At 72.0% G+C, this 95,542-nt stretch carries 78 protein-coding genes, 2 tRNA genes and 1 pseudogene; 45 read left to right on the forward strand and 36 right to left on the reverse strand.

The window, feature by feature from the left end:
• Positions 1–128 precede the first annotated feature (128 nt).
• The 14 genes and pseudogenes from ACWEEU_RS26455 to ACWEEU_RS26520 form a co-directional block, all read right to left on the reverse strand.
• Positions 129–348 (reverse strand): annotated as a pseudogene (locus ACWEEU_RS26455) (transposase); the annotation flags it as partial.
• A 120-nt stretch (positions 349–468) separates the two neighbouring features.
• Positions 469–912, reverse strand: coding sequence for a nuclear transport factor 2 family protein (locus ACWEEU_RS26460; protein ID WP_451735399.1), 444 nt, complete (start codon positions 910–912; stop codon positions 469–471).
• A gap of 305 nt (positions 913–1,217) precedes the next feature.
• Positions 1,218–1,973, reverse strand: coding sequence for an XRE family transcriptional regulator (locus ACWEEU_RS26465; protein WP_451735401.1), 756 nt, complete (start codon positions 1,971–1,973; stop codon positions 1,218–1,220).
• Between the two features lie 747 nt (positions 1,974–2,720).
• Positions 2,721–3,485, reverse strand: coding sequence for a hypothetical protein (locus ACWEEU_RS26470; protein WP_451735403.1), 765 nt, complete (start codon positions 3,483–3,485; stop codon positions 2,721–2,723).
• 187 nt (positions 3,486–3,672) lie between these two features.
• On the reverse strand, positions 3,673–5,190 hold the full coding sequence (locus ACWEEU_RS26475) for an FHA domain-containing protein (RefSeq protein ID WP_451735405.1): 1,518 nt from the start codon (positions 5,188–5,190) through the stop codon (positions 3,673–3,675).
• A gap of 42 nt (positions 5,191–5,232) precedes the next feature.
• Positions 5,233–6,561 carry a VWA domain-containing protein gene (locus ACWEEU_RS26480; RefSeq protein WP_451735407.1) on the reverse strand — a complete coding sequence of 443 codons (1,329 nt, stop codon included), beginning with the start codon at positions 6,559–6,561 and terminating at the stop codon, positions 5,233–5,235.
• A 139-nt stretch (positions 6,562–6,700) separates the two neighbouring features.
• Positions 6,701–7,975 carry a PP2C family serine/threonine-protein phosphatase gene (locus ACWEEU_RS26485; protein WP_451735409.1) on the reverse strand — a complete coding sequence of 425 codons (1,275 nt, stop codon included), beginning with the start codon at positions 7,973–7,975 and terminating at the stop codon, positions 6,701–6,703.
• 4 nt (positions 7,976–7,979) lie between these two features.
• Entirely contained in the window at positions 7,980–10,376 is a 2,397-nt protein-coding gene (locus tag ACWEEU_RS26490) for a tetratricopeptide repeat protein (RefSeq protein WP_451735521.1), read from the reverse strand.
• A 53-nt stretch (positions 10,377–10,429) separates the two neighbouring features.
• On the reverse strand, positions 10,430–11,734 hold the full coding sequence (locus ACWEEU_RS26495) for a coiled-coil domain-containing protein (protein ID WP_385743695.1): 1,305 nt from the start codon (positions 11,732–11,734) through the stop codon (positions 10,430–10,432).
• A gap of 55 nt (positions 11,735–11,789) precedes the next feature.
• Complete coding sequence (locus tag ACWEEU_RS26500) at positions 11,790–12,812, reverse strand: glutamate ABC transporter substrate-binding protein (RefSeq protein WP_451735411.1); 1,023 nt, start codon at positions 12,810–12,812, stop codon at positions 11,790–11,792.
• A gap of 14 nt (positions 12,813–12,826) precedes the next feature.
• Positions 12,827–14,323, reverse strand: a complete 1,497-nt coding sequence (locus ACWEEU_RS26505; protein WP_451735413.1) for a hypothetical protein — start codon at positions 14,321–14,323, stop codon at positions 12,827–12,829.
• A gap of 200 nt (positions 14,324–14,523) precedes the next feature.
• The gene (locus tag ACWEEU_RS26510) at positions 14,524–15,504 is read right to left on the reverse strand and encodes an N-acetylglucosamine kinase (RefSeq protein WP_451735415.1); all 981 of its coding nucleotides are present in this window, start codon (positions 15,502–15,504) and stop codon (positions 14,524–14,526) included.
• Positions 15,495–16,760, reverse strand: a complete 1,266-nt coding sequence (locus ACWEEU_RS26515) for a 6-phospho-beta-glucosidase (protein ID WP_451735417.1) — start codon at positions 16,758–16,760, stop codon at positions 15,495–15,497. The genes ACWEEU_RS26510 and ACWEEU_RS26515 overlap by 10 nt, the downstream gene beginning before the upstream one ends.
• A 119-nt stretch (positions 16,761–16,879) precedes the next feature.
• Positions 16,880–17,992 carry a mechanosensitive ion channel family protein gene (locus ACWEEU_RS26520; protein ID WP_451735419.1) on the reverse strand — a complete coding sequence of 371 codons (1,113 nt, stop codon included), beginning with the start codon at positions 17,990–17,992 and terminating at the stop codon, positions 16,880–16,882.
• A gap of 291 nt (positions 17,993–18,283) precedes the next feature.
• Between ACWEEU_RS26520 and ACWEEU_RS26525 the strand changes: the two genes are divergently transcribed.
• The gene (locus ACWEEU_RS26525; RefSeq protein ID WP_039649619.1) at positions 18,284–18,820 is read left to right on the forward strand and encodes an HNH endonuclease; all 537 of its coding nucleotides are present in this window, start codon (positions 18,284–18,286) and stop codon (positions 18,818–18,820) included.
• A gap of 210 nt (positions 18,821–19,030) precedes the next feature.
• Here ACWEEU_RS26525 and ACWEEU_RS26530 read toward each other — a convergent pair whose 3' ends face one another.
• The 5 genes from ACWEEU_RS26530 to ACWEEU_RS26550 are packed head-to-tail and all read right to left on the reverse strand — an operon-like array spanning position 19,031 to position 23,328.
• Entirely contained in the window at positions 19,031–19,642 is a 612-nt protein-coding gene (locus ACWEEU_RS26530) for a hypothetical protein (protein ID WP_385749731.1), read from the reverse strand.
• The gene (locus tag ACWEEU_RS26535) at positions 19,639–20,964 is read right to left on the reverse strand and encodes a hypothetical protein (protein WP_451735422.1); all 1,326 of its coding nucleotides are present in this window, start codon (positions 20,962–20,964) and stop codon (positions 19,639–19,641) included. The genes ACWEEU_RS26530 and ACWEEU_RS26535 overlap by 4 nt, the downstream gene beginning before the upstream one ends.
• Positions 20,961–21,764: an ABC transporter ATP-binding protein gene (locus ACWEEU_RS26540; protein WP_451735424.1), complete on the reverse strand. Its 804-nt coding sequence runs from the start codon at positions 21,762–21,764 to the stop codon at positions 20,961–20,963. Before ACWEEU_RS26540 ends, ACWEEU_RS26535 begins: the two co-directional genes overlap by 4 nt.
• 38 nt (positions 21,765–21,802) lie before the next feature.
• Entirely contained in the window at positions 21,803–22,729 is a 927-nt protein-coding gene (locus ACWEEU_RS26545) for a zf-HC2 domain-containing protein (RefSeq protein ID WP_385749739.1), read from the reverse strand.
• Entirely contained in the window at positions 22,726–23,328 is a 603-nt protein-coding gene (locus ACWEEU_RS26550; protein WP_385749742.1) for an RNA polymerase sigma factor, read from the reverse strand. The genes ACWEEU_RS26545 and ACWEEU_RS26550 overlap by 4 nt, the downstream gene beginning before the upstream one ends.
• Before the next feature lie 245 nt (positions 23,329–23,573).
• On the opposite strand from ACWEEU_RS26550, the gene ACWEEU_RS26555 reads away from it, so the two are divergent.
• From ACWEEU_RS26555 to ACWEEU_RS26570, 4 genes are all read left to right on the forward strand, one after another.
• Positions 23,574–23,810 (forward strand): hypothetical protein, encoded by a 237-nt coding sequence (locus ACWEEU_RS26555; RefSeq protein ID WP_451735426.1) that lies wholly within the window; start codon positions 23,574–23,576, stop codon positions 23,808–23,810.
• On the forward strand, positions 23,811–26,120 hold the full coding sequence (malQ, locus tag ACWEEU_RS26560) for a 4-alpha-glucanotransferase (protein ID WP_451735428.1): 2,310 nt from the start codon (positions 23,811–23,813) through the stop codon (positions 26,118–26,120). It begins immediately after the preceding gene.
• Between the two features lie 51 nt (positions 26,121–26,171).
• On the forward strand, positions 26,172–26,438 hold the full coding sequence (locus ACWEEU_RS26565) for a hypothetical protein (protein WP_385749749.1): 267 nt from the start codon (positions 26,172–26,174) through the stop codon (positions 26,436–26,438).
• 178 nt (positions 26,439–26,616) lie between these two features.
• Positions 26,617–28,062, forward strand: a complete 1,446-nt coding sequence (locus ACWEEU_RS26570; RefSeq protein ID WP_451735430.1) for an FAD-dependent monooxygenase — start codon at positions 26,617–26,619, stop codon at positions 28,060–28,062.
• A gap of 7 nt (positions 28,063–28,069) precedes the next feature.
• Here the strand turns inward: ACWEEU_RS26570 and ACWEEU_RS26575 are convergent, their stop codons facing one another.
• Positions 28,070–28,633 (reverse strand): PadR family transcriptional regulator, encoded by a 564-nt coding sequence (locus ACWEEU_RS26575; RefSeq protein WP_451735432.1) that lies wholly within the window; start codon positions 28,631–28,633, stop codon positions 28,070–28,072.
• Positions 28,634–28,736: 103 nt separating this feature from the next.
• Between ACWEEU_RS26575 and ACWEEU_RS26580 the strand changes: the two genes are divergently transcribed.
• Complete coding sequence (locus ACWEEU_RS26580) at positions 28,737–29,162, forward strand: nuclear transport factor 2 family protein (protein ID WP_451735435.1); 426 nt, start codon at positions 28,737–28,739, stop codon at positions 29,160–29,162.
• 30 nt (positions 29,163–29,192) lie between these two features.
• Here the strand turns inward: ACWEEU_RS26580 and ACWEEU_RS26585 are convergent, their stop codons facing one another.
• Both ACWEEU_RS26585 and ACWEEU_RS26590 read right to left on the reverse strand, forming a co-directional pair.
• The gene (locus tag ACWEEU_RS26585) at positions 29,193–29,966 is read right to left on the reverse strand and encodes a GntR family transcriptional regulator (protein WP_451735437.1); all 774 of its coding nucleotides are present in this window, start codon (positions 29,964–29,966) and stop codon (positions 29,193–29,195) included.
• Between the two features lie 2 nt (positions 29,967–29,968).
• Positions 29,969–30,511: a GntR family transcriptional regulator gene (locus tag ACWEEU_RS26590; protein WP_451735440.1), complete on the reverse strand. Its 543-nt coding sequence runs from the start codon at positions 30,509–30,511 to the stop codon at positions 29,969–29,971.
• A gap of 144 nt (positions 30,512–30,655) precedes the next feature.
• On the opposite strand from ACWEEU_RS26590, the gene ACWEEU_RS26595 reads away from it, so the two are divergent.
• On the forward strand, positions 30,656–31,081 hold the full coding sequence (locus tag ACWEEU_RS26595) for an ATP-binding protein (protein ID WP_451735442.1): 426 nt from the start codon (positions 30,656–30,658) through the stop codon (positions 31,079–31,081).
• A gap of 13 nt (positions 31,082–31,094) precedes the next feature.
• Here the strand turns inward: ACWEEU_RS26595 and pepN (ACWEEU_RS26600) are convergent, their stop codons facing one another.
• Positions 31,095–33,668 carry an aminopeptidase N gene (gene pepN, locus ACWEEU_RS26600; protein ID WP_451735445.1) on the reverse strand — a complete coding sequence of 858 codons (2,574 nt, stop codon included), beginning with the start codon at positions 33,666–33,668 and terminating at the stop codon, positions 31,095–31,097.
• Between the two features lie 113 nt (positions 33,669–33,781).
• On the opposite strand from pepN (ACWEEU_RS26600), the gene ACWEEU_RS26605 reads away from it, so the two are divergent.
• Positions 33,782–34,273 carry a DUF1203 domain-containing protein gene (locus ACWEEU_RS26605; RefSeq protein ID WP_385749768.1) on the forward strand — a complete coding sequence of 164 codons (492 nt, stop codon included), beginning with the start codon at positions 33,782–33,784 and terminating at the stop codon, positions 34,271–34,273.
• 55 nt (positions 34,274–34,328) lie between these two features.
• Here the strand turns inward: ACWEEU_RS26605 and ACWEEU_RS26610 are convergent, their stop codons facing one another.
• Positions 34,329–35,345 (reverse strand): aspartate-semialdehyde dehydrogenase, encoded by a 1,017-nt coding sequence (locus tag ACWEEU_RS26610; protein ID WP_385751494.1) that lies wholly within the window; start codon positions 35,343–35,345, stop codon positions 34,329–34,331.
• A gap of 316 nt (positions 35,346–35,661) precedes the next feature.
• Here ACWEEU_RS26610 and ACWEEU_RS26615 point away from each other — a divergent pair, with 316 nt between their 5' ends.
• Positions 35,662–36,210, forward strand: a complete 549-nt coding sequence (locus ACWEEU_RS26615) for a sigma-70 family RNA polymerase sigma factor (RefSeq protein WP_385751492.1) — start codon at positions 35,662–35,664, stop codon at positions 36,208–36,210.
• Between the two features lies 1 nt (position 36,211).
• Positions 36,212–37,003 carry a hypothetical protein gene (locus tag ACWEEU_RS26620; RefSeq protein ID WP_451735450.1) on the forward strand — a complete coding sequence of 264 codons (792 nt, stop codon included), beginning with the start codon at positions 36,212–36,214 and terminating at the stop codon, positions 37,001–37,003.
• A gap of 106 nt (positions 37,004–37,109) precedes the next feature.
• On the opposite strand, the gene ACWEEU_RS26625 is transcribed toward ACWEEU_RS26620, so the two are convergent.
• On the reverse strand, positions 37,110–40,418 hold the full coding sequence (locus tag ACWEEU_RS26625; protein WP_451735453.1) for a S8 family serine peptidase: 3,309 nt from the start codon (positions 40,416–40,418) through the stop codon (positions 37,110–37,112).
• Between the two features lie 208 nt (positions 40,419–40,626).
• Positions 40,627–41,169 (reverse strand): CGNR zinc finger domain-containing protein, encoded by a 543-nt coding sequence (locus ACWEEU_RS26630; protein WP_451735455.1) that lies wholly within the window; start codon positions 41,167–41,169, stop codon positions 40,627–40,629.
• A 134-nt stretch (positions 41,170–41,303) separates the two neighbouring features.
• On the opposite strand from ACWEEU_RS26630, the gene ACWEEU_RS26635 reads away from it, so the two are divergent.
• From ACWEEU_RS26635 to ACWEEU_RS26650, 4 genes are all read left to right on the forward strand, one after another.
• Entirely contained in the window at positions 41,304–41,753 is a 450-nt protein-coding gene (locus ACWEEU_RS26635) for a VOC family protein (RefSeq protein WP_451735458.1), read from the forward strand.
• Positions 41,754–41,755: 2 nt separating this feature from the next.
• A complete protein-coding gene (locus tag ACWEEU_RS26640) occupies positions 41,756–42,652 on the forward strand; it encodes a pyridoxamine 5'-phosphate oxidase family protein (protein WP_385747311.1) in 897 nt (298 codons plus the stop codon).
• 9 nt (positions 42,653–42,661) lie between these two features.
• Positions 42,662–43,147: an NUDIX hydrolase gene (locus ACWEEU_RS26645; protein WP_385747313.1), complete on the forward strand. Its 486-nt coding sequence runs from the start codon at positions 42,662–42,664 to the stop codon at positions 43,145–43,147.
• A 258-nt stretch (positions 43,148–43,405) separates the two neighbouring features.
• The gene (locus tag ACWEEU_RS26650) at positions 43,406–45,172 is read left to right on the forward strand and encodes a TIGR03767 family metallophosphoesterase (RefSeq protein WP_451735462.1); all 1,767 of its coding nucleotides are present in this window, start codon (positions 43,406–43,408) and stop codon (positions 45,170–45,172) included.
• 73 nt (positions 45,173–45,245) lie between these two features.
• On the opposite strand, the gene ACWEEU_RS26655 is transcribed toward ACWEEU_RS26650, so the two are convergent.
• Positions 45,246–46,286 carry a hypothetical protein gene (locus ACWEEU_RS26655; protein WP_451735465.1) on the reverse strand — a complete coding sequence of 347 codons (1,041 nt, stop codon included), beginning with the start codon at positions 46,284–46,286 and terminating at the stop codon, positions 45,246–45,248.
• A gap of 208 nt (positions 46,287–46,494) precedes the next feature.
• Positions 46,495–49,080, reverse strand: a complete 2,586-nt coding sequence (gene pepN / locus ACWEEU_RS26660; RefSeq protein ID WP_451735468.1) for an aminopeptidase N — start codon at positions 49,078–49,080, stop codon at positions 46,495–46,497.
• Between the two features lie 140 nt (positions 49,081–49,220).
• On the opposite strand from pepN (ACWEEU_RS26660), the gene ACWEEU_RS26665 reads away from it, so the two are divergent.
• Complete coding sequence (locus ACWEEU_RS26665; RefSeq protein ID WP_385747320.1) at positions 49,221–49,883, forward strand: mycothiol-dependent nitroreductase Rv2466c family protein; 663 nt, start codon at positions 49,221–49,223, stop codon at positions 49,881–49,883.
• Positions 49,884–50,044: 161 nt separating this feature from the next.
• On the opposite strand, the gene ACWEEU_RS26670 is transcribed toward ACWEEU_RS26665, so the two are convergent.
• Both ACWEEU_RS26670 and ACWEEU_RS26675 read right to left on the reverse strand, forming a co-directional pair.
• Positions 50,045–50,692 (reverse strand): superoxide dismutase, encoded by a 648-nt coding sequence (locus tag ACWEEU_RS26670; protein ID WP_451735472.1) that lies wholly within the window; start codon positions 50,690–50,692, stop codon positions 50,045–50,047.
• A 131-nt stretch (positions 50,693–50,823) separates the two neighbouring features.
• The gene (locus tag ACWEEU_RS26675) at positions 50,824–52,233 is read right to left on the reverse strand and encodes an amino acid permease (RefSeq protein WP_451735475.1); all 1,410 of its coding nucleotides are present in this window, start codon (positions 52,231–52,233) and stop codon (positions 50,824–50,826) included.
• Positions 52,234–52,554: 321 nt separating this feature from the next.
• Here ACWEEU_RS26675 and ACWEEU_RS26680 point away from each other — a divergent pair, with 321 nt between their 5' ends.
• Together ACWEEU_RS26680 and ACWEEU_RS26685 are read left to right on the forward strand one after the other, a co-directional pair.
• Entirely contained in the window at positions 52,555–53,136 is a 582-nt protein-coding gene (locus ACWEEU_RS26680; protein WP_385747326.1) for a biotin transporter BioY, read from the forward strand.
• Positions 53,137–53,270: 134 nt separating this feature from the next.
• Positions 53,271–53,915 (forward strand): hypothetical protein, encoded by a 645-nt coding sequence (locus ACWEEU_RS26685; RefSeq protein ID WP_451735478.1) that lies wholly within the window; start codon positions 53,271–53,273, stop codon positions 53,913–53,915.
• A 145-nt stretch (positions 53,916–54,060) separates the two neighbouring features.
• On the opposite strand, the gene ACWEEU_RS26690 is transcribed toward ACWEEU_RS26685, so the two are convergent.
• Complete coding sequence (locus tag ACWEEU_RS26690) at positions 54,061–55,503, reverse strand: amino acid permease (RefSeq protein WP_385747330.1); 1,443 nt, start codon at positions 55,501–55,503, stop codon at positions 54,061–54,063.
• Between the two features lie 247 nt (positions 55,504–55,750).
• On the opposite strand from ACWEEU_RS26690, the gene ACWEEU_RS26695 reads away from it, so the two are divergent.
• The 4 genes from ACWEEU_RS26695 to ACWEEU_RS26710 all read left to right on the forward strand — a co-directional run bounded on the left by ACWEEU_RS26695 (position 55,751) and on the right by ACWEEU_RS26710 (position 59,079).
• On the forward strand, positions 55,751–56,236 hold the full coding sequence (locus tag ACWEEU_RS26695; protein WP_356104467.1) for a ribose-5-phosphate isomerase: 486 nt from the start codon (positions 55,751–55,753) through the stop codon (positions 56,234–56,236).
• A gap of 167 nt (positions 56,237–56,403) precedes the next feature.
• Positions 56,404–57,213 (forward strand): Fpg/Nei family DNA glycosylase, encoded by an 810-nt coding sequence (locus tag ACWEEU_RS26700; RefSeq protein ID WP_451735482.1) that lies wholly within the window; start codon positions 56,404–56,406, stop codon positions 57,211–57,213.
• 198 nt (positions 57,214–57,411) lie between these two features.
• A complete protein-coding gene (locus ACWEEU_RS26705) occupies positions 57,412–58,581 on the forward strand; it encodes a PP2C family protein-serine/threonine phosphatase (protein ID WP_385747334.1) in 1,170 nt (389 codons plus the stop codon).
• 9 nt (positions 58,582–58,590) lie between these two features.
• Positions 58,591–59,079 (forward strand): HD domain-containing protein, encoded by a 489-nt coding sequence (locus ACWEEU_RS26710; RefSeq protein ID WP_451735485.1) that lies wholly within the window; start codon positions 58,591–58,593, stop codon positions 59,077–59,079.
• On the opposite strand, the gene ACWEEU_RS26715 is transcribed toward ACWEEU_RS26710, so the two are convergent.
• The gene (locus tag ACWEEU_RS26715) at positions 59,076–60,212 is read right to left on the reverse strand and encodes an acyltransferase family protein (protein ID WP_385747337.1); all 1,137 of its coding nucleotides are present in this window, start codon (positions 60,210–60,212) and stop codon (positions 59,076–59,078) included. The genes ACWEEU_RS26710 and ACWEEU_RS26715 overlap by 4 nt on opposite strands.
• Positions 60,213–60,779: 567 nt before the next feature.
• Here ACWEEU_RS26715 and ACWEEU_RS26720 point away from each other — a divergent pair.
• Positions 60,780–60,974, forward strand: coding sequence for a hypothetical protein (locus tag ACWEEU_RS26720; RefSeq protein ID WP_385747339.1), 195 nt, complete (start codon positions 60,780–60,782; stop codon positions 60,972–60,974).
• A 53-nt stretch (positions 60,975–61,027) separates the two neighbouring features.
• On the opposite strand, the gene ACWEEU_RS26725 is transcribed toward ACWEEU_RS26720, so the two are convergent.
• Positions 61,028–61,101, reverse strand: a tRNA-Gly gene (locus ACWEEU_RS26725).
• 159 nt (positions 61,102–61,260) lie between these two features.
• On the opposite strand from ACWEEU_RS26725, the gene ACWEEU_RS26730 reads away from it, so the two are divergent.
• From ACWEEU_RS26730 to clpX, 5 genes are all read left to right on the forward strand, one after another.
• Positions 61,261–61,337, forward strand: a tRNA-Pro gene (locus ACWEEU_RS26730).
• Between the two features lie 174 nt (positions 61,338–61,511).
• On the forward strand, positions 61,512–62,879 hold the full coding sequence (tig, locus tag ACWEEU_RS26735) for a trigger factor (protein ID WP_385747341.1): 1,368 nt from the start codon (positions 61,512–61,514) through the stop codon (positions 62,877–62,879).
• A 355-nt stretch (positions 62,880–63,234) separates the two neighbouring features.
• The gene (locus ACWEEU_RS26740; RefSeq protein WP_161183448.1) at positions 63,235–63,840 is read left to right on the forward strand and encodes an ATP-dependent Clp protease proteolytic subunit; all 606 of its coding nucleotides are present in this window, start codon (positions 63,235–63,237) and stop codon (positions 63,838–63,840) included.
• A 70-nt stretch (positions 63,841–63,910) separates the two neighbouring features.
• On the forward strand, positions 63,911–64,576 hold the full coding sequence (locus ACWEEU_RS26745; protein WP_385747343.1) for an ATP-dependent Clp protease proteolytic subunit: 666 nt from the start codon (positions 63,911–63,913) through the stop codon (positions 64,574–64,576).
• 169 nt (positions 64,577–64,745) lie between these two features.
• Entirely contained in the window at positions 64,746–66,032 is a 1,287-nt protein-coding gene (gene clpX, locus ACWEEU_RS26750) for an ATP-dependent Clp protease ATP-binding subunit ClpX (protein ID WP_199587160.1), read from the forward strand.
• A gap of 97 nt (positions 66,033–66,129) precedes the next feature.
• Here clpX and ACWEEU_RS26755 read toward each other — a convergent pair whose 3' ends face one another.
• A complete protein-coding gene (locus tag ACWEEU_RS26755; RefSeq protein ID WP_451735490.1) occupies positions 66,130–67,149 on the reverse strand; it encodes a hypothetical protein in 1,020 nt (339 codons plus the stop codon).
• Between the two features lie 137 nt (positions 67,150–67,286).
• Between ACWEEU_RS26755 and ACWEEU_RS26760 the strand changes: the two genes are divergently transcribed.
• The 13 genes from ACWEEU_RS26760 (at position 67,287) to ACWEEU_RS26820 (ending at position 86,028) form a co-directional block, all read left to right on the forward strand.
• Positions 67,287–69,911, forward strand: coding sequence for a valine--tRNA ligase (locus ACWEEU_RS26760; protein WP_385747347.1), 2,625 nt, complete (start codon positions 67,287–67,289; stop codon positions 69,909–69,911).
• 242 nt (positions 69,912–70,153) lie between these two features.
• Positions 70,154–71,659: a bifunctional tetrahydrofolate synthase/dihydrofolate synthase gene (gene folC, locus ACWEEU_RS26765; protein WP_451735494.1), complete on the forward strand. Its 1,506-nt coding sequence runs from the start codon at positions 70,154–70,156 to the stop codon at positions 71,657–71,659.
• A gap of 11 nt (positions 71,660–71,670) precedes the next feature.
• Positions 71,671–72,027, forward strand: a complete 357-nt coding sequence (locus tag ACWEEU_RS26770) for a DUF4233 domain-containing protein (protein ID WP_451735497.1) — start codon at positions 71,671–71,673, stop codon at positions 72,025–72,027.
• Between the two features lie 61 nt (positions 72,028–72,088).
• A complete protein-coding gene (ndk, locus tag ACWEEU_RS26775) occupies positions 72,089–72,502 on the forward strand; it encodes a nucleoside-diphosphate kinase (RefSeq protein WP_385750015.1) in 414 nt (137 codons plus the stop codon).
• 337 nt (positions 72,503–72,839) lie between these two features.
• Entirely contained in the window at positions 72,840–73,859 is a 1,020-nt protein-coding gene (locus ACWEEU_RS26780; protein ID WP_014672705.1) for a rod shape-determining protein, read from the forward strand.
• Positions 73,860–74,027: 168 nt separating this feature from the next.
• A complete protein-coding gene (mreC, locus tag ACWEEU_RS26785) occupies positions 74,028–74,972 on the forward strand; it encodes a rod shape-determining protein MreC (RefSeq protein WP_385750018.1) in 945 nt (314 codons plus the stop codon).
• A 13-nt stretch (positions 74,973–74,985) separates the two neighbouring features.
• Positions 74,986–75,663, forward strand: coding sequence for a rod shape-determining protein MreD (gene mreD / locus ACWEEU_RS26790; RefSeq protein ID WP_385750020.1), 678 nt, complete (start codon positions 74,986–74,988; stop codon positions 75,661–75,663).
• 193 nt (positions 75,664–75,856) lie between these two features.
• On the forward strand, positions 75,857–78,106 hold the full coding sequence (gene mrdA, locus ACWEEU_RS26795; RefSeq protein WP_385750021.1) for a penicillin-binding protein 2: 2,250 nt from the start codon (positions 75,857–75,859) through the stop codon (positions 78,104–78,106).
• A complete protein-coding gene (gene rodA, locus ACWEEU_RS26800; RefSeq protein ID WP_385750024.1) occupies positions 78,103–79,302 on the forward strand; it encodes a rod shape-determining protein RodA in 1,200 nt (399 codons plus the stop codon). Before mrdA ends, rodA begins: the two co-directional genes overlap by 4 nt.
• A 167-nt stretch (positions 79,303–79,469) precedes the next feature.
• Entirely contained in the window at positions 79,470–80,969 is a 1,500-nt protein-coding gene (locus ACWEEU_RS26805; RefSeq protein WP_451735503.1) for a CYTH and CHAD domain-containing protein, read from the forward strand.
• A gap of 104 nt (positions 80,970–81,073) precedes the next feature.
• On the forward strand, positions 81,074–83,035 hold the full coding sequence (locus tag ACWEEU_RS26810) for a TIGR03960 family B12-binding radical SAM protein (protein WP_385750029.1): 1,962 nt from the start codon (positions 81,074–81,076) through the stop codon (positions 83,033–83,035).
• A 415-nt stretch (positions 83,036–83,450) separates the two neighbouring features.
• A complete protein-coding gene (locus tag ACWEEU_RS26815; protein WP_385750031.1) occupies positions 83,451–83,789 on the forward strand; it encodes a YciI family protein in 339 nt (112 codons plus the stop codon).
• Between the two features lie 181 nt (positions 83,790–83,970).
• A complete protein-coding gene (locus tag ACWEEU_RS26820) occupies positions 83,971–86,028 on the forward strand; it encodes a restriction endonuclease (RefSeq protein WP_451735506.1) in 2,058 nt (685 codons plus the stop codon).
• A 74-nt stretch (positions 86,029–86,102) separates the two neighbouring features.
• On the opposite strand, the gene ACWEEU_RS26825 is transcribed toward ACWEEU_RS26820, so the two are convergent.
• Together ACWEEU_RS26825 and ACWEEU_RS26830 are read right to left on the reverse strand one after the other, a co-directional pair.
• Complete coding sequence (locus tag ACWEEU_RS26825; protein ID WP_385751349.1) at positions 86,103–86,456, reverse strand: DUF805 domain-containing protein; 354 nt, start codon at positions 86,454–86,456, stop codon at positions 86,103–86,105.
• Positions 86,457–86,609: 153 nt separating this feature from the next.
• Complete coding sequence (locus ACWEEU_RS26830) at positions 86,610–87,833, reverse strand: alpha/beta hydrolase family protein (RefSeq protein ID WP_451735509.1); 1,224 nt, start codon at positions 87,831–87,833, stop codon at positions 86,610–86,612.
• Between the two features lie 163 nt (positions 87,834–87,996).
• On the opposite strand from ACWEEU_RS26830, the gene ACWEEU_RS26835 reads away from it, so the two are divergent.
• The 5 genes from ACWEEU_RS26835 to ACWEEU_RS26855 form a co-directional block, all read left to right on the forward strand.
• Positions 87,997–88,608, forward strand: coding sequence for a hypothetical protein (locus ACWEEU_RS26835; protein ID WP_385751340.1), 612 nt, complete (start codon positions 87,997–87,999; stop codon positions 88,606–88,608).
• 70 nt (positions 88,609–88,678) lie between these two features.
• Entirely contained in the window at positions 88,679–89,785 is a 1,107-nt protein-coding gene (locus ACWEEU_RS26840) for a hypothetical protein (protein ID WP_451735512.1), read from the forward strand.
• A gap of 46 nt (positions 89,786–89,831) precedes the next feature.
• On the forward strand, positions 89,832–90,614 hold the full coding sequence (locus ACWEEU_RS26845; protein ID WP_385751345.1) for a TIGR03936 family radical SAM-associated protein: 783 nt from the start codon (positions 89,832–89,834) through the stop codon (positions 90,612–90,614).
• A 261-nt stretch (positions 90,615–90,875) separates the two neighbouring features.
• Complete coding sequence (locus ACWEEU_RS26850) at positions 90,876–95,153, forward strand: Rne/Rng family ribonuclease (protein WP_451735515.1); 4,278 nt, start codon at positions 90,876–90,878, stop codon at positions 95,151–95,153.
• Positions 95,154–95,320: 167 nt separating this feature from the next.
• The coding region (locus ACWEEU_RS26855) for a sugar phosphate nucleotidyltransferase (RefSeq protein WP_451735518.1) at positions 95,321–95,542 on the forward strand (222 nt) is incomplete at its 3' end.

Consider the following 95,542-nt stretch of genomic DNA (forward strand, 5'->3'; position numbering starts at 1 on the left):
TCTCCCTCAACGGCACGGGAGCCCTGCCAGTTGCGTACCCCACCCCCGCACCCGCCTCATCACCCGATCGGTGGCCACGCTGAAAAGGCTCACTGTTCCGGTGGCATCAGGGGCTCTCTCACCGGCCAACCGCCCAACGCGGCCACCAGCGCAAAGTCCAGGAGGATCTTCCCGGGATCGTGGACGGCCCGTGGCTTCCGCCAGGGCGTCAGTGCCGCGGATATCGCCCCGGTCAAGACCGGTCTTGCGGACCGTCTCCACCACCAAGACCGCACCGGCCTGGGTGACGACCGGCCGGCCGTCACCCTGAACACGGACACGTGGGTGGGACGCGACAGGCTCTCTCACCTGGAAAGTGCTCCTTTCCCCGCAGCCTACGGAACCTCAGCAAGTCCTATCGTTGCAGGTCAAGAGCATTTTCCGTGTTTCTGGTCAACTTTTGGACAGCCCACCCCGGAAAGCGCGGGGTCAGGAAACGCCCTTGCGCAACGACGCGATGAGGCGGTCAAGGTCCCCGCGTGCCGTGTGCGTACGGATCGGGTCAATGTAGTCGCGTGACTCGATGATCTGACCGTCCCGCACACGCATGACGAAGACGCAGGGCACCTTGGCCGCGGAGTCGTCCGGCAACGTGAACTCGTAGGCGAACTCGGCGACGATCACTTCAGGATCGGCCGTCTCGTGGACGACGACGTCGACGACACTCCTCTTCGGCAAGGACTCCCGAACTTCCGGCGGTACCGTGAAGTGCTCCCGGAGCGCACGCCGACTCGTCAACGGCTCGGACTCCGGCGTCGCCATCGGATGCCGGACATCGGTGACCTCGCCATACAGGTCAGGCAACTCGCTCAAGTTCCCGTCGGCGACCCCATGAACAAGCCGGAGAAATACCTCGCGCGGACTCAGACTCACAAGACCCCCCAAGTGATACGCACATGCAGCCAACGATCATTATCGCGTGATGCGGGCCCTTACTGCGGACTGTCTCGACCAGCAGCACCCCGCCCGTCCGACCCCACCCGTGGCGCTGGACGCGGACATGCGGTCTTCGCCTGAGAGGTGCTCCTTCGACAGCAACGGCCAAGGCCCTCCACAGGTCTCATCGTTGCAGTTCAGGAGCACTTCTCGCGTCTCTGAGCAAGCGGTGGACGGCACCGCTCGTGAAAGCCCGAGGTGAGTGAGTCCCCTGGTCAAGGGGGGGGGACCCTGAGGGCGGGTCATTCGGGTGTCCGGTTGTAGCGGGCGATGGTGGCCTTGCTGGTGTCGGCGTCCATGAAGCGCAGTTCCCACGGGCCTGTGTTCACGTCGAACTCCTTGCCGAAGCCGACCCACTTGCCGGCCATGCGGCGGCCGGTCGGCTCGACCAGCATCTGTACGGCGCCGAAGTAGCGCGCGCCGCGGTAGTAGCCCTCGCTCGCGGTCTTCTCGTTCCAGGTGCCGGTGACGATGTTGCCCTCGACCTGGAGGTCCAGGGTGAGAGGCGAGTCGGGGTTCAGCGAGCCCTGGGGCAGGCTGCGGCCGGTGAGGCGGTTGCCGTGTTGGAGCAGGACGACGTAGTGCTTGCCGGTGAACGAGTTGTCGCGCCCGGAGCTGAAGTATTCGTACGTGCTCAGCCAGATCCCCGAGTGGTTGCCTCTCGGGGCGGTCTGGGCCGCGGTCGTCGCCGGGACGCCGACGGGGCTGTCCTGCACGTCGTGGCCGCCGTGTCCGTCGCCGGTCACGCGCAACTGCGGCACCGGGGCCGCGAACCCCAGCGACTCGATCGGCAGGCCCGTCACGCTCTCCAATGCGCGTGCGTAGATCGGCCGGGGCACGGCGGTCTCGCCGCTCTCCCAGCGCTGTACGAGGCGCTTCGTGGCTTCGTTGGGCTGACCCGCCCGCTGTCCGGCATCCCGTACCGCGCGGGCGAGTTCGTCCTGGCTCATCAGCAACCCGAGCCGCACGGCCCGGAGCGTGGCGTTCGGTGTCGTCATGTGGTCAAGTTACCCGCGCACGCCCCCTAATGACACCGAATTGACGCCCTGCGTGTCACCGAAATGACGCCCCATTCGCCGCCGCGCACCGGAGGCCGTGAGCTTGATCCTGTGTCACATGTCGACCACACAAGGTGATGATGGTTCGCACCCGGGCCTGACGATCAAGGTCTACCGGGTGAACCCCGAGACCGGACAGCGCACGGTCGTCCGTCCCGTCCGTCACGTTCAGGCGGCCCGCGACATCCCGTTCAGCCAGTCGTTCCCGCCCTGCGGATGTCCGCGCCACCGGGAGGGCGTCCGATGAGCCCCGTCTGGGACATGACGTCGCCCCCGGTGTCGGGCACGTGCGCGCGGTGCGGTCGGTGGACCGACAGCGGAGTCCGTCGCTGGATACCGCGCATGACGGGGGCGGACATCGAAGTCATCCTGTGCGCCGACATGGGCCCCTGTACACCCCCACCGGAATCCACCCGCCCCCGTCGCTACCCGACCTGACGCACCCGGAGAACGAGCCCCGGTGCCTCTCGTCCGAGGCTCCAGCAGTGCGCCGCAGCACCTCTTGACGGCTCCACTCGGATTGGGTGCGACACGACTCGGCAATCCGCACTCGGTCGGTCACGGGGCCTCGCTGACGACGGTCAACAGCACGTGATCCTGGGCCGAAGCTCAGGAGGAGTCACGTGTGGAGCCGAGTGAGCGTCACGCTCAGCGTGTCCCCCCAGGTCGAGAGACAGTCCGGGGAAGTCACTTCACTACGAGGTTGTCGCCGGTCGAAGCCGACGGTCCGGTGGTGGTGTTGCCGTAGTACGCCCAGCGCCAGGTGCCGGTCCGCGATGCCTTCACGGTCGTCCTGAGATCACCCGAGCCGTTCGCGTACACCTTCTTCACCGTGGTGTAGGAGGTGGCTCCGGTGGGCTTGAACTGCAGGCTCACCAGGCGGCTTCCGTAGGAGGCGTACTTCCTGGTCTCCCAGTTGGCCCGCGTGACCTTTCCGGTCACGGTGATGGTCCTGCCCTTGGCCACCGGCTCGGGCGAGGCGTTCACGGTCAGGCGGGAGTTGCGCTTGACGTGGACAGTGAGGCCCTCGTCGTCGGTGTCACCGCCGCCGCCCTTGAAGGACACCTCGGCCGCGACCTTCCAGGCTCCGGCCTCGCTGTTGTGCATGTCCCACACGCTCGGGTCGAAGTACATCGTCTCGCTGAAGTCGCACACACCGGCGCTCACCTTGACGCAGTCGCTCGTCTCGATGGCGTGCCACAGCCGGTCACCCGCATTGCCGCGATACAGGAACACCGCCGGATACTTCCACTCGTGGGTGGTCGCCATCCGGAAGGAGGCGGGCGCCGCGACCTCGTCCGACACCCCGATCACGATGGGCTTGCCGCCGTTCACCTGGACACGGGTGAACGAGACCCCGCCCTCGGCCGCCCCGGCCGGCACCGCGGCCATGCCCGTGAACACCGCCGTCGCGCCACCGGCCACGGCAGCTCTCCAGATCTTCTTCCTCACCTGATCCCCGATCTCTGCGCCGAAAGACGCCGGAGACTCGTCTTCCGGCGCCTTTCAGACAGCCGGGATCCACACGGGGTTGTACACCCGTGGATCACGATCGGGCATCAGGCGATCGCCGCCTCGCACGAGGCGACCGACACCGATCGAAGATCATTTAGGGGACGGCCCTCAGTCGCGCCCCGTCTCAGTCCCGGCGGATCGTGATCGTCGTCCACGCCCCCACGTGCACCCGGTCGCCGTCCTGGAGCGGGACCGGGACGAAGGGCTGGATGGGCTCGTCGCCGCCGTTGACCGTCGTGCCGTTGGTGGAGTTCTGGTCGACCACCGCCCAGTTGCCGTCCGGCTGCTGGACCAGGACGGCGTGCTGGTGGGAGACGCCGGGGTCCTCCGGGGGGACCGAGAGGTCGATGTCGGGGGTGTCGCCGGTGGAGTGGCGGCGGCGGCCGATGGTGAGCTGGTTGCCGGTGAGGGGGCGCTGCTGCTCGGGGGAGTAGGCGGGCAGGTTGAGGCCGGCCGCCTCCGGGCCGGAGCGCTGCATCATCGCCATGAAGTACTCGCGGTCCGGGCCTATGGTCGCCGTCCACGTGGCCGGGCCCTGCTGGTAGCCCGACGGCTGCTGCGGGTAGCCGTAGCCGCCCGACGGGCCGTTCTGCGACGGGGACGACGGCGGGGAGATCACCCAGTCGTCGGCACCGCCGCCGAAGGAGGGACCGCCGTTGTTCGGGCGGCCGCTCTCCTGCGGGTAGCCGGAGGGGGCGCCGGGCGGGGCCTGCCGGGAGGGGGCGCCGCCGAACGCGGAGGGGGCCTGGCCGGAAGGACCGCCGGAGGGGCCGGGGAAGCCGGACGGGTCGCGGCCGTAGGGGGACTGGGCTCCGCCGCCCTGCGTGCCGGAACCTGAGGGGTTGCGGTCGAAGGCACCCGGACCACCCTGGCCGCCGGGACCCGAGGGGCCGCGGTCGAAGGCACCCGGACCGCCCGGAGCCGAGGGCTCACGACCGAACGGCGACTGGCCGCCGCCCTGACCGCCGGGGCCGGACTGGTCACGGCCGCCGCCGAACGGCGGAGGGCCGCCCTGGCCGCCCTGGCCCGGTCGCTCCCGTTCGAACATCGACGGGCGCCCCTGGCCACCCGCGGAACCGCCCGCAGGGCCGCCGCCGGGACCGCCCTGGCCTGCGCCGAACCCCTGCTGCTGGCCGCCGGGCCGGGCGCCGAACGCCGACGGGCCCCCCGCCGTCTGCGGAGGCGTCGCCGGGCCGCCGCGAGCCGCGCCGAACGGGGTCGGGCCCGAGGGCTCGTTGTCGAAGGGGGGTATCGGCTCGGCGGGGCGGTTGACCTGGGAGGGGCGGGAGCCCTGGTACTCGTAGCCGTCACCGCCGCCGTAGGAGGCGCTCGGCGGCTGGAAGCGGGGCTGCTGGCGGCCGCCGCCGGGCGGGGACGCGGGCGTGTACGAGGTCGCCGTGTTGGTGAGGAAGTTCCACCGGCACTCCTCGCAGAAGGGCGCGCCGCCCTCGCGGGGCGTACGGCACTGCGGGCACAGCTCCGGGTTCGAGGACGACGCGGGGCGGCCCTCGGCGCGCGGCGGCGGGAAGCCGTAGCCGCCGGAGGACGGCGGGGGCGGGGGTACGGCACCGGCCATGCGGTGACCGCACACCTCGCACCAGTCGTCGGCACCCGACTGGTGTCCGTTCGGGCAGGTCGGCATGTCGGTGCTACCCCTTCTCCTGAGGCACTTGTTTACGCAGGGTCACTTCTTCACGCGGACGGTCTTGGTGGACCGGGTTTCGAGCGTCATCTCGTCGGCCTCGGTGACCTTCGCTTTCAACCGCACAGTACCTGTCGAGGCGTCCACCACGTCCACCACCTTCGCAAGCAGTTTCGCAGTATCCGCGTTCCCCGACACCCTCGCGAGCTGAACAGCACGCCCCAGTTTGGCCGTTGCTCCGTCCATATCGCCCGCTTTGCGGAGGTCTATGCCCTGCTGGATGGCCTGCGCCAGTTCGGCCTGACCCGTGTAGTGGGCGACTTGGGGGTTGATGGCGGTCGAGGCGGTCAAGTCGTCGGTCCACACGGCCCGTACGAGCCCCTGCGCGCCGATGTTCTGTGCCGTTCCTCCCGGTTGCGGCACCACCAGGGAGACCCGTGCGGCCAGCATCTCCTGGCCGAGTCCGGCCGGCGGGACCGTCACGCAGAGGTGGTAGTCGCGGGACTCGTCGCCCCAGGAGCCGGTCGGGTAGTCCCCGGCGCGCGGGCCCGCCTCGGTGCGCCGGTCGGTCAATTCCTCGACCGAGGGCGCCACTTGCTTGAGGTACGAGACGACGGCGCCCGCCGGGGTCCACACCCGCAGGGCGACGTCGGCGACCTCCTTGCCCATCGCCGTCTCCATCATCGTGGTGAAGTCGTCGGTCAGACGGGCCGGATCGGCCACGATGTCGGCGGTGCCGAGGAGGGCCGAGGCGATGGCTGTGACTTCTTTCACTTCCCAGTCGGTGCCCACCCCGCGGGCGTCACAGGTGAACCGTCCGGCGCACGCGTCCAGGGTGGCGCGCAGCGCCTCGGGCGACTCGTGCTCGTTGCGTCCGTCGGTGAGCAGGATGCCGTGCCGGATCTCCACGTCCGCGGAGGCGAGCAGCCGGTCGGCCAGGCGCAGCCAGGTGCCGATGGCCGTGCCGCCGCCCGCCGAGAGGCGGCGCAGCGCGCGCTTGGCCTGCTCGCGGGTGGTGGCGTCGGCCACCGCGAGCCGCCCGCCGCCGGGGTAGACCTCGCGGGCGACGTGCGTGCCGTCGATCACCGCGAAGTGGGTACCGTCGCGCAGGGCGTCCAGGGCGGCGGCCGTGGCGTCGCGGGCGTTGCGCATCTTGGCCGACGGGTAGTCCATCGAGCCGGAGCAGTCCACCATGAGCGCGACGGCGGCCGACGGACCCCCGCTCGCACCCGTCGTCCGGAGCGCGGCGGAGCCGCCCGTCGCCGTCACCGTGACGACGGCGTGGACCTCGCGGCCGTCCTCCGGCAGGTACTCGTTCTGGTAGACCTCCACCGAGAACCGCGGACCCGCCGGTTTCGCGAAATTGGCCATGCTGCTTCACATCCCCCAAGAAGCACCCCGCCGAGGCGGGGCGGTGCGTGGGCCGCGATCCCGGTCCCCTCCGGTCTCGCGGCTGCTTCCCCGTGCGCGGCCGCCCCACGGCGCGCGATGGTCCCGCGCGCGAACGGCCTCAGGCCGATCCTGCCCCCCGAGCGGGTGCGGGGAACGGCACGACGGCCACTGTTACGTTGTCGTGGCCCCCGCCGTCCAGTGCGTGGCCGACGAGCACCTGCGCGGCGTGCAGCGGACGCTCCGCCGCGTCCTCGGGCACGATGCGGGCCAGTTCCTCCGCCGCCTCGGCGTAGTTCCACAGGCCGTCGGTGCAGACGATCACCACTCCGGCCCGGTCGGGCTTGAACGACGCGGTGTGCGGCTCCAGTTCGTAGGCATCCGCGCCGAGCCAGCCGGTGATCGCGTGGGCGCGCTCGTCGGCGTACGCCTCGGTCTCGTTCATCAGCCCGGCGGCGACCATCTGCGCGGCCCAGGAGTCGTCCTCCGTGAGACGGGCCGGGGCGGCGGTGCGGTCGTCGGGCACCCAGTAGGCGCGGCTGTCGCCGACCCAGCCGACGACCAGGAGTCCGGAGGTGACGACGGAGGCGACGATGGTGCAGGCCGGGGCGTTCTGGTGCGGGGCGTGCTCGCGGGCCTCGTCCGGCTCCCCGGCGAGCGCGTCGACCGCCTGCGCGGCGGTGACGATCGCCTCGTGCATGGCCGCTTGCGGATGCGTGCCGCGGGGCAGGGTCGCCAGCAGGCTGTCGCCGGCCGCGCGCGCGGCGGCCATGGACGCCTCGTCCGGGCGGGTCGCGGAGGAGACGCCGTCGCAGACGACGGCGACGGAGGCGGGCGCGCCGTCGGGCAGCGCGGTGTGCGCGACGGCGAAGGCGTCCTCGTTGCGGTGGTGGCGCAGGCCCCGGTCGCTGACGGCGGCCAGCGGGCCCGACTCGCGCTCCAGGTGGTCCCGTTCGCGGGGCTGGGCGTGGCCGCAGTTCTCGCAGTAGCCGTCGCCGTCCACCCGGCCCGCGCGGCAGGCCACGCAGACCGTCGCGGGCTCCGCGCGCGGATCCGGCGCCTGGAGCGCGTACTCCTCCGGCTCGCTGGGCCGGTCGAGGCGTACGCCCGCGGAGGCCGCCGCCGGGCCCGGCAGCGGCGCGCCCCCGGAGTCGGTGCCGGGCACGTCCGTGGCGCGGTGCGTCCTCGGCTCGGCGCTGTCGGGGCCCGGCGGCTCGGGGTCGGGCCAGTCCACGTCGGCGGCGCCCGTCATGGCGAGCGTCGGCTGGTCCCGGGGCGGCGGGGGCACCTGGGAGAGGTCGTATCCGCAGGCACCGCAGAAGAGGTCGCCGGGCTCGAGCGGCTCCGCGCAGCTCGGGCACTTCGGCAGTGCGGCCTGCTGGGGCATCTGTGACATTCGCCTACACCCACGTCCGGGGGCGGTAACGGTTGGCCCGTTCCACCAGTTCGATCCTCTCCTCGCCGCCGGGCGCCAGCCGGGCCAGCGTGCGGTACGCGCGTTCCAGACCGAAGCGGAGACCCCGCTCGTCCAGACCGCTGCCGAGCAGCACCCGTCCGCCCGGGGCGGGCGAGCCGGTGCCCCTGCCCTGGGAGAGTATCCAGTCCAGGGCGCAGCCGAGGACTTCCGCCGACAACCGCTCGCGCCGCGCCGGGTCCAGGCCGTACGCGTCCAGCGCCTCGATCTGGGCCGCCGCGGCGGTCAGATCGTCCAGGAACGGTACGTCACCCGGGCTCGCCGTGCGCTGTCTGAGGCGGGCACGCACGGCCGCGACCCGGGCGGCGGTGTAGTGGATGGACGACTCCGGCACCGACTCCAGCGTGTCCACCGCCCCGGTCCGGTCCCCGGCCGCGAGCCGCACCCGGGCGAGTCCGAACGCGGCGCTGACGAAGCCCGGGTCGGTCGCCCACACCAGCCGGTAGTACTCGGCGGCGTTGTCCAGCTGACCCAGCACCTCAGCGCACAGTCCGAGCGCCAGCTTGGGGGCGGGCTCGCCGGGAAAGGCGTCGTAGACCGCGTCGAAGGCGAGCGCGGCGTGGGCGAGGTCGCCGGTGGCCAGGGCGGTCACGCCCCGGTACCAGACCACCCGCCAGTCGTCGGGGCGTTCCGCCTCCAGACGGGCCAGCGAGGTCAACGCGGCCTGGGAGTCGTCCAGTTCGAGACGGGCGCGGACTCCGCGCAGCCGGGTCTCCACGGTCTGCGCGGGGGCCGCGTCCAGGGCGGCGAGGAGCTCACCCGGGGCGGTGGCGGTCAGACCCGCCAGGAAACCGGCGTCCGGGTCGTTCGGGTCGACCAGCGGGACCGGCAGCGCGAGCGCGGCGGCCGCCGTGTCCACCGCCCGGACCAGGGCCGGCGGCGGAGCCGACGACGTACGGCCCATGCCGCGCGTGCCCAGGCGGGACACGTCGCCCTCCAGCACCGGGAACAACTCGCTGTCCGTGACCCGCACTTCGGGTCCGAACAGGGTCGACAGCGCCGGCCGGGGCTGCCCGGTCTGCAGCGAGACCACCTCGCGCAGCACCCCGGTCAGCTGCTCGGCCATCTCCTGCGCGGAGGCGAACCGGCGGGCCGGGTCGGGGTCGGTCGCGCGGACCAGGAAGCGGTAGAAGGACTCGTAGCGCCGGAAGACCTCGATGGTGTCCGGGTCGGGCAGCGAGTCGGCGTAGACGGTCGTGTAGCCCTGGAAGTCGAAGGTGAGGACGGCGAGGGTGCGGCCCACCGTGTAGAGGTCGCTGGCCGCAGAAGGGCCCACGTCCGCGACCTCGGGAGCCTGGTAGCCCACCGTGCCGTAGATCGCGGACTCCTCGTCGTCGATCCGGCGCACCGCGCCCATGTCGATCAGCTTGAGCTGGTCCTCGGTCTGGATGGCGTTGTCGACCTTGAAGTCGCAGTAGAGCAGGTTGCGGCTGTGCAGATGACCGAGCGCCTCCAGGGCCTCGATGCCGTACGCGCACGCCTGCTCCACCGGGAGCGGGTCGCGGCGGCCGTCGGGAGTGCGGCGGGCGTTGGCGATCTCCTTCAGGGACTTGCCGCCGACGTACTCCATGACGATGTAGCCGTCCAGGGAGCCGGTGCGCTGGTCCAGGTGCTCGACGAAGTTGTAGATCCGCACGATGCCCGCGTGCTCGATCTCCGCGAGGAACCGGCGCTCGGAGATCGCCGCCTCCATCGCGTCCTGGTCGCCGGTGTCGAGGAGGCCCTTGAGCACCACCCAGCGGTCGGACACGGCACGGTCGACGGCGAGGTAGATCCAGCCGAGCCCGCCGTGCGCGAGACAGCCCGCCACCTCGTACTGCCCGTGCACGATGTCCCCGGCGCGCAGCTTCGGCACGAAGGAGTACGGGTGCCCGCACTTGGTGCAGAAACCTTCCGTGCGGCCCGGACGCTCACCCCGCGCCCTGCCGACCGGCGCCCCGCAGTCCGAGCGGGAGCAGTACCGCTTGCGTTCGGGCACCTGCGGGTTCTCCAGCACCATCGCGCGCGGGTCGGGCCTCGGCACCTGCGGCACCGCCACCAGACCGGCGCCGAGGCGCCCGCGCCCGGACTGGCCGGAGGACGCGCCCGAGCTGCGCACCGACACCGAACGCCCGCCGGCGCGGCCCGAGTCGGCGCGGGAGAGCCGGCCCGAGACCGAGCGGCGCGAACGCGAGGACTGCGAGGAGGTGCGGGCACTGCGCGAACTGCCGCTCTCCGTGGGGCCGGTGGACTCCGGGGCCGCGACAGACGGCACCAGTGGGGTCACCGGGGCGACCACCGGCGCCAGACCGCAGGTGTCGCAGTACAGCCCCCCGCCGCCCATGTCCTCGTAACGGCCCGAGCAGTCCGGGCGCTGGCAGGCGTGCCGTTCCTCGCTCACCCCTCGTCCCCCTTCGCGTCCGTGGGCCCGTGCTCCGGCACCTTCGGCGCGTTGAGCAGTTCGGCCGCCGCGTGCTGGTAGCGCAGCACCGCCTGCTCGGCCACACGCAGATCGCAGGGCGCGCTCCACAACATGCGGCGGGCCGCGTCGTACCGTTCGATCAGCAGCGGGTCCTCGGCCAGACCGTGCCGGGCGACCTTCGCCCGGTAGGCGTCCAGGCGGCCACGCAGCTCGGCGCGGACCGCGAGCGGCGCGGTCACGGCCGTCAACGACTCGCGCGCGCGCAGCAGTTCGTCCTCCGCCCGCCGCTCGAGGGAGTCCAGCAGCGGGGAGAGCCGGTGCCAGCGAGCCTGCCTGCGGTACTCGGCTGCCGTCGCCAACTGCTCCTGGAGCACGGTCGGCGGACCGCTCACGACCGGCACCTCGGTCGCCGCGATCTTCGCCAGGACCTCGCCGCGCGCGGTGCGCGCCTCGGCCAGCGTCCGGTCGGCGCGCAGCAGCACGTCCCGCAGCCGGATCAGCCGCTCCTCCGCGTCCTGACGCACCGTCAGCACCGCGTCGATCTCCCGGCGCACGTCTTCCAGGGCACGGGCCTCGCGGTCGTACACCGTGGTGTCCGGGCGCCCGCCGCCGGGCGCCGAACTGCCCTGCGCGGGCTTCCAGTAGGCGAGCGGGTCGCTGATCACGCGGGCGCGCAGCTCGGTCAGCGTGGCCGTGATGCCCTCCAGGTCGTCACCGGCCGGATGTTCGCCGGGGCGCACCCCTACGGAGTGGGCGAGACCGCGGGTGCGGTGGAGTTCGGCGGCGAGTAAATCTATCCGGGCGGGCAGCGCCGACCACACCGCGTCGGCGGCGACCACCACGTCCAGGGAAGAGGCGTACAGCTCGTTCATCCGGTCGACGAGGGCGGTGAGCGTACAGCTCTCGCTGAGTCTGCCGGTGCCGGCCGGGAGCGCCGGGCTGGCCAGCGTGACCGACTCCCCGCGCAGCAGCCCGGTCAGCTCCACCAGGTCCTCACGGCTGGACCAGCGGCGCCGGGAGCGGATCTCGCGGGCCTGGCGCAGCGTGGCCGTGTACGCGTCGAAGCAGGCCCACAGCACGGTGATGGCCTCGTCCGCGGCCGCCCAGCGTTCCTTGGTGACACCGGTCAGCTCGGCGCCCTCCAGAAGTCTGCGGCCCGCGTGGTCCTGGAGCGCGAGCAGCGAGGTCTCGATCGCCTCGTGCTCCTGGCCGAGCCGCGCCAGCGCACGGTCCACCTCGTCCCGGTCCATCACCGGCCCGGCGGGGTCCGTGACGCCCATCGATCACCTCTCGCTGCTGTCCCAAGTCGGCGCTGTCTCGTGCTGCCCGGTGCGCTCAGCTCTCACCCCGGTACTCCGGCAAGGGCGGCCGGTACGGCTTCGCGTCCTTGCCCAGTGTCGCCGACAGCCACTTGTCGTACGACGCCTGCCAGCCGTCGGAACGGTAGTCCGCCAGCACGCGGTTGACCCGGCCCACCAGGTCCCCCGCGTCCTTCTTCATGGCCACGCCGTAGTACTCGGTCGTGAAAGCGGGGCCCTTGAGTTCGAGCGTCGGGTCCTGGGCGGCCTGGCTCGCGGCGAGCGCGCCGTCGGTGATCACCGCGTCCGCCTCGCCGAGCTGCAACCGCACAAGGCAGTCGAGCTGGTTGGGCACGGCACCGGCGACGATCGCCTTCACCGCACCGGACTTCACGTCCAGCTCCAGCTTCTTCCGCGCGGTCGAGCCGGCCGCCGTGCACACCCGCTTGCCCGCGAGGTCCCGATATCCCTTCACCGGCGAGGACTTGGGCGCCAGCACCTGTTGACCGGTCCGGAAGTACGGCGCGGAGAACGCGACGTCCTTCAGCCGCTCGCAACTGATCGTCATCGTGCGCACCACCATGTCCACCCGGCCCTCCTTGAGTGCCGCGATGCGCTGGCTGGTGGGAATCGCCTTGAACTGCACGGCGTCCGGGTCGCCCACGATGTCCTCGGCGATCCGGTGCACCAGGTCGATGTCGAAGCCCTCCAGCTCCGCACCCGGGTTGTTCGGATTGCGGTAGCCCCAGCGGTAGCTGTTCTGGTCCACGCCGACGATCAGCTTGCGGGTGCCGGGCCGGGCCTTGATCGCGTCGATCGTCTTCCCGCTCGCCTTCGACGGCGGCAGCGACCGGTCCTGCGCCTTGTCGTCCTCGCACTTCGAGGCGCGCGCCTGGCTGCCCTCGACCACCGGACCCACCGACGTCACCGGGCCGGGCTCCGGGTGCGCCTGGGTACGCGGGAGGAGCAGCACGAAGCCGAGCGCGAGGGCACACAGCACCGCCATCGCGCCGACCCCGCCCCAGCCGCGCAGCCGGGTGCGTCCTCCTGCCGCGTCCATCGTCCGGCCCCCTGTCACCTGTACTCCGAAAGCCTGCGCCCGATGCCGAGCACCGCACCGGCCGCGCCGAGCACACCGAGGGCGGCGGCGCCCGCGGGCAGCCCGGTCATCGCGTCACGGCCGTCGCCGGCCGCCCGCTCGAACTCCGCCTGCTCGTGGCCGATGGCGCGGTTGAGGTTCTCGTCCACGCCGTCGAAGCACTCCCCGGTGGTGCCCTTGGCGCCGATCACCATGGCCAGCGCCTGCTGGTAGTCGCCGCTGTCGTCCTCGTGGTGGGCGTCCGCGTGCCGCTTCTTCCACTCCGCCATGTTCCGCGTCGCCGCGGTGACCGGCCGCGCGCCCGCCGGGTCGTCGGCGAGGGAACCCGCGCGCTTCAGGCTGCCGTTCAGCGCCGTCATCTCCTGGTCGAAGCCCCGGTAGTACGCGTCGTACACCGTGCCGTCGACCGTGACCGTCTCGGCGCCGCGCGCCACCAGACCGAGGTTCTCGTTGCCGCGCGCCTTCAGGGCGGCGATCTGGGCGCTGTGCAGGACGTTCAGGGAGCGGATGCCGTGCTCCTCGGAGCCGTGCAGCCCGGCGCGGGCCACCGTGTGTCCGACGAGCAGCCAGAGCAGGACGACGGTGGTGGCGGTGGTGGCCGCGACCAGGCCCTGGTTCAGGACGCGGTTGGTGCGCCGGTACTCGCGGTGCTGCGCCCACGCGAGCGCGCCGAGCGCGAGGACACCGAGCGCGACGGCCGCCCAGGGGTACGGGGTCGCGTCGCCGTAGTCGGCGGCCAGGCGCTGGTTCTCCTTGGTGTACAGGTCCTCGGCGGCCGGCAGCATGTCCTGCTGCATCTTCTCGTTGGCGTACCGCAGATAGGCGCCGCCGACCGGATAGCCCTGCCGGTTGTAGACCCGGGCGCGCTCGATCAGCCCCTTGTACTCCGGCAGCAGCCGGTTCAGCTTGGCGATGCTCGCCGCGGCGGGGGAGTCCGGCTCCGACTTCGCGGCGGCCGTAACCAGACCGGCGGCGGCCCGGCTGATGTCCTTCTCGTACCGGTCCCGGGTCTCCGGCGTCTCCTGCCCGCCCGCCAGAAAGCCGCTGGAGACCGTGGTGTTGGCGTCCGCCAGCGAGCGGTAGATCGACGCGGCGCCGGAACTGAGCGGCTGGCTGCCGTGCAGCACGTCGTCGGCGGCGGCCGCGCGCTCGCCGCTCTGCCAGGCGGTGACCGCGCCGAACGCCACGACCAGCAGCGCGAGTACGGCCCCGATGACCCGCAGCCGGCCCGGCTCGGTGGTCGCGGCGGCCCGCAGCCGCTCGGCGCCCTCGACGAACGCGGTACGACGGCCGGGTGGTTCGGGCGCGGAGGAGTGGCCGCTCGCCGGCCGGCCGCCCTGGGGCGGCACGGCGGGCGGGGCGGTGAGGGTGGGCTGCGGGAGCGCGCCGGGCCGCGCGGGCACGGCGGCCGACGGCGCGGGCAGGGCGGAGCCTGCCGTCGGCGGCGCGCTGCTCCTCGGCGGTTGTGTCACCCGACCTCCCCCATGGTCATCGTTCGCCGCCCAGTATCACCGCCCGCACCGCCTTCCGCACCAGCCTTCACCGCATCTCGCCCGGACGACGGCATGTCACCACCCGTCCAGGAACGCGACCTGTCCACAAACACGCCGGGTCAATCCCGATCGGTTCCCGGTGCGAGGGTGAACAGGACTGTTCTGGCGCGAGGTTGGCGTCAGGGGTGTTCCGACTCCCAGTACGAGCGGGCGCGTTGCCCCGATTCCGGGGGCGCGTCGAGATGATCCAGGGCGAGGAGGGCGGCGCCCAGGATCGGCGCGGCGCGGATCGGTCGTGGATCGGCCTGTGGGGCAAGGGAGTTGAGGTGCTCGCGTACGGCGTCGTCCAGGACCGCGTATCCGGCCGTCAGCACGCTGCCGCCGAGCACGACCGGCGTGGGTTCCCCGAGGAGGTCCAGGCGGGTCAGTGCCACCGAGGCCATCACCGCGACCTCCTCGGCCAGGCGCCGGACCAGCGAGCGGGCCACCCCGTCACCCCGGGCGGCCGTCCCGAAGAGGACCGGCGTCAGCTCGTACCGGCGATCCGACGGGAGGTGTCCGAGGTGCAGGGCCTCGATCAGGGCGTACATCGAGTCCAGGCCGAAGTGCGCCGGGAGCACCCGGGCCAGCTCCGTCGGGCCGCCCCGGCCGTCCTCGGCGCGGGCCGCGTGCCACAGCGCCTCCTCGGCCAGACCCCAGCCGCCGCCCCAGTCGCCGGAGAGCCGGCCGAGGGCCGGGAAACGGGCGGTAGCGCCGTCGGGGCGCATCCCGACGCAGTTGATGCCCGCCCCGCACACCACCGCCACGCCCCGGGGCTCGGCCACTCCGGCGCGCAGGACGGCGAAGGTGTCGTTGCGGACGGTGACCGAGGAGCCCCAGGCGCGTGTGCGCAGTGCGGTCGCCAACTCGGCTTCCTCCACCGGGAGATCGGCGTTGGCGAGGCAGGCCGAGACATGGGAGACGGTCTCGAGGCCCGCCTTGGACAGGGCGCGCTCGACCGGTTCGGCCAGTGCGTCCAGTGCCCGCTCCCGTCCGACCGCCGGCGGGCGGAAGCCGCCTCCGCGCGCCGTGGCCAGCACCTCGCCCTCCGCCGTGAGCACGGCCACGTCGGTCTTGCTGTTGCCCGCGTCCACGGCGAGCGCGGTGGCCGTCACGCCCATGCCAGGTGCTCCCGGTTGTGGGCGAGGAGGAGGTCGGTGAGGGTGTCGGCGTACGCGTACTGGCCGACCAGGGGATGCGCGAGCAGCGCGCGGAACACCCGCTCCCGGCCGCCGCGCAGGGCCGCCTCCAGGGCCAGGTCCTCGTACGCCGTCACGTTGGCCATCAGCCCCGCGAACAGCGGATCGACCTCCCCCGCCGGCAGCGGCACCGCCCCCTTCGCGCCCACCGCCGCCGGGACCTCGATCACCGCGTCGGCGGGGAGGAAGGGCAGCGTGCCCGCGTTGAGCGTGTTGACGACCTGGTAGGGGCTGCCGTTGCCGGTGAGCAGGGCGGCCGTCAGGTCCACCGCCGCTTCGGAGTAGTAGGCACCGCCCCGCTTGGCGAGCAGCGCGGGCTTCTCGTCCAGCGCCGGGTCGGCGTACATGGCCAGCAGCTCGCGCTCCATGGCGGCGACCTCGGCCGCGCGGGAGGGCCTGGCGCGCAGCTCCTCCACCACCTCGTCGTGCGCGTAGTAGTAGCGCAGGTAGTACGACGGGACCACGCCCAGGCGGTCGAGCAGGGCGCGGGGGAGCCGGAGGTCGGCGGCGACGGTGTCGCCGTGCTCGGCCAGCAGGCGGGGGAGGACGTCGGGGCCCTCGGGGCCGCCGAGGCGGACCGCGGTTTCCCAGGTGAGGTGGTTCAGGCCCACGTGGTCGAGGTGGACCTCGCCGGGCGCGGTGCCGAGCAGCGCGGCGAACTTGCGCTGGAGTCCGATGGCCACGTTGCACAGGCCGACCGCACGGTGGCCCGCCTTGAGCAGGGCGCGGGTGACGATGCCGACCGGGTTGGTGAAGTCCACGATCCAGGCGCCGGGGCTGACCCGGCGTACCCGCTCGGCGATGTCCAGCACCACCGGGACCGTGCGCAGCGCCTTGGCGAGGCCGCCCGCGCCGGTCGTCTCCTGGCCGACGCAGCCGCACTCCAGCGGCCAGGTCTCGTCCTGGTTCCTGGCCGCCTGGCCGCCGACGCGCAACTGGAGCAGGACGGCGTCGGCGCCCTCGGCTCCCGCCTCCAGGTCGGCGGTGGCGGTGATCCGGGCCGGGTGACCGTGGCGGGCGAAGATGCGGCGGGAGACGGCGGCCACGGGCTCGAGGCGTTCCGGGGCGGGGTCGACAAGGACCAGTTCGTCGACGGGCAGGGTGTCGCGCAGCCGCGCGAGGCCGTCGGCGAGTTCGGGGGTGTAGGTCGAGCCTCCGCCGACCACGGTGAGCTTCACGGGCGACTCCCTCGCGTTGCCGGGGTGATCGGCGCAGCGAACGTAGGCCCCGGTGGGAGCGGCCGTCAACGCCGGCGCCCCCGGTCGGGCGGGACCGGGGGCGCGCTGGGGTGCGGGAGTTACTTGGCCGTCGTCGGCTTCGCCTGGATGATCGGGCTGGTCGCCAGGGACTGCGGGGAGGTGGGGCTGGCGAAGGCGGAGGGCGCCGCGATCGAGGCGTCCGCGGCGGGGGCGTCCTCGTCGTCCTCGATGGCCGTCGCGCCGCCCACGATCGGGATGCTCGCCTTGTCGAAGGCCCGCTTGATGCGCCAGCGCAGTTCGCGTTCCACGCCGACCGACTTGCCGGGCATGGTCTTGGCGGAGACCCGGATCACCATGGAGTCGATCAGCACGCTGTCCAGGCCCAGGACCTCGATGGGGCTCCAGAGCAGCTCGTTCCAGGGCTCTTCCTTGCCCATCTTCTCGGCGACCTCGTCCAGCACGGACTTGACCTTGTCCAGGTCCTCGCCGGCCCGGACGGTGACGTCCACGTTGGCCGTGGCCCAGCCCTGGGAGAGGTTGCCGATGCGCTTGACCTCGCCGTTGCGCACGTACCAGATCTCGCCGCTGTCGCCGCGCAGCTTGGTCACGCGCAGGCCGACCTCGACGACCTCGCCGGTGGCCACGCCCGCGTCGATCGTGTCGCCGACGCCGTACTGGTCCTCCAGGATCATGAAGACGCCGGAGAGGAAGTCGGTGACCAGGTTGCGGGCGCCGAAACCGATCGCGACACCGGCGACACCGGCCGAGGCCAGCAGCGGGGCGAGGTTGATCTTGAAGGTGGAGAGCACCATCAGGGCGGCGGTGCCGAGGATCACGAAGCTGGCGACCGAGCGCAGCACCGAGCCGATGGCGGCGGAGCGCTGGCGGCGGCGTTCGTTGTTGACCAGGAGGCCGCCGAGCGCGGTGTGGTCCACCGCCTGGACGGTGCGGTTCATCCGCTCGATCAGCTTGGTGATCGCCCGCCGTACGACGGCGCGCAGCGCGACCGCGATGACGATGATCAGCAGAATCTGCAGACCCATGGCGAGCCAGGTCGACCAGTTCTGCTCCACCCAGCTCGCGGCGTCGGTCGCGCTCTGCTGGGCGTCCTGGAGCGAGGGGACCGCCGGGTCCGAGCCCGAGGGCGAGGGAGACGGGGACGCTCCGGCGGCCAGTAGGGCGACGGGCAAGGACACGGCTGGTACCTCCATGGTGCTGCGCGGTCCGCCCCGGCCGGATCGGTAAGATCACGAAAAGGTCACCGGGTGGACAGAACCACCACACTAACGGGGCATTGTGCGCGGCTCCGCCGTTTCGCTCAGGGCCACCCCCTCCCACCTGCACCTTGACCAGCCATGATCGTTCGGACCCCTTCCGGTGTGGTTGAAAACACTCCCGGCCCGTTACCGGCACATGGTGGCGCTTCCACCAGCCATGAGGGGAGACTGGCTCCAGATCGTCCCGGCGCGAGCCACGCGCCGCCGACGCCCAAGGAGGCACCCGTGCCGCATGTCCTGGTCCTCAACGCGTCGTACGAGCCGCTCGGCGTCGTACCGCTCCGCCGCGCGCTCGTCCTCGTCCTGGAGAACAAGGCCGTCTCCCTCGAGGAATCCGGCGCCTATATGCACAGCGCGACCGTCACAGTCCCCGCACCCAGCGTGGTCCGGCTCAAGCGATTCGTCCGGGTGCCCTACCGGGGCCCCGTTCCCCTGACCCGGCGGGCCCTGTTCGCCCGGGACGGCGGCCGGTGCATGTACTGCGGTGGCGTCGCAACCAGCGTCGACCACGTCATCCCGCGCTCTCGCGGGGGCAAGCACGTCTGGGACAACGTGGTGGCCTCCTGCCGCCGCTGCAACCACGTCAAGGCCGACCGCCACCTGGTCGAACTCGGCTGGCGCCTGCGCCACAAACCCGCCCCGCCCACCGGCCTGGCCTGGCGCATCATCGGCACGGGTCACCGAGACCCCCGCTGGCTCCCCTACCTACAGCCCTACGGCGCGGACGACGCCCTGGCCCGGATCGACGGCATTTCGGCCTGACCTCCGGGCCTTCGCGCGTCCGCGCGGGGGTGAGTTACGGGGTGAGCCGCGGCGTGCTCTGGGCCTGCGGCCCGGCCCGGGGTGCGGTTCACCGCCGTGGGCCTTGGGCGCCGTGTGTCCGGCGGCGGGTTCGGGAGGCTTTTCAGGGCGTGCCCGTGCCCCGCACGACGTGTGAGGTATGCGGGGCACGGACTGTCGCCGGGTGGGGCGTTACGTCGTGCGGGAGTCCTCTCGGCGGGGGCCGTGGGCCGCGTAGAGGGTGGTGCCTGCCGCGAAGGCCAGGAGCGCGGCTGTCCAGGCGGCCGGCTCGGGGCCCGGCTGGACCGGCCAGGCCCAGAGGGTGGCGGCGCGGCCGTGGGCTCCGGAGGAGGCGAGGTAGGTGGCGGAGACGTAGGCGAAGGCGGGGAGCCAGCTCAGGCGGGCGCCGAGGAGGACCGCCGACAGGGCCGCGAGGCCCGTGCAGCCCAGGACGTTGCGGATCACGGCGGGCGGCCCGAAGGTCTGCGGGTGCCCCAGCACCGCAAGGGGGAGCAGCAGCGCCGCCAGGGCGGTCAGCGACGCCAGCCAGGCCAGGCGGCGGGGCCACCAGGGGCGTACGGCCGTACGGTCCAGCTCGTCCGACGGGGTGTGCAGGCTCACCCCGATCACGGCCGAGGCCAGCAGCGGCGCCAGGGCGACCACCGGTACCCGGCGGTCCGGGTCCAGGTAGGCGTCCAGGAGACCGGACGCCCAGACCGCGAAGCCCGTCGTCGCGGCCAGGGCCGCCAGGGTCACGGGAAGCGAGCGGGAGCGGGCGTAGAGCAGGAAGCCGTGGGTTTTCACAGGGACGGCACCCCCTTCACGGCGCAGTGGGGGCGGGACGCGAAGTACGCGGAGAGCCATGCGCGGCGCTGCCGCTCGTCCATCGCGGCCAGCTTCGCGCGGGCGGCGAGGCGGGCGCGGAGGTCGGCACGGTGGGCGGCGTCGCCCTTGGCGTCCTGCCTGTCGAAATCGTCCTGCGCCGGGCTGGGCGCCAGATAGGCACTCACCGCGTCGTCCGCCCGCGCCACGCGAACGGAGCTCGTCTCGCAGTCACCCCGCAGCATCGCCACCGCCTCCGAGGCGTACGCCTGCGGATCGGTCAGCCGCCCCCGTGCGACCGACCAGCCCAGCGGCGTCACGCTCGGCAACTGCGCCTCGTCGTCGTGCGGGCGCCCGGGGTGGTCCTCCCAGCGCACCGGAAGGTTCCGTACGCCCCGCAGCTTGCCCGTGACGCCGGACAGGGCGTCGGTCGTCCGCGGGAGCAGCCCCGCGTACCGGGCGTTCACGCAGACCGCGGGGGTCACCGAGGTGTCGCACACCTGGCGGCGGGTGAGGGGGTCGGTCTGGAACACCCCGCTCCCGGTGTGCACGAGCAGGGCGCCCGAGGCGAGAGCCGCGGCCAGCGGCAGCAGGGCCGTCACACGGCGCCGCGCCGCCTGGGCCAGCGTGAGCGCGAGGGCCAGTCCCAGCGTCCACCCGGCCATGGCGAACGGCTGCCACCACACCGGACGGAAACCCGCCCCCACGTACGCGGCGGGGCTGAGGGGGCTGCCCTCGGCGTCACTGTGCGACAACAGCCCCAGCCCCACGTACCCCACCACCCCGAGCACCGGAGCCGCCAGCACCGTGGGGACGGCCCGGCCGGCCACATGCCCGATCAGCGCGGCCGCCATCAGCGCCGCCGTGTCGCCCGGAACCAGGTCGAGACGGGGATGGTCCCCCATGGCGTACGGCCAGGTGGCGAGCAAGGCGGCGGCGACGGCGAGGAGGTGGCCGAGAGCCGCCCAGAGCGCCACCGGCAGCGCCGAGGCGAGCAGCCGGGTGAGCGGCGGGCGCACCGCCGTCCCCCACAGCTCCGCCGTACGGCGCCGCCGCTCCCGGCCACCCTGCCAGCAGCCCGCCGCGGCTGCCATCGGCAGGAGGATCAGCATCGAGGTGTGCAGCGTTCCGGCGGTCTCGGCCCAGCCGCCCTGCCAGTTCGCCGATGTCGCGCTCAGCGCGATCCCGAGCGTCACCAGCACCGCGAGCCCCGCCACCGGAGCGAACCCCCGCACCGCCTCCGCCCGCAGCGGATGCGGCGCCCGGACCTTCCGCGGCGCGGGTCTGGTCGTCGTGACGGTCATCGCACCGACCCCCGCGCCGCCGGGGCGCCGTGCGCGCGGTGGGTCCGCAGGGCGGTGGTGTAGCCGCGCTCGATCGGGTGGTCGCCGGGACCGTCCGAGGTCTCGCCGAGGAGGGTCAGGGCGCGGGGCGTGCCCCGGTAGGCGATACGCCCCCGGTCGAGGAGGGTGACCTCGGTGCAGGCGGCGGCCACGTCCTCCACCAGGTGGGTGGAGACGACCACCGTCGCGGAGACCCCCAGCGTGCGCAGCAACTCCCGGAACTCCACCCGCTGTTCGGGGTCGAGACCCGCGGTCGGCTCGTCGAGGAGCAGCACGCCGGGGTCGTTGACGATGGCCTGGGCTATGCCGACCCGGCGGATCATGCCACCCGACAGCGTCTTGATCTTCGAATCGATCCGGTCCGCGAGGCCGACCCGGGTCACCGCCCGCTCCACCGCCTCGGGGACGCGGTCGGTCGGCATCTCCTTCAACCAGGCGACGTACGCCACGAACTCGCGCACGGTGAAACCCGGGTAGTAGCCGAACTCCTGCGGGAGATAACCCAGTCGGCGCCGGATCGCGGTCCGCCCGCGCGGCTCGGCGCTGTCCTCGCCCAGCATCTCCACGCGCCCGCCGGAGGGCTGCGCCACGGTGGCGAGGACGCGGATCAGCGAGGTCTTGCCGGCGCCGTTCGGACCGAGCAGACCGTGCACACCGATGCCCAGCTCCAGATCGACGGAGTCGAGGGCGACGGTCCTGCGGTGCTCCACCCGCAGCGCGGCCGCGCGGATGGCGGGCGGTGTTTCGGAAGGGACGTACAAGAGGGCTCCAAGAGAGGGGAGTTGAGTGGTGAGCGCGCTCAGCGGCGCGGCAGGCGGTCGTACGCCGGGCGGCGGGCGGCGAGCAGGGCGCCGCCGAGGACGGCAGCCGCCGCCCACGCCCCCTGGGCCGCCGCGCCGTCCAGGCAGCGCGAGAGCTGTTCGGCCAGCCGGTGGGTTACCTCGCCCGCCGGGGCGCCGGGCAGCGGTGCGAGGACGGCGCACAGCCAGCCGCCCGCCGTGACCCCGGCGGCAGTGCGGCAGCCGGTGAAGGAGGCGAGCGCCAGGGTGGCCAGCGACAGCGCGAGCCCCGGCAGCAGCCAGGCGGCCGCCGCGGGGGCGCCGGAGCCGGGCAGCAGCAGACCCGTGAGGGTCAGCAGCGGGAGACTGACGGCGAGTACGGCGGCGGTACGGGTCAGCGCCAGGCGCAGCCCGCCGCCCGGGGTGGCGGCGGTGATCTCGTAGAGCGGATCGGCGTGCGGACCGTACGACAGCGCGACCCCGGCCACCGGCAGCACCGGCGCGATGGCCAGCAGCACCGCCCTGGCCTGTGCGAACCCGCCTCCGAGACCCAGCAGCATCGCCCCGACGGCGACTCCGAGCACGGCGGTCAGCCAGGCGCCGCGCACGGCGGGACCGGCGGCCCAGAGGAGACGGGCGAGGCGCGGGAGCCGGGAGGGGCGTGGGCGGGTGGCTCGTAGGGGAGCGGTGACCGGTGCCGGTGCCTGTGCCGGCGCCGATGTCGGCGCCTCCACCGGACCCGCCGCCAGCACCGCCGCCCGTACGTCCCCCAGCACCGCCCCCGCCGCCGTCGCCCGTACCGCCCCCGACACCCGCGCCGCGCACCCCGCGCAGCGCTCCACGTGCTTCTCCAGGGACCAGGCGTCCGGCTCGGGCAGCGTTCCGTCGGCGTAGCGCCCGGCGAGGGCGTCGGCGACGTGCCAGCCGGACGCGTCGTACTTCGTCATGCCGTGCCTCCCAGCGGGGACGGGTTCAACTGGGCCAGTGCGTCCCGCAGTTCGGCGCGGGCGCGCCGGGCACGGGACTTGACGGTGCCCTCGGGTATGCCGAGCAGCCGGGCGGCTTCCCGGGTGCTCAGCCCGTCCACGACGGTCGCCCGCAGCACCTCGCGCAGCTCGGGGGAGATGCGGTCGAGCGCGGTGCCGACGTCGCCGTACTCCAGACCGGCCAGCACGCGGTCCTCGGCGGACGGCGCGCTGGCGGTGGCGTACGGCGCCGTCGGCTCGGCGTCCAGCGGGGGTCCCGCGAGCCGCGTGGCGCGCTCCCGCGCCCGCCGCGCGTCCACCAGCCGCCGCGCCGCGATGGTCCACAGCCAGCCGCCGGTCTCCTGACCCCGGTGCCCGGCGGCCGAGCGCCACACGGTGACGAAGGTGTCCTGGAGGACTTCCCGTACGGTCTCGGGATCGGCGCAGCGGCGCGAAAGACGGGCGTGCAGCCAGCCGGCGTGCCGGTCGTACAGCTCGGCCATCGCCGCCTGGTCACCTCCGGCGACGGCCCGCAGCAGCGCCGCGTCGTCCGTGGCGCCCTTCTCCCGGTGGCCCCCCATGGGGCGGAACAGTCTCACACCCCCTCTATCGACGGCCGGTGCGCCGTTGGATCACTCCGGCGCGGTACGTCCGTACACCCGCGCGCCGGAGTGAGGTGGGAGTGTCGCCGCCGGGACGGGGTAGGGCTGCGGTAATCCGGCACAAACCCGTACCGAATCCGGCGCGGGGCCGTACCGGGGCCCGGTCACCGGGTTCCGGTCCGACCCCGCACCGGAGATCCCGTACCGACCGCCAGGAGGCATCCGTGGCCGCACCGGCTCACCTCTCTCTGCCCGCCCAGTGGAAACGCTCGCCGGAGACGGTGTCCCGGCCCGACGCGGGCCCGCGCGCGTTCAGCGCGGAGGGCGCCTGCGTGGAGACCCCGCTCACCAGCGAGCCCCCGCTGCCCGACGCCGCCCCCCTGACCAGCGAGCCCCCGCTCGCGGACGCCGCCCCGCTGACCGAGGCCGACTGCCCGATCGCCGACTGCGTGGGCCACTAGATGGGAGCGGCGGAGGACGACGCGGAGCGGAGTCACGCCGAGGGGGAAGGCCCCGTAGGGGGCGCCCCCGAGTCCCCCCGTCCCGCAGGGGACACCCCGCGGTCCACCCGTCCCGTACGGGACGGCACCGAGCCGGGAGAGGCCGCCCAGGACGACCGCCCGCTGAGCCGTCTCGCCGGGCTGCACGGGGTCGCCACCTCCTACAGCCCCGCTCCGGACCGCACGGTCGCGGTCCCCGCCACCGCCGTGGTCGCCGCGCTGGCCGCCCTCGGGGTGGACGCGGCGGGCCCCGACGCGGTCCGCACCGCGCTGGACGCGCGGGAGCGCGAGCTGCGGGAACGGCTGCTGCCGCCGACGGTGGTCCGCTGGACGAGCACCCCCGACGCGCGGACGAGCACCCCCGACGCGCGGACGAGTGCCCCGGACACGGCGGCGAGCCCGCCGGAGGCGAGGGCGGACGCCCCGGATCAGCCGGTGGACCCCTTCGCCGCCCTGCCTTCCCACACCCACCTCCACGTGACCACCGAGCAGGGCGACACCCGCGACACCGTCGACGGACTGCCCCCCGGCGTCCACCGTGTGACCGCCACCGCCCCGGACGGCCGCACCGCCGACGCCCACCTGATCGTCGCCCCCGACCGCCTGCCCACCCCCACCACCCGCTCCTACGGCCTCCTCGCCCAGCTCTACTCCGTCCTCTCGCACCGCTCCTGGGGCATGGGCGACCTCGGTGACCTCGCCGAGCTGGCCGGCTGGGCGGGACGCGCGGCCGGGGCCGGGTTCGTGCAGGTCAACCCCCTGCACGCGGCCGTACCGGGCGTCCCGACCGACCCGTCGCCGTACCGCCCCTCCTCGCGCCGCTTCCCCGACCCCGTCCACCTGCGGGTGGAGGACATCCCCGAGTACGCCTACGCCGACCACCGCCGCCTGGGCGCACTGCGCGAGCGGGCCGAGCGGCTGCGCGCCGACGTGCTCGACAAGGGCGCCCTGATCGACCGCGACGCGGTGTGGGAGCTGAAGCGACAGGCCCTGGAACTGGTCGCACGGGTCCCGCTCGGTCCGGGGCGGCAGACGGCGTACGACGCCTTCCGCGCCGAGGAGGGCCAGGCGCTGGAGGACCACGCGACCTGGTACGCGCTGGCGGAGCGGCACGGCCCCGACTGGCGTTCCTGGCCGCCCGCGCTGCGCGACCCGCGCTCGGAGGAGACGGCGCGGGCCCGCGCGGAGCTGGCTCCCCGGGTGGAGTTCCACACCCGGCTCGCCTGGCTCACCGACCAGCAGCTGCGGGCCGCCCAGCGGGCCGCGCGCGAGGCGGGGATGCCCGTCGGGATCGTGCACGACCTGGCCGTCGGCGTGCATCCGCAGGGCGCCGACGCGTGGGCGCAGCAGGACCACTTCGCCGCCGGGATGTCGGTCGGCGCCCCGCCCGACGCCTTCAACGCGCGCGGCCAGGACTGGGGCCTGCCGCCCTGGCGCCCCGACCGGCTCGCCGCCTCGGGCCACGCCCCCTACCGCCACCTGCTGCGCGCCCTGTTCCGGTACGCGGGCGCGGTCCGCATCGACCATGTGATGGGTCTGTTCCGGCTGTGGTGGGTGCCCGAGGGCAGCCCGCCCACCGAGGGCACCTACGTCCGCTACGACGCCGACGCCATGCTCGCCCTCCTCGCCCTGGAGGCGTCCCGCGCCGGTGCCCTGGTGATCGGCGAGGACCTCGGCACGGTCGAGCCGGGCGTGCGCGAGACGCTGCGGCGGCACGGGGTGCTCGGCACCTCGGTGCTGTGGTTCGAGCGGGACTGGGAGGGCGACGGCCGTCCGCTGCCGCCCGAGCGGTGGCGCTCGGACTGCCTGGCCACGGCCACCACCCACGATCTGCCGCCCACCGCCGCCCGGCTCACCGGCGAGCACGTCGACCTGCGCGACCGGCTCGGGCTGCTGACCCGTCCGGCCGCCGACGAGCGCGCGGAGGCCGTCGCGGACACGGCGGAATGGCTCGCCCTGCTCGGCAGCCTCGGTCTGCTCGACAGCCCGGCCGCCGGACCGCCCGGCACCGACGAGGCGGCCGAGATCGAGGGCTTCCACCGCTTCCTGCTGCGCACCCCGGCCAAGCTGATCGGCGTCTGGCTCCCCGACGGCATCGGCGACCGCCGCCCGCAGAACCTGCCGGGCACCTGGGACGAGTACCCCAACTGGCGGCTGCCCGTCTCGGACGCGGCGGGCGCCCCGGTGGCCCTGGAGACCCTGACGGCATCACCCCGGCTGCGGGCTCTGCTGGAGGTGGTGCGGGCCGGTCTCGCGGCCTCGGAGGCGTGAGTACGGCACCCCGGGCGCGCGAGCCCGGGGGCCGTTCGCTAACTTGGGACCGTGGACAAGAAGAACGCCCTGCGCGCCGGTGCTCTGGCGGCCGGCACGACGCTGATGATGCTGCTCATGTCGTCCCCCGCGCTCGCGCTCACCCGCGACGACGGTGACGACCCCGGCCCCGGTCTGAGCGTCATCGACACCGTCGGCCTCTACGTGCTGCTCCCGATCGGCCTGTTCGTCGTCATCGCCGGACTGGTCGTCATGCTGGACAAGTCCAGGGGCACCACCTCGTCCAAGTCGTCCGCCAAGGGCGAGGCCAAGGTCTGACGGACCCGCATCCGCTCTCCGAGGGCGCCGCTCCTCCCGTCCGCGTACGGGTGGAGACGGCGCCCTCGGTGTTTCCGGCGGGGCGGGGGCGGGCAGCCGTATGCCGCCCGGTGTGCCGGACGGGTGGGTCGGACGGCAGGGCCCCGGCACGTCCCGGCGTTCCGAGGAGGCGGTCCCGATGGACACGGACGTGGACGGCGGCGCGGGCCGCGGAGTCGTCGTGGTGGGCGCGGGTCCCACGGGCCTGCTCCTCGCCGGTGACCTCGCGACGGCGGGAGTCCCGGTCACCGTCCTCGAGAAACGCCCGCACCGGATCAGCAACCTCTCCCGTGCCTTCGCCGTGCACGCCCGCACCCTCGAACAGCTCGACGCGCGCGGCCTGGCCGACGAACTGGAGGCCGAGGGACAGCCGCTGACCCGGCTCGGCTTCTTCGGCCGCCTGCGCATCGACCTCTCCGAGCTGCCCTCGCGCTACCGCCACGTCCTGGTCCTCCCGCAGTACGAGGTGGAACGTGCCCTGGAGCGGCGCGCGGTGGCGGCGGGCGCGGCCTTCCGGTACGAGACCGAGGTGACCGGGCTGACCCAGGACGCGGACGGCGTCACGGTCCTCGCGAGCCGCCCGGACGGCCGTACGGAACGGCTGCGGGCGGCGTACGTGGTGGGCGCGGACGGGATGCGCAGCACGGTGCGGCGCGCGATCGGGCTGCCCTTCCCCGGCCGCTCGGTGATCCGCTCCGTGGTCCTCGCGGACGTACTCCTGTCGGAGAAGCCGCCGTCGCTGCTCACCGCCAACGCCGTGGGTGACGCCTTCGCCTTCCTCGCGCCCTTCGGCGACGGCTACTACCGGGTGATCGGCTGGCACCGGCGGCACGACGTGCCCGACGACGCGCCGGTGGACCTCGCGGAGATCAAGGAGATCACCCGGCTCGCGCTGGGCCGCGACTACGGTATGCACGACGCCCGCTGGATGTCCCGCTTCCACAGCGACGAGCGGCAGGCGCCGTCGTACCGGGTGGGCCGGGTCTTCCTCGCGGGCGACGCCGCCCACGTCCACACCCCGGCGGGCGGCCAGGGCATGAACACCGGCCTCCAGGACGCGGCCAACCTGAGCTGGAAGCTGGCGGCGGTCCTTCACGGCCGGTCCGACCCCGCGCTCCTGGACACCTACCAGTCCGAACGCCATCCCGTCGGGCGCACGGTCCTGCGCAGCAGCGGCGGCATCATCCGGCTGGCGATGGCGAAACAGGCGGTCCGCGAGGCCGCGGCGACCCTCCTGTCCGCGTCGCCGCCCCTGCGCCGCAAGGTGACCTCCCAGATCACCGGCCTCGGCTACCGCTACCCGGCCCCCCGCGGCGCCCACCCCCTCACCGGCCGCCGCGTCCCGGACATCGCCCTCGCGCGGCACACCCGGCTGTACGAGGCGCTGCGCGACGGGCGCTTCGTGCTGATCACGCCGGGGCGGTACGAGGGAGCGCGGCCGGCGAACCTGACGGTGGACGAGTGGCGCAGCGGCCGTCGTACGACGCTGCTGGTGCGCCCGGACGGGTATGCGGCGTGGGCGTCGGAGGGGGCGGAGCCGGGAGAGACGGAGCGGGCGGTGCTGGAGCACGTGGGCCGGGCGTGATCCGTGCCTACCGCCAGCTTCGCTGCCGCTCGGTCAGGACGGCGACCGTGCGTTCGCACCAGTCCCGGTTGCCCTCCTCGTAGGCGAGGCCGCGGAGGCAGGTGAGGTACGGCCCGATGCGCTCGCCGTGGAGCAGGAAGTCCTCCTCGCCGCGGTCGCCGCGGAGGTTGCGCAGCAGCTTGCCGAAGAGGTCGATCTTGGCCTGGGCGAAGGCGGCGCGCTCCTGGAGCCGGGTGATCAGGGTGGCGGTGTCGACGTGGTCGGCGGCCTGGACCTTGACGAGCAGATCGTCCCGGATGAAGGACGGCTTGTCGCAGGCGCCCGCGAAGGTCTCCAGCTCCGCGAGCCCCGCGCCGGTCACCTGGAACAGCCGCTTGTTCGGCCGCCCCTCCTGCACGACCTCGCGCCCCGCGACGAGCCCCGCCTGCTCCAGCCGGTTCAGCTCGGCGTAGAGCTGCTGGGGCTGGGCGTACCAGAAGTTGGCCACGCCGACGTCGAACGCCTTGGCGAGCTGGTAGCCGCTGAGTTCGCCGTCGAGGAGCGCGGCGAGGACCGCGTGCCGTAGCGCCATGGGGGCTGCTCCTCACATGTCTGTGCTGCCTCTGTCCACCGACCGTGCGGCCATGCTACTCATATTGATGAGTACTCACATTCATGACTATGAAGGAGTGGCCGTGAACACCGCCGACCGTTTCCGCACCGCCGTCGAGAAGGGCGACCTCGCCGCCCTGGACGACCTCTTCACCGACGACATCCGCTTCTACAGCCCGGTGAAGTTCACCCCCTTCGAGGGCAAGCCCCTGGTCCTCGGCCTCTTCGGCGTCCTCCTGCGCACCTTCGAGAACTTCCGCTACATCGGCGACCACACGGGCACCGCCGTCGGCCGTTCGGACACCACCCCCACCCCCTCGGCCGTCCTCCTCTTCCGCGCCGAGGTCGACGGCCGCGAGATCCACGGCATCGACCTCCTCCACTTCGCCTCCGACGGCCGGATCAAGGAGTTCACGGTCATGGTCCGCCCCCTGTCGGCCGTCCAGACGCTCAGCGAGGCGGTTCTGGCGGGGCTGGTGGCGGACGGGTTGGTCCCGGCGCGGCCGTAGTCGTCCGGCGCCGGTCTCGGCGGGCTCCACTTACTCGGCGGTGAACTCGTACTGCAGTTCGTAGAGATGACCCGCCTTGGTCATGACGGTGGCTTCGACGGGACGTTCCTCGTCGCTGTACATCACGCGCAGTGTCCGCAGTACCGGAAGGTCGCTGGGCAACCTGAGCGCCTGATACTGCTCCTGGGTCGGCACCCTCGCGGAGACGCGGTCCACGCTCGTACGCGGGGGATGGCCGAGTTCGGCCAGGAGTGCGGGAGTGCCGCCTTTGATCTTCCGCTTCTCGGTGAGGGCGGTTCCGCGTGCGATGGCCATCGGGTAGTAGGACGTGACCAGTTCGACGGGTTCTTCGTCGAGGGAGAGGATCTGGTGCCGGAGCAGGACGCTCTCGTCGTCGGCGATGCGCAGAGCGGCGGCGACATCGGCGGGCGCGGTCGCCTCCCGCACGTCCAGTAGCGTGCTGTGGGCCCGCGTTCCGAGCTTTGCGGTCTCGGTCAGCCACCGGTAGGGCTCACCCGGGCGGGCGGGGGTCATGTACGACGCGGGTCGGATCGTCCGCTGCCGGTGCTCGCGGACGGTGACGGCGGCTCCGGCCCGGCCGACCACCAACTGCTCGTCCTTCAGTATCTGCAGGGCCTTCTGGATGGTGGCATTGGAGGCGCCGAACCGTTCCTTGAGCTGGGTCGTGGAGGGCAGGCTGGCTCCCGCGGCAAGGTCGCCGCTCATGATCTCGTCGCGCAGGTCGGCGGCGATCCGCTCATGGAGTGAGCGGCGGTCCTGAGTGCCGGTGTCGGTAGCGTTCATGGTCACCCGATCCGCATTTCGTAGCGCAGCCGCTGCCGCTGGGCCGGCATCGCCATCACGTCCGCCTGGATGGGCCGGTTGGTGTCGTCCAGCGTGACCCGAGTCAGCAGGAGAACGGGTTCCTCGGGTGTCATCCGCAACAGCTCGCGCTCTTCGGCGCCGGGCATACGAGCGGTCACGTCCTCCCGGACGCGAACGCCCCGAAACCCGAGTTGGGCGAGCAGTGTGACGGCCCCGCCGGGAATCTTCCCGCGCTCGGCGAGACGGGTACCGCGGGCGATGTCGACGGGGTAGTAGGTGTCCGTCAACTCGCAAGGTACGCCGTCTAGTTCGATGACCCTGCGGCGCACGACGACGGCCTCTCCGTCAGCCAGCCCCAGCAGTTCGGCAACCTCTTCCGAAGCCGCCACCTCCCCCGCGTGCAGGATGCGCTGCCCGCCCTTCCCGCCGCGAGCTGCCGCCTCCACACCCCACGCATCCGCCTGCCCCTGTTCCCGGGGCGTCAGATACGGCATTGAGGTACTGACCCACCTGCTGTCGCTCACGGTGTCCTCCTGTGTCGGCGCTTGCCGGACTACACGGTAGGCGACCCGGATCGGGTGCCCTCACACGGAGCACCTCTCTGCTTTTCGTGAATAGTGATACGGTTCTGCCGATCTCGTGTCCCGGTGGCAAGTAGGTGATGAGCCATGCCTCTGTTACGGCAACGACGATTTCCCCGTGCTCGCAAATCGGTGGGAGCTGCACGGGTGTTCGTCACTGAGACCCTGCGGGACTGGGGGTATGACGACCGGTCCGACGACATCCGGTTGTGCGTCTCGGAGTTGGCGACGAATGCCGTGCTGCACGGCGTGCCGCCCGGGCGTGAGTTCGCCCTCGCGCTCACCGGTGATGACACCTTCATCCGTGTGGCGGTGCGCGACAGTGGTGACGGCGTCCCCGAAGTCCGGGAAGGGGGAGCCGAGGAGTGTGGTGGCAGGGGACTTCGCCTGGTACAGGAGCTGTCCGATGACTTCGGCGTGACGACTCACAACCCCGGTAAGACGGTCTGGACGGTGTTCAAGGCCGTTCCCACGACAAGGGGCGCCCAGCCGGAGCCGGGCGCCCATGGATGACAGTGGGCCGGGGTTACACCCCCGCCGCCGCGTCCGCCGCCTGCGCCCGCAGCGCCCGCTCGATGCCCGCGCGGGACTCCGAGACGAGGCGGCGCAGGGCCGCGTTCGGTTCGGCCGAAGAGAGCCACGTGTCGGTCTTGGCCAGGGTCTCCTCCGAGACCTGGACCGCCGGGTAGAGGCCGACCGCGATCTGCTGGGCCATCTCGTGGGAGCGGGAGGCCCAGGCGTCCTTGAGGATCTCGAAGTAGCGGTCGGTGTAGGGGGCGAGCAGCTCTCGCTGGTCCGTCTGGACGAAGCCGGCGATGACCGCTTCCTGGACGGCGTTGGGGAGCTTGTCGGACTCGACGACCGACGCCCAGGCTTCGGCCTTCGCCTCCGCCGTCGGGCGGGAGGCGCGGGCCGTGGCGGCGTGGCGCTCGCCGGCGGCGGTGCGGTCGCGGTCGTACTCCGTCGCGATCTCGCTCTCGTCGAAACGGCCGACCGCCGCCAGGCGCTGGACGAACGCCCAGCGCAGCTCGGTGTCGACGACGAGACCCTCGATGGTCTGGGTGCCGTCCAGCAGGGCGTCGAGCAGGTCCAGCTGGTCCGGCGTCCGCGCCGTCGCCGCGAAGGCGCGGGCCCAGGCGAGCTGGTGGTCGCTGCCGGGCTCGGCGGTGCGCAGGTGGGCGAGGGCGGCCTCGGTCCAGCGCGTGAGCAGGGCCTCGCGGGCGGCCGGGTCCGCGTAGAGGTCGACGGCCAGCTTCACCTGGCGCTGGAGCGACTGCACCACGCCGATGTCGGACTCCTTGCCGATGCCGGAGAGCACCAGCGAGAGGTAGTCGCGGGTGGCGAGTTCGCCGTCGCGGGTCATGTCCCAGGCCGAGGCCCAGCACAGCGCGCGCGGCAGGGACTCCGCGAAGTCGCCCAGGTGCTCGGTGACGAAGCCCAGCGACTCCTCGTCCAGGCGGACCTTGGCGTACGACAGGTCGTCGTCGTTGAGCAGGATCACGGCCGGGCGGCGCACGCCGGACAGCTCGGGCACGGCCGTCAGCTCGCCGTCCACGTCCAGCTCGACGCGCTGCACGCGCACCAGCTTGCCCGCGTCGTCCAGGTCGTACAGGCCGATCGCGATGCGGTGCGGACGCAGCGTCGGCTCACCCTTGGCGCCGGCCGGCAGCGCGGGCGCCTCCTGGCGGACGGCGAACGAGGTGATGACACCGTCCGCGTCCGTCTCGACCTCGGGGCGCAGCACGTTGATGCCCGCCGTCTCCAGCCACTTCTTCGACCAGGTCTTCAGGTCGCGCCCGGAGGTCTCCTCCAGCGCGCCCAGCAGGTCGGACAGGCGCGTGTTGCCGAACGCGTGCCGCTTGAAGTACGCCTGCACGCCGTTGAAGAACTCGTCCTCACCGACGTACGCCACCAACTGCTTGAGCACCGAGGCGCCCTTGGCGTACGTGATGCCGTCGAAGTTGACCAGCACGTCGTCCAGGTCGCGGATGTCCGCCATGATCGGGTGCGTGGACGGCAGCTGGTCCTGGCGGTACGCCCACGTCTTCATCGAGTTGGCGAACGTCGTCCACGAGTGCGGCCACCGCGAGCCCGGCGCGGACGCCTGGCAGGCGATCGAGGTGTAGGTGGCGAACGACTCGTTCAGCCACAGGTCGTTCCACCACTCCATGGTGACCAGGTCGCCGAACCACATGTGGGCCAGCTCGTGCAGGATGGTCTCCGCGCGCATCTCGTACGCCGCGTCGGTCACCTTGGACCGGAAGACGTACTGGTCGCGGATGGTCACCGCGCCCGCGTTCTCCATCGCGCCCGCGTTGAACTCCGGTACGAAGAGCTGGTCGTACTTCTTGAACGGGTACGCGAAGTCGAACTTCTCCTGGAACCAGTCGAAGCCCTGCCGCGTGACCTCGAAGATCGCGTCCGAGTCGAGGTACTCCGCGAGCGAGGGACGGCAGTAGATGCCGAGCGGCACGGACTGCCCGTCCTTCTCGTACACGCTGTGCACCGAGTGGTATGGGCCGACGATCAGCGCCGTGATGTACGACGAGATGCGCGGGGTCGGCTCGAAGGCCCAGACGTTGTCCTTGGGCTCCGGGGTGGGGGAGTTGGAGATGACCGTCCAGCCCTCGGGCGCCTTCACCGTGAACCGGAACGTCGCCTTGAGGTCCGGCTGCTCGAAGGAGGCGAACACGCGCCGCGCGTCCGGCACCTCGAACTGCGTGTAGAGGTACGCCTGCTCGTCCACCGGGTCCACGAACCGGTGCAGACCCTCACCGGTGTTGGTGTACGCGCAGTCCGCGACGACCCGCAGGACGTTGCGCCCCTGGAGCAGTCCGGGCAGCGCGATCCGCGAGTCCTTGAAGACCTCGGCCGGGTCCAGCGCGTCGCCGTTCAGCGTCACCTCGTGCACCGTCGGGGCGACCAGGTCGATGAAGGAATCGACCTCGTTCTCCGCGACGTCGAAGCGCACCGTGGTCACGGACCGGTAGGTCCCTCCCTCCTGCGCGCCGGACAGGTCGAGATCGATCTCGTACGAGTCAACGGTGAGCAGCTCCGCCCGCTGCTGCGCCTCTTCGCGAGTCAGGTTTGTGCCAGGCACGCGGTCATCTCCTCGTTATGTGTGGGTTGCGCCATCCTTCCACGCAACTTCCGCGAACGCGATGTCCATATGCCGCCGGTCACCGGCCCGCCCGGCGTGGAGCCTCAAGGAGCATGACGACAGACACGACGACCGCTCACCTTCCGCGCGCCATCACGGAGCCCGTCCTCACCGAACTGCGCACGGCGGACGACGCGGGACGCGCCCTCACCGCCGTCACCGACCCCGAGGGCGGCGCCCCGCTCCGCTGCTGTCTGCGGCGCAGCGCACCCGGGGAGCGGATCGCCCTGGTCTCCTACGCGCCCCTGCGGCGGTGGGCGGCCGAGAGCGGGGCCACGCCGGGGGCGTACGACGAGCGGGGGCCGGTGTTCATCCACGCCGAGCCGTGCGGCGGGCCGGAGTCCGAGGGGCTCGCCTTCACCCGGGCCCACCGGGTCCTGCGGCGCTACTCCCACGACGGGCGGATTCTCGGCGGTCGGCTGGTGACCCCGCCGGAGGACTTCGCGGCCGCCCTGACCGAGGCCTTCACCGACCCCGAGGTGGCACTCGTGCACGTCAGGGCGGTGGAGTACGGCTGCTTCCTGTACGAGGTGCGCAGGCCGTAGGGGGTGTGCGTCGGGGGCGCGCGACGACAGCCACGCGCCCCCGACACGGTGCGGGTCAGCCCTTCAGCTCCGCCGCCACCAGCTCCGCGATCTGCACCGCGTTCAGCGCGGCGCCCTTGCGGAGGTTGTCGTTGGAGATGAAGAGGGCGAGACCGTGGTCCACCGTCTCGTCGGCGCGGATGCGGCCGACGTACGACGGGTCCTGGCCGGCCGCCTGGAGCGGGGTCGGGATGTCGGAGAGGGCGACGCCCGGGGCCCCGGCCAGCAGCTCGGTGGCGCGCTCCGGGGAGATCGGGCGGGCGAAGCGGGCGTTGACCTGGAGGGAGTGGCCGGAGAAGACCGGGACGCGGACACAGGTGCCGGAGACCTTCAGGTCCGGGATCTCCAGGATCTTGCGGGACTCGTGGCGGAGCTTCTGCTCCTCGTCGGTCTCGTTCAGACCGTCGTCCACGATCGAGCCCGCGAGCGGCAGCACGTTGAAGGCGATCGGGCGCTTGTAGACCTGCGGCTCGGGGAAGTCGACCGCGCCGCCGTCGTGGGTCAGCTTGTCGGCGTCGGCCACGACCTTCTGCGCCTGGCCGTGCAGCTCCGCGACGCCCGCGAGGCCCGAGCCGGACACCGCCTGGTAGGTCGCGACGACCAGCGCCTCCAGGCCGGCCTCCGCGTGCAGCACCTTCAGGACCGGCATCGCGGCCATCGTGGTGCAGTTCGGGTTGGCGATGATGCCCTTGGGGCGGTCCGCGATCGCGTGCGGGTTCACCTCGGAGACGACCAGCGGCACCTCCGGGTCCTTGCGCCACGCCGAGGAGTTGTCGATCACCACGGCGCCCTGCGAGGCGACCTTCTCGGCCAGCGCCTTCGAGGTCGAGCCGCCCGCCGAGAAGATGACGATGTCCAGACCGGAGTAGTCGGCGGTCGCCGCGTCCTCCACCGTCACGCCGTCGAGTACGGTCCCGGCCGAGCGGGCGGAGGCGAACAGACGCAGCTCGGTGACCGGGAACTCCCGCTCCCCGAGGATCCTGCGCACGACCGTGCCGACCTGACCGGTGGCTCCGACGATTCCGACCCTCACGGCGACTCCCTTGGTTCTGGCTGACTCTTGCTGCTGTGCCACATCGTTGACCGGGGCTTTTCCATCATGCGTCCGACCCCGGCCCCTCTGTCCAATCCTTTGCCCGGCTTCGCCCGGCCTGTCCGAGAGATGGGACAGGAACACCGGGGCGGGCGGTTCCCGCCGACCCTGCCCGCGACCGCCCCGGCCACACGGCGCTGTGACGTACACCTCGGACTGTGACGTACACCTCGGAAGTGACGGACGCCTCCACGGGCGCGGCCGAACGTTTCCGGTCCCTTCCGCGTCGTAGGGGCGACGGGAGAGGGGGTGGCCGGTGCTGCGCGGAAGAGCGCGCCGCGCCCAGGGGGCGTACGCCGGTGCGGAGGGCGCCGGGGACGACCCGCTGGACGCGGCCCAGGAACGCCGGGTGCGGGCGGTGCTCGCGCTCGGCGGGGTGCCGCAGTCGGACCTGCCGGACGGGGTGCAGCAGGTACGGCTGCGGCTCCTGGAGCGGGCCGCGAACGGGCAGGAGGCGCCCCGGGACGTCTCGGCGTGGGCGGCGGTCGTCGCCTCCAACCTGGCCATGGACTGGCATCGCGCCAAGCGCCGCCAGGAACGCCTGGGGGAGCGCCTGGTCGCCCTGCGCGGGCCCGAACAGCTTCCCTCGGGCGAGGAGACCAGCCTGCTCTCCCTCGCCGTCGCCCGGGGCCTGGACGAGCTGCCGGACGCCCAGCGCCAGGTGCTCGTGCTGCGCTTCTACGCCGACCTGCCGGTGCGCTCGATCGCCGACCAGCTCGGCGTCCCGGAGGGGACGGTCAAGAGCAGGCTGCACACGGCGGTACGGGCTCTGCGCGCCCAACTGCACGAGGACGAGGTGGTGTGACATGACCGCCGGACACGAGGACACCTCGGACACCGAGGGCACGGCGGCCCACGGGAGTGGCCTGGACGCGCTGATGGCCGCGATCACCGGCGAGGAGCCGCCCGAGGTCTCCCGCCGGGACGCCCGATTCCGGCGCGAGCACCGCGCCGCCGAGGCGGACGTGGCCGTACTGCGCCGGGAGCTGACCCGGATCGCGGAGGCGCTGACCGGGGAGGAGGCGCCGGACGCGGTGGCACCGGACGCGGCGGTCGCGCAGGCCGCTCCGGCCGGGCCACCCCGCCACCGCCGGCGCCTGCGCACCGCCCTCCTCGCGCTCGCCGCCTCCGCAGCCGTCGGTCTGTTCGGCGCCGGCGTCTCCTGGCTGGGGGCCCACAACGCCGGAGGCGGTGCGAGCGCGGACTCCGCCGCCTCGGGCGCCAAGCTCACCCCGGAGGGAGTGATCGCCTGCGCCGGCACCGTCGCCGAGGGCACGGTCGAGCGGGTCGAACAGGCAGGTCCCCAGGGGGTGTTCACGGTCGTGCTGAAGGTGGACCGCTCCTACAAGCCACCGCGGACCCGCGACCCCGAGCTGACGTTCACCGTCCACGACCCCGCCGCCCCCCGCTACTACCGCGCCGGCGTCCGGATGCTCGTCGTCGTCCCCCGCTCCGCCGCCGAGGACCCGCAGACCTTCCGCGCGGGCGACCCGCCCCCCGAGAGGGACGGCTCCCGGGACGACCTGGCCTGGGGTCGCGCCTGGGTGACCGGGGCGCTGCCGGGGGCACGCCATCTGTCGTGCCCGGGCGGAGGCTGAGCGGGCGGCGGCCGGCCACCCGGCCACCCGGCCGCCGAGCACGCCGGAGGGGCGGGCACCGAAGAAGTGCCCGCCCCTCCACTCACGTCATCTCACGGCACCCCCGTTACGGCGTGACCGAGCCGATCTTCACACTGCCGCTGCCCGCGACCGTGCCGTGCGCGTTCACCAGCCGGACCCGGCCGAAGAACTCACGCCCGGCCGGCGGCTCGGCGTTGGCCGTGACCTGGCCGGTGACGGTGGCCGAGGCGCCGGTGGCCAGCTTGACCGGGGCGTCCGGGACCGTCACGGTGCCGAGGGTCGGGGAGAAGAACACGTCCCGGTAGTCGTACTCGGTCGTACCCGAGGGCACCGCATAGCCGACGACCTTGATCGTGTACGTGCCGGCGGCCGGGGCCGGCAGCGAGACCGCCTCCTCCGAGTCACCGTCGGCGGACTGGGCGACCTGCTTGCCGCTCGCGTCGTAGACGGTCAGGTCCAGGTCGGCGGACTGGTCGGAGACGTTGCCGATGGCCACGTCCAGGGACTCGGCGCCCTCCGGGACCGTCACGGTGGTGGTCCGGGTCTCGCCCTCCTTCAGCGAGGGGCGGGACGACTCCGAGGAGCCCAGGGGACCGCCGACGAGCTTGCCGTCCAGGGCGGCGTACGTGTTGGTGACCTTCCAGGAGGCGGCGGCGGGGACGCCCGCCTTGGCCTCGGGCACCGTCACGGTCTCCGGGTCGAAGACCGCGCCGAGGACGGAGACGTCCAGCTTGTAGGGGTTGTCGAGGAGCGGCGAGGTGCGCCGGGCCTCGACCTCGACCTCCCAGACGCCGGGCTGCGGGTCGGCGTAGGAGCGCACGTCGGGCTTGCAGCCGTTGCCGTCGAGGTAGTTGTTGTAGCAGTACGGCGTGCTGGTGTTGTCCACCGGAGTGCCGTACGGGTGGATCGCGATGAACCGGGTCTGGCTGCCCGCCTTCAGGCCGCCGATCGCGACCTCCAGCGCCTTGGCGCCCTGGGGGACGGTCAGGAAGTAGGAGCGGGTGCTGTTGCGCTGTACCGAGCCGGTGAGGGAGCGGGTGGCGTCCACCGGGCTCGCCACCACGACCGTGCTGAGGATCTGCTTGTCGACGCCCTCGGTGAACGGGTCGTCCACGTCGAGGATCGCGCTCTTGAGCCCGGCCGACCTCGGGGCCGCCTGCACCTTGACGGTGACCGGCTGGTTCAGCGGGAGCCGCACCAGCGGGCTGCCGAGGACGCGGAAGGTGTGCTCCGGGTCGTTGACGAAGCGCAGCGCGTGCCAGACCGCGCGGTCCGGGCCGGAGGTGCGGGTGACCGTGACGTCGTACGTCTTGCGCTGGCCGCTCTTCAGACCGCCCTCGCGGTCGTAGATGCCGGTGCCGAAGCCCGGGGTCTTCAGGGCGTCGTCGAGCGCGGTGTCGACGGGGGCCTTGACCGTGTACTCGTGCGCGGCGGCGCCGTCGCGGATGGAGTCCCAGGCGTCCACGACGTCGATCAGGCCCGCGCCCTCCTCGTACGCCTGCGCGCCCTTGATGTGGTGCGCGGTGGAGGTGAGAGCGGTGCGCAGCACGGCCGGGGTGAGCGTGACGTGCTTCTGCTTGGCGGCGCTGAGCAGCAGCGCGCTCGCGCCCGCGGCCTGCGGGGAGGCCATCGAGGTGCCCTGGAGCATCGAGTACCCGGCGGGCAGGGTGTAGCCCGCCTCGGCGACCGGGGAGCCGGGCAGCCAGGTCTGGGTGGTGTTGATCGCGGCGCCGGGCGCGGTCAGGGTCGGTGTGAAGCCGCCGTCCTCACGCGGGCCGCGCGAGGAGAAGGGCATCAGGGCGTACGGGCTCGTCACCGCCGAGCCGTAGTTCGCGGCCCAGGTCTCCTTGGAGATGGCCGCGCCGACCGAGATCACCTTGTCCGCGAGACCGGGGTCGCCGATGGTGTTGGCGCCGGGGCCCGAGTTGCCCGCCGAGATGACGAGCTGGACGCCGTAGTCGTCGATGAGCCGCGTGTACAGCGCGGCGCGCGCGTTGGCGCCGTCGTTCAGCGCGGGCAGACCGCCGATGGACATGTTGACGATGTCCACACCCCGCTTGGTCACCAGGTCGATCATGCCCTCGGTGAGCGCGATGTTGGTGCAGCCGCCGGACCAGGTGCAGGCGCGCGAGGAGACGATCTTCGCGCCGGGGGCGGCGCCGTTCATCTTCCCGCCGAACAGGCCGTTGGCGGCGGTGATGCCCGCGACATGGGTGCCGTGCTCGGACTCGATCACGCCGATGTTGACGTAGTCGGCCGTGGCGCCCGAGGAGTTGTAGACCACGTCCTTGCGGATCTCGACCACGAACGGGATGCGCTCGACGACGTCCGTCTTCGGGTCGTCGGTACCGAAGTAACCGATCTGGTAGCCGTCCTTGTACGGCTTCATCGGCGCGTTGTCCGTGAAGTCCTGGTCGTCGTCGGTGTCGACGCGGACCGTGCCGGTGGCCGGGTCGTACAGCACGCCCCAGGCGTCGGTGGTGTCACCGTCGCGGTTGAGGTCGCCCTTCATGTCGCCGCCGGTGGTGGCGGACTCGTACAGGTAGTTGAACTTGTAGGAGCCCTCCGGCGCCTTGAAGGTCTCGGCGCTGCCGCCGGCCGGGGTGACCGAGAAGGAGGGGCCGGAGACGGCCGCGGTCATCCGCCGCCAGGTGCCGTCGCCGTCGCTCACCGGGTCGGTCGCGGTGACCCAGTCGACGATCTTGCGCTCACCGGTGGTGGTCTTCTGCAGCGCCGGGTGGCCGAGGTCCACGCCCGAGTCGAGGATGCCGATGGTGACACCCCGGCCGTCGGCCTTGGGGTGCTCCTTGACGAAGTCGACGGCGCCGGTCTCGAAGGACGGGTTGTACGGGTTCCTCGCCGGGGTGTTGCCGTTCGGTGCCGGGTAAGTGGTGGCGGCAGGACCGGACTTGGCTCCCTTGGCGGTGTCCGCGCCCGGGGCCGGGTCGTCCAGCGGGATCTCCCGGCGCAGGTCGATCGCCTGCACCGAGGAGAGCTTGGCGGCGGCGGCGATGGCCGAAGTCGCCTTGGCCGTGGGGACGGTGGCGCGGACGTAGCCGACCTTGTCGTAGGTGCGGCCCACGGTGCCGCCGTTCACCGCGTCCAGCTCGTCGGCGACCCGCTCGGTCTGCCCGGGTGCGGTCGCGATCATCATCGTGACGTTCTTGACGCCCTCGGCGCGGGCGTCGGCGAGCAGTGCCGCGTCGTCCGAACCGAGCTTGTCGTGAGCGGACTTGGGCTCGGCCGCGGTGGCCGGGGCGGACGGCGCGTCGGCGGCGAGGGCGAGCGGCAGGGGCCCGGCGGCGCAGAGCGCGGCGACCACGCCCACGGTGAAGGCCGTACGGGCCAGCCGTCTCGGACCGGGTATCGGATCGCGCTCGGGGGTGTGGGTCATCGGCATCCCTTGTGAGTGAGGAGTCCTGTGCCGGACGAGCGCACAGCCTTTCCCAAGGGACCGTATTTTTGGGTTCGTTGACCGAATCGATATCGATGTATGGGGAAAACCCGCGATGGAGCGGAGCGATTAGGGTCGCGTCACCCACGGAATGCGACCGACTTCCCTCCCATCGGCTCTTCTCCCCGTGACTCCCTTTCCAGGGTGCTCAGTTCTCCTTGGTGCGGGCGTAATGCCGGTGCGCCTTCGCGCGGTTGCCGCACACCGCCATGGAGCACCAGCGCCGGGTGCCGTTGCGGGAGGTGTCGAAGAAGCGCAGCACGCAACTCTCGTGCGCGCAGACCCGGATGCGATCGGGGGCGCGTGCGATCAGATGCAGGTAGTTCCGGGCGGCCAGCCAGGCCGGTCCCCAGGACGGGTCCGTGAACTCCGGTTCCTCGGCCGGTCCTGCGGGGGTCAGCCGGATGCGGACGCGCCCGTGGGCGAGCAGCGCGTCCACGAGCGGCGCGCCCCGCTCGGGCGGCCCGTCCACCGCGACCGCCAGCGCCTTGCGCGCCTCGCGCAGACGCAGCAGCGTGCGCTCGTCGGCCGGGTACGCCCGTGCGAGCCCGTTGGAGGCGAGCCACACCGCGAGGCCGTCCGTGCCGTCGAGCAGGTCCCGGGGGGCGCCGTCGTTGTTCCACCGGCTGTTGAGCAGGTCGAGCGCGAGCGGCTCGCCGGTGAGCGGGCGGGGGTCGGGCGTCGCGGGCATGGAAACTCCTCTCACTAACCACTCAAGCGTAGATGACCGGTTGACGCGGGCGAATCTAACCTTCTAACGTTTATGACGAAGGTTAGACATGCTCGGCTGGACGGCCCCCGCCGCCCGGCTCGAAAGGGGCAGCCATGACTCTGCGCACCGGCCATACCGGCCTGAACGTCACCGACCTCGACCGCTCGCTCGCCTTCTACCGCGACACGCTGGGTCTCGTACCGCTCGCCGAGAGCGAGCGCGACGGACGGCGGTACGCGTTCCTCGGCTCCGGCGAGGGAGAGGGCCCCGTCCTCACCCTCTGGCAGCAGGCCGCCGGGCCGTACGACAGCGGGCGCGCCGGGCTGCACCACCTCGCCTTCGAGGCGGAGTCGATGGACCGGGTCCGGGAGTACGAGTCGGCGCTCAGGGCCGCCGGAGCCGAGTTCGCCCACGCCTCGGTGGTCGCCCACCGGGAGGGCTCCGCCTCGGGCGGGATCTTCTTCCACGACCCCGACGGCACCCGCCTGGAGATCTACGCCGAGAAGGGCGCCGAGGACGCCCCCGCACCGGACGACTCCGCTCCGGCCTGCGGTTTCTTCTAGCCATGGGCGCCCACAGCGTGTACCACGCGGGCTCGCGCGCCGTGCAGGACCGGGCGGGCGAGCGCGAGCGCGCCGACCACGTCGGCCGCTCCCTCGGCCAGGACGTCAAGCCGGTCGCCGCCGCCTTCCTCGGCCTCCAGCCCCTGCTGATCGTGGGGGCCGCCGACCCCGGCACGGGACGGGTGTGGGCCTCCGCGCTCTCCGGCGAGCCCGGCTTCGTCCGCGCCACCGGCCCACGCCGGATGTCCGTCACCCCGGGCCTGCTCCCGGGCGACCCGCTCACGGCGGCCCTCACCACCCCCGGCACCGCCGTCGGCACCATCGCCCTCGACCCGCGCACCCGCCGCCGGATGCGTCTGAACGGCCGACTCCGGCCCACGGAACAGGGGTTCGCGGTGGCGGCGGACCAGGTGTTCTCCAACTGCCCCAAGTACATCCAGCGCAGGGAGACGTACGAGCGGGTGGAGCGAAGCGACCACGAGGTCCCCGTACGGCGCGACCGACTCGGCCCGGAAGCCGCAGAGTTCGTGACAGCCGCCGACACCTTCTTCCTCGCCACCGTCCACCCCGGCGGCGCCGACGCCAGCCACCGGGGCGGCAACCCCGGCTTCGTACGGGTGGACTCACCCCGCGAGCTGAGCTGGCGGGACTACCCGGGCAACGCCATGTTCCTCACCCTCGGCAACCTCAGCGCCGACCCGCGTGCCGGACTGCTCTTCCTGGACTGGGAGACCGGCACCACGCTCCAGCTCACCGGCGAGGCGCGCACCGAGTTCGGCGCGGACGGCGAGCGCACCGTCCGCTTCGCCGTCACCGAGGCGATCACCGCCCCGGCTGCCGTCCCGTTGCGCTGGAGCGCGCCCGAGTATTCCCCGGCCAATCCGGAGCCACCGCGCTAACGTCCCCCCATGCGAAGGAAGTCGAGGGTGGCGGCCTACGCCGTGTGCGTCCGGGACGGACAGCTCCTGCTCGCCCGTTCACCCGCCCCGGACGGCACCCCCGAGTGGGTGCTGCCCGGCGGCGGCACGGAGTTCGGCGAGGACCCCTACGACACCGTGCGCCGCGAGGTCACGGAGGAGACCGGCTACCGCATCGAGGTGACCGCGCTCCTCGGCGTGGACTCCCTCCGCCTGACCCTCTCCGACCGTCTCCTCGGCCGCGCCACCGACCACCACGGGCTGCGGCTCGTCTACGCCGGGCGCGTCACCGGCGGCGAACTCCGCAACGAGGTGAACGGCTCCACCGACCTCGCCGCCTGGCACGACCTCACCGCCGTCCCCGCCCTGACCCGGGTGCCCCTCATCGACACGGCCCTGCGACTGTGGCGCGAGCGGCCGCCGACGGGACATCTGGCCGCCGGGTCGGGCAGCCGGGAAACGGAGGCGGCCGGATAGCTCCGGCCGAGTGCGCCGAGCCCCGGCCGAGCGGCACCTTCCCCCCGCGGTGAACACCGGGTGACTCACCCCCGGCGCCCCGCCGAAAGGCGCGTGACCAGCGCCGACACGGTGACATGCGGCGTAGGCCGATCGGCGGCCGGTGTTGCCACGGCGTTCACCCCCGTTTCACCCCCGATGCCAAGCATCCGGAACGAGCGGGCCGTTCGCCTCGGCGGCGGCCCGCGACGACCGCCGACGCATCCGGGGAGACCGCGCATGTCGCGCACACGCTCTGCCGCCCGCCCCGCACAGGGCCTCCACCGCCGTTCCCTCCTCGCCGCCGCCGGAGCCCTCACGCTCTCCGCCGGCCTCGGCTACGCCCTGCGCCCCACCGAGAGCGAAGCCGCCACCGCCCTTCCCGCCCCCACCCTCACCCCCAGCGCCACGACGACGCCCACGCCCTCGCCCACGCCCGTCGCCCCGTACACCGAGGGCACCACCCTCGACTCGGTCGCCACTCCGCACGGCTCCGGCTCCGGCTACCGCCGCCTCGGCGACGGACCCGGCTGGCCCCGGGTGGTGCGCACCGAGCTGGCCGCCGCCAAGTCCGGGCGCGCGGACCGCCGTACCTCACTCGCCGCGTTCGTGCAGTTCACCGACCTGCACCTGACCGACGTCCAGCACCCGCTGCGCCTGGAGTTCCTGCGCGCGTCCGACCCGCACGCCTGGCGCCCGCAGGAGGCGCTGACCGTGCCCGGTGCCGTCTCCCTGGTCGAGCGGGTCAACGCGCTGCGCGCGGGCCCCGTCACCGGCACCCCGTTCGGCTTCGTCATGACCACCGGGGACAACACCGACAACAACGCGCACACCGAACTCGACTGGTTCATGAAGGTGATGAGCGGCGGCCGCATCACCCCGAACTCCGGCGACCCCCGGCACTACGAGGGCGTGCAGAACTCCGGGCTCGGGCTCTACTGGCAGCCCGGCTCCACCGTCCGCGACGGCGACAAGGCGCTCGGCTTCCCGCGCCTGCCCGGATTCCTGGCCGCCGCGATCCGCGAGGTCCGCAGCCCCGGCCTCGCGATGCCCTGGTACTCCACCGTCGGCAACCACGACTTCCTGCCCACCGGCTGCTACGGCTCCCACGCCGACCCCTACCTGATGGACGCCGCCGTCGGCGGCCGCAAGCTGATGACCGCCACCCGTGCCGAGGCCAGGAAGTTCCAGGCCGCCTTCAAGGGCGCCCAGGACCCCGAGGGCACCGGCTACCGCGACTTCCTCAGGGCCCACACCCGCACCATGCGCACGGTCACCCCCGACGAGCGGCGCGCCCCGTACACCCCGGCCGAGTACGTCAAGGCCCACCTCGACCCCGCCCACCAGGGCCACGGCCCGGCAGGACACGGCTACACGGCCGCCAACCTCGACGCGGGCACCCAGTACTACGCGTTCCGCATCGCCGAGGGCGTGCTCGGCATCAGCCTCGACACCACCGACCCCGGCGGCTTCTACGAGGGCTCGATCGGCACCGCCCAGCTCACGTGGCTCAAGCGCACGCTCACCGAGCACACGGACGACCACGTGATCGTCTTCAGCCACCACACCAGCACCAGCATGACCAACACCCGCCCCGACCCGGCCCGCCCCGGCGAACGCCGCCACGAAGGCGCCGAACTGGTCTCGGTGCTCGGTGCCCACCCCCACGTCCTCGCCTGGATCAACGGGCACGTCCACAAGAACGTCGTCACCCCGCACCCCGCCGCGCACGGCGGCTCCTTCTGGGAGATCTCCACCGCCTCCCACATCGACCACCCCCACCTCGCCCGGATCATCGAACTGACGGACAACGGCGACGGCACGCTCTCGCTGTTCACCACCCTCGTGGAGGCCGCGGCCCCGCACCGCACCGACTTCGCCGACCTCTCCCGGACCGGCCTCGCCGCCCTCTACCGCGAGCTGTCCTTCAACGCCCCCGGCGCCCACACGACCCTCGCCGGGAAGAGCACCGACCGCAACACCGAACTGCTGCTGACGAAGCCCTGACCCGCGCCAGGAGGGTCCGTCCGAGCCCCCGGCGGACCCTCCCGCCTCCCGGCCCGTGACGCCGTCCCGCCCGTCACTGGCGGGGGAGCACCACGACGTACGCGGCCGGATCGCGGTCGCCCGCCGCCATCAGGGCGGTACGGACCACTGCCGCCTGCTGCTCCGGCGACTCCCGCAGCCTGCGCGGGGTGAGGTGCACGACAGTGATCCCGAGCCGCTCCAGGTGCTCCCGCTTGCGCGCGTACTCCGCCCACCGCTCGTCCTCGTCCTGGTGCGGGGCCCGGGTGTCCAGCTCCATCGCCACCGCCTGCTCGGGCCAGTAGGCGTCCACCCCGCCCAGATGGGGACCGCCGGGCAGCCGCAGGTCCACGTTCCACACCGGGTCGGGCAGCCCGTGCTCGCCCACCAGCCGGTACAGCCGGTCCTCGGCCGCCGCCCGCCCCTCGGCCACCAGCGACTCCACCGCGTCCACCACGTACGACCGCGACAGCAGCCGCGCCTGGTTCAACTCCCGCACCAGCGGGGTCGGTTCGCAGTGCCCCTCGCGCACCGCCTCGGTCAGCAGCCGCCGTACCGTGTCCGCGTCCGTCAGCCGGGCCACCGCGTCGGCCAGCGCGCGCCGCACCGGCGCCACCGGCAGCCCGGAGACCGCGTGCGCGGAGGGCAGCTCCGCCGTGCGCCGCACCCGGACGTAACCCGCCGAGCGCAGCCGCCGCAGCCTCGGGACCAGGACGTCCACCCGGTCCAGGGCAGCGAGCGGCGGGGCGGTGGCGAAACCGTACAGGGCCAGCGCTGCCAGACCGGTGATCATCGCCTCCGGGTAGGGCGAGCGGTGCGGGCCGTGTGCCGTCGGCTGGGCCGGGACCCCCGGGGCCGACTCGCGCGAGGCGTAGAGCAGGGCGCCGTGCAGGCGCTCCTCGCTGGTGGGGTCACCGGCGTGGAGCAGCACGACGTTCGGCAGCAGCAGCCGCCAGGGGCCCTCGTCCCGGCAGCGGTCGTTCAGCTCGGCCGTCGTCACGCCGTGCGAACGCAGCTGGGCCGCCGACAGCACACGGCGGTGGACCTCGGAGAGGTGGCGGAGGGGGCGGGGGGAGAGCGGGGTGTTGTGCGTCATGTCCAACGGAATGCCCGACCCCCGTCCCGCCTGTAACCCGTGTTACACGCTCGTCGAGAAATGCGGACAACACGGCACTAAAGGACGGGTGTTCGGATGCCGAGTAGGCAGCGAAAACCCCTGGTCCGTTCGGGGGAGGACCAGGGGTTACGGGTGTGCGTGCCCGGATTCGGTAACGGTCACCGAACGGGCAAGTTCAGGCCAAAGGTCAGTGCCCCTCGGCCTTCGCGTCGCACGTCTGGGCGCGCAGCGCGCGGGCCAGGTCGTCCCGCGCCTCCAGCACCAGGCGGCGCAGCGCCGGAGCCGCGTCCGCGTGCTCCGCGAGCCACGCGTCCGTCGCGTCCAGCGTCTCCTGACGGTCCTGGTAGGCGGGGAAGAGCCCGCTCACGATGTCCATGCCGATCTGGATGGACCGCTCCCGCCAGATCCGGTCGATCGCCGCGAAGTACTTCTGTGCGTACGGCGCGGTCAGCCGGCGCTGCGAGGGCTGGGAGAAGCCCGCGATCGTCGCCCCGACCAGCGCGTTCGACAGCTGGTCGGACTCCACGACCTGCGCCCACGCCTGCGCCTTGACCGCCTCCGACGGACGGGCCGCCAGGCAGCGGACCTGGTGCCGCTTGCCCGAGGCGGTGTCGTCGCGGGACAGCTCGGCCACCAGCAGCTCCTCGTCGGCCACCCCGTGCGCGGCCAGCGGCTCCAGGAACGCCCAGCGCAGCTCCTGGTCCACGCTCAGGCCCTCGACGGTCTCGGTGCCGTCGAGGAGCGCCTTCAGCAGCGCGAGATCGGCGGGCGCCGCGGCGACCGAGGCGAAGAACCGGGCCCAGGCGAGCTGGTGTTCGCCGCCCGGCTCCGCCGCCCGCAGCTCTTCCAGCGCGCCCCGCGCCAGCAGGCCGGCGCCGGTCTCCCGCCACTCGGGAGCCGCGTACCGCTCCAGTGCCGTGCCCGCCCACGCGTGCAGCATCTGGAGCACACCGATGTCGGACTCGCGGCCCGCGAAGCGCAGCACCAGCTCCAGGAACTCCCGCGCGGGCAGCAGCGCGTCCCGCGTCATGTTCCACAGCGCGGACCAGGCGAGCGCCCGGGCGAGCGGGTCGGACAGGCTGCCCAGGTGCTCGCGCAGGGTCGCGAGGGAGGTCTCGTCGAAGCGGACCTTGCAGTAGGTCAGGTCGTCGTCGTTGACCAGCACCAGCTCCGGTGCCTCGGCGCCGGCCAGTTCGGCGACGACGGTGCGCGGACCCTCGACGTCCGTCTCGACGCTCGCGTAACGCTCCAGCGAGCCCTCGGCGTCACGCCGGTACAGACCCACCCGCACCCGGTGCGGCCGCAGTTCGGGGTGCGACTCCGGAGCCTCCTGCACCACGGCCAGCTCCGCCACCCGGCCCTGGTCGTCCAACAGCACCTGCGGGGTGAGGGAGTTGACCCCGGCCGTCTGCAGCCACGCCGCCGCCCACGCCGTCATGTCCCGGCCGCTGGTCTCCGCCAGCACGGAAAGGAGGTCGCCCAGACGGGTGTTGCCGTACGCGTTGCGCTTGAAGTAGCGACGGGCGCCCTCCAGGAAGGCGTCCTGCCCGACGTACGCCACCAACTGCTTGAGCACCGAGGCGCCCTTGGCGTAGGTGATGCCGTCGAAGTTGAGCTTGGCGTCCTGCAGGTCGCGGATGTCGGCCGTGATGGGGTGCGTGGAGGGGAGCTGGTCGGCCCGGTAGGCCCACGCCTTGCGGCGGTTGGCGAAGGTCGTCCAGGCGTTCTCGAACCGGGTCGCGCCCACGTTCGCGAAGGTGCCCATGAAGTCCGCGAAGGACTCCTTCAGCCACAGGTCGTCCCACCACACCATGGTGACCAGGTCGCCGAACCACATGTGCGCCATCTCGTGCAGGATGACGTTGGCCCGCGCCTCGTACGACGTCTGCGTCACCTTGCCGCGGAAGATGTACTCCTCGCGGAAGGTCACCAGACCCGGGTTCTCCATCGCCCCGAGGTTGTACTCCGGCACGAACGCCTGGTCGTACTTCCCGAAGGGGTAGGGGTAGTCGAAGTTCTCGTGGAAGAAGTCCAGGCCCTGCTTGGTGACGAGGAAGACGTCGTCGGCGTCGAAGTACGGCGCGAGACCCTTGCGGCACATCGCGCCGAGCGGGATCTCCAGCTTGGTCCCGTCCTCCAGGACGCGCTCGTAGGAGTCGGTCACGTAGTGGTACGGCCCCGCCACCACGCAGGTGATGTACGTCGAGATGGGCTTGGTCTCCGCGAACTTCCAGACGCCGTCCGCGAGTTCACCGGCGCCGTTGCTCCACACCCGCCAGCCCTCGGGCGCGCGCACCTCGAAGCGGTAGGGCGCCTTGAGGTCCGGCTGCTCGAAGTTGGCGAACACCCGCCGGGCGTCGGCCGGTTCGTACTGCGTGTAGAGGTAGACCTCGCCGTCCTCGGGGTCCACGAAGCGGTGCATTCCCTCCCCGGTGCGGGAGTAGGCGCACTGCGCGTCCACGGTCAGTTCGTTCTCGGCGGCCAGGTCCGTCAGCAGCACCCGGGAGCCGTCGAAGACCTCGGCCGGGTCCAGGTCACGGCCGTTGAGCGTCACGGCGTTCACCGACGGCGCGATCAGGTCCGCGAAGGTCGACGCGCCCGGCTCGGCGCAGGCGAAGCGGATCGTCGTCACCGAGCGGAACGTGCGCGGCCCGCCGGTGTCCTCGGCGCCGCCCACGGCGGAGCGCAGGTCGAGCGACACGTCGTACCCGTCGACGGACAGCAGGGCGGCCCGCTCGCGGGCCTCGTCGCGGGACAGATTCTCACCGGGCACGGGCGGCACTCCCTTGTGGTCGCGGAAAAACAGGCACCGAACGGCACGATCCTGCCATGCGGCCCCGGGACGCGGCATCGGGGAATTGCGCGGGCGCAGGCGATGTTGGCGCCGGTAAAGACCGTTTCGCTAGGAGAGACATGTCCGAGACCGCGACCACGTCGGGCAAGACCCCGGTGGACTTCTGGTTCGACCCGCTGTGCCCCTGGGCCTGGATGACCTCCCGCTGGGTGCTGGAGGTGGAGAAGGTCCGCGACATCGAGGTCCGCTGGCACATCATGAGCCTCGCCGTCCTGAACGAGGACCGCATCGACGAGCTGCCCGAGGAGTACCGGGAGATGCTCGCCACCAAGGCGTGGCAGCCGGTCCGGGTGGTCACCGCCGCCTGGCAGAAGCACGGCGCCGACGTGCTCGGCCCGCTGTACACCGCGCTCGGCACCCGTATCCACAACGAGGGCCAGGGCCCGACCCGCGAGGCCGTCGAGGGCGCGCTCGCCGAGGCCGGCCTGCCCGCCGACCTCATCGACTACTTCGACCAGACCGACTTCGAGTTCGACGCCGAGCTGCGCGCCTCCCACAAGGAGGGCATCGAGAAGGTCGGCCAGGAGGTCGGCACCCCGGTCATCGCGGTCCCCGGTCCCGACGGTGAGCAGATCGCCTTCTTCGGCCCCGTCGTCACCCCCGCCCCCAAGGGCGAGGAGGCGGCCCGCCTGTGGGACGGCACCCTCGCGGTCGCCTCGATCCCCGGCTTCTACGAGCTGAAGCGCACCCGGACGCAGGGGCCGGACTTCAGCAACCTCTAGGCACGTACGGCAGCTCGTACGCGTACGGCGGGGCCCCCGCGGGCATGACTTCGCGGGGGCCCCGGCCTGTTCCGCCCGCCGCCGTGAAGGGTGAGAAGACGATCACGAGGCGGGACGATCAGCGGACCTCAGGGGGGTCTATGTGCCGCTCCCCGGGCCGCTCAGGGGGCCAGCAGCAGCACGTCCGTCCGCTCCTTGGCGGCGGCGTACCGCCGGGCCACGTCCTGCCAGTTCACGACCTGCCACATGGCCTCGATGAAGTCGACCTTCTGGTTCTTGTACTGGAGGTAGAAGGCGTGCTCCCAGGCGTCGAAGACCAGGATCGGGGTCGAGCCCTGGCCGACGTTGCCCTGGTGGTCGTACACCTGCTCCACGATCAGCCGGCCGCTCAGCGGCTCGTACGCCAGCACGCCCCAGCCGGAGCCCTGGGTGGTGGCCGACGCCTTGGTCAACTGGGTCTTGAAGGCCGCGAAGGAACCGAACGACTCCGTGATCGCGTCCGCCAGCTCGCCCACGCCGTCCTGGGCCAGCGGCTCGCCGCCACCCTCCTTCGGACCGGTCATGTTCTGCCAGTAGACGCTGTGCAGGACGTGTCCGGAGAGGTGGAAGGCGAGGTTCTTCTCCAGGCCGTTGACCGAGCCCCAGGCGTTCTTGTCCCGCGCCTCGGCGAGCTGCTCCAGGGTGTCGTTGGCGCCCTTCACGTAGGCCGCGTGGTGCTTGTCGTGGTGCAGCTCGATGATCTCGGGGCTGATCACGGGCGCGAGCGCGGCGTAGTCGTAGGGCAGTTCCGGCAACGAGTAGACGGGCATGGGCAGGTCCCCTCCGAGACTTATTGCAAAAAGCTTGCAACTACACGCTAGCAACAAGAAGCGGTCGGTGGGCAAGGCGGGCACGACGAAGGCCCCCACGTGTCGCTCGTGGGGGCCTTCGTCGTGGGTGGTCAGCGCTTGGCGCGGGCCCGCTGCCAGGCGTAGCCGCCCGCCGCCAGGGCCAGCGTGAGGCCGCCCGTCGAGTAGAGCTGGGTCCGCGTGTCGGGCTGCCGGGCCATCAGCACCAGGATCACGACCATGCCGAGCAGCGCGACCCAGGTCAGCCACGGGAACGCCCACATCAGCACGGCGGGCCGCTCGGTACCGGCGCGCTCGGCGCGGCGGCGCAGGATCAGCTGGGAGGCGCCGACGAAGATCCAGACGACCAGGATCACCGCGCCGATCATGTTCAGCAGCCACATGAACACGTCGTCCGGGCGCCAGTAGCTGAGCAGCACGCACGCGAAGCCGAACACCGAGGAGACCAGGACCGCGATCCGGGGCACCCCGCCGGTCACCTTCGCCAGCGCCTTCGGGCCGAGACCCCGGCCGACCAGGGAGTGCAACATGCGCGAGGAGCCGTAGATGTTGGCGTTCATCGCGGAGAGCAGGGCGGCGAGGACCACCACGTTCATGACGCGGCCCGCGCCGGGGATGCCGAGGCTGTCGAGCGCGGCGACGTACGGACCGCGCGCCACGACCTCCGGGGAGTTCCACGGGACGAGGGTGACGACGACGGCCATCGAGCCGAGGTAGAACAGCGCGATCCGCCACATCGTCGTGCGCACGGCACCGGCCACACCCCGCACCGGGTCCTCCGACTCGGCGGCCGCGATGGTCACCGTCTCCAGGCCGCCGTACGCGAACACCGACGCGAGCAGGCCGAGGACCAGGCCGTGGGCGCCGTTGGGCAGGAAGTCGGCCAGGTGGGAGGTGCCGGGGGAGCGGGTACCGGGCAGCACCCCCGCGATGGCGAGGCCGCCGAGCGCCAGGAACAGCACGATCGCGCCGACCTTGAGCGCGGCGAACCAGAACTCGAACTCGCCGAAGTTCTTCACCGCGGCCAGGTTCGCGCCGCAGAACACCACCATGAACAGCGCGACCCAGGCCCACTGCGGGGTGCCGGGCAGCCAGCCGCTGACGATCTTTCCGGCGCCGATGCCCTCCAGGCCGACCACCGTGCACTGCATGATCCAGAACGACCAGCCGACCGTGAACCCGGCCCACGGTCCTATGGCCCGCTCGGCGTGCGCGGAGAAGGAGCCCGAGGACGGGTACGCCGCCGACAGCTCGCCCAGCATCCGCATCACCAGCAGCACGAGGAAGCCGGAGAGGGCGTAGGCGACGACGATGGAGGGTCCCGCGGCGGCGATCCCCGCGCCGGAACCGACGAAGAGGCCCGCGCCGATCACGCCACCCAGGGCGATCATGGACAGGTGGCGCTGCTTGAGGCCGGAGGCGAGGGGGGCGCCCTGTGCCCGCTGCTGCGGCGATTGCTGCGGCGGCTGCCGCGTGGTGGTGCTGGGCGTGGGGCGGGGCATGGGGCGGGGCTCGTCCAGTCCGGTAGTCCGACAAGTGGATAAAAAACTCCACCAGTCTGGGCGGTTTCCGGGAGCGGTCGTGGAAAGTGCCCACGATACGGACAAATCGCTTACGGAATGTGTGCGTCCGCTTACCTGGGTGGCCCGGGCCACCCGGCTGGGGTGACAGGCGTCACCCCGATCCCGGTGTAACCGGCATCCTTTGTCCGGAGCCCACCAAGGGCCTGTTCACGCCTTTGTCGAGCGCGGACGGTGATCGGGGGTTGGCCGCCGGTATAGCGTCGATGAGTTGTCACCTGCCCACACACCCGCGGAGTCCCCATGAGCACCGCCAGCGTCACCGCTCGCCCCGGCGCAGTCCTCGCCGACCTCATCCCTGCGTCCCGCGTGCGCGACGCCGCCCTCGTGCTCGGCGGCGCCGTCCTCACCGGTCTCGCGGCCCAGATCGCCGTCCCGGTGCCGGGCTCCCCGGTCCCGGTGACCGGTCAGACCTTCGCCGCGCTGCTCGTCGGCACCGCGCTCGGCGCCCGCCGCGGCGTCCTCTCCCTCGCGCTGTACGCGGTCGCGGGCGTCGTCGGCGTGCCGTGGTTCGCGGGCGGTGCCTCGGGCGCCGGCGCGGTCTCCTTCGGCTACGTCCTCGGCATGATCCTCGCCTCCGCCGCCGTCGGCGCCCTCGCCCGCCGCGGCGCGGACCGCTCCCCCCTCCGCACGGCGGGCACGATGCTCCTCGGCGAGGCGATCATCTACGCGATCGGCGTCCCGTACCTGGCCCTCGCGGCCCACATGTCCCTCACCCAGGCCATCGCCGCCGGCCTCACCCCCTTCCTGATCGGCGACGCCCTGAAGGCCGCCCTGGCCATGGGCCTCCTCCCGACGGCATGGAAGCTCACGTCCAAGCGCTGAACCTCCCCGCGAAGGGCCCGCCACGTCCCTGGCGGGCCCTTCGTCATGTCCCGGCCGGGGTGCGGACCCGTCAAAGGACGTGCTGCCCGGTAAACGCGTGGCCGTCCGGCAGGGGCGTCCGCCATGATCGGCGCGTGCAGCCACTCGACGACAGCAGCAACCCGTTGATCAAGGCGTTCCCGGCCCGGCTCGCGAGCGACGCCGAGGCGGTCCTGGCACTGATCCCCGATTCCCGGCTCCAGCCGTTCCTCTGGTTCTCGGTCGCGGTGGAGGGCCGGCAGATGCTGATCCCCGAGCGCCTCTACAACGACGAGCCCCCGGCCGACGCGGTGGCGTCGCTCTCGCCGCGCCAACGGCAGCTTCTGCACTGCCTGTACTCCCGCCACTGCGACGGGAGGGTCAGACAGCGTCACCTGGAGGAGATCGTCGGCTCCGCGGACCCCTGGGCCGTTCCCTACGTCGTACGGCTGGTCGGCGAGTACGTCGTGGAGATCCTGGTCGTCATCCGCGACGAGCTGCGCGGACTCGCCGGCCCCGGCACCCCCGGTCACCTCGCCTACGGGCAGTTCCTCGTGGACAACCCGGTCTTCTTCGCCCGCGTCCAGCGGCAGGTCGTGAGCTACTGGAACTGCTACCACCGCAGCCACAACCACGCGAGCTTCCAGGGCTACCCGGGCTGCACCCTCCTCGACCTCCTGCGCGCCGCCGCCTCCGACAGGGCGGGACGCCCGTGGCCGAACCTCGCTCCGTCCGGCGCCAGGGCGCACGGCTACTGCTAGGACCGCACGGCTACTGCCGGGACCCGGCCGCACGCCCCGCCCACCACCCCCCGACCTCCACCGGCCGGACTTGGATGACGCGAGAAAGCCCGGCCCCACCGGGGATTCCCCCGCGGGGCCGGGCTTTCTCCGACCGGTCCAAAGATCAGGCCGTCGGGACCTTCTCCGCGTCATCCTGGCCGGAGGCCGCCGCCTCGACGGCCGGGGCCGGGCGGTCGGCGGTCAGCTTCTGCTTGACCAGGGCGATGATGATCACGACCGCGGCCACGCCCAGGGACAGCAGCACGGTCACGCGACCGCTGCTCTCGCCCTTGGTGTCGGTGAGCATGTAGCCGAGGACGAAGACGATCAGCGCGGCCGTCGCCCAGGTGAGGTACGGGTACAGCCACATCTTCACGACGAGTTTCTCCGGCGCCTCACGCTGGATGATCTTCCGCATCCGGAGCTGCGAGAAGCAGATCACCAGCCACACGAAGAGCGCGACCGCGCCGCTGGAGTTGACCAGGAAGAGGAAGACCGTCTTCGGGTACGCGTAGTTGAAGAACACCGCGAGGAAGCCGAACGCGACGGACGCGAGGATCGCCGCCATCGGCACACCACGGGAGTTCGTGCGGGCGAACGCCTTCGGCGCGTCACCGCGCTCACCGAGCGAGAACGCCATGCGGGACGCGGTGTACAGGCCCGAGTTGAGGCAGGAAAGCACCGAGGTCAGCACGATGAACTGCATGATCTGGTCGGCGTGCGGGATGCCCAGCGAACCGAGCGCGGCCACGTACGAGCCGTCCTTCGCGATCGACGGGTCGTTCCACGGCAGCAGCGAGACCACGACGAGGATCGAGCCCAGGTAGAAGACGCCGATACGCCAGATGATGCTGTTGGTCGACTTGGTCACCGCGCGCTGCGGGTTCTCGGACTCGCCGGCCGCCAGCGTGGCGATCTCGCTGCCCATGAAGGAGAACACGACCAGCAGCACACCGGTGAGGATCGCGCCCGGACCGTGCGGCAGGAAACCGCCGTGCGCGGTCAGGTTCGAAAGCCCGGCCTTGTCACTGTGCACACCCGGCAGCACGCCGAACACCGCCAGCGCGCCGATCACGATGAACGCACCGATCGCCACGACCTTGATCCCGGCGAACCAGAACTCGAACTCGCCGTAGGAACCGACGGACACCAGGTTCGTCGCCGTCAGCACGGCCATCACGATCAGGGCCCAGCCCCATTGCGGCACGGCCGGTATCCAGCCGTGCAGGATGCCCGCGCCGGCGGTCGCCTCGACGGCGAGCACGACGACCCAGAAGAACCAGTAGAGCCAGCCGATCGAGAAGCCCGCCCAGCGGCCCAGCGCGCGGTCGGCGTGGGCGGAGAAGGAGCCGGAGGTCGGGTTGGCCGCCGACATCTCGCCGAGCATCCGCATCACGAGGACGACGAGCGTGCCGACGAGGGCGTAGGACAGCAGGATGCCGGGGCCCGCGGTGGCGATACCGGAACTGGAGCCGACGAACAGTCCGGCACCGATCACACCACCGATCGCGATCATCGACAGATGGCGGTTCTTGAGTCCTGCTTGAAGTCCGGAACCAGAGGTCATGGACGGATTTCCTTTGCGCCTGTGGTGCATTTCCCGTTCGACCCGTGGGGGCCGTGTGAAACGACGGAGTACGGGGCCTCGCACGAGCGGTGTACGAGGCGGTTCAGTGAATCCGAGGGAAACGAATTCGGGAACCTCTGAATCCGGATTGTTACTTGAGGTTTTCTTGAGCTTCTATGGTGTGGCTCACATATCTCGTGTCGAACCCGGAGCTGCTGCCCGGAATCGGGCGTGTCACACTCGGTACATGCGCGTGTATCTCGGCTCCGACCATGCGGGCTACGAACTCAAGAACCACCTCGTCGACTGGCTGAAGGCGGCGGGGCACGAGCCCGTCGACTGCGGGCCCCACATCTACGACGCCCAGGACGACTACCCGCCCTTCTGCCTCCGGGCCGCGGAGCGCACGGCGGCCGACCCGGGCGCCCTCGGCATCGTGATCGGCGGCTCCGGCAACGGCGAGCAGATCGCCGCCAACAAGGTCAAGGGGGTGCGCGCCGCCCTCGCCTGGAGCGAGGAGACCGCCGCCCTCGGCCGTCAGCACAACAACGCCAACGTCGTCGCGGTGGGCGCGCGGATGCACACCGAGGAGGAGGCGACCAAGTTCGTCGAGGTGTTCCTCAACACCCCCTTCTCCGGTGACGAGCGTCACATGCGCCGCATCGACATGCTGACCAACTACGAGAACACCGGCGAACTGCCGCCCATCCCGGCGCACCACCCCCAGTCGTAAGCACCGGGCCCGGCCCCCTGACCGGCCCCCCGCCGTACCCACCGCCCGCCGCGCCCGCACCCCGGACGCGGCGGGCGGCCGGGCAACGGCCGAGGGGCACCCGGCGGGCCACCGGCGACACCCGGCAGAGAATCAGCGGGAAGACCACCAGGAAGGACGCCCCGGCCGTGCCAGAAGGGCACACCATCCACCGCCTGGCGCGGGACTGCGCCGAGCGCTTCGAAGGCACCGCCCCCCGGGTCGGCAGCCCCCAGGGCAAGTTCGCCGACGCCGCTGCCCTGCTCGACGGCGCGGAGCTGACCGCCACCGAAGCCCACGGCAAGCACCTCTTCCTCCGCTTCCGCGACACCGACTGGGTCCACATCCACCTCGGCCTCTTCGGCAAGGTCGCCCTCGGTCCGGCCCCCGCACCCCCGCCCACCGACACCGTCCGGCTGCGCCTGGCGAACGACACCGACTACCTCGACCTGCGCGGCCCCACCACCTGCGCCCTCATCACCGACGACGAGAAGCGCGCCGTACACGACCGGCTCGGCCCCGACCCGCTGCGCGCCGACGCCGACCCGGCCGCCGCCTACGCCCGCGTCCGCCGCAGCCGTACGACGATCGCCGCACTGCTCATGGACCAGAAGATCGTCGCGGGCGTCGGGAACGTATACAGAGCCGAGGTCCTCTTCCGGCACGGCATCGACCCCTACCGCACGGGGAAGGACATCACCCCGGCCGAGTGGGACGCGATCTGGGCCGACCTCGTGGACCTCATGCGCGAGGGCGTGCGCAACAACCGCATCGACACCGTGCGCCCCGAGCACACCCCCGAGGCCATGGGCCGTCCGCCCCGCGTCGACGACCACGGCGGCGAGGTCTACGTCTACCGCCGGGCCACCCTCCCCTGCCACGTCTGCGCCACGGAGATCCGCACCGCCGGGCTCGCCGCCCGCAACCTCTTCTGGTGCCCCACCTGCCAGAAGGGCTGACCAACCCCGGCCCGGGTCACGCCCGTTGATGACGGAACGGCCAATTTCCGCCGGGTGGCAGCGCGAACGCGCTCCGTACCGTTCACTGTGTAGTTGAAACGCCACTGTGTAGTGGAAACGCCAAGTGGAGCCTCGCACGGGGGACAAGTGGGACCTCCCGTGCCAAGCGGCTGGTCCGATGGATAGGGTCGCGAACTGATGGCAGCAGGAGAGCGGCGCGCGAAGGCCGAGACGTTCACGGCCCGGTGCAAGATGCAGTGGCACCGGGTCCGGGTCGCGCTGCGCCGCAGCGCCGTGGACTACTTCCGCGGTGACGGCCCCGACTGGATCGCCCTCGTCGGCCTCCTCGTCACCATTCCCGTCCTCATGGCGATGACACTCGGCAACTCCGTCTGGTGCTCGCCCGCCACCCTCGTCCTGCCCATCGTCGCGGGCGGACTGGTGCTGCGTCCGGCCAGCCTGCTCGGGCTGTACGCGGCCGCCGCCACCGCGCTCATCGTCGAGTCCGTGAGCCTCGGCCCGTACACCGAGGGCCCCTCCAGAGTCACCCCCGGCGTCGTCCTCGTCGTCGCCGCATGCGGCTTCTTCGGGCTGCTCACCGCCCAGTTCCGCAGCCGCGTCGGCGTGCCCTGGCGGCGCGGCGGCACCATGCTCTTCGACCTGCGCGAACGCATCCGCGCCCAGAGCGAGCTGCCCAAACTCCCGCGCGGCTGGCACCAGGAGATGGCCCTGCGCCCGGCCGGCGGCCAGTCCTTCTCCGGTGACTTCGTCGTCGCGGCCCGCACCAACGGCGGCCGCACCCTGGAGGTCGTCCTCACCGACGTCTCCGGCAAGGGCATGGACGCGGGCTCCCGCGCCCTGCTCCTCTCCGGCGCCTTCGGCGGCCTCATCGGCTCCCTGCCCCCGCACGCCTTCCTCACCGCCGCCAACGGCTACCTCCTGCGCCAGGACTGGGACGAGGGCTTCGCCACCTCCATCCACCTCGTCCTCGACCTCGACTCCGGGGACTACGAGCTGTACTCCGCGGGCCATCCGCCCGGTCTCCAGCTCTGCGCGGGCAACGGCCGCTGGGAGGAGAAGGCCGCCGAGGGCCCCCTCCTCGGCGTGTACGACGGCGCCCAGTTCGACTCCGTGAAGGGTTCGCTGCGCCCCGGCGACGTGCTGATGCTCTTCACCGACGGACTGGTGGAGACCTCCGACCGCGACATCGTCGAGGGCATCGACCGCCTCACCGGAGAGGCCGACCGCTATGTCGCGGGCGGCTTCCACGGCGCCGCCTGGCACCTCATCGAGGCCGTCGCCAAGGACGTCAACGACGACCGCGCCCTGCTGCTCATCTGCCGCGAGGCGTCCGCCACTTCACACTAGGAGCCGTCCATGGACGACGAACTCCTCACCCCGGCCCAGGTCGAGACCCTCGCCCGCGCCGCCCACGCCCGCCAGACGGACAAGGCGGGCCGCCCCTACGCCGAACACCTCGCCGCCGTCGCGGAGGGCGTACGGCAGCGGGGCGGCGACGCCGAACAGATCGCCGCCGCCTGGCTCCACGACGCCGTCGAGGACGACGCGCTGAGCGAGGAATGGCTGACCGGAGCCGCCCTGACCCCGCGCACCAGGGCGATCGTACGAGCCCTCACCAAGCGCCCCGGCGAGCCGCCCGAGGCGTACGCGCGGCGCGTCCTCGCCACCCCGGGCGCCCTCCTGGTCAAACAGGCCGACCTCGCCCACAACGCCGATCCCGCCCGGCTCGCCGTCCTGGACGAGCCGACCCGGAAACGACTGACCGAGAAGTACACGCGGATGCGTGCGCTTCTCGGTCTGGAGTCGGGTCCCGGTCCGGGGGAGCCGAACGGAGACAGGCCCTAGGCGTCGGCTGTCTCGCGGCGCTTGTCGGCCGCGGGCTTCGGCTGGACCCGGGCGCGCTCCCGCTCGCTCTTCTGCTGGCGCTGCCGCGCCTGCTCCGCCGGGTCCTGCTTGAAGGCCCACTCCATCTTCGGTTCCATCACACACCGGAACACCCGTTGGACCGGCTTGGTGCACAGCACCGTGATGACGGCCGCCGCGATCACCGTCGCCGCGATCTCCCCGAGCGGGCCGTGCAGCCAGCCGTGGTCGTACCAGTCCTGGTAGCGGGCCAGTCGCACCAGGAAGCCGTGCAGCAGATAGCCGTACAGGGTGCCCGCGCCCAGCGTCGTGAACCACAGCTTGCGGCCCGGCACCCAGGCGAAGAAGCAGGCCGTCAGCACGGTCGAGCAGGCCAGCATCCCCAGCGTCATCAGCGGACCGCACCACCAGGGGGCGCCCAGCTCCTGCGCGGAGTCACGGTGGTAGAACCACGCGGCGTTCATCCGCGGCGCCGCCCACCAGGAGACCGCCAGAGCCGCCGCGAACACCGGCAGCGCGGCGATCCGCACCGACCGGCGCCGTACCAGCTTGAAGTGCTCCGGCTTCAGACACAGACCGAGCACGAAGTACGGGAGGAACTGCAGCACGCGCTGGAGGTCGAGGTCGTCGCCTATGGAGGGGCTGACCGCGGCGAGCATCGCGATGCCCGTGGCCACCGGCAGCGGCCAGCGGATCAGCTTCCACAGCGGCGTGGTCAGCCGCCACACGAACAGCGCGGCCAGGAACCACGTCATGTACCAGGGGTCCAGCAGACTGATGTCGCCGCTCTCGCCCGTGAAGTGGTTGCGGAACAGCGAGTACGCCGCCTCGAAGACGACGTACGGCACGACGACCCCGGTGACCAGTCGCTTGAGCCGGTCCGGCCGCATGTCGAAACTCCGGGAGAAATAGCCGGAGATGACGATGAACGCGGGCATGTGGAAGGCGAAGACGAAGCCGTAGAGGGCCTGGACCGTCCGGCTGCCGTCCTGCAGCGGCTCCCACGCGTGGCCCATCGCCACGAGCACGATCGCCAGATACTTGGCGTTGTCGTAGAAGGAATCGCGCTGTTTGACGGGTCTGTCCGCCTGCGCCTTTCCGAGCTGCTCGCTCATCGGGGTACGGGGACCGGGCACCTTGCCGGCCGGCGGCTGGGCCGGTGGCAGTGGCCTGCGGTTCTGGCCTAGGGACGGGGCGGCGTCAAACATCTCTGGCACCCTAGCGTCGAGTGTGCGAATACGTAAAACCACCGAGGTCATTCCTGGTTATCGCGCTCGGATACCCCGTGAATCGCATAACTTGCCCGTCCGGACGGCGTGATGACAGGCACAATCATGGCGTTCGTTCATCCGTGATGTCCCGATTCATCCGGACTAAAGGGGGCATTCTCCGTCACTGTGACGGCAATTCGAAATACCTGCGCGCCAGATGTGTGGATGCGGAAACGAACCCGGGGAATTAGCTGTGCACGCGCGCGCGGAAGACGCACGGGGAGCGCCGGGGGATGTACGCGGAACGCGGCCGAAATCGCGCGTGTCGCGGGCCCGTTGGCCGACGAACTGCCGACGATGTGTCACGAGCCGCATACCGGGGCCCTGTTGGTGGCACGATGGTTCTGGCGGAGGTGCGCACGGCGGTGCCTCCGGTCCCGGAGCGCCGACCGACCGAGGGTGTGATCAGTTGTGGCCATTTCACTGTCTGTGGTGCTGCTGTTGGCGATCATCCTTGTAGTGCTGATCCGGGGAGGGAACATCAAGGCCGGCCCGGCCATCGTGGCGATCCTCTTCGGTTTCTTCCTCGCCTCGACCGGCATGGCGCCGTCCATCAACCGCTTCATGAACTCGATAGCGGAGACGATCAACTCGATCAGCTTCTGAAACGCGTCGGGGCCGGGCGGAGGGCGATGCCTCCGACCCGGCCCCGAGCCGTGTGGAGCGGGCGACGGGAATCGAACCCGCGTAGCTAGTTTGGAAGACTAGGGCTCTACCATTGAGCTACGCCCGCGAGAGCGCGCCACCGGTCGGTGACCGCGGCACGGGAGCATCGTAGCGGGTCCGCCGACGCGGAGGCCAACGTGCCGCCCGGCGCGGGTGTCCGCGCGCGCCCCTTCTTTGTGCGGGCGCCGCAGGTGGCCCGGGCATGTACCCTACGTCTCGCACCAGACGGGGTGTGGCGCAGCTTGGTAGCGCGTCCGCTTTGGGAGCGGAAGGCCGTGGGTTCAAATCCCGCCACCCCGACCACGGCTCACGGCGTTGTGATGATCGCCTTTTGGGGCGCTGACCGGCTGCGGTTACTATGCAAGCTGCGCGCCCGTGTGCCCGGCCTCATGGCTTACGTACTCCTCCGGGCGGCTATCCGCCGGGCCTCGCTGGCTCCGGCAGAACCCAAGAAGTCAGCCACAAGGAGACCGAACCGTGAAGAGCGCCGTGGAGACCCTGAACCCGACCCGGGTTCGGCTCACTGTCGAGGTGCCCTTCGAGGAGCTCAAGGACAGCCTCGACGCGGCGTACAAGAAGATCAACCAGCAGGTCACGGTGAAGGGCTTCCGCAAGGGCAAGATCCCGGCCCGGGTCATCGACCAGCGGTTCGGTCGTGGCGCCGTGCTGGAGGAGGCCGTCAACGACGCGCTCCCGAAGTTCTACACCGAGGCGGTCAACGAGGCCGAGCTGAGCCCGCTGGGCCAGCCCGAGGTCGACATCACCGAGCTGAAGGACGGCGAGACGCTGAACTTCACCGCCGAGGTCGACATCCGCCCCGCCCTCGAGATCCCGGACTACTCCGGCATCGAGGTCGAGGTCGACGCCGTCGAGGTCACCGACGAGGACGTGGAGAAGTCCGTCGAGCAGCTCCGTGAGCGCTTCGCCTCCACCTCCCCGGTCGAGCGCGCCGCCGAGGACGGCGACGTGGTCACCATCGACCTGGAGGCCAAGGTCGACGGCGAGGTCCTCGAGGACGGCGTCGCCGAGGGCGTGTCCTACACCATCGGCTCGGGCGAGCTGCTCGACGGCATCGACGAGGCCGTCAAGGGTCTGTCCGCCGGCGAGGAGGCCACCTTCACCTCCGAGCTGAAGGGCGGCTCCGCCGCCGGCCGCGAGGCCGAGGTCACCGTCAAGGTCACCCAGGTCGCCGCCCGCGAACTGCCCGAGCTGGACGACGAGTTCGCGCAGCTCGCCTCCGAGTTCGACACCCTGGACGAGCTGAAGGCCGACAGCCGCAAGCGCCTGGCCAACATGAAGCAGTACGACCAGGCCACCCAGGCCCAGGAGCGCGTGCTCGACAAGCTCCTCGAGCTGGTCGAGGTCCCGGTCCCCGAGAAGCTGCTCGAGGACGAGGTCAACACCCGCAAGCACAACCTGGAGCACCACCAGCTCGGCCAGATGGGCCTGACCCTCGACAAGTACCTGGAGATCCAGGGCAAGACCGCCGAGGAGTTCGACACCGAGACCCGCGAGGCCGCGGTCAAGGGCATCAAGACCCAGTTCGTCCTCGACGAGCTGGTGAAGAAGGAGAACCTGGGCGTCAACCAGGAGGAGCTCACCGAGCACCTCATGCGCCGCGCCGCCTCCTCCGGCATGTCCCCCGACCAGTTCGCCCAGGCCGTCGTCGAGGGCGGCCAGGTTCCGCTGCTCGTCGGCGAGGTCGCCCGCGGCAAGGCCCTGGCCGTCGTGGTCGAGGCCGCCACGGTGAAGGACACCAACGGCGAGGTCGTCGACCTGGACGACGAGGACGACGAGGAGACCACCGAGGTCACCGAGACCGTCGAGGAGACCCCGGAGGCCTGAGCCTTCGCGGTACCCGCCTGACAGCAGGCCCCCGGGAGCGTGTCTCCTGGGGGCCTGCTGTCTTACGCGCGTCCGGGGGGGCTTGCCTCGAAGGGGCGGCGGAAACCGCGCGGGAGGCGACCACGGGCCGCACCCCGAAGACCCCCGCCACCGCGCACTCCGAACCCCGCCCGCACCCGGCGGAGCCACTACGCCGGAGGCGAACACCCGCTTCTCCGGGATTCCCCGGGGGGACCAGAGCGTTAGGGTCCATGAATACGGGGCGCGGGGGAGCACCCCCGCCAAACCCCGGCAGGACTACGTGAGACGGCCCGGCGCCGTCGTAAGACGAGCAGGTGGATACGTGACGAATCTGATGCCCTCCGCCGCCGGCGAGCCCTCCATCGGCGGTGGCCTCGGTGACCAGGTCTACAACCGGCTGCTGGGCGAGCGGATCATCTTCCTCGGCCAGCAGGTCGACGACGACATCGCCAACAAGATCACCGCTCAGTTGCTCCTCCTCGCGGCCGACCCCGAGAAGGACATCTACCTCTACATCAACAGCCCCGGCGGCTCGGTGACGGCCGGCATGGCGATCTACGACACCATGCAGTACATCCCGAACGACGTGGTCACGATCGCGATGGGCATGGCGGCCTCCATGGGCCAGTTCCTGCTCACCGGCGGCGCCGCCGGCAAGCGCTTCGCGCTGCCGCACGCGGACATCATGATGCACCAGGGCTCCGCGGGCCTCGGCGGTACGGTCTCGGACATCAAGATCCAGGCCGAGTACCTGCTGCGCACCAAGAAGCGCATGTCCGAGCTGACCGCCCAGCACTCCGGCCAGACGGTCGAGGCGATCATCCGCGACGGCGACCGCGACCGCTGGTTCACCCCGGAGGAGGCCAAGGAGTACGGTCTCATCGACGAGATCATCACGCACGCCTCGGGTGTTCCGGGTGGCGGCGGCACCGGTGCCTGACCGGCCCGTCCGCGCCACGCACCGCCACCACTGAAAGCCCCCAGAACGCCACCAGGACGGTGAACACCCCATGAGCAACTTCCCCGGCGCCGCCAGCGGTATGTACGAGGGCCCCCGCCCCGACAGCCGTTACATCATTCCCCGCTTCGTCGAGCGCACTTCCCAGGGCGTCCGCGAGTACGACCCGTACGCCAAGCTCTTCGAAGAGCGCGTGATCTTCCTCGGCGTCCAGATCGACGACGCGTCCGCCAACGACGTCATGGCGCAGCTCCTGTGCCTGGAGTCGATGGACCCGGACCGCGACATCTCGATCTACATCAACAGCCCCGGCGGTGACATGACGGCCCTCACGGCCATCTACGACACCATGCAGTTCGTGAAGCCGGACATCCAGACGGTGTGCATGGGCCAGGCGGCCTCCGCCGCGGCGATCCTGCTGGCCGCCGGCACCCCGGGCAAGCGCATGGCGCTGCCGAACTCCCGCGTGCTGATCCACCAGCCGGCCGGTTCCACGGGCCGTGGGCAGCTCTCCGACCTGGAGATCATCGCCAAGGAGTTCACCCGGATGCGTGAGCAGCTCGAGGACATGCTGGCCAAGCACTCCAACCAGCCGATCGAGAAGATCCGCGAGGACATCGAGCGCGACAAGATCCTCACGGCCGACGAGGCCCTGGAGTACGGCCTCGTCGACCAGATCATCTCCACCCGCAAGATGAACAACGAGGCGGTTCGCTGACCGCGACCGTGCACTTCTGGGCCGCTTTGGCAGGGTCCACGTCAAAGTGAACCCTGCCAAGGGGGCCCCGAACACGGCCCCGGGCAAGGTACCGTCGGACATAAGGCAGCACCAGGAGTCGCAGGGCCGGCAGCGTCCAGGCGTCTCCCAGGCGAAGGGGAAGCACACCGTGGCACGCATCGGTGACGGCGGCGATCTGCTCAAGTGCTCGTTCTGCGGCAAGAGCCAGAAGCAGGTCAAGAAGCTCATCGCAGGGCCCGGTGTGTACATCTGCGACGAGTGCATCGATCTCTGCAACGAGATCATCGAGGAAGAGCTCGCGGAGACCAGCGAGGTGCGCTGGGAGGAGCTGCCCAAGCCCCGCGAGATCTACGAGTTCCTCGAGGGCTACGTGGTCGGCCAGGAGGCCGCCAAGAAGGCCCTCTCGGTCGCGGTGTACAACCACTACAAGCGGGTCCAGGCCGGTGAGAACGGCGGCGCGCAGGGCCGCGAGGACGCCATCGAGCTGGCGAAGTCCAACATCCTGCTGCTCGGCCCCACGGGCTCGGGCAAGACCCTCCTCGCGCAGACCCTGGCCCGGATGCTGAACGTCCCCTTCGCGATCGCGGACGCCACCGCGCTCACCGAGGCGGGCTACGTCGGCGAGGACGTCGAGAACATCCTCCTGAAGCTCATCCAGGCGGCCGACTACGACGTCAAGAAGGCCGAGACCGGGATCATCTACATCGACGAGATCGACAAGGTGGCCCGCAAGAGCGAGAACCCGTCGATCACGCGCGACGTGAGCGGCGAGGGCGTCCAGCAGGCGCTGCTGAAGATCCTGGAGGGCACCACCGCCTCGGTCCCGCCGCAGGGCGGCCGCAAGCACCCGCACCAGGAGTTCATCCAGATCGACACGACGAACGTCCTGTTCATCGTGGGCGGTGCCTTCGCGGGCCTGGAGAAGATCATCGAGGCCCGGGCGGGCGCCAAGGGCATCGGCTTCGGCGCCACGATCCGCTCCAAGCGCGAGCTGGCGGCCAAGGACATCTTCGAGGACATCATGCCCGAGGACCTGGTGAAGTTCGGGATGATCCCCGAGTTCATCGGCCGTCTCCCGGTCATCACCTCGGTGCACAACCTCGACCGCGAGGCCCTGCTCAAGATCCTCGTCGAGCCGCGCAACGCCCTGGTCAAGCAGTACCAGCGGCTGTTCGAACTCGACGGTGTGGAGCTCGACTTCGAGCGCGAGGCGCTGGAGGCCATCGCCGACCAGGCCATCCTCCGCCAGACCGGCGCGCGGGGCTTGCGCGCCATCATGGAGGAGGTGCTGATGTCGGTGATGTACGAGGTGCCGTCTCGCAAGGACGTCGCCCGCGTCGTCATCACGGCCGACGTCGTGCACTCCAACGTCAACCCGACCCTCATCCCGCGGGACTCCCGGGGCCGGGGCACGGGCGAGCAGAAGACCGCCTAGCCCGCGGCAGGCGACACGCGAAGGGCCCCCGTCCGGCGAGGACGGGGGCCCTTTCGCATGAGCCCTCGGGCCGTGCGGGCCCTGACGCCGCGAACCGTCAGGCCGCGACGCGGATCTCCTTGCGCAGCCGCGCCACCAGGTCGGCGTCCGCGGCCAGGTCACTGGGGCGGCCCGCCGCGAGCGTGGCGACGTCCATCGGCATCACGAACCCGATGGTGCTGTGGTCGCCCCAGACACAGACCGAGACGGTCATCTGGTCGGGCATCCCCTTGGCGGTGCTGTTCGTGGCCACCTTGGCGTGCTGGCACTTGAGCACGGCGTCCCCGAGCGCGGAGGGCGTGAACGTCTGCGGCTCGCCCTCCAGCTTGTACTTGTTGTCGGGGTCCTTGTCCCCCTGGTCCTTCAGGTAGGCGAACATCGCGTCCACGGTCTTCCCCGGGTCGGCGATCGTGCCGTAGACCCCGCCGAACTCCATGAGCTTCTTGCTCAGCGGGTTCGCCTCGTTCCCGGCCGCGTACTCGGCGGTCACGTCCTTCGGGTCCTGCACGCCCCAGGTCTCGGCGTCCTTGAGGTCGTCCTGCGTCATGGCGCCCGCGTCGCTCTTGCCCTTGCGGTACTCGGTGAGCACCCGCGAGGGCGTCACGAGCTTGTGCGGGCCGTCGTCGGCGACCGAGCCGTTCTTGTCGTCCCCGCCGGAGAACGCGAAGAAGGCGCCCACCACCACGGCGACCGCCACCGCGGCCGCCCCGACGATCAGCCCCGTCCGCTTCTTGCCCCCGGCCGGCACCGGCGCCTGCGGAGTCCCGTAGGACGGCGGGCCGTAGGGCGGCTGCTGGCCGTACGGGCTCGGGGGCTGCTGGCCGTAGGGGTTCTGCTGCGGCGGCACACCGCCCTGCTGCGGGTAGGCGTAACCGGGCTGCGGGGTTCCGGGCGGGGGCGGCGGGGGCGGTACCGGAGCCCCGCCCTGCGGGGGATAGCCGTAGCCGGGCCGGGGCGCGGGCGACTGCTGTCCGTAGGGGCCCGGCTGGGCGTACGGGCCGGGCTGCCCGGCCGGCGGGCCGTACGGACCCGGCTGCTGGGGCGGTCCGCCGTACGGGCCCGGCTGGTTGCTGCTCATTCCTCGCATCCCCTCCACACGCTCCTGTGTCCCCGCCATCCTGGCCCAGCCGCCGGGAGCGCACGGCACCGGGGGCCGCACCGTTACAGAACAAACGCGTTTCGGGAGCACCCTCCGGCACCTCTAAACTGACCCCCGTGACCGAGAACGCTCAGCAGCAGCCACCCGCGCCCGACACCGAACTGCCGACCCAGTACGCGCCGGCCGATGTAGAGGGGCCGCTGTACGAGCGCTGGGTAGAGCGGGGCTACTTCGAGGCGGACGCGAAGAGCGACAAGCCGCCCTTCACCGTCGTCATCCCCCCGCCCAACGTCACCGGCAGCCTGCACCTGGGCCACGCCTTCGAGCACACGATCATCGACGCCCTCACCCGCCGCAAGCGGATGCAGGGCTACGAGACGCTGTGGCAGCCCGGCATGGACCACGCCGGCATCGCCACGCAGAACGTCGTCGAGCGCGAGCTGGGCAAGGAGGGCAAGTCCCGCCACGACCTGGGCCGCGAGGCGTTCGTCGAGCGCGTCTGGCAGTGGAAGGGCGAGTCCGGCGGCCAGATCTCCGGCCAGATGCGCCGCCTCGGCGACGGCGTCGCCTGGTCCCGCGAGCGCTTCACCATGGACGAGGGCCTCTCCCAGGCCGTCCAGACCATCTTCAAGCGCCTCTACGACGACGAGCTGATCTACCGCGCCGAGCGCATCATCAACTGGTGCCCGCGCTGCCTGACCGCGATCTCCGACATCGAGGTCGAGTACCAGGACGACGACGGCGAGCTCGTCTCCATGAAGTACGGCGAGGGCGACGAGACGATCGTCGTCGCCACCACCCGCGCCGAGACGATGCTCGGTGACACGGCCGTCGCCGTCCACCCCTCCGACGAGCGCTACCAGCACCTCATCGGCAAGCTGATCAAGCTCCCGCTGACCGACCGCTCCATCCCGGTCGTCGCGGACGAGCACGTCGACCCCGAGTTCGGCACCGGCGCCGTCAAGGTGACCCCGGCGCACGACCCGAACGACTTCGAGATCGGCCAGCGGCACGACCTGCCGTCCATCACCGTCATGGACGAGCACGCCGTGATCACCACCCCCGGCCCCTTCCAGGGCCTGGACCGCCTGGAGGCCCGCTCCGCCATCGTCGCCGCCCTGCGTGCCGAGGGCCGGATCGTCGCCGAGAAGCGGCCCTACGTCCACTCCGTCGGCCACTGCTCGCGCTGCAAGACCACCATCGAGCCGCGCCTGTCGATGCAGTGGTGGGTCAAGGTCGGCCCGCTCGCCAAGGCCGCCGGTGACGCGGTCCGCGACGGCAAGGTCAAGATCCACCCGCAGGAGATGGAGAAGCGGTACTTCGACTGGGTCGACAACCTGCACGACTGGTGCATCTCGCGCCAGCTCTGGTGGGGCCACCGCATCCCCGTCTGGTACGGCCCGAACGGCGAGGTCGTCTGCGTCGGCCCCGACGAGCAGCCGCCCACCGGCGAGGGCTGGCACCAGGACAGCGACGTCCTCGACACCTGGTTCTCCTCCGGCCTGTGGCCCTTCTCCACCCTGGGCTGGCCCGAGCAGACCGAGTCGCTCGCGAAGTTCTACCCGAACTCCGTCCTGGTCACCGGCTACGACATCCTCTTCTTCTGGGTCGCCCGGATGATGATGTTCGGCCTCTACGCGATGGACGGCACCCCGCCGTTCCACACCATCGCCCTGCACGGCATGGTCCGCGACCAGTTCGGCAAGAAGATGTCGAAGTCCTTCGGCAACGCGGTCAACCCGCTGGACTGGATGGACAAGTACGGCTCCGACGCCCTGCGCTTCACCCTCGCGCGCGGCGCCAACCCGGGTGTCGACGTGCCGATCGGCGAGGAGTGGGTCCAGGGCTCGCGCAACTTCGCCAACAAGATCTGGAACGCGACGCGCTTCGCGCTGATGAACGGCGCGACGGTGGAGGGCCCGCTGCCGGACGCCTCCGCGATGTCCGCCACCGACCGCTGGATCCTCTCCCGCCTCAACTCGGTCGTGGCCGAGGTCGACGCGTTCTACGAGGACTACCAGTTCGCCAAGCTCTCGGACGCGCTGTTCCACTTCGCGTGGGACGAGGTCTTCGACTGGTACGTCGAGCTGTCCAAGACGACCTTCCAGGCGGGCGGCGAGGCGGCGGAGGTCTCCAAGCGGGTCCTCGGTGAGGTCCTCGACGTCACGCTCAAGCTGCTGCACCCGGTGGTCCCCTTCGTCACGGAGACGCTGTGGACGACGCTGACGGGCGGTGAGTCGCTGGTCATCGCCGAGTGGCCCACCGACTCCGGCTTCCGTGACGCCTCGGCCGAGCGGGAGATCGAGTCCCTCCAGTCGGTCATCACCGAGGTCCGCCGCTTCCGCGCCGACCAGGGCCTGCAGCCCGGCCAGCGCGTCCCGGCCCGCCTCACCCTGACCGGCACGGCGCTCGCCCCGCACGAGGCGGCGATCCGTCAGCTCCTCCGTCTCCAGCCGGAGGGGGAGTCTTTCACGGCGACGGCGACCCTGCCGGTGGCGGGAGCGGAGGTCGCGCTGGACCTCTCCGGCACGATCGACGTCGCGGCGGAGCGCAAGCGGCTCGCCAAGGACCTCGCCGCGGCGGAGAAGGAGAAGGCCCAGGCGACGGCCAAGCTCGGCAACGAGGCGTTCCTCGCCAAGGCGCCGGACGCGGTGGTCGACAAGATCCGCGGCCGCCTCGCCAAGGCGGAGGAGGACATGACCCGCCTCCGCGCCCAGCTGGACCGCCTCCCGCAGGCGTAAGCGCGCTGCGAAGCCCCCGGTGCCGAGATCGGCACCGGGGGCTTCGTCCTGTGCTTTTGAGGGGCGCGGGGAACTGTGCGAACGGCCACCACGCACCCGCAGCGCAGCACTGGCGCGACCGCCCAGGGCGAGGGGGTTTCAGGGGCGCGGGGAACTGCGCGACAAGCCGCGACGCACCCGCGCCCGACCACCGGCCGCAAGCCGCCACGCGCGGAGCCGCCCCCGCTCCGTAAACTGGCCCCGTGAGTGACGAGCAGCCCGGTAACGACAGCCCCGACCCCTTCGAAGAGATCATCGCGGAGGAGACCGACCGCGACCCCGACCTCGCCGTGATCGAGGCGGGAAGCCGCACCCTGCGCACCCAGGGCGGCCCGCCGCAGGCGGACGTGCCGGCCCGCCCCGAGGACCCCGAACTGGACCGCGCCCTGCGCGAGGTCGAGACGGAGCTGGCGAGCCGCTGGGGCGAGACCAAGCTGGAGCCCTCCGTCGCCCGCATCGCCGCGCTGATGGACGTGCTCGGCGAGCCCCAGCGCACGTACCCGTCCATCCACATCACCGGCACCAACGGCAAGACCTCCACCGCCCGCATGATCGAGGCCCTGCTCGGCGCCTTCGAACTGCGCACCGGCCGCTACACCAGCCCCCACGTGCAGTCCGTGACCGAGCGGATCAGCCTGGACGGCGCCCCGGTCAGCGCGGAGCGGTTCATCGAGACGTACCAGGACATCAAGCCGTACATCGAGATGGTGGACACCTCGCAGGAGTTCCGGCTGTCCTTCTTCGAGGTGCTGACCGGCATGGCGTACGCCGCGTTCGCGGACGCGCCGGTGGACGTCGCCGTGGTCGAGGTCGGCATGGGCGGGAGCTGGGACGCGACGAACGTGATCGACGGCGACGTCGCCGTGATCACCCCCATCGGCCTGGACCACACCGACCGGCTGGGGGAGACCCCCGAGCAGATCGCCGTGGAGAAGTCCGGGATCATCAAGCCGGACGCGACCGTGATCATGGCGCAGCAGCCGGTGGACGTGGCGCAGGTGCTGCTGAAGAAGGCCGTCGAGGAGAACGCCACCGTGGCCCGCGAGGGCCTGGAGTTCGGCGTGGTGGACCGCCAGGTCGCCGTCGGCGGACAGCTCGTCACCCTGCGCGGGCTCGGCGGCGAGTACCCGGAGGTCTACCTCCCGCTGCACGGCGCCCACCAGGCGCACAACGCGGCCGTGGCCCTCGCCGCCGTGGAGGCGTTCTTCGGGGTCGGCGCCGAGCGCGCGCAGCCGCTGGACATCGACACCGTGCGCAAGGCGTTCGCGTCCGTCTCCAGCCCGGGCCGCCTGGAGGTCGTCCGCCGCTCCCCGACCGTCGTGCTGGACGCCGCCCACAACCCGGCCGGTGCCGAGGCGGCCGCCGAGGCGGTGCGCGAGGCGTTCGACTTCAGCCGGCTGATCGGCGTGGTCGGCGCGAGCGCGGACAAGGACGTGCGCGGACTCCTGGAGGCGTTCGAGCCGCTCTTCGCGGAGGTCGTCGTCACGCAGAACTCCAGCCACCGCGCCATGGACGCGGACGAGCTGGCCGCCGTCGCCGTCGAGGTGTTCGGCGAGGACCGCGTGCAGGTCGAGCCGCAGTTGCCGGAGGCTCTGGAGGCCGCGATCACGCTGGCCGAGGAGGAGGGCGAGTTCGCGGGCGGCGGTGTGCTCGTGACCGGTTCGGTCATCACGGTGGGCGAGGCGCGCCTGCTGCTCGGGAAGGGCTGAGAGGTTCCGTCGTGCGTACGCTCTGTTCATCGACGCTGATCGGTGAGTTCTTCATCATCGGGTTCGCGGGCCTGGTGGCCATGAAGGACCCCTCCCTCGCCATGTCCACCGTGTGGCTGGTGTGCGGGATCGCCATGGCCCTGTCCGTGCTGCTGTGCGGCATGGTGACCCGCCCCGGCGGCGTCGCCCTCGGCTGGGCCCTCCAGCTCGCCCTCGTCGTCTCGGGCGTCTTCGTGCCGATGATGTACATCATGGGCGCGGTCTTCGCCGCCCTGTGGTGGGCGTCGGTGCACTACGGCCGGAAGGTGGACGAGGCGAAGGCCCGCTTCGCGGCGGCCGAGCCCACCTCCACACCTGACGCTGCGTGACGAGTGCCACGACACGCCCTGTAATCTCGTGCCACCGCACGTCAGTCGTAAGGAGCCTTCCGTGACCCAGCGCACCCTCGTCCTGCTCAAGCCCGACGCCGTCCGTCGTGGCCTGACCGGCGAGATCATCAGCCGTATCGAGCGCAAGGCCGACTGGCGGATCGCCGCGCTGGAGCTGCGGACGCTGGACCGCGCCATCCTGGAGCAGCACTACGCCGAGCACGTGGGCCGCCCCTTCTACGAGCCCCTCGTCGAGTTCATGGCCTCCGGTCCCGTCGTCGCGCTGATCGTCGAGGGCGAGCGGGTCATCGAGGGTGTGCGGCAGCTCGCCGGTCCGACGGACCCGATCGCCGCGGCCCCGGGCTCCATCCGTGGCGACTACGGCGTGATCGTCCGCGAGAACCTGATCCACGCGTCCGACTCCGAGGAGTCGGCCGAACGCGAGGTGAAGATCTTCTTCCCGGGCCGTGTCTGACCGGCGCCCGGCGGCCCGTCCGGGCCACGCCGTGCGGAGTTTCCGAGAATTTTTCTGATGGACCGTCAGGTCGGCAGGACGCCCGGACCTGGGACGGCCGTACGATTTCGGCCGTCCCTTGGCATATGCGTTGGCGATCGGGGGAACGTGTGCCCCCGATGGACCGTCTCCAGAAGCGGGGCGCCGCGTCATCTGCTGACAATGGCGAAGACCCTCGCGCGATGTCCGTGAAGGCGCGTCTACGATGGAACCCTTCACGTCACCGCACCCACCTCGCCTACCTGAAAAGCCCTCAAAAGCTCGTGGGAAGGCCAGACGAATCCTGATGGGGAACTCAATGTCGTTCATCGGCCGTGACATGGCTGTCGACCTCGGGACCGCCAACACGCTGGTGTACGTCAGGGGTCGCGGGATCGTACTCAACGAGCCGTCCGTCGTCGCCATCAACACCAACACCGGTGGCATCCTCGCGGTCGGTGCCGAAGCCAAGAAGATGATCGGCCGGACGCCGGGCAACATCGTCGCCGTGCGCCCGCTGAAGGACGGCGTGATCGCCGACTTCGAGATCACCGAGCGAATGCTCCGCTACTTCATCCTGAAGATCCACAAGCGGCGGTATCTCGCCCGTCCGCGCGTCGTCGTGTGCGTGCCCTCGGGCATCACGGGCGTCGAGCGCCGCGCCGTCATCGAGGCGTCCTCGCAGGCCGGCGCGCGCCAGGTGCACATCATCGAGGAGCCCATGGCGGCCGCCATCGGCTCCGGCCTGCCGGTCCACGAGGCCACGGGCAACATGGTGGTGGACATCGGCGGCGGCACCACGGAGGTCGCGGTCATCTCGCTCGGCGGCATCGTCACCGCGCAGTCCATCCGCGTCGCGGGCGACGAACTGGACAACGCGATCATCCAGTACATCAAGAAGGAGTACAGCCTTCTGCTGGGTGAGCGCACGGCCGAGCAGATCAAGATCACGATCGGTTCGGCGTACGACCTCGACACCGACGAGCACACCGAAGTCCGGGGCCGGGACCTGGTGTCCGGCCTGCCCAAGACCGTCGTCATCTCCGCCGCGGAGGTGCGCAAGGCGATCGAGGAGCCGGTCAACGCGATCGTCGACGCCGTCAAGACGACCCTGGACAAGTGCCCGCCGGAGCTGTCCGGCGACATCATGGACCGGGGCATCGTGCTGACCGGCGGCGGCGCCCTGCTGCGCGGCCTCGACGAGCGGCTGCGCCGCGAGACCGGAATGCCGATCCACATCGCCGAGGACCCGCTCGACAGCGTCGCGCTCGGCTCCGGCAAGTGCGTCGAGGAGTTCGAGGCGCTGCAGCAGGTTCTGGACGCTCAGCCGCGCAGATGACGTAACACTTCGATTCCGCCGTACGAGACGTTCTTCGCTCGTGCGGCGGATCGTTGATATAGAGGCATAAGCTCCCGCAAACGGACCGCTCGGATTGGCGCTTCCTTTCGTGTTGGCGTTTTTCCGGCAGTCCTCGAATTCCTATTGAGGAAGGCACGGCCGCCGCACGTGAGGGACACGAAAGAGAGCCGGCTGCTCCTGGTCCTGCTGATCGCCATCGCGTTCGCACTGATCACGGTGGACATCCGCGGGGGCCGGAACTCGCCGGTCGACGGCGCCCGGCACGCAGCGGCCGCGGCGTTCGGCCCGATCGAGAACGGACTGTCCTCCGCGGTCGACCCGGTCGGCGAGGCGGTCTCCGCCGTCCGTGACTCCGGCACCCGCCACGACCGCCTGGCCATGCTGGAGAAGGAGAACGCGGCCCTCAAGGCCAAGCTCGGCAGCGACGACCGCAACCGCAGCCGCCTGAACCAGCTCGACCGGATGCTGAAGATCGCCGGCGAGGGCCAGTACGGCATCAAGGGCGCCCAGGTCATCGCCATAGGAGCGGCCCAGGGCTTCTCCTGGACCATCACCATCGACGCGGGCGCCAACGACGGCATCAGGCGCGACATGACGGTGCTCAACGGCGACGGCCTGGTCGGACGCGTCACCACCGTCGGCCCCGACACCGCCACCGTGCTGCTCGCCAACGACCCCGACTTCACCGTGGGCACCCGTATGGAGGGCAGCGACGAACTCGGCTTCGCCTCGGGACAGGGCGACCGCCCGCTGCGCGTCGAACTCCTCAACGGCAAGGCCGAGGTGAAGAAGGGCGACCGCCTGGTCACCTTCGGCTCCCAGGCCGACAAGCCGTTCGTGCCCGGCGTGCCGGTCGGCGTGGTCTCCCGCGTCGACCCCTCCGGCGGCGGTCTGACCCGCACCCTGTACGTCACGCCGTACGTCGGCTTCAGCAAGCTCGACATCGTCGGCGTCGTCGTCACCGGGCCCAAGAAGGACCCCCGCGACGAGGTCCTGCCCAGCAAGCCCAAGCCGGTCCCGACGCCGACCGTGACCGTGACGGTCACCCCCTCGGCCGACGCGCCCGAATCCACCGACGAGCAGCAGCAGTAGGAGCCGAACCACCATGCGCCTCAACCGCATCCTGCTCGCCGCCGCACTGGTCGTCGTCGCCCTGGTGATCCAGGTGAGCGTCCTCGCCCGGCTGCACCTGCCCGGCGCCGTGCCCGACCTGCTGCTGCTCACCGTCGTCGGCCTCGCCATGGTCTACGGCCATGTGGGCGGCGCCCTCGTCGGCTTCGGCGCGGGACTCCTCGCGGACCTCGCCCCGCCCGCCGACCACGCGGCCGGGCGCTACGCGCTCGTGCTCTGCGTCATCGGCTACTGCGCCGGGCTCGTCAGACCGGAGAACGGCCGGCTGAAGTCCGCGACCGGTCCGATGGCCGTCGTGGTCGCCGCCGCCGTCGGCTCCACGCTGCTGTACGCGGGCGTCGGCGCCCTCGTCGGGGACACCGCCGCCCGCCATGTCGGCCTGACCGGGCTGCTGTTCTCCGCCGCGCTCTACGACCTGCTGCTCGCGCCGTTCGTCGTACCCGGCGTCATGTGGCTGGCCCGGCGCACCGACAACGACCCGCTCACCGAGAACGGCCCGTCGGTCAAGGCAGGGAACATCTCCTCGGGCTGGCTCTCCTCCGGCACCGGTCTGCGCGTCGGCGGCGGGCGCGGCGGCCTCGGCACCCTCAAGGCCAAGGCCCGCACCCGCTCCGCCCGGGTCGCCCGCATCAAGGGGGTCAAGCGGCTGTGACAGCGGGCGAATTCACCCGAAAGAGGCAGATCCGGGGGAACGGGCCCGCACCGGCCCCGCGTTCATCGTTCGTACGCACACACGTTCACGTACGCGTCCACGCATCCGCGTCCGCGCACTGAGAGGGGGAGGCAGCCGCAGTGACCGCCCACCCGTCGCCCGCCACCACCCTTCCAAGGAGTGGGCTGCGCCCATGACCAATATTCCCGAGACCGGTCGGACCCCACGGGTCCAGATCCGACTCGTCGTCATCCAGATCCTCGTCCTCTCCCTCCTCGGCACCCTCGGCGGCCGTCTGTGGTACCTCCAGATCCGCGAGGGCGCCGAGTACCAGCGCGAGGCGTCCGGCAACCACGTCCAGCAGGTCGTCGACCCGGCCGTGCGCGGTGACATCCTCGACGCCCGCGGCGTCCCCCTCGCGGACAACGAGACCCGCCTGGTCGTCTCCGCCTCCCGCACCGACCTCCTCAAGCAGAAGGACGACGGCAAGGCGGTCCTCGCCAAGCTCGCCGCCGTGCTCGGCCTGAAGCCCGAGGAAGTCCAGCAGAAGGTCCGGCTCTGCGACGCGAAGACCCCCCAGCCCTGCTGGAACGGCTCGCCCTACCAGCCGATCCCGATCACCGACGAGGCCACGCCCAAGCAGGCCCTCCAGATCCGCGAGCGCGCCGAGGACTTCCCCGGCATCACCGCCGAGCCCGAGGCCGTGCGACGCTACGGCGGCCCGGGCAAGTCCAACACCTCCCAGGTCCTCGGCTACCTCTCGCCCGTCACCGACGACGAGATCCAGAAGGCCAAGGACACCGACTCGCCGTATCTGCGCTCCGACATGGTGGGCCGTTCCGGCCTGGAGCGGCAGTACGACAAGCAACTGCGCGGCAAGGCCGGCGTCACCCGCTACGAGGTGGACAACCTCGGCCGGGTCATCGGCAAGGCCAAGGCCGACCCGGCGGAGTCCGGTTCCAACCTGGTCACCAGCATCGACTCCCGCGTCCAGCGCGTCGCGGAGTACGAACTGGACAAGGCCATGAAGGTCGCCCGCCAGCAGTTCGACAAGATCACCGGCACCAACTACAAGGCCGACTCCGGCGCCGTGGTCGTCATGGAGGCCAAGACCGGCCGCATCGTCGCCATGGCCTCCGCCCCCACCTACGACCCCAACGTCTGGGTGGGCGGCATCTCCGCCAAGGACTACAAAGCCCTCACCGGCAAGAACTCCGACTACCCGCTGCTCAACCGGGCCATCCAGGGCCAGGCCGCACCGGGCTCCACCTTCAAGGTGGTCTCCACGGCCGCCGCGGTCGAGGCGGGCTACGCCTTCGACGGCCGCTATCCGTGCACGAGTTCGTACTCCGTCGGCAGCCAGGTCTTCAAGAACTTCGAGGGCGAGAACTTCGGCCCGATCTCCCTCGGCCGCGCCCTGGAGGTCTCCTGCGACACCGTCTTCTACGGCCTCGCGGACCGGGAGTGGAAGCGGGACGGCGGCATCAACCCCAAGAAGGGCCAGCCGAAGGACTACTTCTACAAGGCCGCCCACCAGTTCGGCCTCGGCAAGGAGACCGGCGTCGACCTCCCCAACGAGGTCACCGGGCGCGTCCCCGACCGCCAGTGGAAGCTCGACTACTGGAAGGCCAACAAGGACGCCTGGTGCAAGTCCGGCAAGAAGGACGGCTCCTACGTCGAGAAGATCGCGTACGAGAACTGCCTCGAAGGCAACAAGATGCGCGAGGGTGACTCGATCAACTACTCCATCGGCCAGGGCGACACCCTCGTCACGCCGATCCAGGAGGCGCGGATCTACGGCGCCGTCGCCAACGGCGGCACCCTGTACCAGCCGACCATCGGCAAGGCGATCATCAGCTCCGACGGCAAGACGATCACCCCGATCAAGCCGAAGAAGACCGGCAGGCTGCCCGTCAGCCAGGCCACCCTCAAGGGCATGGACGACGCCTTCGCGGGCGTCATCACGCGCGGTACCGCCGCCTGGAAGTTCGGCGGCTGGCCGCAGGACAAGATCCCGCTGCACGCCAAGACCGGTACCGCCGAGGTCTACGGCAAGCAGACCACCTCCTGGCTGGCCACCTACTCCAAGGACTACACGGTGATCATGACGATCGCCCAGGCCGGTACGGGTTCCGGAGCCTCCGGTGAGGCCGTGCGCAACATCTACAGCGCGCTCTACGGCGTCCAGGGCGACGGCTCCGTCGACAAGAAGAAGGCCCTGCTGCCCGAGCCGCAGAAGACCCTTCCCAAGGTCCGCCCCGACGGCACGGTGGCCGCCCCCAAGATCGTCGGCGACCCCGCCAAGGACGTCGAGGCCGCCCAGAAGAACAACGCCAGCAACGGCGACGACACCCAGCCCGCGGCCACCGCGCCCACGGACAACACCAACAGCAACACCCGCAGGCGGCCCCGCCGGAGGGGAAGCCGGAGGACGCGCACATGACCGGCACCAACAGCTTCTCCGTCTCCGGATACGGCCCCGAGCGGGCCGGCTGGACGAGGCTCTTCGCCCGCGACTCGGTCGCCCGGCGGCTCGACTGGCCGATACTGTTCGCGGCCCTGGCACTGTCCCTGATCGGCTCGCTGCTGGTCTTCTCCGCGACCCGCAACCGCACGGAGATCAACCAGGGAGACCCGTACTACTTCCTGCTCCGGCACCTGATGAACCTCGGTATCGGGCTCGCCCTGATGATCGGCACGGTCTGGCTGGGCCACCGCGCCCTGCGCAACGCCGTGCCGGTCCTCTACGGTGTCTCGCTGCTCGGGGTACTGCTGGTCCTCACCCCGCTCGGTGCCACCATCAACGGCAGCCGCAACTGGATCGTGTTCGGCGGGGGCTTCTCGCTCCAGCCCGCGGAGTTCGTGAAGATCACGATCATCCTCGGCATGGCCATGCTGCTCGCGGCCCGGGTCGACGCGGGCGACAAGCCGTATCCCGACCACCGCACCGTCCTCCAGGCGCTCGGCCTGGCAGCCGTGCCGATCATGATCGTGCTGCTCATGCCCGACCTCGGCACGGTCCTCGCCATGGTGGCCATCATCCTGGGCGTGCTGCTCGCCTCCGGCGCCTCCAACCGCTGGATCTTCGGCCTGCTGCTCACCGGAGTCCTCGGCTGCGTCGCCATCTGGCAGCTGCACATCCTGGACGAGTACCAGATCAACCGCTTCGCCGCCTTCGCCAACCCCGAGCTGGACCCGGCGGGAGTCGGCTACAACACCAACCAGGCCCGCATCGCCATCGGCTCCGGCGGACTGACCGGCGCGGGCCTCTTCCACGGCTCGCAGACCACCGGCCAGTTCGTGCCCGAGCAGCAGACCGACTTCGTCTTCACGGTCGCCGGCGAGGAGCTGGGCTTCCTGGGCGCCGGCCTGATAATCCTCCTCCTCGGCGTCATCCTGTGGCGGGCCTGCCGTATCGCCCTGGACTCGACCGAGCTGTACGGCACGACCGTGGCCGCGGGGATCGTCGCCTGGTTCGCCTTCCAGTCCTTCGAGAACATCGGCATGACCCTCGGCATCATGCCGGTCACCGGTCTGCCCCTGCCGTTCGTCTCCTACGGAGGCTCGTCGATGTTCGCGGTCTGGATCGCGGTGGGGCTGCTCCAGTCGATCCGGGTGCAGCGGCCGATGTCGGCGTAGGGCCTCCGGCGGTTCGACGGGGGCTCACGCGGGGCACACGACTGGGCGCACGGGCGTGTGAGCCCCCGGGGGCTCGGAGATGCGTCGAGGGGCGGGAGGTTCTTCTCCCGCCCCTTCGCCGTGTCCGAGGGGTGGTTGTGATCGCGGGGGCGTTCTAGATTCGGTGCATGGCGGACGTGAAGCGTGAGGTGGAGCGGAAGTACGAGGGCGGGGACGGCGGCTTCCCGGAGGTGACCGGCACCGCCGGGGTGGCCCGGGTCGTGGACCGCGGCGTGGCCGAGCTGGACGCCACCTACTACGACACCCCCGACGAACGGCTCGCCGCCGCCTCCCTCACCCTGCGCCGCCGCACCGGAGGCGGGGACGCCGGATGGCATGTGAAGTTCCCCGTGGCCCCCGGGGTCCGCGACGAGATCCGGGCGCCGCTGTCGGACACCGTGCCCGAGGAGATCGCCGCACTGGTCCGCTGCCGGGTCCGGAGCGCCGAGCTGATCCCCGTGGTCCGGCTCCGCAGCGCCCGCCACGTTTTCGACCTGCTGGACGCCGAGGACACGCTGCTGGCCGAGGCGAGCAGCGACACCGTGACCGCCGAGCGGCTCAACCGGGCGGGTGGCACCGCGCACTGGACCGAGACCGAGGTCGAGCTGGCCGACGGCGGCGATCCCGCCCTCCTGGACCGGATCGAGAAGCGGCTGCGCGCGGCCGGACTCACGCCGTCGGCATCGCCGTCCAAGCTCGCCCGCGCGCTGGAGGAGACCGGCGGCCGGGCGAGCCGGAGCAAGGCGCCCGCCGCCCCCGTGACGGCCGGCGACCACGTCCTCGCCTACGTGCGCGAACAACGCGAGGCGATCCTCTCCCGCGATCCCGCCGTCCGCCGCGACCTTCCCGACGCCGTGCACCGGATGCGGGTCGCGACCCGCCGGGCCCGCTCCGCTCTGCGCGGCTTCCGCACGGTGCTCGACCCCGCCGCCACCGCCCCGCTCGCCGCCGAGCTGAAATGGCTTGCCGGGCAGCTGGGCCTCGACCGCGACCAGGAGGTGCTGGCGGAGCGCCTGACCGCCAACCTCGCCGCTCTCCCCGACGACCTGGTCACCGGACCCGTGCGCGAGCGCCTGGCCCACTGGGCCACCGCCCGCCACCACAGCGCCCGGGCCCGTCTGATCGGCGTACTCGACTCCGCGCGCTACCTGGCCCTGCTCGACTCCCTGGACGCCCTCCTCGCGGACCCGCCCCTGCTGAAGCGGGCCGCGCGCGAGCCGGGGAAGACCCTGGCCAAGGCCCTGCGCAAGGACTTCGCCAAGGTCTCCCGGCTGGTGGAGACGGCCCTGGAGCTGCCGCCGGGGGAGGAGCGCGACCGTACGCTCCACGAGGCGCGCAAGAAGGCCAAGCGCGCCCGCTACGGCGCGGAGGCGGCCGTGCCCGCCCTCGGCGCTCCCGCCCGCACCCTCGTCAAGTCCATGAAGTCCCTCACCACCCTCCTCGGCGAACACCAGGACGCCGTCATGGCTCGCCACACCCTGCGCGAGCTGGCAGCGGCGGCGCACGGGGCGGGGGAGAGCGCGTTTCCCTACGGGGTCCTGTACGGGCGCGAGGAGCGGCGTGCGGAGCGGGTGGAGGAGGAGCTGCCCGGCCGGTGGCGGAAGATCGTGTCCCGCTTCCCGCTCTGAACGGTACGGAGGACTGCGCCGACCGGGTTACGCTGGATGGTCACCCCCACCCCCAGTCTTCTGGCCGGGGGCGCCCCCAGTCAGCTCACGAAGGTAATGCCGCGATGTCCGTCGAGTCGGTCTTCCCGCAGCTCGAAGCTTTGCTCCCGCATGTGCAGAAGCCGATCCAGTACGTCGGTGGGGAACTGAACTCCACGGTGAAGCCGTGGGAGTCCTCAGATGTCCGCTGGGCTCTCATGTACCCGGACGCGTACGAGGTCGGTCTGCCCAACCAGGGCGTCATGATCCTGTACGAGGTACTGAACGAGCAGGAGGGCGTCCTCGCCGAGCGCACGTACAGCGTGTGGCCGGACCTCGAGGAGCTGATGCGCGAGCACAAGGTGCCCCAGTTCACGGTGGACAGCCACCGCCCGGTGAAGGCGTTCGACGTGTTCGGCCTGTCCTTCTCCACGGAGCTGGGCTACACCAACATGCTCACCGCCCTGGACCTGGCGGGCATCCCGCTGGAGTCCAAGGACCGTACGCTCGACGACCCGATCGTCCTCGCCGGCGGCCACGCGGCCTTCAACCCCGAGCCGATCGCGGACTTCATCGACGCGGCGATCATCGGTGACGGCGAGCAGGCCGTGCTGGACATGACGGAGATCATCCGCAAGTGGAAGGCGGAGGGCCGCCCGGGTGGCCGCGAGGAGGTGCTGCTCCGCCTGGCGAAGACGGGCGCGGTGTACATCCCGGCCTTCTACGACGTGGAGTACCTGCCCGACGGCCGTATCGCCCGTGTCGTCCCCAACCGCTCGGGTGTGCCGTGGCGCGTGTCGAAGCACACGGTCATGGACCTGGACGAGTGGCCGTACCCGAAGCAGCCGCTGGTGCCGCTGGCGGAGACCGTCCACGAGCGCATGTCGGTCGAGATCTTCCGCGGCTGCACGCGCGGCTGCCGTTTCTGCCAGGCGGGCATGATCACGCGTCCGGTGCGCGAGCGGTCGATCACCGGCATCGGTGACATGGTCGAGAAGGGCCTGAACGCGACCGGCTTCGAGGAGGTCGGCCTGCTGTCGCTCTCCTCCGCCGACCACTCCGAGATCGGTGAGATCGCCAAGGGTCTCGCGGACCGCTACGAGGACGACAAGATCGGCCTCTCGCTGCCCTCGACCCGTGTCGACGCGTTCAACGTCGACCTGGCCAACGAGCTGACCCGCAACGGCCGCCGGTCCGGTCTGACCTTCGCCCCCGAGGGCGGCTCCGAGCGTATGCGCAAGGTCATCAACAAGATGGTCTCGGAGGAGGACCTGATCCGTACGGTCGCCACCGCCTACGGCAACGGCTGGCGTCAGGTGAAGCTGTACTTCATGTGCGGCCTGCCGACGGAGACCGACGAGGACGTCCTCCAGATCGCCGACATGGCGACCCACGTGATCCAGAAGGGCCGCGAGGTCTCCGGCTCCGGCGACATCCGCTGCACGGTGTCGATCGGCGGCTTCGTCCCGAAGCCCCACACCCCCTTCCAGTGGGCGCCGCAGCTCTCCGCCGAGGAGACGGACGCGCGCCTGCAGAAGCTGCGCGACAAGATCCGGGGCGACAAGAAGTACGGCCGCTCGATCGGCTTCCGGTACCACGACGGCAAGCCCGGCATCGTGGAGGGCCTGCTCTCCCGCGGCGACCGCCGCACCGGCGCCGTGATCCGCGCGGTCTACGAGGACGGCGGCCGCTTCGACGGCTGGCGCGAGCACTTCTCCTACGACCGCTGGATGGCCTGCGCCGACAAGGCGCTCGCCCCCTTCGGCGTCGACGTCGACTGGTACACCACCCGCGAGCGCACCTACGAGGAGGTCCTCCCCTGGGACCACCTCGACTCCGGTCTCGACAAGGACTGGCTCTGGGAGGACTGGCAGGACGCACTCGACGAGACCGAGGTCGAGGACTGCCGCTGGACCCCGTGCTTCGACTGCGGCGTCTGCCCCCAGATGGACACCCACATCCAGATCGGCCCGACGGGCAAGAAGCTGCTGCCTCTGGCGGTCAAGAACGCGGGTCCGGCGCCGGCGTCGAGCGGTCACTCTCACTGACGTGAGCGGGCACTCGATCGGGTGATTCAGGCGCCGGCGGGGGCTGGCGAGGACGAGGTGACGGCCGCGCTGTCCGCGGCTGGCGCCTCGTCCCCTCGCCCGTCGACGTCGTCGGCGCCCCTTCGGACGCCGCTGCCGGCCCCTGCGGCTGCGCCGCCCATCGCGTGCGACCCTGCGAGCCCTGATTCATCAGGTCCTGGCCGCGCTCCGCTCCGCCGGGCTCGCTTCCGGCTGCGCCGACACCGACGCCTGACAGCGTCGCGACCCGGCAGGCACCCTCGCCTCGGCCATCGAGACTCCGCCGGCCCCTTGTGGGAGCGGGGCGGGACGACCGATGAGAAGTTGACGCGGGATCCGTCTGACGAGGAGCAGCGACGAGGCGGCCGGGTGGTCGCCGAACAGGGAGGCGAACACGATGGCGCGGTATCTGATCTCGTTCGACGACGGATCGATGATCTTTCCCGAGGAGGATCTCCCGGCGGTCGGCGAGGCAGCCCACCGGGTGGTCCAGGAGGCCAAGGACGCGGGTGTCTGGATCTTCGGCGCAGGAGTGGAGCGTCAGCAGGCGAGCATCGTGGCGACCGACGGGACGGTCACGGACGGGCCGTTTCCCGAGACCAAGGCGGTCGTCGGCGGTTTCTCGATCATCGAGGTCCCGTCGCGCGAGGACGCGCTGAGATGGGCTGCGAAGATCGCCGAGGCGTGCCGGTGCGCGCAGGAGGTGCGCGAGATCATGTACGACCCGGAGAGCTGAGCCACCGATCCGGGGAGCCTGGCGGGATCCGGCCGACGGGAGTTCAGGGCGGCTCGGTATGACCCTCGGGCAAGTGGATGTGCGCGAGCCGGTCGGGCGGTTAGAGTCGTCCGGTTACGTCCGGTTGGGGGCAGCCGGGGTCCGGGCGGGGGTGCCCGTGTGCGGGGGAGGCTTTCGGGGGATGGGGCGTCGGTCTTCTGGTCTGGCGGGGGTCTGGGCGGAGGCGCAGCGTCAGCAGCAGCGCCACCGTGAGGACGAGGCGCGGCGGGAGCGGGAGAGGGAACGGCAGGCCCGGGCGCGGGAGCGGGAAGTCGCTCAGGGCCAGCGGGAGTTCCGGCAGGCTGAGGCGCGGCGGCGTACCGAGGAGCTGGAGGCGCGGGTGACCGCGCTGCGGGGGCTGCTGGCCGCCGGATGTGGGGCTCCGGTGTTCCGGGTGGCGCGGCTGATGCGGTCCGAGGAGGTCGAGCCGTTCGATGCGGGGCCGCTGGGGTGGCCGGTGCGGATGCCGGACCGGGAGCAGTACCGGCCGGCTCGGGGTGGTTGGACGCCGGCGCAGCGGGCGCAGGCGGAGGCGGACGCGCACACCCGGTTCGAGCACGACTGGTTCGCGGCGCAGGCGGCGGAGTCCCGGCGTCAGCTCCAACTCGCCGTGCACCGGCGGGAGTACGAGCAGCGCGTGGCCGCCCGGCTCGCCGAGGTGCGGCGGCACAACGCCGGGGTCGCGGAGGCAGCCGGGAGCGTGCGGCGGGGCGAACCCGAGGCGGTGGTCGCCTACTTCAGCGCCGCGCTGCGCGCCTCCACCGCGTGGCCCGGCGGGTTCCCGTGCGTGCCGCGCGCGGCGTACGACCCGGTGGCCCGACAGCTCGTACTGGACTGGGAGTTGCCGGGATTCGCCGTGGTGCCGGAGGCCAAGTCGGTGCGGTACATGCCCACGTTGGACCAGGAGAAGGAGACGCCCCGCCCGGTGGCGCAGCGGCGGACGCTGTACCGCGAGGTGCTCGCGCAGTGCCTGCTCCTGGCCGCCCAACAGGTCTTCGCCGCCGACGAGTTCGAGACACTCGACTCGGTCGCGGTGAACGGCGTGGTGGACGACCACGACCCGGCGACCGGCAGACAGGCTCTGATCTGCCTGGCGACGGTCATGGCGCCGAAGTCCGTCTTCGCCGGTCTCCACCTCGCCCAGGTCGACCCGGTGAGCTGTCTGACGGAGGCCCTGAAGGGCAGGCTCTCGGCGCGCCCGGACCAGCTCGTGGCGGTACGCCCGGGCCGCAGGCCGGAGGACGTGCGGGTGGGCTCCGAGGAGCGGCCGCGCGCCGGTGGGGAGTCGCACACGGGCGAGGAGCCGGACCTCTACGAGATGGACCCGATCGCCTTCGAGTCGCTGGTGGCGGAGCTGTTCCGGGCCATGGGCATGGAGGCGGTGACGACCGAGCGGTCCGGCGACGGAGGCGTGGACGTGCACGCCGTCGACCCCACCCCGATCCGTGGCGGCCAGATCGTCGTGCAGGTCAAGCGGTATCGCAACACGGTGCCGCCGACGGCGGTGCGGGATCTGTACGGGACCGTGCAGGACACCGGTGCGAACAAGGGCGTCCTCGTCACCACCTCGGGCTTCGGCCCCGGCTCGCACACCTTCGCCCAGGGCAAGCCCCTGGAGCTGGTCTCGGGCCCCGAACTGGTCGACCTGCTGCACCGCCACGGACTGCGCGGCCGGCTCGGCGAGCGCGCGGCCCGCCCCGCCGCCGAACCGCTCGGCGACTACAACGTGCTGGGCATGTCCTGGTCCGGTGAGGTCGCCCTGGACGTGTGCGCGCTGGTCTGCGCGGGTGCCCGGGTGCTGAGCGACGACCACTTCGTGTTCTTCAACAACCCCGCCACCCCCGACGGTTCGGTCCGCTCGGTCCCCGCCCCGCCCCCGGACAAGGCCGCCGTCCGCGTCTCCTTCGACGCCCTGCCCGCCGAGGCCGACCGCCTGGTCCTCGTCGCCGCCGTCGACCCCGAGACCGACCCGCACGCCGACCTCTCGGGTTTCACGTCCCCCGTGATCCGCCTCCTCGACCCCGCCCTCACCGAACTCGGCCGCCTGGAGGTCTCCGAGGGCCGCCCCGGCGAAACCGCCCTGGTCCTCGGCTCCTTCCGCCGCCGCCCCACCGGCGACTGGGACTTCGTCCTGGGCGGCCGCGGCTACCCCGCCGGCCTGGCCGCCCTCCTGGCGGACCACGGGATCGCGGTGGAGTGAGCGCCCCGGCCTCGCGCACGGAAGGGGCCCGCCGGAGACTCCGGCGGGCCCCTTCCTCCTGAGCGGGTGACGCGTCAGACCGCGGGTGCGAGCTTCGGGTTCGGGCCGTACTCGTTGGGCTCCGGGCGGCCCTCCTGGGCCAGGAAGACGATCAGGATGATCGGGCCGACCACGGGGATCAGGCCGATGAGGACGAACCAGCCGGAGCGGCCGGTGTCGTGCAGGCGGCGGACGGCGACGCCGAGGCCGGGCAGGAAGAGGGCCAGGCTGTAGATCCAGTAGAGGACCATGGTTCCCATCGCCCGGCCGACGATCCACAGGACGATCGCGATGATCAGGTTGAACAGGAAGAACATCCAGTATTCCTGCCGCCGTGCGCGGCCGGTGAAGACGGCGTACTTCTTCAGGACGTCGACGTACCAGTGCATACTCGCCCCCCAGCGAAGGTTCTGGTTTTCGGCCTCCATGGAAGCAGCGGGCCGTGGTCGAGCGCCATAGGTTGGCGTGTCCGGATCAATATGGTTATCCGGTCGTGTCCTTGATCGTGATCAACATCCGGAAATCATGATCGACATCCGGTTTCAGGCCCGTGCCGGAGTCCCCAGCCGCGCGTCCAGCCAGTTGAAGACCCGCTGCTCGAACAGCGCCCGCCCCAGCGGCTCGCAGTGCAGATGCGCCCCCTCCTCCTCGGTGAAGCGAACCAGCCACTTGGGGCCGGGCAGCGCGTCGTACAGCCGCCGGGAGGCGCCCGGCCAGAAGTGCTCGCCCTCCGGGTCGGTGATCAGCAGCGGGGTGGTGATCCGGTCCAGCACCGGCATGAGGTCGTACCGCGCCACCTCGGTCAGCAGGTCGTACGGCGCGTCGATGCCGTAGGGCCGGGCCCGCCACCGCCACATCGCGGCCAGCGACGGGCTCTGTTCCAGCGCCTCCCCGACGATCGCGTCGAACGCGTCCCGGTTCCCCGACTCCCACAGCCCGCGCAGATCGGGACCGAGGTGCTGCCACCAGCTGTCGGACACCCGGACCACCCCCGGGTCCGCCGCGGCGGCGGCGATGCGCTGCTCGAAGGCGAGCGCGCGCGGCACCCAGTAGCCGCCCTGGCTGATCCCCACCAGCGCCAGCCGGCGCGGGTCGACGTCCGGGCGGAGGAGGAGATGGTCGACGACCGGGGTGATGACGTTCTCCCAGTCGGGCCGGAAGGGCACCCCCCGCTCGAAGAGCATCGACTGCTGGCCCGGGCCGTCGAAGAGCAGGACGCGGTAGCCGCGCTCCACGGCGGGCGCGCCGAGCAGGGTCCAGGCGGTGGTCAGGGGACCGTCGCTGCCGTTGTTGACGATCAGCGTCGGCAGCGGAGCGTCGCCCTCCGCGCCGGGCGGACTGATCAGATAACCCGGCAGCGTCGTGTCCTCGTAGGGGATCGCCACCCGCTCGGCCGGCGGGTCGCAGGCGTGCAGGAAGCGGTCGAGGCAGGCCCGGTGCTCCGCGAAGATCTCGGCCGCCCGCTTCCCGCCGTCCTCGGGGATCGCGTCGGCGGCGACCAGCGCGGTGCCGAAGTAGCCCGCCGCGCGCAGCCAGGCGGCGCGGGCACTGAGCGGATGCCCGGTGGCCGCGCAGCGGTCGGCGTCCTCCGCGACCCGGTGCCCGAGGTCCGTCCAGGCGTCGAACCACGCCGTGCCGTCCCCGTCGGCCACTCCCGCGGCGGTGGTCAGCACCTCGCCCGCGTCGGCGCCGCGTCGCCACACCGAGCCGAGGGCGAGCAGGACCTCGTAGTTGAACTGGTCGTTCTCGTTGAAGCGGTAGCTCATGGAGGCTGCTCCCGGGACAAGACCGTGCCGACCCCCGTGCATCCGGACCGCATCTCCACGGTAGGGGTCGTACGGGCCGCGCGCACACGGGCGACGCGAGTGCGGCCCGCGCCGCCCGGCGCGACCATGAGGAAAGGGGACCGCGACCGACCGGAGGAGACCCATGGTCCAGCAGACGGCGACGAAGGCCCCCGCCAAGAAGCCCGTCGGCACGGGCAGCGTGTTCCTCTCCTTCGCCCCCTGGATCATCTTCGGCGTCGTCGCGAGCCCCAGCACCTGGGAGTACGCGGCACTCGCCGCGCTCGTCGCCTCGCTCGTCCTGTCCGCGCAGGACCTGCGCAACGGCAGGATCCGCATCCTCGACGCGACCGGCATCGTCTTCTTCGCCGTCCTCGCGGTCCTCGCGCTCGCCCTCGGCCGCGACGAGCTGCTGTGGGTGGAGACGTACGCACAGGTCATCTCCAACGGCGTGGTCGCCGTCGTGGCCCTCGGCTCGCTGTTCGCCGACCCGTTCACCGCGCAGTACGCGCGCGAGTCGACGCCGCGTCAGTACTGGGACTCGCCCGTCTTCACCCACATCAACCGGGTCCTGACGGCGGTGTGGGGCCTCGCCTTCGTCCTGATGACGCTCTTCACCTGGCTGGCGATCCACTTCCCCGCCCAGGACGACTGGTTCAACTGGGTCGTGCCGATCGCGCTCCTGGTGGGGGCCGTGCGGTTCACCCAGTGGTACCCGGACCGGTACAAGGCGCGTATCGCCCCGGCGCGGGGGTGACCCGCGGAGGGCCGGCACGCGGGGACGGTCCGCAGGCATCCATGGTGGCCGCTTCTGCGTCTGTACGTGCATGGACCTGGACAAGCCGCCCGCGGCACCCGCCTCCTTTGAGGGCTGCCTCGCCGTGGCGATCCGCATCCCGGTGCGGATCGTGGTGCTCGTGCTCGTGGTGCCGGTACGGCTGGTGTGGGACGCCCTCACCGTCGCCGGCCGCTTCCTGAGGGACACCGTGCTGCGCCCGCTGGGCCGCGCGCTGCTGTGGACCGGCCGGGCGCTCTTCGTGTGGCCCTGGGTCGCGCTGTGGCGGTGGGTCGTGGTCCCGGTCGGCAAGGGGGTCGGCTTCCTCGGCCATGTCCTCCTCGTGGTGCCGGCGCGCCTGCTGTACGCGCGCGTGCTCGCCCCGCTGGGCCGGGGGACGGCGTGGCTCGCGGGAGCCGTGGGCGCGGCGCTGGTCTGGCTGGGCCACCACCTGTTCGTCGTCCCGGCGCGGTGGCTCCACACCTGGCTGCTCGCCCCCGCCGCCCGCGCGGTCGCCTGGTGCGCGCGGGCGGTCGCCACCGGGGTGGGCGTCGCCCTGTACTGGACGACGCGCGTGCTGTTCGTGCTCCCCGCCCTCTGGCTGTGGACCTGGGTGCTCGTCCCGGCCGGGCACGGGGTGTCGTGGCTCGCGGACCTGGTCGTCACCGGGGTCGGCGCCGCCCTGTACTGGGCCGCGCGCGTCCTGCTGGTGCTGCCCGCGCGGTGGCTGTGGCGCCGGGTCCTCGCGCCCGTGGGCCGGGTCCTCGCCGTCGTCGGCCGGGAGATCGCGGACGCCCTCGGACACGCCTGGCGGATCGCCGGACACGTCTCGCTCGTGGTCGGACGCGCCCTCGGCACACTCTTCCGGTGGATCTTCGTGGAACCGGTCCGCCGGGTGTACCGGACCGTCCTCACCCCCGTCGGACACGTCGTGCGCGACCACGTCCTGCGGCCCGCCGCCGGGGTCGCGCGCGCCGTGGGACAAGCCTCGCGACAGGCGCTGGCCACCGCCCGCGACACCGTCCGCCAGGCACGTGCGGACCTGCGCCGGACACTGCTCGGCGACCCCCGGCAGCCGGTCGCGGTGGACCGGCGGGAACCTCACGAGCGCGGCACACGTACTCTTGGTAGCAGTACGACCGCACTCACGAAGGACTAGGACACTGGGCAAGCGACAGCCCGAAGGCCCGCCGCCCGCACCCGCGGTGCAGCGCATCCGACTGCGCTACACCAAGCGCGGCCGCCTCCGGTTCACCAGCCACCGTGACTTCCAGCGCGCCTTCGAGCGTGCGCTGCGCCGCGCCGAGGTACCCATGGCGTACTCGGCGGGGTTCACGCCGCACCCGAAGGTGTCGTACGCCAATGCCGCACCCACCGGCACGGGCAGTGAGGCGGAGTACCTCGAGATCGCCCTGACCGCGGTGCGTGACCCCGAGACCCTGCGGGGCCTGCTCGACGGGTCGTTGCCCGCCGGACTGGACATCACCGACGCGGTGGAGGCCCACACCTCCGGCCTCGCCGACCGGCTCGCCGCCTCCGTCTGGGAGCTGCGGCTGGACGGCGTGGACCCGGCGGAGGCCCAGCGCGCGGCGGACGCCTTCCACGCGGCCGAGACGGTCGAGGTGCAGCGCACGACCAAGAACGGCGTGCGCACCTTCGACTGCCGCCCGGCCGTCGCCTCCCTGGAGGTCGTGGAGACGCAGCCGCAGGCTGATAGGCCGGATGACCGGCCCTGTGCGATACTGCGGCTGGTTGTTCGGCACGTGACGCCTGCCGTACGACCCGACGACGTCCTGTCCGGTCTCCGCGCCGTGGCCGACCTGGCGCCGCCGGTCCCCGCAGCGGTGACCAGGCTGGCGCAGGGGCCTTTCGATGAAGAGACCGGCACGGTGACCGACCCGCTCGCGCCCGACCGCGAGGCAGCCCAGGCCAAGACGGCCGCACCGGCTGCCGCCGCGACGGCGGCGACGCCGGAAGGTTCCGTGTAGGACACACGCCGTAGCGCCGCCCTTGTACTCGGGAGCCACCTGGGTCGGGCAGCGCACCTACCAGAAGACTTTCGCCAGGCCGTACCGACAAGGCGTACGGAACCGGCGAGACAGGACACAGAGTGCTCCCGTGCGGCGCCCGCGCCCCGGACGGCGGCCATCGCGCATCGCGCGGGCCGCGGACGTCAACGGCGGACGGCCCGAAGAGGCCGGCGCCGGACCAGGCGCGGCGCCCGGGAGCCTGACGGGAGAAATGCCCGGATGCTCGAACCGACCGAGCCCAACGAGGGTTCCGAACTGAACAGCCCGAGCGACACCCTGCCCCCGCGCAGGCGTCGCCGTGCCGCCTCCCGGCCTGCGGGTTCGCCCGCCGCCGCCGAGGCACCCACCGAGGTCGTCACGGCCACCACCAGGGCCGACGAGCCCGCTGCCGAGCAGCAGCGGGCCGCCGCCGAGGCGCCCGCGGCCGACGAGGCCGCGCCCGCCCGCCCCCGCCGCCGTGCGACCCGCCGCGCCTCCGCGCCCGCCGGAGCCCCGGCCGCCGCCGAGGCCGCCGAGACGGTCGTCCCGGTGGAGACGACGGCCGCCAAGGCCGAGACCACCGAACCGGCCGAGGTCACCGAGACCCCCGCGCCGCGCCGTACCCGCCGCCGGGCCTCCGCGCCCGCCGGTGCCCCCGCCGCCTCCGCTCCGGCCGAGGACAAGGACGACGACGAGGTGAGCGTGGACAGCGAGAACGCGGATATCGAGAACGCGGATATCGAGAACGCGGACATCGAGAACGCCGAGGACGAGAAGGCCGCCGAGCCGGTCGCCGAGGCGCCCGCTCCCCGTGCGCGCCGCCGTGCCACGCGCCGCGCCTCCGCGCCCGCCGGTGCCCCGGCCGCCGCCGAGGCGGCCGCCGGGAGCGCGCCCGCCGCCGAGGCTCCGGCCGCCGAGGAGAGCGTCGGGAAGAGCGCGGAGGAGGCCCCCGCCGAGGCGGAGCCCCGCACGCGCCGTCGTGCCACGCGTCGCTCGTCCGCGCCTGCCGCCGCCCCCGCCACCGAGACCGCCGTCGAGGCTCCGGCCGCCGCCGAGGCCCCCGTGGCCGAGGAGACGCCCGCCGCCGAGGCGGAGGCCGCTCCGCGCGGCCGTCGCCGTGCGACCCGCCGGGCGTCCGCGCCCGCCGGTGCCCCGGCGACCACCGAGGCCGGCGAGTCCGCCGCGACCGCCGCCGCTGCCGAGAAGAGCCCCGAGGCCGAGGAGGCACCCCGCAAGGGCCGCCGCCGCGCCGCCGAGGCGCCCGCCGCCGCGGAGACCGAGGCTCCGCAGACCGCCGCCGAGAACGGTCCGCGCCGTCGTCGCCGCGTCGTGCGGCAGGCCGCGGGCGGCTTCTCCGCGCCCGCGCCCGCCGAGGGCGCCGAGTCCGACGCCCCGCGCAAGCCCGCCCGCCCCGCCGTGGCCGTCTTCCGGGCGCCGGTGTTCACCGAGCCGAGGTTCCAGACCCCGCAGCGTGCCGCCGCCGAAGCCGCCGCCGAGGCCGCCGAGGCGGAGGAGAGCGCGCAGCCGGAGGAGACCGAGCAGACCGAACGGGCCGAGCAGTCCGCCCGCGCCGAGTCCCACGACGACCGCGCCGAGTCCGGCTCGCGTCGCCGTCGCCGTCGCCGCAACGCCCCCGCCGAGGAGACCCGCCCGGCCGCCGAGACCGAGACCGAGGAGCCGGAGGAGGCCGACGAGGCCGCCGCGGGCCTGGCCGAGGGCGACGACGCCGAGGGCTCCGAGGAGTCCGGTTCGCGCCGTCGCCGCCGCCGGGGCGGCCGTCGCCGTCGCCGTGGCGACGCCCTGGACGGCGAGGAGGGCACCGACGGCGAGGACGACGACCTGGCCGCCGAGCAGGCCGCGCAGGACGCCGAGGACACCGCCGAGCAGGAGGAGGAGGACGAGGAGGAGGCGCAGGACGCCGCGGGCTCCAGCTCCAGCCGCCGTCGCCGCCGCCGTCGCCGCCGTGCCGGTGACTCCGGCGAGGCGGGCGACGCGTCCACCGACGACCCCGAGCGCACCGTCGTCAAGGTCCGCGAGCCCCGCAAGGCCGCCGAGCCGTCCGACGAGGTCCAGTCCATCAAGGGCTCGACCCGCCTGGAGGCCAAGAAGCAGCGCCGCCGCGAGGGCCGCGAACAGGGCCGCCGCCGCGTGCCGATCATCACCGAGGCCGAGTTCCTGGCCCGCCGCGAGGCCGTCGAGCGCGTCATGGTCGTGCGCCAGCACGGCGAGCGCACCCAGATCGGCGTCCTGGAGGACGGCGTGCTCGTCGAGCACTACGTCAACAAGGAGCAGGCCACCTCGTACGTCGGCAACGTCTACCTGGGCAAGGTCCAGAACGTGCTGCCGTCCATGGAGGCCGCCTTCATCGACATCGGCAAGGGCCGCAACGCCGTCCTGTACGCCGGTGAGGTCAACTTCGAGGCGCTCGGCATGGCCAACGGGCCGCGCCGCATCGAGTCCGCCCTCAAGTCCGGCCAGCCGGTCCTGGTCCAGGTGACCAAGGACCCGATCGGCCACAAGGGCGCCCGCCTCACCAGCCAGGTCTCCCTGCCGGGCCGCTACCTCGTGTACGTCCCCGAGGGCTCGATGACCGGCATCAGCCGCAAGCTGCCCGACACCGAGCGGGCCCGGCTGAAGACCATCCTCAAGAAGATCGTCCCCGAGGACGCGGGCGTCATCGTGCGCACCGCCGCCGAGGGCGCGAGCGAGGACGAGCTGCGCCGTGACGTCGAACGGCTCCAGGCGCAGTGGGAAGAGATCAAGAAGAAGGCGAAGACGGGCAACGCCCCGACGCTGCTGTACGGCGAGCCGGACATGACCGTCCGCGTCGTGCGCGACATCTTCAACGAGGACTTCTCCAAGGTCATCGTCAGCGGTGACGAGGCGTGGGAGACGATCCACGGCTACGTCTCGCACGTCGCCCCGGACCTCGCCGACCGGCTCCAGAAGTGGACCAGCGAGACGGACGTCTTCGCCACGTACCGGATCGACGAGCAGCTCGCCAAGGCGCTGGACCGCAAGGTCTGGCTGCCCAGCGGTGGCTCGCTGGTGATCGACCGGACCGAGGCGATGGTCGTCGTCGACGTCAACACCGGCAAGTTCACCGGCCAGGGCGGCAACCTGGAGGAGACGGTCACCAGGAACAACCTGGAGGCGGCCGAGGAGATCGTGCGCCAGCTCCGGCTGCGCGACCTCGGCGGCATCATCGTGATCGACTTCATCGACATGGTGCTGGAGTCCAACCGGGACCTGGTGCTGCGCCGGCTGCTCGAGTGCCTGGGCCGTGACCGGACCAAGCACCAGGTGGCCGAGGTGACCTCGCTGGGTCTGGTCCAGATGACCCGCAAGCGGGTCGGCCAGGGCCTGCTGGAGTCCTTCTCCGAGTCCTGCGTCCACTGCAACGGGCGCGGTGTCATCGTCCACATGGAGCAGCCCTCGTTCGCCGGTGGCGGCGGCGGTGGCGGCAAGCGCAAGAAGCGCGGCCGTGGCGGCGACGGACACACGCACGAGCACGAGGGTGCCGCCGTCGCGGTGGCCGTCGAGGCCCCCGCGCCGGAGGTGACCGAGACGGCCGCCGAGGTGGCCGCCGAGGCCGCCGAGCCGCTGGCGCTGCCCGAGCCGGAATTCACCCCGGACGAGGAGCTGTACAGCAGCGTCGCCGAGGCGGAGGCCGCGGCCGGCCGCGGCCGCTCGCGCCGCCGTACGAGCCGCAGGGCCGCCGGTGCGCCGAAGGCCGAGAACGGCAAGTCCGAGTACGGCAAGGCCGAGACCGGCAGGGCCAAGGGCCGGGCCGCGCGCGCCGAGGCTCCGGTGGACCGCACCGAGCCCGTCGCCGAGGCCGAGCGCGCCGTGCGCCCGGAGCAGGCCGCCGAGGCGCAGACCGTCCCGGCCGCCGCCGAGGACCCGGTGGTGCCGCAGGAGGCCGTGGCCGAGAAGCCCGCCGGTCAGGAGCCCGTGGCCGAGGAGGCCGCACCCCAGGGCCGTACGCGCCGCCGGGCCACCCGCAAGGTGTCGGCGCCCGCCGGTTCGCCGGCCGGTTCCGAGGCGGCCGTCGTGACCGTCGCGGAGTCCGCGCCGGTCGCCGAGCCGGAGCCCGCGGCCCCGGCTGCGGCCCCGGCCGAGGAGGCGCCCGCCGAGAGCGCCGCACCGGCGCGTCCGCGCCGCCGCGCGGTCCGCAGGGCGACCGCCTCCACCGCGTCCGAGGACACGGCCGTCGTGGTCGTCCCGTCGGCCGCGACGGAGACGGAGGCGGAGGCTTCCGCCGAGGCGGGCGAGGCCGAGGAGGCAGCGCCGGCCAAGAAGACCGCCCGCAAGGCGGCGGCCAAGAAGGCCCCGGCGAAGAAGGCGGCCGCGAAGAAGACCACGGCCGCCAAGAAGACGACGGCCAAGAAGACCGCCGCCAAGAAGACGACCGCGAAGACGACGGCCAAGAAGGCGGCCAAGACCGCCAAGACGGCCGCCGCCAAGTCCACGGCGAAGAAGACCACCACGGTCTCCGCGCCCGACGACGAGAGCTGAGTCTCACCCCGATCACCGTGTGGTCCTGCCGTTCCCGGCAGGGCCACACGGTCGTCAACGGGACTTTTCCCGCCGTTTCCCGGTAGGAAGGCCCCCCGACACCTCGTGCCGCCGGCCCGACCCGGGCGGCGGCACGCGAGCCGCGTGAACCGAAGGAGAAAACCGCGATGATAGGTCTCGTGCTGGCGGCCGGCGCCGGACGGCGTCTGCGCCCCTACACCGACACGCTGCCCAAGGCGCTCGTGCCGGTCGGGCCCGAGGGCGACGAGGAGTCGCTCACGGTCCTCGACCTCACCCTGGGCAACTTCGCCGAGGTGGGTCTGACCGAGGTCGGTGTCATCGTCGGTTACCGCAAGGAAGCCGTCTACGCCCGCCGGGAGGCCCTGGAG

The organism is Streptomyces sp. NPDC005004, from assembly GCF_053600675.1.

Excerpts from the sequence above, each read along its gene's own strand:
- ACWEEU_RS26465 (WP_451735401.1), bottom strand. The coding sequence starts at position 1,973 with ATGACGACACCGAACGCCACGCTCCGGGCCGTGCGGCTCGGGTTGCTG.
- ACWEEU_RS26475 (WP_451735405.1), bottom strand. The coding sequence starts at position 5,190 with ATGCCGACCTGCCCGAACGGACACCAGTCGGGTGCCGACGACTGGTGC.
- ACWEEU_RS26480 (WP_451735407.1), bottom strand. The coding sequence starts at position 6,561 with ATGGCCAATTTCGCGAAACCGGCGGGTCCGCGGTTCTCGGTGGAGGTC.
- ACWEEU_RS26485 (WP_451735409.1), bottom strand. The coding sequence starts at position 7,975 with ATGTCACAGATGCCCCAGCAGGCCGCACTGCCGAAGTGCCCGAGCTGC.
- ACWEEU_RS26490 (WP_451735521.1), bottom strand. The coding sequence starts at position 10,376 with ATGGGCGGCGGGGGGCTGTACTGCGACACCTGCGGTCTGGCGCCGGTG.
- ACWEEU_RS26495 (WP_385743695.1), bottom strand. The coding sequence starts at position 11,734 with ATGGGCGTCACGGACCCCGCCGGGCCGGTGATGGACCGGGACGAGGTG.
- ACWEEU_RS26500 (WP_451735411.1), bottom strand. The coding sequence starts at position 12,812 with ATGGACGCGGCAGGAGGACGCACCCGGCTGCGCGGCTGGGGCGGGGTC.
- ACWEEU_RS26510 (WP_451735415.1), bottom strand. The coding sequence starts at position 15,504 with ATGGGCGTGACGGCCACCGCGCTCGCCGTGGACGCGGGCAACAGCAAG.
- ACWEEU_RS26520 (WP_451735419.1), bottom strand. The coding sequence starts at position 17,992 with ATGGAGGTACCAGCCGTGTCCTTGCCCGTCGCCCTACTGGCCGCCGGA.
- ACWEEU_RS26535 (WP_451735422.1), bottom strand. The coding sequence starts at position 20,964 with ATGACCGTCACGACGACCAGACCCGCGCCGCGGAAGGTCCGGGCGCCG.
- ACWEEU_RS26545 (WP_385749739.1), bottom strand. The coding sequence starts at position 22,729 with ATGACGAAGTACGACGCGTCCGGCTGGCACGTCGCCGACGCCCTCGCC.
- ACWEEU_RS26550 (WP_385749742.1), bottom strand. The coding sequence starts at position 23,328 with ATGGGGGGCCACCGGGAGAAGGGCGCCACGGACGACGCGGCGCTGCTG.
- malQ (WP_451735428.1), top strand. The coding sequence starts at position 23,811 with ATGGGAGCGGCGGAGGACGACGCGGAGCGGAGTCACGCCGAGGGGGAA.
- ACWEEU_RS26570 (WP_451735430.1), top strand. The coding sequence starts at position 26,617 with ATGGACACGGACGTGGACGGCGGCGCGGGCCGCGGAGTCGTCGTGGTG.
- ACWEEU_RS26575 (WP_451735432.1), bottom strand. The coding sequence starts at position 28,633 with ATGGCGCTACGGCACGCGGTCCTCGCCGCGCTCCTCGACGGCGAACTC.
- ACWEEU_RS26585 (WP_451735437.1), bottom strand. The coding sequence starts at position 29,966 with ATGAACGCTACCGACACCGGCACTCAGGACCGCCGCTCACTCCATGAG.
- ACWEEU_RS26595 (WP_451735442.1), top strand. The coding sequence starts at position 30,656 with ATGCCTCTGTTACGGCAACGACGATTTCCCCGTGCTCGCAAATCGGTG.
- ACWEEU_RS26605 (WP_385749768.1), top strand. The coding sequence starts at position 33,782 with ATGACGACAGACACGACGACCGCTCACCTTCCGCGCGCCATCACGGAG.
- ACWEEU_RS26620 (WP_451735450.1), top strand. The coding sequence starts at position 36,212 with ATGACCGCCGGACACGAGGACACCTCGGACACCGAGGGCACGGCGGCC.
- ACWEEU_RS26625 (WP_451735453.1), bottom strand. The coding sequence starts at position 40,418 with ATGACCCACACCCCCGAGCGCGATCCGATACCCGGTCCGAGACGGCTG.
- ACWEEU_RS26630 (WP_451735455.1), bottom strand. The coding sequence starts at position 41,169 with ATGCCCGCGACGCCCGACCCCCGCCCGCTCACCGGCGAGCCGCTCGCG.
- ACWEEU_RS26635 (WP_451735458.1), top strand. The coding sequence starts at position 41,304 with ATGACTCTGCGCACCGGCCATACCGGCCTGAACGTCACCGACCTCGAC.
- ACWEEU_RS26640 (WP_385747311.1), top strand. The coding sequence starts at position 41,756 with ATGGGCGCCCACAGCGTGTACCACGCGGGCTCGCGCGCCGTGCAGGAC.
- ACWEEU_RS26645 (WP_385747313.1), top strand. The coding sequence starts at position 42,662 with ATGCGAAGGAAGTCGAGGGTGGCGGCCTACGCCGTGTGCGTCCGGGAC.
- ACWEEU_RS26650 (WP_451735462.1), top strand. The coding sequence starts at position 43,406 with ATGTCGCGCACACGCTCTGCCGCCCGCCCCGCACAGGGCCTCCACCGC.
- ACWEEU_RS26655 (WP_451735465.1), bottom strand. The coding sequence starts at position 46,286 with ATGACGCACAACACCCCGCTCTCCCCCCGCCCCCTCCGCCACCTCTCC.
- ACWEEU_RS26665 (WP_385747320.1), top strand. The coding sequence starts at position 49,221 with ATGTCCGAGACCGCGACCACGTCGGGCAAGACCCCGGTGGACTTCTGG.
- ACWEEU_RS26670 (WP_451735472.1), bottom strand. The coding sequence starts at position 50,692 with ATGCCCGTCTACTCGTTGCCGGAACTGCCCTACGACTACGCCGCGCTC.
- ACWEEU_RS26675 (WP_451735475.1), bottom strand. The coding sequence starts at position 52,233 with ATGCCCCGCCCCACGCCCAGCACCACCACGCGGCAGCCGCCGCAGCAA.
- ACWEEU_RS26680 (WP_385747326.1), top strand. The coding sequence starts at position 52,555 with ATGAGCACCGCCAGCGTCACCGCTCGCCCCGGCGCAGTCCTCGCCGAC.
- ACWEEU_RS26690 (WP_385747330.1), bottom strand. The coding sequence starts at position 55,503 with ATGACCTCTGGTTCCGGACTTCAAGCAGGACTCAAGAACCGCCATCTG.
- ACWEEU_RS26695 (WP_356104467.1), top strand. The coding sequence starts at position 55,751 with ATGCGCGTGTATCTCGGCTCCGACCATGCGGGCTACGAACTCAAGAAC.
- ACWEEU_RS26705 (WP_385747334.1), top strand. The coding sequence starts at position 57,412 with ATGGCAGCAGGAGAGCGGCGCGCGAAGGCCGAGACGTTCACGGCCCGG.
- ACWEEU_RS26710 (WP_451735485.1), top strand. The coding sequence starts at position 58,591 with ATGGACGACGAACTCCTCACCCCGGCCCAGGTCGAGACCCTCGCCCGC.
- ACWEEU_RS26715 (WP_385747337.1), bottom strand. The coding sequence starts at position 60,212 with ATGAGCGAGCAGCTCGGAAAGGCGCAGGCGGACAGACCCGTCAAACAG.
- ACWEEU_RS26740 (WP_161183448.1), top strand. The coding sequence starts at position 63,235 with ATGCCCTCCGCCGCCGGCGAGCCCTCCATCGGCGGTGGCCTCGGTGAC.
- ACWEEU_RS26745 (WP_385747343.1), top strand. The coding sequence starts at position 63,911 with ATGAGCAACTTCCCCGGCGCCGCCAGCGGTATGTACGAGGGCCCCCGC.
- ACWEEU_RS26755 (WP_451735490.1), bottom strand. The coding sequence starts at position 67,149 with ATGAGCAGCAACCAGCCGGGCCCGTACGGCGGACCGCCCCAGCAGCCG.
- ACWEEU_RS26780 (WP_014672705.1), top strand. The coding sequence starts at position 72,840 with ATGTCGTTCATCGGCCGTGACATGGCTGTCGACCTCGGGACCGCCAAC.
- mreD (WP_385750020.1), top strand. The coding sequence starts at position 74,986 with ATGCGCCTCAACCGCATCCTGCTCGCCGCCGCACTGGTCGTCGTCGCC.
- mrdA (WP_385750021.1), top strand. The coding sequence starts at position 75,857 with ATGACCAATATTCCCGAGACCGGTCGGACCCCACGGGTCCAGATCCGA.
- rodA (WP_385750024.1), top strand. The coding sequence starts at position 78,103 with ATGACCGGCACCAACAGCTTCTCCGTCTCCGGATACGGCCCCGAGCGG.
- ACWEEU_RS26805 (WP_451735503.1), top strand. The coding sequence starts at position 79,470 with ATGGCGGACGTGAAGCGTGAGGTGGAGCGGAAGTACGAGGGCGGGGAC.
- ACWEEU_RS26810 (WP_385750029.1), top strand. The coding sequence starts at position 81,074 with ATGTCCGTCGAGTCGGTCTTCCCGCAGCTCGAAGCTTTGCTCCCGCAT.
- ACWEEU_RS26815 (WP_385750031.1), top strand. The coding sequence starts at position 83,451 with ATGGCGCGGTATCTGATCTCGTTCGACGACGGATCGATGATCTTTCCC.
- ACWEEU_RS26820 (WP_451735506.1), top strand. The coding sequence starts at position 83,971 with ATGGGGCGTCGGTCTTCTGGTCTGGCGGGGGTCTGGGCGGAGGCGCAG.
- ACWEEU_RS26825 (WP_385751349.1), bottom strand. The coding sequence starts at position 86,456 with ATGCACTGGTACGTCGACGTCCTGAAGAAGTACGCCGTCTTCACCGGC.
- ACWEEU_RS26830 (WP_451735509.1), bottom strand. The coding sequence starts at position 87,833 with ATGAGCTACCGCTTCAACGAGAACGACCAGTTCAACTACGAGGTCCTG.
- ACWEEU_RS26835 (WP_385751340.1), top strand. The coding sequence starts at position 87,997 with ATGGTCCAGCAGACGGCGACGAAGGCCCCCGCCAAGAAGCCCGTCGGC.
- ACWEEU_RS26840 (WP_451735512.1), top strand. The coding sequence starts at position 88,679 with ATGGACCTGGACAAGCCGCCCGCGGCACCCGCCTCCTTTGAGGGCTGC.
- ACWEEU_RS26850 (WP_451735515.1), top strand. The coding sequence starts at position 90,876 with ATGCTCGAACCGACCGAGCCCAACGAGGGTTCCGAACTGAACAGCCCG.